The sequence below is a fragment of the Microvirga brassicacearum genome, from assembly GCF_008757455.1.
In the GTDB taxonomy this organism is placed as follows: Bacteria; Pseudomonadota; Alphaproteobacteria; order Rhizobiales; family Beijerinckiaceae; genus Microvirga; species Microvirga brassicacearum.
Genome location: NZ_VCMV01000003.1, coordinates 167,817 through 278,535 on the forward strand (window position 1 = coordinate 167,817; position 110,719 = coordinate 278,535).

The window sequence follows — 110,719 nt, forward strand, 5'->3', positions numbered from 1 at the left end:
GAGGTCACCAAGGCGCTGGAGGAAAAGTTCGGCGAGCCGAAGGCCTCCAAGCTGGTCTGGAAGCCGCAGACGCCGATTCTGGTGGATGACGAAGCCGGCGAAAAGCTCATGCGCCTGATGGAGACGCTCGAAGAGCATGACGATGTGCAGAACGTCTACGGCAATTTCGAATTGTCGGATGCGCTGATGCAGAAGATGTCGGAATAAGCTCGAGCTTGTTCCCTCCCCCTTGGGGGGAGGGCTAGGGTGGGGGTGTCGGCGCAAGCTGACTTAATGATTGGCGCTTACACCCCCACCTCCAACTCCTCCCCGCAAGGGGGAGGAGAGCGCGTGGTGCTTCTGCTACGGGACTCGCAGGACTTTCATGGACCCCATCCGAATCCTCGGTCTCGATCCCGGCCTGCGCAACACCGGCTGGGGCATCATCACGATCGAGGGCTCGAAGCTCTCCTTCGTCGCCTGCGGCGTGGTGACGTCGGATGCGGAGCTCGACTTGGCGCTCCGCCTGAAGCAGCTTCACGACCGGCTGACGGACGTCGTCGCCACCTGGACGCCCCACGAGGTCGCGGTGGAGGAAACCTTCGTCAACAAGGACGCGCAGGCGACCCTGAAACTCGGCCAGGCCCGCGCCATGTCGCTGCTGGTCCCCGCCATGCACAACCTGCCGGTCGCCGAATACGGCGCCAATCAGGTCAAGAAGACCGTCGTCGGCGTGGGCCATGCGGACAAGAACCAGGTGCTGGCGATGGTGAAGATCCTGCTGCCCAGGGCCGACCCGAAAAAAGCCGACGCGGCCGATGCGCTTGCGATTGCGATCTGTCATGCACACCAGCGCAAGGCGCGGGCTTTGGCGGCGAGCTTTTAGGGTGTTACAGAGGCTCAACGGCCCTGGCGGGGAAAAGTCGAGCGTCCTGAGGGTTGTCCGGCCAGGGCGCAGCACCCTCACCCGGACCCTTGGTCCGACCTCTCCCTCGAGGGAGAGGTGAGGAACGAGCGCCAACCCCCACCTCTCCCCGGTGGGGAGAGGTCGAGCGAAGCGAGGGTGAGGGGCTTAGGGCGCAAGGGGGAAAACGATTGATCGGCAAACTTAAAGGGATCATCGACGCCTATGGCGACGACTTCGTGATCCTCGACGTTCAGGGCGTCGGCTACGTGGTGCATTGCTCGTCGCGGACGCTGCAGAACCTGCCGCCGGTGGGCGAGGCGGCCTCGCTCTCCATCGAGACGCATGTGCGCGAGGACATGATCCGGCTCTTCGGCTTCCGCTCGGATGCGGAGCGCGAATGGTTCAAGCTGCTGCAATCGGTGCAGGGGGTCGGCGCCAAGGTGGCGCTCGGCATCCTCTCGGTGCTCGATCCCGGCACGCTGGCAACCGCCATCGCCACCGGCGACAAGGCGTCCGTGGCGCGTGGCCCCGGCGTCGGCCCGAAGCTCGCCCAGCGCATCGTCTCGGAACTGAAGGACAAGGCCCCGGCCTTTTCCGCCATCGATCCGGCGCTGATCCGCCTGTCGGGATCGCTCGACGACAAAACCGCGCCCGCGCCCGTCTCCGATGCTGTCTCGGCCCTGGTCAATCTCGGCTACCCGCAGGCCCAGGCATCGGCCGCGATTGCGGCGGCGATGAAGAGTGCGGGCGAGGAGCCGGAAGCCAAGACGCTGATCCGGCTGGGCCTGCGCGAGTTGGCGCGGTAGAAGAGCTTCGTCTATACGAAGCCTTTGAAGGATTGCGATTCTTTGACCGATTCCCGCCTGTTGACCCCCGAAAAGCGCGAGGACGATGCCGACCTGTCGCTGCGTCCGCTCTCGCTCGTTGATTTCACGGGCCAGAAGGCGGCGCGGGCGAATCTGCAGGTCTTCATCAATGCCGCAAAGTCACGCGGCGATGCCCTCGACCATGTGTTGTTCGTCGGCCCGCCAGGCCTCGGCAAGACCACGCTGGCGCAGATCGTGGCGCGGGAGCTCGGGGTGAATTTCCGCTCGACCTCCGGCCCGGTTATCGCCAAGGCGGGCGACCTTGCGGCGCAGCTCACCAATCTGGAAGAGCGCGACGTGCTCTTCATCGACGAGATTCACCGCCTCAACCCGGCCGTCGAGGAAATCCTCTATCCGGCCATGGAGGATTATCAGCTCGACCTGATCATCGGCGAGGGTCCGGCCGCGCGTTCGGTCAAGATCGAGCTGCCGAAATTCACGCTGGTGGGCGCGACGACCCGCGCGGGCCTTCTTACCACCCCGTTGCGCGACCGCTTCGGCATCCCGATCCGGCTCGAATTCTATACGGTTGAGGAGCTTGAACTCATTGTCCGGCGCGGCGCGCGGGTGCTCGGCATGGGCATGAGCGCGGACGGCGCCAACGAGATCGCCCGCCGCGCCCGTGGCACCCCTCGCATTGCCGGAAGGCTGCTGCGCCGGGTGCGGGATTTCGCGATCGTGGACGGCGTCGATACGGTGACGCGGGAGCACGCGGATGCGGCTTTGCGCCTGCTCGACGTGGATCCGATCGGGCTCGACCAGATGGACCGCAAATACCTCACCCTGGTGGCGCTCTCCTTCGGCGGCGGCCCGGTCGGCATCGAGACCATTGCGGCGGCGTTGTCGGAGCCCCGCGATGCCATCGAGGACATCATCGAGCCTTACCTTCTCCAGAAGGGCTTCGTGCAGCGCACCCCCCGCGGCCGAATGCTGACCACGCACGCCTTCCGCCATCTTGGGTTGGCGGAGCCGAGCCGCGAGGCGGCGCAGTTCGGGCTGTTTGCGGGAGACGAGGATGCGTGAGAAGCGCGGCGGCGATTCCCTCCCCCTTGTGGGGAGGGCCCGGGTCGGGGTGCCGGCTCCAGACCCATCCGACGCCGGCGCCAGCACCCCCACCTCCAACTCCTCCCGGAAAGGGGGAGGAGAGCGCGTCGAGACTTTCCCCCACCTCTCCGGCCGCCTCGAGGGCGACACGCATATTCTGCCGATCCGCGTCTACTACGAGGACACGGATTTCTCTGCGCGGGTCTATCACGCGAGCTACCTGCGATTCCTTGAGCGCGGACGGACGGAGCTTCTGCGGGCGCTGGAAGTCGCCCAATCCGACCTTCATGCGGAGATGGGCGGGCTTGCCTTCGTGGTGCGGAAAATGACCATCGATTTCCTCGGCGCGGCCCTGATGGATGACGTCCTGACGGTGGTCACGCGGCCAAAGGAGATGCGCGGGGCGTCAATGATTCTGGCGCAGGAGGTCCGTCGCGGTGCCGATGTGCTGGTCAAGGCCGATGTCACCGTGGCGGCGGTCCGGGAGGGCCGCGCCGTGCGCATCCCGGACCACCTGAGATCCGCCCTGTCGGCCGGTCTTTCCTGAGCTTACCGGTGCCCTGAGGGGCCCAGCAGGCAATTCTGCCAGGTCGCGGTGCGATCGACGCCGCCCATGTCGGCGGAAGTCAGCCCGATGTCGTGAAGCGCGCGTTCGTCCAGACTGTAGAGCGCGTTCCGGCTCGCCCGGCGGTCGAGCCATGCCTCGAGCCGCAGCAGGAGCGGCAGGAACGATGGCATCGTGCGGTGGGTGGGAGCGAAAGAGCAAAGATTTCCTGGGGCGGTTGCGGTGATCATGACGGGCCTCTTCCGATAGCGTTTTGCTAGGTGTAGGGTGCTCCCGCACAGGGGCCGAAGCAAACGCGAAGACTTTCGCTTCAGCCCAAGCAAATCTTGGTCAGATCATGTCCCGTCGCCGTCTCCCGCCCCTCAAATCCTTGCGCGCTTTCGAGGCGGCGTCCCGTCACCTCAACTTCGAGCGGGCGGGGGACGAGCTTGCCGTCACGGCGAGCGCGGTCGGCCAGCAGGTGAAGTCGCTGGAGGCGTGGCTGGGGCTCCCCCTTTTCGTGCGTCTGCCGAGCAAGGGCGTGGCGCTGACCGTTGTCGGCGAGCGCTACGCCGCCGCGATCTCCGAAGTGCTCGACCGGCTCGACGAGGCGACGGCGCGGGCGCTGAAACCCGAGGCCTCACGCACCTTGACCGTCGCCACCGTGCCGAGCTTCGCCTCCGGATGGCTCATTCCGCGTTTGGGTTCTCTGCGGGAGCGGCATCCCGACCTCGATGTGCGTATCTCGGTCGGACAGGGCCGCACCGATTTCGCCCGTGAGGATGTGGATGTGGCGATTCGGATGGGTCGGGGCTTCTATCCCGGCCTGCGAACCGATCTGCTGATGGAGGAGACGTTCTTTGCCGTGTGCAGCGCGGCCCTCGTCAACGATCCGGTTCATCCGCTCAAAGAGCCCGCCGATCTGCGCTACCACACGCTGCTGCATGAGATCGTCGACACCATTCCGGACTATATCACTTGGGACAAGTGGCTTGCCGCGATCGGAGTCGAGGGCATCGACACGTCTCGCGGGCCGTCTTTCCCGCACACCTATCTGAGCCTGCAGGCGGCGGCCTCCGGTCAAGGCGTCGCGCTCGCCACCAATGTCCTGATCGGCGATTATCTCGATGCCGGCCGCCTCGCGCGGCCATTCCCGCACGAGGTCAAGGGCGTTTATCAGTATTACGTGGTGTGCCCGGAGACGACCGCCGATAGGCCGTCGATCGTCGAGTTTCGGAACTGGGTGCTGGACGAGGCCCGGGCGGCGGGCCAACGCTCCTGACCGGCCGAAATCGATCAACTGCGAAATCGATCAACTGCAGGTGATGCGGCCTTCCGGGCGCCGCCCATAAACCAAGCCTTAACCTTACTCTGTGCCTAACAGGTAACAGAGGGAGCGTATCTGCAAGGCCCCCGGGCGCGCCCATACTTTTGACAGATTGTAGCGCGAACGAGCGAGGGTACGCGGAAAAATTCTCTCCTCGATCATGGTCCGGCGATGGGGCTGCCCCTTCGCCGTCAGGGTCATGCGACAACTTTTAAGAACGCCGTGGATCCCGCCCTCGGGACCACCCGAAGCGCGAGGTCTTGCCCATGAATCCGGTTGATGTTGCCCAGGCTGCTCCTGCGGTACACGACTTGTCCCTGTTCAGCCTGTTCTGGCAAGCGCATTTCACCGTCAAGCTGGTGATGGTGGGGTTGCTCGGCGCGTCGATCTGGTCCTGGGCCGTCATCGTCGACAAGACGCTGCTCTATTCGCGCACGAAGCGGGCGATGGACCGCTTCGAGGAGGTGTTCTGGTCGGGTCAATCGCTCGAGGAACTCTATCGCTCGCTTCAGAACCGGCCTGCGACGGGCCTGTCCGCCGTGTTCGTCGCCGCCATGCGCGAATGGAAGCGCTCGTTCGAGGGATCGAGCCGGACGTTCCAGAGCCTCGGGCAGCGCATCGACAAGGTGCTCGACGTGACCATCCAGCGCGAGGTCGAACGGCTCGATTCCAAGCTGATGATCCTCGCCTCCATTGGCTCGGCCGGCCCGTATATCGGCCTGTTCGGCACTGTGATCGGCATCATGAATTCGTTCACGTCGATTGCCGCCTCCAGCAACACGAGCCTTGCGGTCGTGGCGCCCGGCATCGCCGAGGCGTTGTTTGCCACCGCCATCGGCCTGTTCGCGGCCATTCCGGCGGTCATCGCCTACAACAAGCTGCAATCGGAAGTCGGCAAGCTGCAATCGCGGCTCGAAGGCTTTGCCGACGAATTCTCCGCCATTCTCTCGCGTCAGATCGACGAGCGCATCGCGCACGCAGCGTAAAGGGAGATTGACGATGGCCATGGCAGGTTCGGCAGGAGGCAACTCGCGACGCCGCAGGCGCGCGCGTCGCGGCGGGGCGATCAACGAAATCAACATGACGCCGTTCATCGACGTCATGCTGGTGTTGCTCATCATCTTCATGGTGGCAGCACCGATGATGAGCACGGGTGTTCCGCTCGATCTGCCCCAGACCAAGGCCGCGCCGCTGAACATGGACGCGAAACCGGTGACGCTTTCGATCAGGGCGAGCGGTCAGGTCTTCATGGGCGATGCCGAAGTCACTGACCAGACCATTCTTGGCAAGCTTTCCGAGGTCTCGAAAAAGGGCTTCGAAGAGCGCATTTTTTTCCGGGCCGACAAGAAGGTTGATTACGGGCGGGTCGCGCAGATCATGTCGATCGTCACAGGTGCCGGTTACAGCCGCGTTGCGCTCGTGACCGAACCTGACCAGCGCTAGGCAGAATAGGGCGAGGATCGAAAGCGTGGCGTTGCGGCTGAAATTCAACCCTTCGGAACCGGGCTTCTGGGTCTCGGGCGTGTCGCACGTGGTGATCCTCGGCGCCGCGATGCTGACGCTGTCGACCGTCGCCGAATTCCCCGACGCGCAGGAAGGGATCCCGGTCGAAATCATCACCGACAACCAGTTTTCGCAGATCACCAAGGGCGAGAAGACCGCCAAGGAAGTCCAGGCGACGCCGAAGCCCCGCGCCGACCGCGTAGCGGAAAAGATCGAGCAGCGTGATCCCGGCGAGGACAAGCGCGATGCGCCCGCACCGCCGAAGCGCCCCGAGGAAATGAAGGTCGCCGACAAGGAAGAGCCGGTCGCTGCCCAACCGCCTGCTCCTCCGCCACCCGCAAAGCCGGCCGAGACGAAGGTCGACACGCAGGCCGAGGAAGAAAAGAAGCTGATCGAGAAAGCCGAGGCGGAAGCGGTGGCCCAGAAAGTTGCCGAGGCCAAGGCGAAAGCGGAAGCCGATGCGCAGGCGAAGGCTGAGGCGGACGCAAAGGCAAAGCTGAAAGCCGAGGCCGACGCGAAGGCAAAGGCCGACGCGGAAGCCAAGAAGGTCGCGGAAGCAAAAGCCAAAACCGAAGCCGAGGCCAAGGCCCGCAAGGAAGCCGAAGCGGCGAAGAAACTCGATTTCGGCGATATCAAACAACTGTTGCAAAACAAAGAGAAGCACCAATCGACCGGCGCGACCGGGACCGAAGTGCAGAAGACCGCCTCACTCGGGACGCAGACCGGGAACGCGGCGAAGCTGTCTCCGAGCATGGAAGATGCGCTCGGCGGACTTCTCAAGGAGCAGATCACAAAGTGCTACAACCCTCCTCCCGGCGCGATGACAACCTCCGAGATTCCCGTGCTGGAAGTGAAATTCAATACCGACGGCACGTTAGCGGCGGAGCCGCGCGTCCTCAAAGCCGGTTCGTCCAGCCTCGACCGTGCCGTTGCGGACGCGGCCTTGCGCGCATTGAGACGCTGCGCGCCTTATAATATTCCGGCCAAATTCGCGCCTTATTACAGCTCGTGGAAGCATTGGAATATGCACTTCGAGCCCCCTTCCGTTTAGGCCCTTCAATACCGCTCGTGTCCAGGATGGAAATCACCAAAGCCATGTCAGTTCGCTCTATCGATCGCGTCATCTTCACGGCGTTCTGCTTCCTCTTCGCGCTTGTTGTCTCGACGATTCCTTCGCAGGCGCAACTCCAGCTCCGCATCAGCCCCGGCAGCCAGTTCCAACCCATGCCGATCGCCATCGCGGATTTCCAGGGTGAGGGGGATCTCGGGCAGCAGGTGTCGGGCATCATCGCCAAGAACCTGCAGCGCTCGGGCTATTTCACGCCGCTCGACAAATCGCGGTTTCCGGAACGGCCCGCCTTCGATGCCGCGCCGCGTTTCGAGGCATGGAAGCTTGCGGGCGCGCAGGCCCTCGTCACCGGCCGCGTCACGCGCGACCCGTCCGGTCGGCTCAAGGCAGAATTCCGCCTGTGGGACGTGGAGACGGGCCAGCAGCTGACGGGGCAGCAATACGCGACCGATCCGAATTTCTGGCGTCGCATCGGCCACATTATTTCGGATGCGGTCTACACCAAGATCACAGGGTTCGGCGGCTTCTTCGACACGCGCATGGTGTTCGTGGATGAATCCGGTCCCAAGGAAAACCGCCGCAAGCGGCTCGCCATCATGGACCAGGACGGCGCCAATGTGCGCTTCCTGACGCAAGGCGACAATCTGGTGGTGACGCCGCGCTATTCGCCCGCGACCCAGGACATCACCTACATGTCGCAGGCCGATGGCCAGCAGCCGCGCGTTCAGGTGATCAATCTGGAGACCGGCGCGCGTCAGGTGGTGGGCAACTTCCCCGACATGACCTCGTCGCCGCGCTTCTCGCCCGATGGTCGACGGATCGTCATGAGCCTGCAGCAGGGCGGCAACGCCAACATCTTCATGATGGACCTGAATTCGCGCGCCACCACGCGGCTCACCTCGACGGCGGCGATCGATACATCACCGTCCTTCTCGCCCGACGGGAAGGAGATCGTGTTCGAGAGCGATCGTGGCGGCCAGCAACAGGTCTACGCCATGGCGGCGGACGGCTCGAACCAGCGCCGGATCTCGTTCGGCGACGGTTCGTATTCGCAGCCCGCATGGTCCCCGCGGGGCGATTACATTGCGTTCACGAAGCGCCGGGCCGGGGGCTTCTCCATCGGCATCATGAAGCCGGACGGATCGGGTGAGCGTATTCTCACCGAGGGCTTCCACAACGAGAGCCCGACCTGGGCGCCCAACGGCCAGTACATCCTGTTCTTCCGCGATCCCGGCGGGCAATCGGGGGGCAAGCTCTACATGGTGGATATCACCGGCCGGGTCGAGCAGCCGATCCAAACGCCATCATTCGCCTCGGACCCGACCTGGTCCCCGCTGCTCAGCGAGAACCGGGGATAAGAGATCGATAGTCCCGAACGGGGTGTCGTGAGGCATCCCCGTTCGGGTTTTGGCCCGATTCAGGCGCGCTGGCCAGCCGCCGGGATCGGTGGGTTGTCCTTGCGGCTCTTGAGCTTGAAGGCGAGCGCCAGCAGGGTGATGCCGAAGACCAACGCATAGGCGCCGATCCACCACGTGAGGACGACCGCGCCGACCAGCGGCCCGACCAGAAGTGCGATGCCGAACAGCACCGACACGATGCCGCTGAAGATCAGCCAGCCGCGGCCAAAGGCCGGGTTCAGCTTGAACGCGGCGACGATCTCCAGAACGCCCGTGATCAGTGACCAGACCGCCACCAGGGTCACGAAGAAGATCACCGTCAGGCCCGGCCACGCAAACGCGATGACACCCACGGCGATGTCGACGATGCCCTCGAGCACCAGAAGCCCCCAACGCTGGTGATTGGACGCCGCCCTGACGGCCGACACGATGCTGAAAACACCGTCGACGAGCATGTAGGCCGAGAAGAACAGCACGAGCGACAGCATCGTGACGCCCGGCATGAACAGCGCGATCAACCCGAAAACGATGGCAAAGACGCCCCGCAGCGCCACCGCCCACCAGTTCTGGGCGAGAAGCATGCTCATCGCATGGGCGCGATCCAAGGTCGGAAAAGTATCTGAAGTCCCGGTTGCCATGTTGATCTCCTGTGAGGGACCCGGCGGCGTGTTTCGCACCTGTCCTTAGGAAAAAGTATACATCCTACCCAACACCTTGACAGTGAATTTCTGTTTATTCCCCTGCGGAAACAGCCCCATCCTTCCGTTCCGCCATCTTTTCCTTGTTGATCCTGCGCCTGAGCTTGAGCTTTCGGTGACGCAACTGGACCCGTCTCTTGAGGCGAAATGATCGAATCAGCAGGGCCATCCCGAGCCAGACGAGGGCGATCACAATGGGCGCAACGATGAGCGCGGGAAACAGGATCAGGACGATCGCCAGCGCCAGCAGGGCCAGTCCGATAATCGCGATGCTGCTGGCCTCGGTTGCGGTCAGCGAGCGCGAACCCATGGTCTTGCCGACGGAATTGCTCAGCGCGAGAGCGCCGGCGGCGAGCCGGCGGACGCCGCCGCGCTTGAGACGGCTGCCCAATCTGCGCGACCGCATGTTGGTGGCCTGACGCCGGCGCGTGAGCGTGCCGGGGACAATCTCGGTCGCGTTGGCAAGGTCCTCCAGGTACATGGCCTCCATGGCCTCGGCGATGCCCGTATCCTCGACGGCGACGTCGAGCTCCCAATTGGTCGCCCAGCTTGCCACATTAAGGTTGGTCGAACCGACGCGCGCCCAGCGGCCGTCCGCCACGGCGGTCTTGGCGTGCATCATCGAGCCGTTCCACTCGAAGACCCGGATGCCGGCCTCGATGAGCGAGCGGTAGCCGGCGCGCACGATGGGCTGGAGCACCGGAACGTCGCTCGACCCCGGCACCAGCAACCGCACATCCACGCCGTCGCGGGCCGCCTCGCCCAGCGCCTGAACGTAGGAGGTGGTGGCGACGAAATACGCATCCGTCAGCCACAGATTCCGTTGCGCCATCGAGGCGATGAACTGGTCGAAGCGGTAGGTGCGGAACATGCCGGGCTCGCCGCAGATCACGCGTGCCGCCACATCTCCGGCAGGCGGGATGCCCTGCGGGTTCAGAAATTCGCCGCGGTCGATGGGATCGCCCGCCCGCGCCCAGCTCTCCGCAAACGCGGCGTCGAGATCAGCCACCACAGGCCCTTCGATCGACAGGCCGGTATCGCGCCAGGGTTCGGCAATGTCGCTGCCGCGCCAGCTATTGGAGATGCAGAGGCCGGCGACAAAGCCCCGGCTTCCGTCGACGGTGATGACCTTGCGGTGGTTGCGGCGGATCCAGAACGGGTCGGTAAGCCGCGGCGGATTGGAAACGCGCACCTCGACGCCCGCCTTCCGGAGGCGGTTCCAGAACGACGGCAGGGCGCGCCAGGACGTGCCGAGCCAGTCGTAGAGCACACGCACGGTGACCCCGGCACGCGCGCGCTCCATCAGCGCTTCGCCGAAGGCGCGGCCGGTGTCGTCGTCGGCGATGATGAAGTTCTCGAAATGCACGACGCGCGTCGCGGAATGGATGGCCGCGAGCCAGGCCGGATAGTTCTCGCCTGCATCCTTGAGGAGTGCGACGGCGTTGCCGGTCCGCAGGTCGCTGTCGGCAATGCGTGCGAACGCCCGTTCAATGCGTGACTCTCCGGGCAGGGCGAGATTACGGGTCTTTGCAATTGGGGGGAGGGGCGTGTTCATGACCTCACAACGCGCGAACCTGTATTCCCTTCCCAATATGGGGGGTCTTCGCGGATCGCCAAACAAGCGTGGCCGTATCGCCACCTCTTTGCCGCATTCACTCTCGATTAACCCTAAGCTCAACTTTCAGGACGAGTCGCCGATTCACCTTGCTCGTCAACCTTCCATCAAGGTTGACGGAACCCTCCCTTAACGATCGACAGCTATACACGACACAACGTTCGGCAGACGTATGTATTTGTGTAAGGAGTATTGCCATGATGACGTTGCGCGCCGTCAAGTTCGCCGCTGCCATTGTCCTCGCCCTCGGGGCGGCGGCGTGTTCGTCCAACAAAGATGGGATGGCCGGCGGAGCCGGAGGTTTCGGAGCCGGTGCGGCGACGCCTGGCAGTGCTCAGGATTTCGTCGTGAATGTCGGCGACCGGGTGTTCTTCGAGACGGACCAGACCGACCTCACCCCCACTGCCATCGCCACCCTGGACAAGCAGGCGCAGTGGCTCTCCCGCTATCCGAGCTACACGTTCCTGATCGAGGGACACGCGGACGAGCGCGGCACCCGCGAATACAACTTCTCGCTCAGCGCCCGCCGGGCGCAGAACGTGCGGGATTACCTGACCTCGCGCGGCATCCAGGCTTCCCGCTTCCGCGTCGTCTCCTACGGGAAAGAGCGTCCCGTCGCGGTTTGCAACGACATCTCCTGCTGGTCGCAGAATCGCCGTGCCGTGACGGTGCTGGATGCGGGCGCCGGAGCCTGAACGTAACCTTTGCAGGACCGGCCATAGCGGCCGGTCTTGCCTCGCTTTTCGCGGAATTCATATAAGGAACTCCGCCTCAATGTCGCCGTGACGGCGCTTATGTGTTATCGGCACGGCTTTAGGACCTACACAGGATCCCACATGCTTCGTCGCCTGATCGCCACTTTTGCCTTTATGGCTGCATTGGCCGCCCCTGCATTTGCGCAGGACGCCGCCGAGGCCATTGTTCGCCTCAACCGCCTCGAAGGCCAGTTCCGGCAGATGTCGGGGCAGCTCGAACAATTGCAGCACGAGAACCGGCAGCTCAAAGAACAGGTGCGGAAGTTCCAGGAAGACGTGGAATTCCGGTTCCAGGAGGGTCGCGGCGGGTCGAAATCCACACCGACCACCACGCCTTCGCGCCCGGTTCCCACGCAACCGCAGAAGCGCAGCGACGTCTTCGACCCGTCAAGCGCTCCGGATGCTCCCGGCGCACCGCTCCCGCTCGGGTCGACCCCGGCATCGGCTCCCTTGAACACCGCACAGGATCTCGGCCGTCCGGTTCCGAACGGACAGGTGGCGGAGATCGGTGATCTGATCGAGGAGGAAGAGACCGAGCTTGGCGCCCCGCTCGATCTCAACCCGATGGGCCGGCAACCCGCTTCCATTGCGGCCCCGCGAAGTGCTCCCATCGAACGGCCGAGCCCAAGCGTCGCCGCCACCAGCGTGGGCGACCCGCGTGCCGAATACGAGCTCGCCTATTCCTACCTGACCCAGCAGCAATACGAGCAGGCCGAGATGGGCTTCCGGCGTTTTCTGCAATCCAACCCCCGTGATCGTCTGGTTCCCGAGGCGTCCTACTGGCTCGGCGAGACCTATCTCCAGCGCAGCCGCTTCCGCGAGGCAGCCGAGCAATTCCTCACGATCTCGACCGAACACCCGAGCGCCGCGAAAGCGCCCGATGCGCTTTTGAAGCTGGGCGTCGCGTTGAATGGCCTTGGTGCCCGCGACCGGGCTTGCGCGGTCTTTGCCGAACTGGATCGCAAATATCCGCAGGCGTCCCCCGGAATTCGGCAGGGCTCCGAGCGCGAACAGAAACGCGCCCGCTGCGCCTGAACGGTAAAAGCCGTTCCCCCCTTCCATCACATGGCCGACACCGCATTCAGCGGCCCGACGTTGAATCGTCTCTTTTCCGGGTTGGACAAAGCCGCCGCGATTATCGCCGCGGTTTCCGGTGGGCCCGATTCCATTGCCATGATGCACCTGTTGGCCCGATGGAACCAACGATCTGATCCCTGCACCATTCTTGTCGCCACAATCGATCATGGCCTACGTCCGGAGGCAGCCGAAGAGGCGGTTTTCGTGGCGGGTGAAGCAAGTTCGCTGGGTCTGGCACACCGTACCCTTGTCTGGACCGGCACGAAACCCGCAAGCCGGCTGCAGGAACGCGCCCGCGCCGCACGGTATGCGCTTCTTGTCGGCCTCGCCCACGAAACCGGCGCGTCTCATCTCGTCACCGCCCATACGCTCGACGATCAGGCCGAGACGATCCTCATGCGCATCTCGAAGGGTTCCGGTCTTGCCGGCCTCGGCGGCATGCGGGCGGAGCGGGACAGGGACGGGATCCGCCACCACCGTCCCCTGCTGGACTACCCGAAATCAGCCCTGCTTGATCTCTGCCAAGCAGAGGGGTGGCCCTTTGTCACCGACCCTTCCAACACCGACGATCGGTTTACCCGGGTCCGCTGGCGCAAGGTGATGCCGGTGCTCGCCGCCGAAGGGTTGACGGCCGAACGCCTCGCCGAACTGGCGCGTCGGGTACGACAGGCCGAGGAAGCGCTGGACCTGAAAACCGGGGAGGCCTTCCTCCGCGCCAAGCCCGTTCCGGACGACACCGGACTGACGATCGACGCTGCGGTTCTTGGCATCGAGCCTTTCGAGATTGCCTTGAGGGTTCTGATGAAATCGCTCTCGCAGGCGGGGCTCGCCCTCGATCACAGCAGGCTGCAGCGGCTGGAAACGTGCACCGCACGGCTGCGCGACGCTGTCCTTCGCCGGCAGGCTCTCCGGATGACCATCGCGGGGGCGCTTCTCGATCTCGGCCGGGATGGATCGTTGAGGATCGCGCCCGAGACCCCCCGCCGGCGCGGGCGTTAGGCATTTCTCTTATCCTTGTCGGGGAGATAGCGCCCCACGGGCGCCGCATTCCCTTGGCAAGGGAAGCCTCCATGCCTACATTGAGTTTCAATAGCGTTTAGCCGCGCAGGGACATGTGGTCCTTGGCGCATCATCTCCCTCTGGGGCAGAACCTGATCAAATGAATTCAAATTTCCGCAACTTCGCCTTGTGGGTTGTCATCTTCCTGCTGGTGTTGGCGCTCGTGACCCTTTTCCAGAGCCCCGGCCAGCGTGGGGGCGGCGGCGATATCGCCTACAGCCAGCTTCTGAGCGAAGCCGATGCGGGTCGCATCACCAATGTGGTGATTTCGGGTCCGGAGATCAGTGGCACCTATTCGGACGGGCGCACCTTCACGTCCTACGCGCCGAACGACCCGAACCTGGTGACGAAGCTGCAGCAGAAGGGCGTTCAGATCACGGCCCGGCCGCAATCCGACAGCACCCCCTGGTTCATCGCATTTCTCATGAACATCCTGCCGATCGCCCTGTTCATCGGCGCCTGGGTCTTCATGTCGCGCCAGATGCAGAACGGCGCCGGTCGGGCTATGGGCTTCGGCAAGTCGAAGGCGAAGCTGCTGACCGAGGCTCACGGGCGCGTCACGTTTGATGATGTGGCGGGTGTCGACGAGGCCAAGGAAGACCTGCAGGAGATCGTCGAATTCCTGCGCGATCCTCAGAAATTCCAGCGCCTCGGCGGCCGCATTCCCCGCGGCGTGCTGCTCGTCGGCCCTCCCGGTACCGGTAAGACGCTGACGGCGCGGGCTGTCGCCGGCGAGGCGAACGTTCCGTTCTTCACCATCGCGGGTTCGGATTTCGTCGAGATGTTCGTGGGCGTCGGCGCAAGCCGGGTGCGCGACATGTTCGACCAGGCCAAGAAGAACGCACCCTGCATCATCTTCATCGACGAAATCGACGCTGTCGGCCGCCATCGCGGCGCCGGCCTCGGCGGCGGCAACGACGAGCGCGAGCAGACCCTCAACCAGCTCCTGGTCGAGATGGACGGCTTCGAGGCCAATGAGGGCGTGATCATCATCGCTGCCACCAACCGGCCCGACGTGCTCGATCCGGCGTTGATGCGGCCCGGCCGCTTTGACCGGCAGATCGTGGTGCCGAACCCCGATGTGGTCGGTCGTGAGAAGATCTTGCGTGTCCACGTCCGCAAGGTGCCGCTGGCGCCCGACGTCGACCTGAAGGTGATCGCCCGCGGCACGCCCGGCTTCTCCGGCGCCGACCTGATGAACCTCGTCAACGAGGCAGCGCTTCTGGCGGCCCGCCGCGGCAAGCGCATCGTCACCATGAGCGAGTTCGAGGACGCCAAGGACAAGGTCATGATGGGTGCGGAACGTCGCACGCTTGTGATGACCGACGACGAGAAGCGCCTGACCGCTTATCACGAAGCAGGCCACGCCATCGTCGCGCTGAACGTTCCCGCCACCGATCCGGTGCACAAGGCGACGATCATCCCGCGCGGACGTGCGCTCGGCATGGTCATGCAGTTGCCCGAGCGGGACAAATTGTCCATGAGCTACGAGCAGATGACGTCGCGTCTCGCCATCATGATGGGCGGCCGCATCGCCGAGGAAATGATCTTCGGCAAAGACAAGGTCACGTCCGGCGCGCAATCCGACATCGAGCAGGCGACCCGTCTTGCCCGCATGATGGTGACGCGCTGGGGCTTCTCGCCGGAACTCGGCACGGTCGCGTACGGCGAGAACCAAGAGGAAGTGTTCCTCGGCATGTCCATGGGACGCCAGCAGAACATTTCCGAATCGACTGCGCAGAAGATCGACTCGGAAGTCCGTCGCCTTGTCGAAGACGGCCTGATCGACGCGCGCCGCATCCTCACCGAGAAGGAACAGGACCTCGAAGCGCTGGCCAAAGGCCTGCTCGAATACGAGACCCTGAGCGGCGACGAGATCAAGAACCTGCTCGACGGGCAGCCGCCGATCCGCGACAGCGGCGATACGGTCTCGACCGCACGCGGTTCCGCGGTCCCGACGGCGGGCCGCGGCAAGCCGCGCGAGACGGGCGGCGGCATGGAGCCGCAACCGCAGGCTTGATCGGCCAAGCTTAAAACCGACAGCTTCAAGAACGCTCGCCCGACAAGGCGGGCGTTTTTATTGGCTGGCAGGTTCTGCCTTGCGACGAGCAAGATCTCTTTTTCTCCATGGCCGCAATTGCCCGCCGATGTAACAATCGCTTATCACTTGTGATGGCTTACTGCCTGCCGAAGCGAGCAGATTGGCTGCCGAAGCCTTGACCCGGATCTTGCGGGTTGCTTTGAGACCTTACGGCGCTGAGCGGCGCAACCGAATGCGGAGACACACACGTGCGCAAATACTTCGGAACGGACGGCATTCGCGGACGGGCCAACGGCGTCATCACGCCGGACCTCGCCTTGCGTGTCGGCCAGGCGGCCGGCCTCGCATTCTTGCGCGGTGATTATCGCCACCGGGTCATCATCGGCAAGGATACGCGGCTCTCCGGCTACATGATCGAGAATGCGCTCGTTGCCGGATTCACCTCCGTCGGCATGGATGTGTTGCTGCTCGGCCCCATGCCGACGCCCGCGGTCGCCATGCTGACCCGCTCCATGCGCTGCGATCTCGGCGTCATGATTTCCGCCTCGCACAACGCTTACGAAGACAATGGCATCAAGCTGTTCGGGCCGGACGGTTTCAAGCTCAGCGACGACCTCGAACTCGAGATCGAAGCCCTGATGGATTCGGACCTGTCGCAGCGCCTTGCCAGCTCCGCAACGTTGGGCCGCGCCAAGCGTATCGACAGCGCCGATGCGCGCTATATCGAATTTGCCAAGCGCACCCTGCCACGCCAACTCGACCTGGAAGGCATGCGGGTCGTCGTCGATTGCGCCAACGGCGCCGGCTACAAGGTCGCGCCGGCGGCCCTTTGGGAACTTGGTGCCGAAGTGGTGTCGGTGGGCGTCGAGCCCAACGGCTTCAACATCAACCATGAGGTCGGCTCGACTGCGCCGGATGCGCTCATCAGCAAGGTGCGGGAGCTGCGCGCCGATGTAGGCATCGCCCTCGACGGCGACGCCGACCGCGTCCTCATCGTCGACGAGAAGGGCCAGAAGGTCGATGGCGACCAGCTGATGGGCGTGGTCGCGCGCTCCTGGCAGGAAGATGGCCGCCTCACGCGGGACGGCATCGTCGCCACGATCATGTCCAATCTCGGCCTCGAGCGCTTCCTCGGCGGCCTCGGGCTCGACCTCGTCCGTACGGCCGTTGGCGACCGTTACGTGCTCGAACACATGCGCGCCCACGGCTTCAACCTCGGCGGCGAGCAATCCGGCCACATCATCATGTCGGACTACACCACGACCGGCGACGGTCTGATCGCCGCGCTCCAGCTTCTTGCTGTCGTCAAGCGGCTCGACAAGCCGGTCTCGGAGGTCTGCCATTGCTTCGAGCCCCTGCCGCAGATCCTGAAGAATGTGCGCTACAAGGCGGGCAAGCCGCTGCTCGAAAACATCGTCATCAAGGCGATCGAGGCGGGCAAGGAACGTCTCGGCGCCAATGGCCGCCTCGTCATTCGTGCGTCGGGCACCGAACCGGTGATCCGCGTGATGGCGGAAGGCGACAACGGCGATCTCGTCAACAGCGTGGTGGACGACGTGGTCGATGCGGTGACGAAGGCCGCAAGCCAGGTTTCGACCGGAGCGTCGGCCCAGGGCGCGGCGTGAACCCCACCCGGTAACCAGCGGTAAACCAATGCTTCCTCCGCCGCCCCAAACACGGTTAAGAGCCACTTAACCTCGACGCTCTACGGTTATGGCGAATGATGTCGCGCAAGCGGCCTCTGTCGATTCGCCACCGAGGAGCAGCTGTCTTGCGCCTGCCGATTTTTGCCCTGGCAGCCCTTGCCCTCGGCTTCACCAGCTTGTCCGCCCAGGGCGCGGACCTTCCCCCCGCACCCATTCTCGATGACGACGATGAGGCGATCGGGTCCGGCTGGTATCTTCGCGGCGATGTGGGCCTTCTCGACCCAACGATTTCGCGGCGCTCGCGCGATATCGGTGCAGACAGCCTCTCGGCTCTCGTCAATGGCAAGCTCGATCGCACGGGCATCGTCGGCGTCGGCGTCGGTTACCAGTTCTCTGCCTGGTTTCGCGCGGACGTCACCGTCGACCACCGGTTCGAGGCGAGATTCCGGGGCACTCGCTTTTCCACGGGCACCGTTTACGCGCTCGATCGCGCCGAGTTCGACGCCACCACGTTTCTGATCAACGGCTATGTGGATCTGCCGCTCTGGCACGGCATCACGCCCTATCTCGGCGTCGGCATCGGGCTCGCGCAATCCCGCTTCGGCGGTCGCAACCTTGACGTTGTGGGCCCATCCCTCGACGTGCCGATAGTGCCCTCGCGCGAAGAAACGCTGCTTGCCTGGGCGGTGATGGGCGGTATCGCGTTCGAGCTGACAACCAATCTCAAGATCGATCTCGGCTACCGCTACAGCCGCCTCGACGGCGGCGGGTTCGACCGCTGGAACGCGCCAATTCGTCCGCGCCACGTGAGCGCGCACGAATTTCGCGTTGGCGCGCGCTACATGCTCGACTGAGCGCGATCGTCGATTACTCGGCCGGATGCACCTTTGTCGGTGCCTCGCCATGCGGCCGCAAGCCGGTCTGCGCCCGCAGCTTGTCGAGCATCTCGCCCACATAGGTCGCGGGTTTGGTGTAGCCGCCGAGAAGCAGATAGATCGCCGGCACCACGAGGATTGTCAGCAGGGTCGAGAGCGTGACGCCGCCGACGATGACGGTGCCGATGGCATTGCGGGATTCAGCACCTGCGCCGGATGACCATGCGAGCGGGATCGCGCCGCCGATCATGGCGATCGACGTCATGAGGATGGGGCGAAGGCGCATGACCGAAGCCTCGATGACGGCGTCGCGGACCGAGTAGCCGCGCTCGCGCAGTTGGTTCGAGAACTCGACGATGAGGATGCCGTTCTTGGTCATCAGGCCGATCAGCAGGATCATGCCGATCTGACTGTAGATATTGAGCGATTGCCCCGTGAGCGCGAGCGCTGCGAGGCCGCCGGTGACCGCAAGCGGGACCGTCAGCATGATGATGAACGGGTTGATCCAGCTCTCGAACTGCGCCGCCAGCACCAGGAAGACGACGAGCAGCGCCATGCCGAAGGTCACATAGATGGCGTTCGAGGATTCGCGGAAATCGCGGGACTGGCCTGAATAGCCGATCCGTGCCTCGGCTGGCAGATTATCGCGCGCAATCTGCTCCAATTCTCCGAGACCCTCCCCGATAGATACGCCGGGGGCGAGCGCCGATTGGATCGTGATCGAGCGTAGACGGTCAAACCGATTCAGTGCCTGCGGCGCTGCTGATTCCGAAAGGCTCACGAAGGACGAAAGGGGGATGAGATCACCGTTCGCTGCACGAACGAACGTGTTGGTAAGATCGTTGGGCGTTGCGCGATCCTCCGCGCGAGCGCGCATGATCACCGGGTATTCGTCACCGCGATTGACGAAGGTGGAGACCTCGCGCTCCCCGAACATGAGTTCAAGCGTGCGGCCGATATCCTCAACCGATACGCCGAGATCGGCGGCGCGCTGACGATCGATCTGGATGCGGATGTCCGGTTGCGACTCGCGGTAGTTGGAGTCGATGTTGACGAATTTGCCCGTCTCCTGCGCCTTTTGCATAACGAGGTCACGCCAACCCCGCAAAGTCTCGTAATCCGGCCCACCGAGCACAAACTGGATCGGCTGACCGAAGCCACCCGCGCCGCCGAAGGACGGCGGGTTAAGCGGAAAAGCGCGCGCTCCCGGGAAGTTCGACACCTTGGGCGTTAGCTGCTGGACAAGTTCCTGCTGTTTGATGTTACGGTTTTCCCAAGGCACGAGACGCACGATCACGATACCTTCGTTCACGGGCGAGGGGCGCGCAAAGCCCGGCGCCACCTGACTCAGCATGGACGAGACGATGCCCTGTTCATGCAGCGGCATAAGGATACGCTCCACCTCCTTCACCCGGTTCCGAGTGTAGTCGAGGCTGGCGCCTTCCGGAGCCTGGATGCGCACGATGATTGCGCCGCGATCCTCTGTCGGAGCGAATTCCTTCGGCAGGGATTGAAACAGGCCATAGGCCGCGAGCGATACGATTGCGCCGAAGAAGAGAATGATGATCGGTGCCCGCAATGCGCGCGAGAGGAGCCAGCGATAACCGTTGTTCATGCCCTCGAAGAGCGGCTCCGTCATACGCTGGATGCGGCCATGAGCCGGCACCATCAGCTTCGAGCACAGCATCGGCGTGAGCGTGCGGGCCACGACGCCGGAGAAGAAAATGGCGGCCGCCAGCGTGATTGCAAACTCGCGAAAGAGCTTGCCTGTATTGCCCGTCATGAATGCGAGAGGAATGAATACCGCCATCAGGGTCGCCGTGGTCGCGATCACTGCGAAGCCGATCTCGCGCGCACCGTCGAAGGAGGCGAGCAGCGGCGGCTGCCCTTCCTCAATGCGGCGATGGATGTTCTCGATCTCCACGATTGCGTCGTCCACCACGATGCCGATGGCGAGAACGATGGCCAGTAGCGTGAGCACGTTGATGGAGGCGTTGAAGAAGGACATCACCATGAAGGCGGCGATCACCGAAACCGGGATCGCAACCATGGCGACGATAGTCGAACGCCAGTCGCGCAGAAACAGCAGGATCACCAGAATGACGAGAGCCAGACCCTCGATCAACGTGTGCAGCACGCCGTCGATCGACGCGCGGATGAACTGACTCTCGTCGTAGAGGATTTCGGCGGTGGTCTCTGGCGGAAGCGACGGTCTGAGTGCCTCCACCTCCTTGCGGACCGCGTCCGCAACCGACAACGTATTGGCTGTTGACTGGCGCACGATGCCCATGCCGATCGCGGTCTGGCCGGATTGATAGAATTCGAACCGGGTGTCTTCGGCGCCAACCTCGACGCGGGCGACCTCGCCGAGCCGCACCAGATAGCCGTTCTTGTTGGTGACGATCACCTGTTGGAATTCTTCCGGCGTTGCGAGGCGCGAATCCGTCTTGACGGTGAACTCGCGCTGGGCGGATTCGATGCGCCCACCAGGCAATTCCACATTCTGCCGTTTGATTGCGTTCTCAACATCCTGAACGGTCAAGCCGCGGGCCGCCAGCGCCGGCCGGTCGATCCAGATCCGCATGGCATAACGCCGCTCACCACCCAGATAGACATTGGCGACGCCGGGGACCGTCGAGAGTCGGTCTACGTAGACGCGTTTCAGGTAATCGCTGAGTTCGAGCGAGTCGAGGCTGTTCGAAGTAATGCCGACCCACATGATCGCCTGCGCATTTGCGTCGACCTTGCGGATCACCGGGGTGTCGGCGCCATCGGGCAGACGGCCGATAACGCGCGAGACCGCATCGCGCACGTCGGAAGTGGCGCCTTCAGGAGCACGGCTGACTTCGAACTCGATCGAGACAGACGACCGGTCGTTCTGGCTTTGTGAATTGACCTGCCGGATACCCTCGATGCCCGCGACGGCCCCTTCAATAATCTCCGTTACGCGACTCTCGATAACCTCGTTCGATGCGCCGCGATAGACGGTGGAGACGGAGACGACCGGCCGGTCGACGCTCGGATATTCACGCACCGGAAGATTGATGAGCGACGAGAGCCCGCCGACGATCAGCAACAGGCTGACGACGACTGCAAAAACAGGGCGGCGGATGAAGAGGTCGGAAACCTGCATGGTTCTGTTATCCGGTTCAGGGCGACGTACGAGCCGCACAAACGGACGGCGGCTGTCCGCCCGCGCGGCAAAAGATCAGGTTCGCGCCCAACGCGTCATCGACGCTCGGCCGCAAGGGCGCTGCCAATCGCCTGCGGCACGTTCAGCGAACTTCGCGACGGCTGTTCTCGGTTCGCCGCGGGAACGGGCGGCGCGGGTGGCGGCGAGCCCACCGGCCGCGCCACTACTTCGGCGCCTGCGCGGACCCGCTGGACGCCGAGCACCACAATCGACTCGCCCGGCTGCAAGCCTTCCAGCACCTCGACCTTGCCGCCCTGGCGCTGGCCGATGCGGATCACCCGCCGTTCGATCTTGTTGTCCTTGACCGGGTAGACGATCTGCCGGAGACCTTCGCTGACGATCGCCTCCTCGGGGATGAGGATCGCATCGTCCTTGGTGGTGACTTCGAGGCCCACCGACAGGAACATGCCGGGCTTGAGCGCTTCGTCGGGATTCTGGAACTCAGCGGTAAGCCGAATGGTGCGGGTCGCCTGGTCGACGCGGGTGTCGAGCGTGGACACGATACCCTTGAAGGTGCGGCCCTGATACGCGGCCGAGGTGGCATTGACGGTCTGACCCGTCTTCAGACGCCCGAGAAGATTCTCGGGGACGGAGAAATCCAGCCTGATGCGCGACAGGTCGTCCAGCGAGGTGATGCGCGTGCCGGGGGAGATATAGGCCCCGAGCGACACCGAGCGGGTGCCGACGCGGCCTGCAAAGGGCGCACGGATCGTCAGTTCCTCAAGCCGTGCTTCCGCGGCCTTGCGCTGTGCATGGGCGGATGCAAGCGACCCATCGAGGGATTTGACCTGCGCCGTCAGGTCTTCCACCTGGGCGCCGGTTCCGGCCCCGGTGCGGTTGAGTGTCATTGCACGGTCGAGCTTGATGGAGATTTCGTTTTTCAGCGCCAGGGCCCGGTTTGCTTCGGCGATCGCTTGTTCGATCTCGGCCCGGCGTTCATCCGCGTCCAGTTGCACCAGCACGTCGCCGGATTTGACGTTCTGGCCTTCCTCGAAACGGATTTCGTTGATGATGCCTGCAATTCGGGCAGTCACGGTGATGGATTCGAAGGCACGGACGGTGCCGACCGATTCCCGCACCTCGACGACGCGCCCGGTCTTGACGGTGTCGACTTCCACGGTCGCCGGGGCCGTCGCGCCCCCACGTCTGCCTTGTCCCGGCGCAGTCGCCTGCTGGGCCGACCCGGCGAAATAGCTGCCAATGACTGGCGCTTTCGCCAAATGGCCGCCCTGATAGGCGTACCAGCCACCAAAGCCTGCTGCCCCCAGCACGACAATGACGGCGAGCTGACCGGACACACGCATGCTCGCTCCTTGAAATCGGAATATTGTACTGCTCCTAGCACAAGATGTGCCAGCAAAAGCGACCATACCGCAGCAGACACGACATTTTGTATTACGATTTCGTAATATGATGCTGGAGAAATAGACTTAAGCGATGATCTTGACGGAGAGGGCAGCATCCGGCATATCCGGCGGCGGGATACCCCTCCCCAACGAGGGGCAACCATCTGGAAGGATGGATAGCCATGACCGATCTGCCCGCAGCGCGTCCGCGCTCGCCTTTCTTTTCCTCCGGCCCGTGCGCGAAGCGCCCCGGATGGTCTCTCGAAAACCTCAAAACCGACACGTTGGGCCGCTCGCATCGGGCGAAGCTCGGCAAGGCGCGCCTGAAGCGTGCCATCGACCTCACCCGCGAGGTGCTTGAGGTTCCGGCCGATTACCGCATCGGGATTGTGCCTGCATCCGACACCGGCGCGGTCGAGATGGCCTTGTGGTCGATGCTCGGCGCCCGCCCAGTGGAAATGCTCGCCTGGGAAAGCTTCGGCGAAGGCTGGGTCACCGATGTGGCAAAGCAGCTCAAGCTCGATGATGTCCGCATCACGACGGCCGATTACGGGCTGCTACCCGACCTGTCCAAGGTGGATACCAAGGCGCGCGACGTGGTGTTCACGTGGAACGGTACGACGTCGGGTGTTCGTGTCGAGAACGCCGAGTGGATTGCTGCCGACCGCGAAGGTCTCACCATCTGCGATGCCACCTCGGCGGCATTCGCCCAGAAACTCGACTTCGCGAAGCTCGATGTAGTGACCTTCTCGTGGCAGAAGGTGCTCGGCGGCGAAGCCGCGCACGGCATGCTGATCCTCTCCCCCCGCGCGGTCGAACGGCTCGAGACCTACAAGCCCGCGTGGCCGCTGCCGAAGATCTTCCGCATGACCAAAGGCGGCAAGCTCATCGAAGGCATCTTCGAAGGCGAGACCATCAACACCCCGTCCATGCTCTGCGTCGAAGATTACATCGACGCGCTGGAATGGGCGCAGGGCATCGGTGGTCTGAAAGGTCTTCTGGCGAAAGCCGATGCGAATGCCCGCGTGATTCACGATTGGGTCGCGCGCACACCCTGGATCGCCAATCTGGCAAAGGTTCCGGCGACCGCGTCGAACACCAGCGTCTGCCTCGTCATCGCCGATCCCGACGTGGTGGCGAAGGGACCGGATGCCGTGTCGCAAGTCGCCAAGGGTATTACGGCGGCGCTGGAGAAGGAGGGCGTGGCTCTCGATATCGGCGCCTACCGCGATGCTCCTCCGGGCCTGCGCATCTGGTGCGGCGCGACGGTGGAAGCCTCCGATCTTGAGGCTCTGACGCCGTGGCTCGACTGGGCGTTTGCGCAGGAAAAAGCGAAGCTCGCGAAAGCAGCATAGGCGTCCGTTTCCCTCCCCCTTGCGGGGAGGGCCAGGGTGGGGGTCGCAAACCCGTAGCGCGACCGAACACCGTTCTGGCGGCGGGCCTGAGGCAGCCTGTCCCCGCAGATTTAATTCAGACCATTCACCGGTGGGACGACCCCCACCCCCAGCCCCTCCCCGCAAGGGGGAGGGGAGCACGAGGTGCCCCATGACCAAACCCCGCGTTCTCATTTCCGACGCCCTCTCGCCCGCCGCCGTGCAGATTTTCAAGGATCGCGGCATCGACGTGGATTTCCAGCCCGACCTCGGCAAGGACAAGGATAAGCTTGCCGCCGTCATCGGCGATTATGACGGCCTGGCGATCCGCTCCGCCACCAAGGTGACGGCCAAGATCCTGGAACAGGCGAAGAACCTGAAGGTGATCGGCCGCGCCGGCATCGGGGTCGACAATGTCGAAATCCCGGCCGCCACCGCCAAGGGCGTGATCGTCATGAACACGCCGTTCGGCAATTCCATCACCACCGCTGAACACGCCATCGCGATGATGTTCGCGCTCGCCCGCCAGATCCCGCAGGCCGACACGTCGACCCAGGCCGGCAAGTGGGAGAAGAACCGCTTCATGGGCGTCGAACTCACCGCCAAGACACTTGGGGTGATCGGTTGCGGCAACATCGGGTCGATCGTGGCTGAACGCGGCATCGGCCTGCGTATGAAGGTCATCGCCTACGATCCGTTCCTCTCACCCGAGCGCGCTATCGAGATCGGAGTCGAGAAGGTGGAGTTGGAGGAACTGCTCCGCCGTGCCGACATCATCACGCTGCACGTGCCGATGACCGAGAAGACAAAAAATATTCTGTCGGCCGAGAACATCGCCAAGACCAAGAAGGGCGTGCGCATCATCAATTGCGCGCGCGGCGGATTGGTCGACGAGACGGCGTTGCGGGCAGCGCTCGATTCCGGCCACGTCGCGGGCGCGGCCTTCGATGTGTTCATCGAGGAGCCGGCGACCAGCAACCCGCTGTTTGGACACCCCAACGTGGTCTGCACCCCTCATCTGGGCGCCGCCACCACGGAGGCGCAGGAGAACGTGGCGTTGCAGGTTGCCGAGCAGATGTCGGATTACCTGCTGCAGGGCGCGATCCAGAACGCCGTCAACTTCCCGTCCATCTCGGCCGAGGAAGCACCGCGTCTCAAGCCTTTCGTGGCATTGGCCGAGAAGCTCGGCTCGTTCCTGGGCCAGCTCACCGAAGCGCCGATCAAGGGCATCCGCATCGAATATGAAGGCGCGGTCGCGGACATGAACACCCGCGCGCTGACGTCGGCTGCGGTGACCGGCGTGCTGCGTCCGTTCCTGCAGGACATCAACATGGTGTCCGCGCCGGTCGTGGCGCGCGAGCGCGGCATTACGATCGAAGAGGTGAAGCGCGAGAACGCCGTGCGCGATTACGAAAGCTTCGTCCGCATCGTCGTCCAGGCCGAAGACATGGCGCGCCATGCGGGCGGCACGGTGTTCCAGGATGGCAAGCCGCGGGTGATCGAGATCCGCGACATCGCGGTGGACGCGGAATTTGCGCCGCACATGATATACGTGCGTAACGACGACAAGCCGGGTTTCATCGGACGCTTCGGCACGTTGCTTGGGGAGTCCGGCGTCAATGTCGCCACCTTCGCGCTCGGCCGTGACCGCGCCGGCGGCGATGCGATCTGCTTCGTGTCGGTCGATCAGCCCGTGACGGATGATCTGCTGCGCAAGATCGAGGCGATTCCGCAGGTCAAGCGCGCGCGCTCGGTGCGGTTCTAACGACCTTCCTCCGGCGGGATCAGGCGCGTCTTTCAGCGAGCCAGATTCCGCCGAGAACGAGGGCCAGCCCAACCGCGTGATAAAGCGCAAAGGGCTCGCCCAGAATCAGAACGGCCAGCAACGCGCCGAAGACCGGCACCAGATTGACGAAAAGGCCGGCGCGGGCCGGGCCGATCAGCTCCACGCCGCGGATGAAGAAGACCTGCGCCACCAGCGACGGCAGCAGGCCGATATAGAGCATGATGACCCATCCCGCCGGCGTCGGCCATTGCACGCTCCCGCTCGCCATCTCGATGGCGAGCAGCGGAAGCGATGTCATGAACGCAACCATCGCGAGGGACGTGAAGAAGACGAGACCCGATACCGGTGGTTTGCGTCTCAGGCCCAGCGTGTAGGCGGCGTAGAACACGCAGGCGATCAGCGTGAAGACGTCGCCGATGTTGAGCGCCAGCGTTCGCAGAATCTCCAGATCGCCCTTCACCGAAACCAGGACCACGCCGGCGATGGTCATGAGCATCCCGAAAACCTGCACCCGCGCCACGCGCACATGCAGGAACAGGACCGAAGCCAGCAGCACCAATACGGGGATCGCCCCCTGAAAAAGCGTCAGGTTGACGGCGGTGGTGTAGTGCGCGGCCGTGTAGAACAACGCGTTGAAAGCCGTAAAGCCGAAGATGCCGGACAGGACGATGATGCGCCACCCGGTCTTCAGGATCGACCATTCGGCGACCATCTGGCGCCCGACGATGGGCAGCAGCACGATGAGGACCATCACCCATCGCAGGCACGTAAGCGCCATCGGCGAGATCTCACCAACGGCAAGCCGACCTGCGACGGCGTTGCCGCCCCACATGAGCATCGCCAGGGCGAGCAGCAGGAAGGCTTGCCCGAAGAGGCCGTTCCAGAGCGAATTCACGAATCTCATGGAGTTTTTCAGACCTCAGGGCGCTTGCCGCGGCGCGCGGTTCGGTCTAACCGGCGTCGAGCGAAGGCAGGAACAGCTTATGGCCTTAAGATTTCTGGTGGTCGAGGGCAATACGCGTGACGCAAGGCAGAACCACAAGGCGGCCTATGGATTGATACCATCCGAATCCTATGCGGCCGTGCTGCAGGGGATCGAGCCGGACATCGTCTGCGATCTGGCGTTCCCGGCCGATGAGGGCGCGAACTTGCCCGATGCGGCGGGCTTGCAATCCTACGATGGCATTGTGCTGACCGGCTCGCATCTCAGCATCTACGACCGCACGCCGGACATCCTTCGTCAGATCGATCTCATGCGGGCGATTTATGCGTCCGGGACGCCGTCTTTCGGCTCCTGCTGGGGCCTTCAGGTCGCGGCTGTCGCGGCCGATGGGGACGTGCAGAAGAACCCGCTCGGTCGCGAGGTCGGCTTTGCCCGGCGCCTTCTGCCGACGGAGGCCGGCAGGGCACATCCGATGCTCGCGGGTCGCCCGGATGTCTATGATGCGCCAGCGATCCATCTCGATATGGTGACCGTGCTCCCAGCCGATTGCACCATCCTGTCGTCCAACAGCGTCTCGCCTGTGCAAGCCGCGGAGATCCGGCTCGACGGCGGTGTCTTCTGGGGCGTGCAATATCATCCGGAATTCAGCCTCGGCGAACTCGCCGTCATTCTCGATCGGCGCAAGACCCTGCTCGTGGACGAGGGCTTCTGCCGGAGTGAAGCGGATGCCGCGGCCTATGTGGCCGATCTCGCGGCTTTGCAGCAGAATCGCCACCGGGCCGATCTCGCCTGGCGCCATGGAATCGACATGGAGGTGCTAGATTCTGCTCGCCGGACACGGGAAATCGCGAACTTCGTGGCGCACCGGGTGAAGCCGGAAAAGAGTTCACGCGGAAGGGCTTGAGACCTCTGGCCGCAGCCGTGGCGGCAACAGGAGGTCATTCCGGCTTGACCTCCCGCGCATCATCCACCATGAGACTTTGCAAGGTTTTTCCACCCCAACCCTGGCCTTGCGCCGGGGTTTTTTTATGCGAGGCTTGAGCGATGGCGAATGTGGTTGTCGTGGGCGCCCAGTGGGGCGACGAGGGCAAGGGCAAGATCGTCGATTGGCTGTCCGAACAGGCGGATGTCGTCGTTCGGTTCCAGGGTGGGCACAATGCCGGCCATACGCTCGTCATCGGCGACAAGGTCTATAAACTCTCGCTCCTGCCCTCCGGCGTCGTTCGTCCCAACAAGCTCTCGGTCATCGGCAACGGTGTCGTGCTCGATCCGCACGCTCTGGCGTCGGAGGTGGAGCGCCTCGGCGAGCAGGGTGTCTCCATCACCCGGGACAACCTGCGGGTTGCCGAAAACGCGACCTTGATCCTCTCCATCCACCGTGAACTCGACGCCTTGCGCGAAAGCGGCAGCGCGGGCACAAAAATCGGCACCACCAAGCGCGGCATCGGGCCGGCTTACGAGGACAAGGCGGGCCGGCGCGCCATTCGGTTGATGGATCTCGCCGACCTGCAGACCCTGCCGGAAAAGATCGACCGATTGCTGACGCACCACAATGCGCTGCGTCGCGGTTTCGGCCTTCCCGAATTCGAGCCAGCAGCCATCTACGAGGAACTCTCCTCCGTCGCGCCGAAGGTTCTGCCCTATATGGACGCCGTTTGGCGGCTGCTCGATGGCGAGCGCCGGGCCGGCAAGCGCATCCTGTTCGAAGGCGCGCAGGGTGCGTTGCTCGACGTCGATCATGGCACCTATCCGTTCGTGACCTCCTCCAACACCGTCGCGGGGCAGGCCGCCACCGGATCGGGCCTCGGCCCGGGTGCAGTGGGCTATGTGCTGGGGATTGCCAAGGCCTACACGACCCGGGTGGGCGAGGGGCCTTTTCCCACCGAATTGTTCGACGAGACCGGCGAGTTGATCGGCCAGAAGGGCAAGGAATTTGGCGTCGTCACCGGGCGCAAGCGCCGCTGCGGCTGGTTCGACGCGACGTTGGTGCGCCAGACCGTCAGCACCTCCGGCATCGACGGGATCGCGCTCACCAAGCTCGATATTCTCGACGGCTTCGAGACGCTCAAGATCGGCGTCGGTTATAAACTCGATGGCGAGACGATCGATTATTTTCCCGCGAGCCAAGGTGCGCAGGCACGGGTGGAGCCGATCTACGAGGAGATGGAAGGCTGGAGCGGCTCGACCGCCGGCGCACGGTCATGGGCCGATCTTCCGGCACAGGCCATCAAGTATGTGCGCCGCGTCGAGGAGTTGATCGGCGCGCCTGTGGCGGTTCTGTCCACCTCGCCGGAGCGGGACGACACAATCCTCATGAAGAACCCGTTTGAGGGTTGACGGCGGCATCGTCGCGGGCCATCCCAAACCAAATGGCTGATTACTATCCCCTAATCGCCCGAGCCGTCGAAGGCTTGGCCGACACTTCACCCGAAACGCGTCGCGCGGTCTATGAGCGCGCGCGGACGGCACTCGTGGCTCAGTTGGGTTCGATCGACCCGCCTCTCTCCGAGCGAGACATCGAGAATGAGCGTGTGTCGCTCGACGATGCGATCGCGCGCGTCGAGGCCGATTTTACGCCTGCTTCCGATATGGCTGACCTGCTCGCCGCTTCGCTTGCGGCGGCGCGGACCGATCCGGCACCCCATGAGCCTGCGCGTGATCCTGCGGTCGCCGCCGACTTGGCACCGGAAATGGAGCCGACGGAGCGGCCGCGGGTCGAGAGCCGCCCTCATCCCGGCATTAAGACGGGCGCGCGAGGCCGCACGATCCTGCTCGGAACCGTTCTGGCGCTCGTGATTGCGGCCATCGGCGGACTGGCATTCTGGCAGCGCGACAAGCCGGAAGATCTTGCGCCGGCAGCAGGCGTCGCCCAGGCGCCTCAGGCAGCACCCGATGCCGCGAAATCCAACGAGCGAGTCGGCGGCCCGGCCGCTCCCGTCGCGGCGCCGGCTGCCCGGCAGGAAGTTGGCGTTGCCCAACGCGCCGTCTTCTACGAGGAAGACCCCGCATCGCCATCGACCCCGAAGGCCCAGACGGGACGCGTGATCTGGCGTCTTGAGGATGTCAATGCCGGCCAGGGACAGCCGCTCGACCGGGCCGTGAGCGCCAACGTGGACATTCCGGATGCCGGGCTGACCATGAAGATGGTTCTGCGCCGCAACCTTGATTCGACGCTGCCTGCCTCCCATACGGTCGAGTTGTCGTTCACCACCCGCGCCGGCGACAGCGGACGCGTCATCCGCGACGTGGGATTGCTGCAGTTCAAGGACGAGGAAGCCGCGCGCGGCACTCCGATCGCCGGATTGCCAGTGCCGGTGCGTGAGAACCTGTTTCTGATCGGCTTGTCCAACCTCTCCAGCGACGTCGAGCGCAACACCGAACTCCTGGTGCGCCGCAACTGGATCGACCTGCCGGTGCGCATGGCATCCGGACAGCGCGCCATTCTCAGTTTCGAGAAAGGTGCGTCGGGTGAGCAGGTCCTGACGCGCGCCTTCGGTCACTGGCGCTGACGTAAGGCCGCGCAAGGAGCGCGGCTTCTCGGGCTGGTATGGCGGGGAACCGCCGACGTGGATCGACCCGGTGGGGCCGTGCGGCTATAACCGTCGAACCATGGATCTTCGGTCACCTTCTCCTGCGGAACGTTCTGGCGGCGGCTATTTCGCCTCGATGCGGCGGATCGTGGATGCCGATCGGACCGGGGAATCCGACGCGCAACTCGGCATGGTTCTGACGTTCATCGCGGGAGCCATCAATGCCGGAGGGTTTTTGGCGGTCGGACAATATACATCCCATATGTCGGGGATCTTTTCGGCGATGGCGGACAATGCGGCGCTCGGTGCCTTCGGACTTGTCGGCCTCGGATTGGGAGCGTTTCTTCCCTTCATCGCGGGCGCTGCCTGTTCGGCGGTTCTGATCAATTGGGGACGGCGGCACCATTCTGGAATTCAATACGCACTGCCGATCATGCTTGAGGCGTTGCTGCTCTGCCTGTTCGGCGTGATCGGCGCCCTTTTCTATCCCTCGCCTGGCCTGGTCCTGTCGGCGGTTCCGCTGCTCTGCTTCATCATGGGCCTGCAGAATGCCACGGTTACAAAGCTTTCCGGCGCCAGAATACGGACGACGCACGTCACCGGCCTGGTGACGGACCTCGGGATTGAATTTGGAAAGCTGCTTTTCTGGAACCGCAGCCGAGATGAGCGATATGGCAGCCCCGTCATCGCCGACCGCCCGAAGATGAGACTCCTGTCGCTCTTGCTTGGGTCGTTCTTCGTCGGCGGCATCATCGGTGCGCTCGGCTTCAGCCACCTCGGGTTCCTCTTTGCGCTGCCCCTTGCCGCACTCCTGTTCGTGATCGCCGTTCCAACCTTGGCCAACGCCCCTGGAGCGCAAGAACGGCAATAGAGAACGGGCGTGACGTGTTTAACGTCCGCCGCGTATCGAATGATCGCTTGAGGATCGGGCTAGTGAGCCGGCTGCTCTTCCGGCTCTTCGATCTCGGCCAGGTTCTTCTTCACGGCCTCCTGGATTTTCTCGAATGCGCGGACCTCGATCTGCCGCACGCGCTCCCGCGACACGCCGAATTCTGTCGAGAGGTCTTCCAGCGTAATCGGATTATCCGACAGGCGACGCGCCTCGAAAATGCGGCGCTCACGCGGATTGAGCACCGACAGGGCGTTGCGCAGGGCGGAGAGGCGGTTCTGGCCTTCCTCTTCCTTGACCAGCAATTGCTCCTGGCTTTCGCTCGTGTCGACCAGCCAATCCTGCCACTCGCCTTCGCCTTCCTCGCGCAACGGCGAATTCAGCGAGGAATCGCCGCCGAGGCGACGGTTCATGTCGACCACATCCTGCTCGTTGACGCCGAGCTGCTTGGCGATGGTCTTCACGTGATCGGGGTGAAGGTCGCCTTCCTCCAGCGCGGAGATGCGGCCCTTCGCCTTGCGCAGGTTGAAGAACAGCTTCTTCTGGTTCGCGGTCGTGCCCATTTTGACGAGCGACCACGAACGCAGGATGTATTCCTGGATGGCGGCCTTGATCCACCACATCGCGTAGGTGGCAAGACGGAAACCTTTGTCGGGCTCGAAGCGCTTGACCGCCTGCATGAGCCCCACATTACCTTCCGACACGACTTCGCCGATCGGCAGGCCGTAGCCGCGATAACCCATGGCGATCTTCGCCACGAGCCTCAGGTGCGATGTCACGAGTTTATGCGCCGCATCGCGGTCGCCCTGCTCGCGCCAGCGCTTGGCGAGCATGAATTCTTCGCTCGGTTCGAGCATCGGGAACTTACGAATCTCGTCGAGATATCGTGACAGCCCCCCTTCGGTAGCAAGCACCGGAAGTGCTGCAGCCATGGTCAACTCCTCCTCTGGCTTCCTCTCTGCATGAGGCAAGCCCCAGGCGACCCCCGTGTGAGGCAGGTCGCTAAGCCACCTATACTCCGCCAGACCGTGTCCGAATAGAGGCGCCCCGCCCAAGAAAGGAAGAACGCACGACCCGGAAAGAGGTGCCCGGGCAAGCCGGTTTGCGACGCAATGACGCTGAAGAGGTCAGGCGCGCAGGCTGTCGAGGAGCCTCGCCATGTCGGCCGGCAGAGGGCTCTCGAAACGCAGGAAATCGCCTGTTCGCGGGTGTTCGAAGCCAAGGATGGTCGCATGCAGCGCCTGTCGGCGCAGGGCCGCCAAAGCCGATTGCTGGTCCTCTCCGAGCCGATTGGCTTTGGTTTTGAAGCCGGACCCGTAAAGCTGGTCGCCCAAAAGCGGATGGCCGATATGCGCCATGTGCACGCGGATCTGGTGGGTGCGCCCCGTTTCCAGCTCGCAACGCACAAGCGCCGCGACGGGATTGCCCGGTGGCAGCGGCTCCGCGACCGCGTAATGTGTCAGCGCAAACCGCCCGCTTTCGCCGGTCACGACGACGATCTTCTCGCGGTTATGGGCGCCGCGGGCCAAAGCCGCCTCGACGGTGCCTTTCGCGCGTTCCGGTACGCCCCACACGATCGCCAGATAGGCCCGTTCGAGCGGTCCGGTGCGACCATGGTCGGCGAACTGATCGGCAAGACCTTTATGCGCGCGGTCGTTCTTGGCCACCACGAGCAGGCCCGACGTGTCCTTGTCGAGCCGATGCACGATCCCCGGCCGCTTCACGCCGCCGATGCCCGACAGGCTTTCGCCGCAATGGGCGATGAGTGCATTGACGAGAGTTCCCGAGGCATGCCCCGCAGCGGGATGAACCACCAGTCCCGCGGGCTTGTCGATGACGATGAGGTCGTCGTCCTCATAAACGACCTCGAGACCGATCGATTCCGCTTGCGGCTCCGCAGCCACAGGCGCCGGAACGACGAGGCCGAGATGCGCGCCTGGCCCGACCTTGAGATTCGGGTCGTGAACCTCGGCCCCGTTGACCGCCATGCGGCCATCGCGAATGAGCGCCTGCAGCCGGGAGCGGGAAAGGTCGGGCCAAATCCGCGCAGCCACCCGGTCGAGGCGTTCGGCTGGGTGCTCGGCTTCCACCGTCCATTCTCTGTGCGTTTCGCCGCTCACCGTGGCCTCATTCCTGTGCTGCGCCAGCGCGGCGCATTCCCAAGCGGCTTTTTTCAGCGCAAGGGCTTGTGGGGGTTCACAAGGCTGGTTATACGAGCGGCCTCCACCTTGCTAGCTCCCTTCGTCTAGCGGTCCAGGACGTCGCCCTCTCACGGCGAAAACAGGGGTTCGATTCCCCTAGGGAGCGCCAAGTGGCCTATTTTTCTCAATATTTTCAATGGGTGGGACACTTATTCCACACCACCCCCGAGAAAAGTGGGACTATTTTGTTCTCGGTTTCGCCTTCCCGAGACGTGCCATAGCCCGATTCGAGAGGGCGATTTTCTCCGCCGCTTTCGTATACCGCTCGACCTCTTCGAGGCTTTGGTGGCCGGTGATGGACATGATCTCGTAAGGTCCGGCGCCCCGCTCCGCGAGCCTCGCTGCAGTCGCCTTCCGGAGCCCGTGAGCCGAACAATTCGGCAGTCCGGCCTCATCACATCGATCCCGAAACCAGTTGCCGAACCCGTTCGCGGTGAATGGCTTCCCATATTCGGTGACCATGAACGTGAGGTGGCCAGAGGGCGTCTTGTCGATCACCTCCGCGAGGTCGGGGTGAACAGGGATGTCGATCTGGATCGGCTCACGGTCCTCGTTCTTCGCCTGGATGAACCGGATTCTGCCGCCTCGGATATGCTGCTTGCCTAACCGAACGACGTCCTCCCGCCGGCAGGCGGTATAGAGCATGATGGCACACGCGAGGCGAGCCTTGCTGCCGATCGGATGCCTTTCCTCAAACTTGGTGACCTCGTCCAGCGTCCATGAGTGATGCCCGCTGGACGAGTACCGGATCAGCTTGATCTCGCGAGCCGGGTTGAAGCGGGACTCGCCGGCGCCGACTGCCCAAACGAACAAGGCTTTGAGGGCTTTCAGCCGAGCGTTGGCGGCTCCCGGCGTGTCGACGAGTTCGTCTCGAAGAATCCGGATGTGCTTGGGCTCAATGACCGAGACCTTGTCGTCGCCCCGCTTCTCAGCGATTTTGTCGAGCGCCCGCTGGCGCCAGTTCCGCGTGCTCTGGTCGAGCCCTTTGAACTCTCCGCTCGCGTAGTAGGCGATGCACAGGGCGCGGAACGAGCCCTTCACGACCGCGGGCGCTGCCGGCGCGGCCTTGTCAGGCTTGGTCCGAGCGATGCCGGCCATGGCGTCTTCATAGGCGGCATTGAACTCCGGCGTGCCGGGTATCTCCCGGATCCTGATCTTCTTCTGCCCAGGCGCCCTCACATAGAGGCGCGGGTTCCCGTGCCGATCCCTGTCCTCGATCAGGTAGCGAAGGTTTTTGATCCCAACCATAAGCTCGCTCATGACGTGCCCAGATCCCACGGATTAGGCTCGTCGCTTGGATGTCCATACGCTCCCGCCTCATCGGGAAGGTCCATGAACGCGCTGTCAAGGGCCAGCCGATCCCAGATCACTCGAGAGCCATACCTCTTAGCCTTGGGCATTACTCCCTCCGAGATCATTCGGTCGAATGTCGTTGGCGACACGCCGACATAGGCGGCCGCCTCCACGCGAGAGAGCCCGCGGGGCGGGCAACTGATGGGCAGGACGTCGCGTCGCTCTCGGCTCACAGAAGGACTTCCCCTTCCTCTGGCAGCTTGACCCTCCCGGCGATACGGCGGGGAAGGTTTCTAATTTTGACCTCTTTGGTCATCCATCGGCGCCCGCACTTCATGCACTCCCGCACCCTGACGGGGTCGCCGCCCAGCATCCGGGTTGAGGCGACCTTGCTTCCTGAGCCACATCCTGAGCAGCGGATCATTGGATGTTCACCTTTGCCGCCTCGAGCCCGGTGATGATCTGATAGACGGCCCGCGCACGCGCCCTGTCCGCGGTGGCCAGCGCCCAACCCCTCTGTTCGACGATCCGACGCCATGGGCGGCGATAGGCCTTGCAGGCCAGCCAGGTATTCAGGACTTCGAGGATCCGCCGGTCTGTGACGTACCGGGCCGGCCACATCATCGCCTCTTCGGCTCGGGTCACCTGGGCGGATGTTGCCTGGAACCGGATCCGGTTGCCGTCGACGAGCAGGGTGTTCTCGCCGGCGGCGCCGACGAGTTCACCGAAGTTGCGGACGACCTCGGGCCAGAAGCCTTTGACGCTGGCGGGGCCGACCCTGCCCGTCGTCCACTGGACGACCTTGATCGCCTCGGCGAGACGGTTTTCGACCTTGCGCTTCGTCCAGCCTTCGCCCTCGTCCACGTCATCGTCGGGATCCCGGATCGTCGAGACCGAGCGGCGGTTCCAACCGTCACCATCCCGGTCGTCGCCGAGGTTGTCGTAAGCCGACTCGGCAATGGCGGCTTTCTCTGTCTTTGAACGTCGTGCCATGCGAGCCTCCTAGAACTTCGTGAGATCGTCGGTTTCGGGGACGGTGCGAGAAGCCTCGAACGGCTTGTCTTCATCGACAGGCGCCGCGTTGCCGCCACCGATCGGTGGCTGGCCTTGCTCCGTCACACCGCGAAGGTGGAAGTTCTGGACCGGCTTGCCGGTCATCCAGAGATAGACCTTGTTCGAACCGATGATCTTCCAGCGGATCAGCGCCTTGGTCGCCCTCGACCACCTGGCCTTCAGTCGGTTCTCGACCGCGACCTCGTCTCCGGTTTCGGTGGCCGCGAACTTCTCCATGAAGGCGTCGCGCACGTCCCTCACGTTCGCCACGAGGTTCACTCGTCCCGGTACTTCGACACCGGCCGGGGGCATGATGCCGCGCTTCTCGATCGTCTCGGCAAGCGCCTGCAGGAACTCCAACTCGGTCGGATTGACCTTGAAGCCCCTGGCCTTTTCTCTCTTGCCCGAGAGATCGCCGGTCTGCTTGACCACGACGCATGACGTGACCGGATCGCCATCGCCATCGCTGCCGACCGTCACTTGTTTCAACCGGAACTTCTCAGTCTTGCCGCCCGGTCCAGCCTTCATTTTCCGGATGACGAATGCGTTGGGAGTGTCCTCCGTGGCGCTTGCCACCTCGATTTCAAGATCGGCGGCGCCATGAAGGGACTCGTGTCCGCGCGGACCGCGCCCGCCTTCCTTCCCGCCGTGATGGACGCCGATCACCGCCACCTTCAAGCTTTCCTGAAGGAGCCCGCAGTTCTTGACGAACGTGGACATCACGGCGCTGTCATTCTCATTGCCGCCGGCGAGCGATCGCGCCACCGTGTCGAGGACAACGAGTTCGGTAGGGACGCCACATAGGGCGAGCATTGAGGCGGAGATCGCTTTCACATCGGACGCGAGTTTCTGCGTATCGGCATCGCTGCTTCGCATGTCCACCGTCGTCGGCAGAAACACGAACGGGATGACGGCATCAGGCGGAACGTTGTTGTTCTCCCGCCATGCGTGAAGCCGGATCTCGAAATCGTCGCTGCCTTCGGCCACGACATAGACCACTCCGAACACCCGGCCTTTGTATCCGAACCACTCGGGCCGATCGCGGTTGAGGGCCTTCCCCGCGGCCATGGTCAAGCACAGGTCCGAAAGGAGAAAGCTTTTCCCGCATCCAGGCGGCCCGTAGACAATCCCGAAAACGGACGCGAGCAGGAGGTTCTTGAGCAGCCAATTCCGAACAGGCTTCTTGCCGCTGATCTGGTGAAACCAAACGGCCTTGAAGTTGAGCTTCAGCGTCTCGGGGTCGAGGTTCGGGTTGGAGCCCTCCGCCTTCGGGCCGGTGTAGGCGTTCCACGCGACCGCACTCGAGTCGACGAGTTCGTACAGCGCGTCCGGCGTTCCTCCTGCCTCGATCCAATCGAACCCGTCGCCCTTTTCCGGCAGTCCCGGCAACTCGAGGATTCGGACGCTTCGAGCGACTGCCGACGTTTCAAACGCGACGCGCTTCGCGTGGTCCTGTCCGACGAATACCGGCGCGCCGTCCTCGTAAAACTTGAGAGCGCCATCTTTCCGTTTCGCCTGCCGGTCATTATCCGGCAGGACGACCAGGTCCACGTCGTCAAAGTAGTTGGTGAGTTCGTCCCACCACTTGCCGGCGCCCATGGGGTTGCACGTCGCGGGCACGCCTACGGACCGAAGCCGGTCGACGACCTTCTCGCCCTCCACGAAAAAGATTGTCACGCCATCGGCGACATCTGCGAGATACTCGGGAAGGCGGTAAGGGACGATCCGAACGCCGTCCAGATTCCAGACCCACCCACGCTTGATCGTCTCCGGATCGTCGTCGTCGCGCGGCTTCCGCCGTTGCGCGTAGCTCTTTTTCCGCTTGCCGTCCTCCTCCCACTCGAACTTCACGACTTGGTAGATCTCGACGTTGTTCTCGTCGACATAGGGGAAGGTGGCGGTGATCTTTTTCTCGGTGACGACCTTCGGCGCACGAGCCGCCGGCTTCGGCTTGCTCTCCTTTGGCATGTCGTTTTTCTTGACCGCCGGGGAGGTCGCATCCCGACGCTCCGGAACGGGGAACTTGTGTTCCTCGAGCCACTCGAAAATCTCCTTGCCCTGAAGGCCGGCTTCCTCCTGCAGGAACTTGATCGGGCCTCCGCCGACATCATTGCCATGAACAAAATAGCGGCCGATCTTCGGATTAACGGTCCGGCCTCCGCCATACCGGATCTCCGACGCGTTGCCCTCGCCCTTGCGCGGCGGGCCCCACACTACCGCGGCGATGTCGGCCATCTTGGATTCGAGTTCGTCGAGGCCGCTCATGATATTCCCACCGCCCGCTCAATCGCGGCCCGCTTCACACGTCGCCAGAGTCGGTCACCTCGAGAGCCGTACTCACCGAGACCGCGCCGGAAGCGGCGTGTGACGCGGCCGTAGGCCTGACGCATCGGCTTCGGCACACCGCGCCAGTGGTCGCCGCAAATCCATTCGAGGAATCCGAGGTCGTTCTTGCGAGTTCGCCGGCAGAACGGGACGCAGCATGAAATGCGGTCGCTCATTGGATGAGACCTTGCGCGTTGAGTTCCTCGCGGCAGGCGGCCATCCCGATAACCAGCCGGAACCCGCGATTATGGGCCTCGCGAACCATCATTCCGATCTCGCCGGAGCGGCTTCCCACGTTGAACGGATCTAGGAGGGCGAGATCTTTTGAGAGACCTGACAGCTTTCTAAAATTCTCCCACCGCTCAGGCCGGAGGATATCAAGCCGGCGATGGTCGACCCCAAGGTCGACGATCGTGCTGTCCCGCGGGTATGGCTCAGGCCAGATGACAACTGGCTTCCTCATGCGTCACCGCCGTCTTCAAAGACGTCGTGAATGTGTTTGGCGGTAGCTTCCATCGCCAGGCGGAGCATGAAAGGTCCGGCTTCCATGTCGAAGCGTTCGGCGAAAGCGGTGATCGCTTCGCGCTCCGGCGTGGTGCAGCGGACGACAATGCGATCGTCGTAGCCGCCGCGGCGTTTCAAGCTGATGCCGTGCTTGCTCAAGAGAGAGCGGATCTTCACCGCGGTTGTGCCGCCGAGGGCGATCGCGATCTCGCTTGCTGACATACCTTCCCCCGCCATGTAGATCGCGCGCTTGAGTTCGTGACCCAGGTATTTCCGCGTCGGGGTGTATTTCTGCCGCGGCCGCGGCTTGCCCTTCGGCTTCTTCGCCATCTTTTTTTCTGTCATGACGCGCTCACCCCAACGCATTTCGGTGTTCGTTCGGAATGGATTCGCTGGCCGTCTCGGAACCATTCAGTCCAAGGGAGGCCGTCGCCGTCGTGCCGTGTGATCCGCTTGAGATCGCACACGTCACACCAGCGTTCGGTTTCGTATTGAGTACGCGCGGGGAGCGACCACTTGTGGCGCGGCGTCTTCACTGCCTCGTCCTCAACCAGTGAAATGTCGTCGCCGTACGTGGAGCGGTCTGGTCGAAGACGAGCCAGATCCAATCTGCAGTTCCGCCGCCGGCCTTATTTCCAGCTTCAAGCCACTCGCCAGGAGGGCAGGAAGGGCGGGGCGTTATCATCCAGACTCTCGTTGGGGGGTGCTCTGCCCAGAGACTATTTGCGCGGCCTGACCCGGCGAGGAACTTGAGGTCTGTGAACACCGCAAGCTTGCCGCTGCAAAGTTCCAAGCCACGACGGATAAACGCCTCTGTCCCTTTTCCACGGAAGAACGGTGGGTTCATCATCACGGATCTGTAGCGCGCCGGCGCGAAAGCAGGATCAGCCTTGAGAAAATCGCTTTCGCCTAGAAACCATGACGTATCCACCGGCACCCGTCGCACGATGTCCGTGCCGACAGAATCCCCGTAGCCCTCCGCAAGAGCCGCCCTGACGATGTTTCCGCCACCGCAACAGGGGTCATAGATTCCGTCGCCAAAGAAACCTTCGGCGGCGAGCAACGCGCGTGTCGATGCCTCAGGCTCGACATACCAATCGAGTTCATCGCGCTCGAAAATGTGTGCGTTTTTCTCGACCTTGTCAGCCATCTTTCCCCTCAGGCTCCTTCTCAGCGATCACTGCAATGCGCGCTTGTTCCGCAGCGCGAGCTTCGAGCATTGGACGAATGGTCGTGTCCCAATGCGGCTCGATCGCGAGCAACAGGTTCTCCATGGATCCGAGTAGCCGGTGGCGCCTAACCTCGGACTCGAGGGGCTGGACACCCGTCTCCCTCAGCACCTTGAACGTGATCTCGAATTGGCGTTGCCACGACCAGATCTCGCCCAAAGCTCCGGTGAGAGGTTGTGGAGGGAGAGCCGGCTCTGGCATCAGAACTTCCCGCGATGAAAAGGTTTCACGTCGGGCACCAAGAGCCCGAGTTCATTCGCTCGCCAGTGAGCGACCGCCGCGGCGTCGCTCTCGTCGTTATTGTTGGGATCCCAGCCGATCTCCCGGCAGACGTTCCGGACGAGGCGCTTCGCCTCCGGTCCCTTCAAGTTGCCGTGACCGATGAAATGTTTCCGTACAGTCTGGACTCTCGCGCCTCGGACCGTGACGCTGCTCTTGAGACCGATAGGACCAAGCAGCGCGCCGAGAAGGAGATATTTGATCGCCGTCGTATTGGCGTTCGTGTTGCCGGTGTTCCCGGCCTCGATCGGAGCTTCGATAATGATCTGGTCGACGTGCGAGGCCTTCAGACGATCGACGATCCACCGGGTCGCGCGTTTGCACTTCCTCGTCCATGCATCGAAGCCTTGCTCGTCATCGCCGCCGAGTTTGATGGTGTAGAAGGTCGGCCTGTTGCCGACCTCCCAATCACAGACGCCCATGGCGCTCGCCACGTCGAGACCGAGGATAACGACAGGCGCCACGATCAACCCTCGTCCTTGCCCATCGAGTCGAAGGCGTTCTCATCTTCCTTTCGCTTATCGGCAGCGGTGACGGCGGCCGCGCCGAGCGGAAGATCAGCGAAGTCGCCGAGGGCGCTCCGCATCAACTCCGCCTGGTCGGCGTCGTCGGCCTCAAGTTCGGAGCGCGTTGCGGCAATCTTCCGCGAGAGGTCGATCTCTTTCAGGACGGCCTTCAGCGGCTTGGTCGCGATTCCGCGGGACTTAGCCTCTTCGATGAGTCCGCGCTTACTGTCCGCAATGTCGCGAGCGCGCTTCATGTAGACGCCCTTGGCGGACGCTAACTCGTCGTTCAGTTCATCGAAGCGATGGACGATGTCATTCAGCACGGTCGCGTCGAATCCGTTCGTGCTTGCCTGCTTTTTCGCAGCGCGTGGCTTACGGGCCATGGTCTTCTCCTGGTCGTGGCGTGCGTGCCCGTTGCGTGCGAACGGCCGCGGTTTGCGTCAGGTTGGGGAGAAGGCTCGACCGCAGCGCCGAGCCGGGTCGCTAGGCGGCTTCGCGGGCCTGGATGTCCGGGGGAATCGGGGGACCGTCGAGCAGCCACTCGTCCTTCCACGGCAGAGAGCGAGAAATGGCGCAATCACGAAGGAGGCGAAGTTTGTCGATGCGCGGCTCTGGCGCGCCGCTCTTTTCCCACTTGCAAACCGTCGCCTGCGAAACCCGCATAATCGCCGCCATGTCGGCTTGGTCAGTCCGGAAGAGGTGATGGCGGAAACGCTCAATGATCGTCATGTCAGACACGGGGATCTCCGAAGTGATCCCTCATTAGTATAGGACTACGAATACCCAGGCAACTAAAAATATTCGAGCACGAAATTATTCTTTTTGGTATAACTCCGCATAACCAGGAAAGCGGCTTGCGACAGGAGGTTGATCGAAAACATGAATGAAACAGAAGAGGGCGCCGCGGAGGCGATCGTCAGGCGGATGAAATTCCTCATGAGCCGTGGCGTCACACAAACTACGCTGGGGACCGCGGCTGATATCTCACAGCCGACCATCTCGAAGTGGCTGAACCTCGAGAAACCGAAGATGACCTATGAGAACGCCGTGAAGATGGACCGCGCACTACGAGTGTTCGAGGAAAAGATCTTGGGCAATGGGGATCGGATCGAGCCAACCCCACCACACCCGCGCGATCCCGAGCCGGAGCCGAACGGCGTATTCGCCGGCGCCGTCCGCTTTGCCCCAGAGCGTTTGCCGATTTTTGGAGAGGCCGTAGCAGGCGACGACGGGATGTTTGAGTTCAACGGGCAGGTAATAGATACGATCGGCCGGCCGCCTAACCTGGCGAGCGTGAAATCCGCCTATGGGGTCTATGTTCGAGGCACGTCGATGTATCCTCGGTACAACGAAGGCGAAGTCGTGCACGTGAACCCGGTAAAGCCTGCCCGACCTGGGCACGATGTCCTCGTTCAAATACTGCCGGAAGTCGAAGGCGACCCACCTCTCGGATTCATCAAGCGCCTGGTGAAGCGAGAGGGCCACGAGCTTATCCTCGAGCAGCTGAATCCGCCCGAGGGACAGGACCGGCTAATGCGCTTTCCACAGGAGCGGGTTCATTCCGTGCACCGGATCGTCGGTATGTCGGAGGACTAGGCCAGGACGCCCGAATGACGAAGTTGTCGGCAAGACCTCCGTCCTGTTTGCACGTCCGGCAATATAGGCGTCGATAGAGGTCATCGATCGTTGTGAGACCACGATCTTTGAGGTCGTCCAGTCCATGCCGATGGATCTCCTTCGATCGCCCGCAGTCATCGCATGTGATTTCGATCGACACGGCTCGATCCAGCCTGCCATCCCATCTTCTCGCACTCACGCTCTCACCCAACCGGTCGGTAATGTTCCGTTAATGTTCACGTTACGGAAAGGGAGACGAGCGAGTCGAGTCGAAGATGCGCCTGTGAGTATTTTCCACAGGTTGTCCACAGAGCGCCTCCGTCAGGGCGCGGCTGCTGGCTCTCGGCAGCAACCAATCCTGCGCGCGAGGATATTAACTACGCGGGCACGCGCGTAAGAGATCAAACTTAAAATAGATATCATTCGATTAGTCGGTCACGGATCGTTTGGACGAGGTAGGGCGCCTTAAGCGCCCCTATAACCTCATTCGCCATCTATAATTTGTTGCTTGCTCGAAAAATAATATTCGTGAAGGCAATAATTTCTCTTGCATGAATATTCTTGCTCGCATAATCTCTCGTCATCACAAGCGAGAGACGCACATGCGCCGCACCAAAAAGCTTCCAACGTTCTCCCTGTCGACCCCCGCCGAAACCCGCTTAAAATCCTTCGACCTCGTCGCCGGTGGAACCCTCGTGGTCGGCTGCATCGTGGCAATCAGCCTCGTGTTCTTCGCATGAGCGATAACTTCGAGGCGCTCGGCGAAATCGTGCGGCGCATCGTGCCGACCACAACTACCTTCCGCGCCAAAAACGAGAGCATCGACGACACCCACGTTGTCGTCAGCCTCCCACGCGTGAGGTTCCTCGATAGCGACCCGGCCTTTGAGGCCCGAATGGCTGCTGTGGACGATCAGATCCGCGCGCACCGACTTTCCCGCTTTCTCTGAACCGCACACCCCAACCAGGAGGCATCGGTGACAAATACCGATCCAACGAACGGCACGATTGACTCCGCCGAAATCAACATCGCTCGCGGATTTATCCTCGAGAGCACGATCGCCATAAACGACGGCACGAGTACGCAACTTTTCGGTGGCTTCATCCTCGGTGGAACTCCGGGTTCCAAAGCTGGCGGACACGAAACGTCGCCGAACTCATGCGCCGAGTGGATCGTGAGCATCATGTCAGCCGCCGAGGCCGTCCGGTGGTCTGATCTCCGAGGGCGCGCCGTTCGATTTAAGCGCGATGAGACCGGCGAGATCGTCGCTATCGGTCACATCACTAGCGATGATCATTGGTTCGAGCCGGCAGCGGTGTTCGGGTCGTGGAAAGCGAGCCGGTCATGAGCATCCAGCGCATTCCAGCGGGCGACCGCAACACCTGGCTCGAGCTTCGACAGAAGGACGTCACGGCCTCGGCCGTAGCGGCACTGCTCGACGTCCATCCCTTCATTACCGGCTATGAACTTTGGGCTCTGAAGACAGGAGTCATCCACGAGGATCCGGAAGAGACACCGGAGATGCAGCGCGGTCGCCTGCTGGAACCTGTCGCCGTCCAACTCATGCGAGAGACGACGGATTGGAAGATCACCCACAACACAGGCGCCGACCAAGTCTACCTCCGCGACCCGGCTATACGTCTCGGCGCGACGATCGACGTCTTTGCGGTCGACAATCTCGGCAGTCCCGGCGTCGTCCAGATCAAGAGCGTCGCGCCGCAAGTGTTCAAATCGAAGTGGCACAACGAGGCGGGCGAGCTTGAAGCCCCTATCGGTGTGGTGCTTCAGGCACTCACCGAAGCGGACCTCGCCGGCGCCGAATGGGCGGCGGTCGCGCCTCTGGTCGTCGGCTTCGGTCTGGATATGCCGCTTTGCCACATCCCGATCAACAAGGGCGCGATGGAGCGCGTTCGGGAGGCGGTCGTCGACTTCTGGCAGATGATCGCGGAAGGCCGCGAACCGGAGCCTGATTGGAACAAGGACGACGCGCTCCTGAATCGTCTCGGCAAAACCGACAACGGAACCGAGGTCAACCTGTCGGGCGACAACCGTCTCGTCGAGTTGCTCCACGAGCGCACGATCCTCAAGGCCGAAATCAAGGAGCAAGAGGGCCGGGTGAAGGAGATCAACGAAGAGATCGTCCAGAAACTCGGTCCTCACGAGCGGGCCTACGTCCCCGGATTCAGCGTGCGCCGGCCGACAATCGAGCGGCGCGGATACACGGTCCAGCCCACCACCTATCGCCAACTCACCGTCAAAGCCCTCAACAGCTAGGAGACCACGTTGCCGTATCACGACTCCGCCTACAACCAAGCGACGCTGGATGCTCACCCTGGCAAGAACCCTCACCACGTTGAGGGTAGGGGCTACGTCTGGGTCATCTTCCGCAGCGCGATCACGACGGTGACCGGCGAAGTTCGGGACCTAATCGGGGTCCGCGATCAATCCCGCTGGATGCCGCACGTCGGCAACCGCGAAGCGACGCGTCACGAGCGGCAGTTGGCGCGCCGTCTCGCGAGGGCGAACCCATGACCGCCGCAATGGAGGCCGGGATCGGCCACAACAAACCGCCCTCGTTAATCGAGCAACTCGGCGAAACCTATGTCGATGAGATCAAGGAGCTAGACGAGGTCGCCAAGCGCGCCGATGAAGCGCCTAAAGAGGTCAAGAGCGACGCGGATGTCGCGACCGTTGGCGATATCGCGAAAGATGCGCGCAAACTGTTCAAAGAGTTGGACAAGCACCGCGACAATGAGGGGCGTCCCCACCTCACCGCCAAGCGCGAGATCGACGGGTTCTTCAAGGTTCACCTCGAGCGTTTGAGCCACATGATGGATGTCCTCGAAGCGAGGGCGACTGCTTACCAGCGCAGGAAGCTCGCCGAAGCACGCGCTGCACAAGAGGCCGAGTCCCGGCGCCTCCGCGAGGAAGAGGATCGGCAGCGCGAGATCGCTCGGCAGGAGGCGGAACGGAACCGCCCGAATGCAGCCTTGAAGCACGTAAACAAAGCGGAGGATCTTGGGGAGCGAGCCGAGATTGCAGAAGCCGCGGCGACCGTGAGCAACGCCGACCTCACCCGCGTCCGGTCCGAGTCCGGAACAGTCGTCGGATCTCGCACCGAATGGAAGGGCGAGATCCTGTCCATGGACGAGATCGACCTCGACAAGCTTCGTCCGTTCCTCAAGCGCGAGGACGTCCAGAAGGCGCTCAACACATACGTCCGCATGGGAAATCGCACGCTCACCGGCGCCAGGATATTCGAGGACGTGAAGGCAAACTTCCGATGAGCGACGCGCCGCGCATGCACCCGATTCTGGTCTACGTCGACAACGGTCACTTCGCCGTCTCACAAGACGGAAAGTCTTCGGAGCAACTTTGTTGGGGCGAGATGGTCGAGCAGGTGGTCATGCTCTCCCACCCAAAGATCCGGCAAGAGCGATTCCAGATGCTCTCGTCTGCGGACAGAGAGAAGCAGGAGGCCGAACGAGCGGGCCGCATTCCGCTCGAACGTCGGATGGTCAACGTTCAACTCACCTACCGCGAGGCGAAGGAGTTTTTCGAGGCTCTGTCCGACGCTCTGGCACTCGCACCTCCGGCCCGACTCGGCACAGTCCGAATGCTGGCCGCCGAACTCAAGAACGCAATCGAAGAAGTGGAAAAGCTGTGAGCCAGGAAGTTCAAACCATCGAACAACGCATTGAAGGCAAGGTCGACCGCGAGACGACCGGCCAGTTGGCGATCTCGGACCGTCTCGGCGGCATGGTCTTCGCCAACATGAACGAGGTGATGGAGTTCGGCAAACTCATGTCGATCTCTCAGGTCGCCGTCAGGAAGCACCTTCGCGGCAACCCGGGCGCGTGCCTGGCCGTGTGCATCCAGGCGATCGAGTGGCGCATGTCGCCATACGCCGTCGCGAACAAGAGCTACGCGGTGAACGACCAACTCGCCTTTGAGGCGCAGTTGATCCACGCGGTGATCCTGCAGCGCGCGCCTATCAAGGGTCGTGTGAAATCGGAATACAAGGGTGAGGGCGACAGCCGCACCCTCCGCGTCTGGGCCGAGTTGAGCGATGGGTCGGGTGAAATCGTCGATTACGAGTCGCCGCTGTTCGGGAAGATCCAGCCGAAGAACTCTCCGCTCTGGAAGAACGATCCCGACCAACAGCTTCACTACTATTCGGTTCGCGCGTGGTGCCGTCGCCATTTCCCCGACGTGATCCTCGGCGTCTACGCTCGCGACGAGCTTGAGCCGGCCCGCGACGACTACCAAGATGATGTGCGGGAGATCAACCCGCCGTCGCTCTCGACTGCCCAGAAGCTCGATCGCATCGCATCGACCAGGCGGACGAACCAAACTATCGACCATGAGGCCGAGACGGGGAGGGTCCGAGGCCACACCGCCGAATTCGCCGAAGCCGATCGCGTGGTGGCCGAAGACGGGCGTGTCATCAAGGACGTGGAGATGGCCGACACCCGCGAACGGCAGCGCGAGGATGAGCGATCCGAGCAGGATCAGCCCGAGCCTGTGCGGGATACCCGTCCTGCACAACAGGACGCGGCAGAAACTACTGAGCACCCGTCCGAAGACGGTGAGCAGACCGCGATCGACAACGAGATCGAGAACATTCTCACCAACCAACTCGATCACTCGCCCAAGGGCATCGACACGAGCGATTTGCATCAGCTTCGCGCTTACGTCTCCGGCATGGCGGCGAAGGGCAAGGGCAGGGCGATCGGTGCCGTACCGCGAGACCTCGACGAAGTGGAGCGCGCCGCCTGGCAGGCCGGTCACAAGGCCGGTCCTGGGAAGGGGGAACGGTGATGGCGATCTATGTTCGGGAAGGCGACGTCGTGCTCGTGCGGGGGACGGTGACGCTCACCGGCCTCGGCGAGACCAAGGAGGTCGGCCTCACCGTTAACGGCACCCCCGTTTATCTGAAGCCAGACGAGATCGTGAAGGTCGATCGCCGTCACTACGCCATCGGCGACCAAGTCGCGAGCAAGAACCACTTCGGCAAGATCCTCGCCATCAACGACCCCGATAAGGAGAGGATCCGGCAGTTCTTCGTCGTTGATCCAGATGGGTACGCCGCCACGATCTTGGAGTGCGACCTCCTTCCGCCGGAGAACCCCGATGCTGCTTAGAGTCATCGACACGGAAACGACAGGCATTCCCGATGAGGATGACGGTCACGCGCTGGTGGAGGTCGGCTGTTGCGACATCGTCGACGGCGTCGTCGGAACGCCTCGATCGATGCTCGTAAACCCTCGGCGTCCAATCTCGGTCGGCGCAATGGCAACCCATCACATCACCGACGATGACGTGGAGAATGCGCCGCCGATCGACGCTGGATTGAAAATGCTCATGGAGGGCAATCCGGATTATTTCTTCGCTCACAAGGCGGAGTTCGACGAACAATTCTTCGGCGCCGGTGGCGCGACGATCATCTGCACATGGAAGGCGGCGCTCCGGCTCTACCCGGACTCAGAGCGGCACACCAACCAGTATCTTCGATACGAGTTGGGCCTCGATGTCGACCGCGTCCTTGCGGACCCTCCGCACCGAGCCGGTGCCGATGCATACGTCACTGCTCATCTGCTTCACAGGATGTTCGATGACGGCGCCTCGATCGAGGACATGCTGCGATGGTCCAAAGGCCATCCTCTCTTCCCGAAGATCGGATTCGGTAAGCACTTCGGAAAGCGATGGGAGGATGTCGATATCGGCTACCTCAACTGGATCATCGGGACCGAGGACATGGACCCCGCAGTCAAAGCCAATGCCCGCCACCATCTCAAACTGAGGGGACGGTAATGGCAGTTCGCCTCGTGACGTTTTCCAGCGTCGATGCTCCGGAGTCCGAGCGGTGGATTGGGTTCTTCTACCAACACGACGTCAAAGGGCCCGGTGAAAAACGTCTTCCACTCGTCGTCGCCGGTGTCGACGAGGTGACAGTCACCGAGCGCGCATGGACCTGGTGGGCCGACGAGCAGACGCGGCTCGGATTGATCAAGCTTCGCCGACAGGACCGCAGGACGAAGGCGAAGGAGGTCCGGGAGGCCACGGCGACATGATCCTCGCGCTCATTCTCCGCCGGCGCAGTCGGCCGCCGCGCGTCAACCCAAAGATCCAAGTCAACGGAAGGCACATCTCATGGTCTATTCCCGCCCCACGGCAATCGAACTCGGCACCGAAGTGCTCGACGACCTCGGCAATCAGTACGGTCAACTCGCTATCCACACGGCGCGGGTAATCACAGCGCAGAACCTTGTGCTCGAGACCGCCTCGAAACGTGGCGAGGTGACGTTCATTGACCCTCGAGTCTCTGTCGCGTTGGCCCTTGCCCAGGCGTCGATCGACATTCTGTTCACGACGGATCCGGGCAGGGTCCTTACCGAAGCTGTTGCGGCCATCGGCGCCCACGATGGCATCTTCCTGATCGAGGAAGCTGAAGCCAAGCGGAAAGGCGAGAGCATCACCTTGAGCAACGACGACGTGGCGGACATCAACTCGATCGCCACCATGCTCGCACCGCGCAAGGTCGGCTCCCATGAGTGAAGATCCAGCCATCAGGCACCTCCGCGACGCAATCACTGCAGCGACGGCTCGCTACATGGAGCGGTCGCCCAGGAGCGCGTCGGATGCCGGAAGCATCATCCTCACTGTCCTCCTGACAGAGGCCGGGACGGCGATGGCGGCTGTGGCTCTCGCCGGCGATCACAACGAAGACAAGATCAACCGCACGCTCCACCGGGCCCAACAGGCTCTCGCCCTGTCCGTCCAGCGGGCGCTCGAGGTGGGAGTGCGGCGGTAATGCCGGATTGGTCGCCACAACAGGAGTCCGCCCTAAAGGACGTTCGCCGGTGGCTCGCGGACAAGGGCGGCAGGCAATTCTTCTACCTGGCTGGCTTCGCCGGGACGGGAAAGACGACGCTCGCGAAGGAGATGGCGGAAGGCGTTGCTGGATGCGTTCTCTACGGCGCGTTCACGGGCAAGGCGGCGCTCGTGCTGCAGCGGAAAGGCTGCGTTGGAGCGTCGACGATCCACTCGATGATCTACACCGTGCAGAGAGGGAAGGGCGGTATCGCCGAATTTGTTCTGAACGTTGATAGCCCGGTGAACGGTGCGGCCCTCGTCATCATCGACGAGGTCTCGATGGTCTCGGAAGAACTGGCACGAGATCTGCTCTCGTTCGGTACTCGAGTCCTCGTGCTCGGAGATCCGGCGCAGTTGCCGCCGGTCCGAGGGACCGGGTACTTCACGAGCGGCGAGCCGGACGTGATGCTCACAGAGGTCCACCGCCAGGCGCGCGACAATCCGATCATTCGTCTCTCAATGGATGTGCGCGAAGGACGGTCGCTCGACATCGGATCCTACGGCAACAGCAAGGTCATCCGCCGCGGTCAGGTCGACCAGGCCGAGGTCATGAAGGCTGACCAGGTGCTCGTCGGAAAGAACCTCACGCGCCGGACATACAACGGCCGGATGCGCGAACTGCAGAACTTCAAAGGCACCTACCCGGTCGTTGGGGAGCGCCTCGTGTGCCTGCGCAACAACAAGGAAAAGGGCCTCTTGAACGGCGGCCTCTGGAAGGTGGCAAAACGGGTCTCAGCGACCGCCAAGGGCATCAATCTCATCGTTGAGCCGGACGACGCCGGCATGGCGGTTCGAGCCACAGACGTCCGAATCCACCCGTACCTCTTCGAGGGTCGAGAGACCGAATTGGATTGGAAGGAAAAGCGCAAGTTCGACGAGTTCGATTTTGGCTACGCGCTCACCGTCCACAAGTCCCAGGGCTCGCAATGGGACAACGTCTATCTCTTCGACGAGAGCGGTTCGTTCGGCGAGCACCAGAGCAATCACCTCTACACGGGCCTCACGCGTGCGGCCGAGCAGATCACGATCGTAGTTTAGGAAACGCAACATGGCCGGCACACTCAACGAAGTTTCGATCATCGGAAACCTGGGGAGAGACCCCGAAGTCCGGCGGCTTGGAAACGGGAATCCTGTCGTAAGCTTTTCGGTCGCCTGCACCGAGTCGTGGAAGGACAAGCAAACCGGAGAGCGCAAGGAGGCGACCGAATGGATCAACGTCGTCATCTACAACGAGAACATAGCGCGCGTGGCTGAGCAGTATCTTCGGAAGGGATCGAAAGCCTTCATCCGAGGAAAGTTCAAAACCCGCAAATGGGAAAAGGACGGCCAGAAGCATTACTCGTCCGAGGTTGTGATCGAAAACTTCGGGGGCACTTTGCTTCTGCTCAGCGGCCGGGATGAAAACGGCGGCGGCTCGCGCGATCGCGATGACGATCGTGGCTATGACCGAGGATCCAGCCGCGGCGGTGACTTCGGAAGCTCATCACCTATGGAACGCCGTCCGGCGCCCGGCTTTTCCGGCGGCGGATCTCGGTACGGCGACATCGACGACGACATCCCGTTCTAAAACCCATTTCCTCCTACCCTACGAGGTCTAAATGACGACGGCATATCCCCTCTCTTGGCCCTTGGCTCGCCCGAGGACCATCAATCGGAAGACGGCCTCTTTCAACAAGAGGGTCGACACCGGGAAAGGATGGTCTGCCTCCAAGGAGTTGTCGGTTGCAGACGCGACGAGGCGATTGCAGTTGGAACTCGATCGACTTGGCGCCCGCGACTACATCCTTTCGTCCAACCTGGCGCTGCGCCTGGACGGCCTTCCGAGGTCGGATCAGGCGACGCCCTCCGACCCTGGTGTTGCGCTTTACTTTTCTCTGAAGAACGTCCCGCATTGCCTGCCGTGTGACACATTCCTTCGGGTCGCTGACAACATCGCGGCAATTGCGAAGCACATCGAAGCGACTCGTGCGATCGAGCGGTACGGCGTGGCCTCGATCAAAGAGATGTTTGCGGGATTCGCAGCGCTCCCGGCACCGGCTGGACAACGGCCGTGGCGGGAGGTTCTTGGTTGGCGACAGAGCCACGTTCCAGACATGCAGGATATCCAGACGCGATATCGAAAACTCACCAAGGAATGCCACCCCGACAACGGTGGCACTCACGAAAAGATGTCCGAACTAAACCGCGCTCGAGACGAGGCGCTGAAGGAGGTTTCGTGAGGGTTCGCGATTGGATCAAGGACGCGGGGAAGCTGCACTTCTCCGTTTGCGGCGACGAGGTGAACTTCTCGGTCGGTTGGTTTTGGATCGCCGCCCTGATCCTCGCGCTCATCCTGACCGGCTGCGCCGCACCCTGTGGCCGCCCGATTGACGGCAAACCCGCCTGCTGGATGCGGGACAACTGAAAGGAAAATTTGTGCCGAACAAAATGAGCGACGAAAGGGTCATCGCCCTATCCGACCTTCACCGGATCATGGTGGAGGTAGGCGGCCCCCGTCCGAAAGTCGGGATCGTTGAACCCGCGTGGAATATCGACGGTTTTGAGTTTATGCGCCGGCTCGAGGCAACGGCCTTCAGAAAAGAGCACGAGATCGAGCGCCTGACTCGAGAGCGCGATGCGGCCCGCGAAGATCTCATCAACATGGGGAAGCCGAAGGTCTCGCCGCTTCCGGATGGCAGCGACGAACCTGACCATCTCCGCGACATTGACGATCAAGGAGACGCTTCATGGTTCCACGACCCCGACATGGGTGCGCGATGAGAGACCTTCCCATCATCTTCTCGGCTCCCATGGTTCGCGCGCTGCTCGCCGGCAACAAGACGCAAACGCGGCGGGTAATTGAACCCTACAAGCCGCAGCCAAGCGCAAAATCCGTTCCGGATGACCTGATCGCTGGCAAAACTGCGGTCAACGGCATCCTCGCTTATTCAACGTCCGGTTTTCGCCCACGCTACCGCGTCGGCGACCGCCTCTATGCCCGCGAGAACTTCATTGCGACGTGGGGCGATCGCTTCGGCGGTCGCGGCCTCCGGGTAGAGCACGGCGAGGTCAAACAAAAGAACGGGACGGTCGAGGCCATCACGCCGTCGAATCCGATCTTCGTGCTCTACAAAGCGAACTCCGACGACGTTCCTCATGTCCGCTGGCGCCCGTCCATCCACATGCCGCGTTGGGCTTCCCGCCTCACTCTCGTCGTGACCGGCGTCAAGGTCGAGCGGTTGCAGGATATCAGCCCTGAGGATGCGCGCGACGAGGGCGTTGAACGACGCAGCAAATTGGTTCGCCAGATGTGGCTTTTCGGGGCGGATCAGGCGGGTCGCGACGCGATCTATCTGCACGCCTGCATCTGGGAATACGAAAAGCTCTGGAATGAGATCAACGGCCCTGACGCCTGGTCTTCGAACCCTTGGGTCGCCGCCTACACCTTTACCGTTCACCGCTGCAACATTTCAGAGATGGGGAAACAGCCATGACGAGCATGACGGAACGCAAGCTGAAGTTCGCGATCGACGCGCTGGAAAAGATCGACGACATGCTAACTCCCATGAGCGAGAACAAGAGGCGGATTGCCGGCGACGCGCTCTACCTGATTGCGAACATGGACGAGTCCGCGGCTGCACCGGTTGGATCCGAGGCCATCGCCGCCGGCGACTTTGAGATGGGTCCGCTCATGCCTGTCGAGGAATTCGCGCAGATGGGAGTCGACGCGGTCAACTCCTTGCTGAAGGAGCGCGACGAGTTGCTAGCCGAGCGCGCCACGCTGATCGAGGAACGCGACGAAGCCCGCAAGGGATGGAGCGAGTTGGGACATGAGACCGCCGAGTGGGCTTCTCGTCTCGCCGAAATCACCGGTCGCGATCCTCGGTTGCCGGACAGGATGGGAGATTTTTGGGGTAAGTTCCAAGTCGGCGATAAGGTCTGGAAGCACACCGGCGATTATCAGCTTGCCGGCGAAGTCCGTGGGATTGCCCACACGATCCGAGGGCACAAGAGGCGCTACGTTGTCGAGCACGAAGCGGGTTTTCTGCACATCTACAGTGAGGCCAATCTCTGTCGCGTCTGCCCGTCGTGCGGAGCGCCGGAAACGCCGGCCAGCGATGCCAATGGGCTTCATCCCGATTGCCCGTTGCCGCGCCGGTAAGGCGCCGCAATGGGTTTGCAGAGAGACAAGAGAAGCAAACGCCGCCGACTCATGAAGGAACAGGATGGTCGTTGCATCTACTGCTCTGAGCCGATGGGCGAAGGGCGCCAGAGGCAAACCCTCGATCACATTATCCCGAAGGCGGAGGGCGGCACGCTACGGAACAGCAACATCGTCTTGGCTTGCCAGCCCTGCAATGTCGACCGCGCCCAGATGGATGCATTCGTTTACCTGATCCGGCGGCTCATGATCGAGTCTTGCGTCCGGCGCGGCATCCTAGTCGGGGCGAAGAAGCACCGCCGCCGCCAAGGAAAGATCAGACCGAGGCACCTAGGCCCGGTCGGCGGCGGCTTGCCTGGGAACGGTAAACGCCCACACCAAGGCGGCCACCCATCCGAGGAAGGTCCACCCGAGGAAGATATTGAGGATCAAGATGGCGGTGGCTTGCGGGTGACGGCGAGCCCTCGCGACGGTCGTCGGGAGGAAGTACAACCAAGCCGCGACGCCTAGGCCGAAGCCTATGACGATCGCCCATAGGACGAAGGAAAGGTCAATCTGCGCCAGAATCCCATCCATCTCGCCGCTCCATCTGTGTCGCTGCCAGCCTACTGCCCATCAGGCTCCTGTATCAATCCATCCCAATTTCCTAGAAGGCCGCCTCCCGCAAGTGCCCCGAGCCCGCCGCCGAAAAAGGTTCGTTCTTTAGAAATCGCCCGCAGCATCTCCGACCTTGTTTTCCGCTTTAGCAGATCAGGCCCCATAGGCTGAATCTCGCGGCATAGGCGAAAAATATTTCGGATTTTCTGGTGGGCCTGTTGTTTCGTCCACCGGATCAACGGCCTTTCGGCCTTGGTCCTCGCCCGGCTACGATAGAAGTCCACACCGCCTTCCGATGAGCCGAAGAACATGGAGTGCGCAAGCATGTTCCGGTCTGCCTCACCGAGGCCCTGGATCTGACCGAGAAGCTTTATGGCGCTTTTCTTCCATTCGTCCTCGTCCTCATCCGGTCCGTGCATGTTACACAAACACATCAGGATCGCGATCTTTCCCGAAAAGGGGATCAGATCAACAAGGGCGATTCTTTCCAGTGGCTCGATCCCTAGAGCCGTCTGAATTGCATCCCCAACGTCACTTTCGAGAAAGGCGAATGCCTGAAGGTATTCGCCAACGATGCGGTACGCCTCGGCGTTTTGTCCCTCTGTCGGGACGGCGGCGAGGTCGGCCAGAAATTCTTCTGAAGACATTGGGATCTCTCAGTCAATGCTCGGCGCCATGCTACGCTTGGATCGACGGCCGTGTCGATCATCAAGACCGAGGCGCTTATCACCACCCTCATACCTAGCCTTCCCGGCGCTGGTCACGACAGACCTCATCCACCCAAGCGTCCGTCTCGTCCATCGCAGGCTCGAACTTGAGCCAGAGCCGCGTCAAGAGGTCGATATGGGGCGGTATGTCCTCCTTGCCGGAGAGCCAATCGATCGCCCGTTGCTCGCTGGCTCCACAGCAGCGCGCTAAGTCGCGGGCGGGCATGTCGAGTTCGTTGAGGCGACGGGAGAGTTCGGCGGCATTGATCCGGCTGTAGGTATAGCGTCGTGCCATGATTCTTGTGTCTTTCTGGTTGCCGCTAGGGCGGTGTCCTGGGACTCGAGCCGTGCGATAAACGAGGCGAAGAGGTCCGCGCGCTCGCCAAAGCGAACGCCGTATTTGGGTTTGAGGTTGTCGGCCTTGATGACCGCAATCCGCTGGAAGCGGTCAACCGGACCGATCTGAGCCTGGGGCGGGTCGACCTTGATCCGCTCGACCACAGACGGCACGCCGCCTTCGCCAAGGAATGATACCAAGGCCTCGCCGACGCCCATCTCCGTGATGGCCTCTTGCGTCTTGATGGCCGGGTTTTGCCGGAAGGTCTCGGCGGCCGTCCGGACCGCTCGGCGGTCCCGCGGGGTAAAGGCGCGCAACGCGTGCTGCACCCGATTGCCGAGTTGCGAAAGGATTGGCGCCGGAACATCGAGAGGGTGTTGCGTGACGAAATAGACGCCGACGCCCTTCGACCGGATCAGCCGGACCACGCGCTCGATGGTCTCCATCAGGACCGGGCTCGCCTCCGAAAACAGGAGATGGGCCTCGTCGAAGAAGAACACGAGCTTCGGCTTGTCCAGATCGCCAGCCTCCGGAAGAACCTCGAAGAGGCGGAGCAACAGCCAGAGCAGGAACGCGCCATAGAGTTTGGGCGAGTCCATCAGCCGGTCGGCCGACAGGAGGTTGATGACGCCGCGCCCGTCCTGGTCGACGCGCAGGAAATCGCGAACGTCGAGCGCGGGCTCGCCAAAGAGGACGTTGCCGCCCTGGCCTTCGAGAGTGAGCATTGACCGCTGGATTGCGCCGATGCTTGCCGCAGTGACGTTGCCGTGGCTCGCCTGCAATTCCTCGCGATACTCCATCATCTCGCCGATGACGGCCCGGAGGCAGTCCATGTCCATCATCCGGCTCCCGCCGAGCGGCGCCTCTGGATCGTCCAGCCACTTGAATGCGACATTGAGCACGCCGGTTTGCGTTGCGTTCAGGTCGAGCAGCCGCGCGAGGATGGTTGGCCCCATCTCATGAATGGACGTCTTGATGGGGAGGCCGTCGTCGGAGAACAGGTCCCAGAACGCGACAGGATAGGACCGGCCCTGGCCGGCGGCCGCGACGCCGGAGAGGTCACCCTTCACGTCGGCTGCGAAGACGGGCACGCCGGCGTCGGAGAAGCCCTCTGCGAGCTTCTGAAGGGTGACGGTCTTGCCGGTGCCGGTGGCGCCTGTCACGAGGCCGTGCCGGTTGGCGTACCGAAGCGGCAGGCCGATGCCGTTGCCGAGGATGATGTGCGTCATCAGAGTTGTCCTCCTGTCAGCCTGGGATCGTCCAATGCGATGCGGGTGCCGTCCGGCAACTCCGCATAAAGAGCAGCGTACTCGTAGGTATCGAGCCCGAACTCGGGATCGGGATGGGCCGCGTGAGCCGGACCGAACGAGAGATGTTCGGCGTCCTCGAAGAACGTTTCGCGGTTGCCATCGCTCGCGTAGTTGCCCTCGGTCCAGAGCCATTGAGTCGGCGACTCGTCGGAGTCGCCCTCCGGCGGTGACCATTCCACCGGGCTCGTATAGAGCCGGACCTCGCCGGTCGAGTTCTTCCTGATGGCCACCCTATACGTCACGATTGACCTCCCTTGGTTGCACTTGCCCCGCCATTTGCCGCCTCGGCCTCTTTGATAGCAAGCCGAACGCCTGGCTTGAGTTGCTCCCATTCGGTCCGGTTGTCGCCGGTGAAGCCTCGCCCGTCCGAGTCGGCGTACTCGATCAGGTCAACTGTCGCCTTCATCGCCGTCAACAGGTTCTCATTGATCGCCTCGTTTCCTCCGATAAGGATGGACCGGACCTGGGTCTTGACGTGATCCTTGACGGTGGCCTCGTTCATGCAGTCGCGGTCGACGTGATCGAAGAACGAGCGGACGGCCTCGCCGCACATTGGGCAACGCTCGTTCTTGGCGCCATCGCCGCGTCGACTGCCCTGTCCAGGTCCTCGCCGTTTAGCACCGTGTTCTCCGGCGTCCTGCCCGCAAAGACGCCACCCTTGTCGATGGTGTCCAGGTCGCGCGACCGGAGGAAACGATAGCGCGCCGCGTCGACGTGGTCCGCGATCGGGTTCATTCTCTCGCTCACTAGATGGCGGACCCGGCTCTTTGTTGCCGAGTCGATGTCGGCGGCGACCTCATCGTAAGACCGGCCCTCCGTGCTGAGGATCGCGGCGCAGGTCGGAATCCATGTCGCCAACTCCGCCCCATAGTCGAGGTTGATCCGCTCGCAAAGCTCGTCGATTTCGTCCAGCGAGAGCGGATCTTGCGTGCCGCCATTGGTGGCAAGCTCGCCAATCTCGTCGCTCACCTTGGCGACTGTGGCGTCAGCTTGGTAGTGGCGCAGCGCCGCCAGGATGGTATCGCGCTCGCGGTTGTCGATGAGGTTCGGCATGGTCATGTTCCTTTCGGTTGCCACGATTGGCGGTTTCAGAGTTCTTCGATGTCGGCTTCGGCGCCGGACCGCACGTCGCCCGCCGTCCAATCTTCGATGATGGTGTTCGTATCATCGTTGAGTTGTTCCCCAGGCCGCGGCCTCGGCCGCTTCCTCGTCGTCGGCCTCGACCTCGACCGACTTCGAGAATGGTATCTCGCGATAGAGCGTCACCCGGTATTTAGCCATTGGCTTTGCCCTCCACTGCCGCAATGGCGGCTTTTGCCAAACCGCGCCACTCTGTGAACCAATCGACGAGATCCGACCCAGAGACGTCGAGATCCTGGTCCGCCGGTCCGTCAAACTGTTCTTCCCATGCCTCCGTCGCTTGCTTCAGGATGTCGAGCATCAGCGGCGCGGCGGCAAAAAGTTTGCCATTTGCGTCCTTTACCGCTTCACCGTGCGCGGTCGCTACATAGCCAACCGGCTTCATTCCTTTTGCATAGATCATGCCGCCGGTTGGAGTGTAGCTGTAGGGACCTGGGGTATGGCTAGCCATCGTCTGTCCTTTCATGCCTCAGCGCGCCGGTCCTGGCGTCGCTGGCTGGCGTTGTGAGAAAATTGGTAGGGTTGGCGCGGCGACCTTGCCGCCGCGCCCTGGCGCGGTCCTAGACTCGCATTGGCATTTGGACGTATCGCGTGGCGACCGAGCCGTGATCGTCCGCCATGAGGATCGGCGAGCCGGGATCAGCCAGAGCCACGGCGACGGTCTCATGGTCCGATGCTTTGAGAATGGTTGTCAGGTACGCGGCGTTGACGCCGAGTTCCAGGCAAGGCCCGCTATAGTCGCACGGGATGCTCATTTCAGCCTTGCCGAGGTCGGGATTCGTGACGATCAAATGAAGGTTGCCGCCGTTCAGATCCGAGAACGTGAGTTTGACGGCGCGCCCTCGTTCGCTGGACATTGCAGAGACCGCGTTGACGGCTTCTGTGAAAGCCTTGCGATTGACAATCACGAGGTTCGGATTCCTCGCCGGCATGACGCGCTGATAGTCCGGGTAGGTGCCGTCAATCAGCTTCGTGATGACGTCGACGTGGCCGACAGTGAACCGGGCCTTGACGGTATTTATCAGAACGTCAACGGACTCCGCCGCACCCTTCGCCTTGACGATGGACAAGAGGAAAGCGACCGTCTTACGCGGGATGATGACGCCATAGTCCAGGCCCGCGCCCTCGATATCAACGTCATGGACTGCCATGCGATGACCGTCCGTCGCGACGAACCGGAGCTTGCCCTGGCGCGCTTCCATGAAAATCCCGTTCAGGTAGTAGCGGGTTTCCTCCGTCGATATGGCGAATTGGACCGCCTCGAACGCCTCGCGCAACGCGGCGGACGGAATCGAGAACGAGGCCTTGATTTCGCCCTCGATCCGTAGCTCTGGGAAGTCCGCGACCGGAAGGCCTGGGATCGTCATTCGCAGGCCTTCGAAGTCAAGCGCCGCCGTGCAGTCCTCGCACGCAACCTCGAACACGTCGCCGGGATTGACGCCAGCCTCCCGCCGTTCGTCCGCCGTCGCGCGCCGCGTTGTCTTTTCAATGAGCGCGTCAATCGCGACGTGGCCCGTTGCCGGAGCTTTCTTTTCCAGGTCGCGAAGTGCATGGGCCGGAATGGTTGCCGCAAAACCCGCGTCGGTTGTCGCGTCCAGGCTCACCGTTGCCATGAGGTCCATATCGGTCGCGATGATGGACAGTCCGCCCTCAGCATTGGCGCGCAACAAGGCATTGGCGAGGATCGGAATCGTATTCCGCTTTTCAGCGACGCCGCACACGGTTGCCAGAGCGGCGCGAAGGGCAGGGCGGGCGATGATGGTTGAAGACATGAAGTTTTCCTTTCGGTTGCCACAATTGGCGTTCTCCGCTTGTCGCGGTCTATCCGTCGTTGCGCGGCGGATGGATCGAAACAAGATCATGGGAAGGCGAGCGTTGTCGCGCCCGGTCTCGCCTTAACCCGATATTCCGGGCTCGATTGCACGGCCTAGCGGCGCCGCATGATGTACCTCCTATGTTGCCGCCTCGCGGTGAGTTCTTTGGGCTTCCGCATGGCGCGGCTGTAGCGGCGACGTTGCCGCCGCTAGGGTCGCGTTAAGCGAGGGGAGCTAGATGGCCTTCGCGGATAGCCCATGCGGCGAAGGCGTTGACCTCGTCCGCATTATCTGTCGGACAATCTGGCGTTTCGTCGCCCTTGAAGGCGTGGCGAAAGTCTTCACATTGATCGTCGCCAGACCAGGACGCACTTGCATCGTCCGCAACTCGCGTCAAAGTAAAGCCGCTTTCGTTCTCCGTGATCCGGTAATCTTCGCTTGACGCAATGACGGTCTCGCCGTCGACCTCAAACAGTTGACCGGCCTCGATGAAATCCATGCAATCGGGATCGAAGTCGAGCGAGGCCTCGCCGGTGATAGGGTCGCCATTCGGCCATGCGCCGAAATTGGTGTCGGCGCAATCTAGCGCCGCAATTAACAGGCCTCGCGCGTCGGCCTCTGTTGCCGCACGAACGCGGATGGCGGCGTTTATCTTCAGGTCAAAAGCGAATTCTCTCATGATTCAAGCCTTCCGTGCTTTGGCTGATTCCGCGAGAACGACGCAATAGGGTGGCGCATGGCCAATCTTGTTGTCGAGCCGGTGGCGCATGGTGAGCGCGCCTTGCAAGAGAGCATGGGAAATGGCGAGCGCGGCGCGCGACGACTTGGGCCGATCTTCGAGAATGGCGATAGGTTCGCCACCCATGCAAAGCTCTATCCGAAACTCCTTGCCGTCAGGGACGGCGCGGCTGCTCAACACTGATGGGTTGTTCGGATCTGCCATGGTCTAGCCCTCCGCTTCTGCGACCGCGTCGCTTTCGATCCAAATAAAATGGTAATGGGTATCGTGAGCCCATAGCGTCCCGCGACCGCGCGCTTGCGTCGGTGGCAATTCGACGTGAGCGGGCTCGACGACATAGCCGCCCGTTCCGCCGCTCTGCCAGCGAACCGGAGTTCCAGCCTTAACCCGGCAATGGTGGAGGCCTTGAAACATGAATTCCAAGTCTCGCGTCGTGACAAACTTTGGCATTGCCTTAGGCCTCCGGCTTGATTTCGGTTGACGAGAAAAGCGAATCGACGAACGAGCGCGCTTTGATGTCGCGAACGCAACGGTTGAGGTTTGACGCTATGGTGACCGCCTCCGCCCGTGTGAGATAGACGGTCGCGGCGTCGCCCTGGTCGTTGCGAATGTAGAGAGCGACATGCTCGCGAAAGCGGTGGACCTGTGCGGCTTTCAAACGGTTCGGCATTAGGCGACCCCCCAACCGGATTCCGCGCCGCCGAAAGTGTTGTTGCGACCAGAGGCGAGGAAGAGGCGCAAGGTGTAGCCACGCGGATCTCCGCCGATTTGCGCTTTCGCGCCGTAGCGCGCGGCGATCTCGGAAGCCTTGGCGAGGTCGCGAGCGTCAAGGCGCTCTTTCCTGTCCTCGTCCTCTTGATGCCAGGTGGCGACAAGCTGGCCCGGCTTCCCCTCATAGCGTGGAATGCCGTTGCAGTGCTGGACCGCGCGACGCGCGACGCCTCCGCCGATCCGCAACAGGGCGATTACGTCCGCCGCGATAAGGTGCGGCGCGGGATTGTTTCGACCCTTCGGACAATGGCCGTTTGCGGCCTCTTGAGCAAAGATTGCGGCGAGTTCACAGGCAGATTGCAGCTTGCTAGTCATGGCGTTTCGTTCCTTGCGTGCCGCACGATTGCGGGCTTGATGGCAGGCGACGGCTTAGACGGTCGTGAAAAACGAATGCTTCTCCGCCAGCCGGTTGCGGCGAGCCTTCCGCATGATCCGGACGCGAGCGTCGCGCATGGCGTGGCGGAGGTGGCGATCGGACATTGTGCAATCTTGGTACATGGTCAAACTCCCAGGATCTTGCCGCGCGTGGCGGCTGTGGTATGATGGACCCCGGCTAGGAGGGACGTTTCCGCCCCTCCCGCCGTCTTCAGAGACCGAAATAGAAGAGGATCGTTAGAAATGCCGTGGCGACGGCTCTAGCGGTCCTTTTTCGTTTCCGAGTCCTTCGGACAGAGACGATCAGCACAACGTGCATGAGGTTCGCCTCCGTGGGTGTCCGCAAGTTATCCGCGCGGACGTCCGGCCTTCGGTGCGAGGTTCGCCCGCCTTGAAGAGGTAGAGGGCAAGCCCTCCCTAATGCGCCACGGTCGCGGCGCATGGGGGAATGCTCATTCGTCTTCTAATTTGCCTTCCCAAGCCTCGGGCGAGACGTTGAAGACGATCCACGCGCCCGACGCGGTGAGGATGGCAACGCGACCGTGAGAAGACTTTGCGGCGATCCGCGCGGGCTCGCCCTGATATCCGACCGGCGCGCCTATCGCGTGCAGGCCGTAGCAAGCGGGCGACTCGTAGAATGAGTCCGTACCTTCCACGCAATCGCCAGAGGCGAGGGCAGGCGAGGCGATAAGTGCGAAGGCGAGGGCGAGGGCGCGCATGGTCAAAGCCTCCACTCGCCGACGAGAGCGCGCGACCGCTCGTGATAGAAAAGCATATCGCGATAGAAGCGGTGCCGAGCGGCGCGTGCCTCGCGTCCTGTCCGGTGATGCTCCGCAATCTTGAGCCGAGCGGCGCGGATCACATCGCAATTGCTTGCGGAGGTTGTGAGGTTGAGCCGGGTATATGTGCCGAACATGCTCAACCCTCCACAACGGCGAGGCCGACCGAGCGGCACGCGTCCAGAGCGAACGCGAGGGCGATAGCGCGCGAGGCGAAATAGTGAGGCGAGACGCGGCGCGCGCGGATGCGGCCGCCTTGAACGATGGCCACGGATGGCTGATAGCCTCGCACGGTGAGAGACGCGGAAGGGCGCGCAACAAACACGGTCTGGACCGGTTCAGGCTTCACCTTCAGGGCGCGCGAGACGGACCAGCTAATATTGATCCGACCGAGCTTTAGGAAGGTGAGGCCTCCGACCTTGCGGAGCGAGATGTTGAAGAGCTTTGACATGGCCCGGTTTCCTGTAGTGCGCCACAATTGGCGTCTGTTTCGTGAGTTCAGATTATCACCTCCCATTCGTTCGTCAATAGAAATATGCGTATAGGAATACAATTTATTCCAGAATATTCACCAGCTTGCCCGACCTGACTGGCTCTGTTCCCGACTGGCACCGCTCCGCCAGGGCGGACGAAAAGAGCGTTCGTCTATCTGCCTTGCATGTCGTGTTGCATGGCATGGGCTAGAGCATGGGCATGGGCTAGAGGCCTGCCTTGCATGGGCATGGTGATAGGGCAGGGGATGGCGTGAGGGCATGGACCTGTCATGGCTCGGCATGGGCAGGAGGAAGGGCAGGCCTCGGCATGGGCGGACGCATCGGCATGGCTCGGCATGGATCGAAGGTAGGGCAAGCCCCGCTCGGCATGGTCTATGGGTGAGGGCATGGCATGGGAATAGATATCACTATGCACAATGGGCTCGATTAGAGAGGCAAGGACAGGGAGTGAGGGCCTGGGGACGGCCCAGGGGCGTGGGCAAGGGGAGATCGGGCTCAGTGAGCACGGCACGCGATCGGACGGGCTGGAAATCAAAGGGACCGTATGAGAAGGGCAGGCCGGCGAGGCGCCCCGTCGCCCGCCGATATTGCCGGATTTGTGCGCGCAAAGGGGGATCGTCGTCTTAAGGGTCTGAAAACGTTGTGAAAACGGGGTTGACCGCCCCTTGCGTTTGTGGGCGGGAATAGGCATATTGTTATTGCGATTCAAACACTTGCCGGGGGCGGCATTGCCACAAATCACACGAGTTCGACGCGTCGGGCGGGCCCGACCGCTGTTCCACATCATCCAGACGAAGGGCCGGGTCGCTCGTTGCGACCTCCTGGCTTGGGCTCGAGAGAACTTGCTCGTCGAGGAATCCTGGTACGGAGGTCACCTCCTGCGGATTTCACTACGCAGAATGCGTGCTCAAGGGATCATCGGGTTTGACGAGCAATTCGTCTGGGCAACCGGGATCCCGAAGCCACGCCGACCGCTCCGCGGATGCGTCGCAGAACAGGCCCGAAAGCACCGAGAGCGCCAAAACCTGTCAATCCCTGCAGGCCAAGAAAGCGCATTTAATTAGGACGAATCCGGCACGGGGGGATAAACCGCTGAGATCGCAAGCGGAATGCCCGAAAAAGCGTGCTCGCAGCTACGGGTGGATAAAGTTCAGGCTATTGCGCTTTGAGGACTTTCTCGGCAATTCTCGCGTCCATCAGCCTGTAAGTGACTCTTAACAAAGATCGTCTGGGCCGGCGCCAAGCCGAGCCCACAGCACTCACTTACCGAGATCATTACGATCGTGCTTATTTAAGAGAGAGACCGGCATCTCTTTCATTCTGTTTTCGGCGCTTCGCGTCACGTTCCGTCCAGGCTTCGGCCTCGGGCGGATTTTTTATGTCCCGGTTCTGGCGGAGATCGTCACCAATTCGGTCGGTCTCGTCACGTTTCGCGCTTGTCGCGTCACGAGCCACGGCGCGATGTCACGTTTTGAGACGACGACGTCACTTTTTCGCAGGGTAGAGCAGTCCGGAAGCTCGCGTGGCTCATAACCATGAGGTCGGCGGTTCAAATCCGCCCCCTGCAACCATTCTTCACTAGGGGCGAGGCCCGCAACTGCCGTGGCAACGGTGCGGATAACCGGACCCCGAACATCAAGGCGCGCGACCCCTGGGCCACGAAGGGGCGAGCAGATGGCCGAATCTTGCCAGGATCGGCCGGAGCCATGACGGCAACTAGCCCGCTGTAAGTCGCTCGGGCGAAAGAGCGACGGGCGCCCTGCAAGGCGCCACAACCTATTCGCCCACTTGGGCACAACAAACGTCGCGGTGGCGCTCCGCGCCTGCCGAGCGATCGCGATCAAGCCCGCCCCCGGCATTTTCGAGTCGCTCGACCGCGCCGGCCACATGAAAGACTCCGGATGTCCGACCTCCAACCGACGCGTCGCCGGCTGACCATCCTGTCGGCGCTCGCGACCGGTTGGTTGCCCTGGGGCGTGGAGTGGAAGCCGTATCTGTCGTTGTGCGGGAATGAGTACATCCTGTGTTGCGGTCACGTCATGGGACGGAGCGAAGCGCAAGTGTTCGTTGATCAAGGCCTCTTGGAGGCCGGCGACCCGGACCGCTTCGGTCGGCCGACTCTTGTCATTACCGAGCGCGGCAAGGGCTGGCTTGGCTCCAACTGGGGCTCGTGATGTCTGGAATTCGCGTCTCGGTCGACAAGAGCCGCGTTACCGACCTCAAAACACTGATCAAACGCCTTGAGGGCCCAGAGATCCGCTCTGCCGCGGCTCGCGGCCTCAATGAGCACGTTCGACTGCAGGAACGGCAGGCCGTGCGCCTGCTCTCCGCACAAACGAAGATCCCTGCCGGACGCGTCGCGGCGGTGACCAAATCCGTGAAGGCGTCCGCCTCCGGAGGATCTTCGATGGAAGCATCAGTCGACGTCCGCGACGCTTCAATTCCTCTCGGCCAATTCACCTATCGCTCATGGTCACGCGGCGATGCCGGCGCTTCGGCCGGGGATTGGAACGGGAAGACGTACAAGGGCTCGTTCACCATCGCGAAGTACGGCGGCGCCATCTTCGCGCGTCGCCCAGGAGCGAAGAAGTGGCCTGTCATCCGGCTCTGGGGCCCGTTGCTCCCGAGCGAACTCCGGCGCGCTGACATGCCGACATTGCCTGCCGCACAACGGCTGGCCGACACCGACCTGGAAAGGCGGGTGCTCCGGCACCTTGTGAACGTTCTGGGCGCATAAAAAACCCAGGAAGTTCATATGCCGCGGCGAGCCGCAAAGAAGTCCGCGAATCCGACGAAGGACGCAAAAAGGAAGCGTTTGGACGGCATCATGGCGGATTTTCCGCGTGATGTGAGCGCCAACGAACTCGCTGTTTTGTGGGGAATTGCCTCGCGAAATGTCCAAAGGCTCGCGACGGACGGGATCATCCCGCGATCGAGCGTTCGTGGCCGGTTTCCCCTGAAGGAATCGACTGTCGCTTACCTCCACGACCTCCGCGAGAAGGCGGCCGGTCGTGCAGCGGGCGAAGGCGGCATGACTTTGGCTGCACAACGGTCGCGATTGACCGATCTGCAGGCCCAAGAACAGGAATTGAAGGTCCAAAAGCTCCGCGGCGACGTGATCTCACGCGACGAAGCGACAGAGGGTTGGACGAAAATCGCACGAGCAGCCAAGGCAGCGTTTCTTGCGCTACCGAGCAAGATCCGGTTCGCGATTCCGCATCTCACCGCGCATGACGCGGTCGTTCTCGGCCGGCTCTGCCGTGAATCTCTCGAGGACGTCGCAAACGAACTTGAGGGCGATGATATCCCAGGCGTCGGCTCCGAAAACGGGCTGACCGATGAGCCGTAATGCTCTGGGCCAGGCTCTCAGGGATGTCGGAAGGGCTTTTCGGCCACCGCCGGTGCTCTCCTATTCGGATTGGTCCGAAAAATATATTCGACTGCCGTCGAGTTCGGCGATCTCGGGCCGTTACAAGCTCTGGAAGTATCAACGGCGGATCCTCGAGGCGATCGGCGATCCATTAATCGAACGGGTGACCGTCCGAAAGCCGACGCGTATCGGCTATACGCGCCTCCTTTGCGCGGCGCTCGGCGCGGACATGGCGAATGACCCTTGTTCGGTCATTTTGCTTCTGCCGACCGATGACGACGCGCGCGGCATTATGGTCGACGAGGTGGATCCGACGTTTCAGGAATCGCCGGCGATCTCGACGCTCATGCGGACCGGCCGTTACGACGGCAAGAATACGTTGACGACCAGGTCGCTTCTCGGTGGCGGGTCGCTAAAGGCTCTCTCGGCTCGTGCGCCCCGCAACCTTCGCCGCCACACCGCTCGCAAGCTGTATTGCGACGAGGTCGACGGCATGGAGGTCACCAAGGAAGGTGACCCGATTGCACTCGCCGAGAAGCGGACTGAATCGTTCGCCGACCGCAAGATCGTAAAGGGCTCGACGCCGACTGATGTCACGACGTCGATCATCTCTCGTGATTATGACGAGAGTGACAGGCAGATCTTCAAGGTGCCCTGTCCGCACTGTAACGAGACATTCGAACTGCTCTGGGAGCACATCAGCTTCCCGCATGACAGTCCTGCCGAGGCAGTGGCTATCTGTCCGTTGTGCGGTTGCGTGATTGAGGAACGCTTCAAGCCAGCGATGGTCGAGGCAGGCGACTTCGAGGCCCAGGCGCCCGACGTTAAGGGGCACGCCGGGTTCCAGTTGAACGCGCTCGTCTCTCTGCAGCCGAACGCGTCTTGGGGGCAGCTTGCCGCCGAATACCTGAAGGCGAAGCGCGGTGGTCCGTCCCTGATGCAGGGGTTTTGGAACACCGTTCTCGGCCTGCCGTGGAACACGACCGTCGACAACACCGACGAGCACGAACTGCTCGGCCGTGTCGAGAGCTTCGGTCTCTCTTGGGACCAGGTCTCGGCGGAGTGGCGCCAGGACATCCCGAGGGACGTCCTGTTCATCACTTGCGGCGTCGACGTGCAGCCGGACCGTCTTGAAATGGTCTTCATCGGGTGGTCGCGCCAGCAGCGGTTTATCCTCGGTCATCACGTCATCGTCGGCGCAACGAATGTCTCGACGACCTGGGACGAGTTGGACTCGGTCCTGCTTACGAGGTGGGATCATCCGCTCGGCAACAAAATCGGAATTGAGGCCGCCGCCATCGACTCCGGCGACGGCAACCGAACTTCCTACGTCTATGATTTTGCCGGTCCGCGATCGCATCGCCGGATCTACGCGATCAAAGGCAAGGAAGGACCGCTCCCCGCATTCAAATTCACCACTTCCCGTCGCGTTCGTCGCGCCGGCGCCCGTCTCGCCATAGTCGGTGTTGAGGGCATTAAGACCGACATCATGACCTCGCTTTCAATCCCGCAAGACGGGCTGCAGGCGATCCGGTTCTCGGATGATCTGGACGAGGAATGGTTCGTCCAGTTCACGTCCGAGCGTCGCAAGGTCGAGTACCGCAAAGGCCGCAAGGTCGAGACCTTCGTTCGCATCGGATATCGGGCTGCGGAGGCCCTGGACGCCACCGTTTACGGGCTGGCGGTTCGGGCGACTTGCGTTTTTCACTTCGATCAACGTGAGGCGGACTTGACCAAGACCGAAGAAGCCAAACCGCCTCGGATGCAGGCTTTCCGCGACAAAGTGAAAAGGTTGCATAGCCGATGAAAGCTCCGATGCTCATTGACACGAGCGGCCGCCCGCTCATCAATCAGAGCAAGCCGCAGTCGGCGTACTTCCGGCAGAACAAGTCGCCGTTCCTGTCGACCTGGAAACCGGTCCTACGCGAGGGATCGGACGACGTTCGCGCAGGGTGGCAACTGGCGGCCGCGCGTGCGATCGACGCCATTCAGAACAACGGCTTCATGTCGGGCATCGTCGACGCTTCGGCGGCCTCAGTCGTCGGGCAAGGTCTGCAACTCGCGTCACGTCCGGATGGCGAGGCTCTCGGTTGGAGCGAGACTTACAAGGAAGAGTGGGCCGCGAAGGTCGAACGCGAGTTCCGCGCTTGGGCGAACGTGCCGATGGAAGTCGACGGCGGCGCCCGCATGACGTTCTATCAGATGCAAATTGCGGCCTACAAGTGCTGGATGTTCTATGGCGAGATCCTCGCCATGCTCCCCATGCGCCGGCGCCAGGCTGGGGGTTCGCTTACCAAGATTCTGCTTCTGCCACCGAGCCGCATCGCCGACGAGACGGAAGAGTACAACCGGCTCGTGCATGGCGTCCGGATGGACGATCTCGGCGCTCCCATCGCTTATCGGATTCGGCAAAAGAGCCAGTTCGGATACGAGGTGAGCAAGGAATTTCGCGCCCGCGATCGCGACGGCCGCCCTAATGTGCTTCACATCTTCGACCCATCGATCGCTTCGCCGCGCGGGATCTCGCCGCTCGCGCCGGTCCTGAAGGTCTGCCAACAAGTCGATCAACTTGCCGACGCCACGATCGCTGCGGCGCTCCTGCAGACGATGTTTGCGGCGACCATCCAAAACCAGACTTCGGGCTTGGCTGGGTTCTCCGGCCTGCTCACTGAAGAGGAACAAGCCGGCGGCAAGACGCTCGACATGGACGTGTTCATGGACGCGCAAAACGCATGGTACGACTCGAACGGCCTCAACCTCAACACGCACGGCCGCATCGCGCACCTCTTCCCCAACGACAAGTTGGAGTTTCACGAGGCGAAGCACCCGTCCGAGAATTACGACAACTTCGCCGGCTGGCTGATGAGAGAAATCGCCCGCTGCGCTGGTCTCACCTACGAAGAAGCGACTATGGACTTCCGGAGCGCGACGTACTCGTCGGTCCGAATGGGCACAGCGCAGATCTGGCCCATCGTGCTCAATCGGCGAACGAACATCGTAAACCCATTTTCGCAAGCTGGTTTCGAGGCTTGGCTCGAGGAAAAGATCGGTGAAGGAAGGATCCCGTTCCCTGGAGGTCTCGAAGCCTTCTTCCGGAATAAAGCCGCCGCTTGCGGCGCCTGGTGGAACGGCCCCGCCGCGCCCCAAGCCGACGATTTAAAGACGGCGCGCGCGCACCAGACCCTCAAAGACATGGGCGCCACGACCCTCGAAGCGGTCTCGGCGAGCTACGGCCGGGATTGGCGCGATGACATGAAGCAACGCGCCCGCGAGCGCGATTTTGCTCTGAAACTCGGGCTCCCCGACCCCCACGCTGATCCGCTCGAGAAGAAAGCGGAGTTTTCCCGCGCGGAACAAGGTGACGACGCGGACAAATCCGACGACCCGTCCTTCGCGCCTGACAATCCCGGCTCGAAGCGGTCCCGCTCGGCGCTCAACCTCATGGGGTATGGGCGCCGGAAACCAGATGCAGCCGACCTCGAATTTGAGGCGGAATGGGCAAAGGAAGATTGAAAATGGCTACCGCGAAAACGACTGCTGAGGCCGCCCCCGCTGGCAACGGTCCGCCCACCACCGAAGTCGAGAAGAACGCTGCGGCCGAGGCCCTGAAAGTCTCGGACACGGCCGTCGCGAAGACGAAGGACGATGAGCCCGCCGCCAACGCCGCTCCTTCCCGAGACCTAGACGAGGGCTTCGTTCTCGCCCGTCCGGCGAGGTTCGAGGGAGATCTCCCGTCCTATTGGACCGATGGCGACTACGCCGTCGCGGGTTGGACTTGGGAGATTCAGAAGGCTCTCGTCTACCCGACGAAGGCCTCCGCGAAAGAGGCTCTTAATGGCCCTGCAGCCGGAGAGAATGCCAAAGCCGTCGCGCACCGTCCGTAAGGGATCAGCAAAATGGCGATCGATTGGGGAGTGATCCTGGACCTCAAGGAAACGGATCCCTGTGCCGGACTCCGGCAACTCCGCATTGTTCGCTTGGAAATGGCGTCTACTGGTACGGTGCAGAAAATCTCGTTTCGCGACCGCGAGACTTGGTTTTCGCCCGGTGACGGCAAGATCCTCGACAATATTGAGCGGGAGTTCGAGGCGGCCTGCGCTGCGAAAGAGGGCAGGGCGCTTCACTTCGCGATCACATTGGGCCCGGGCCCGCGCTGTGGGTGCCGATAATGCCAACGTATGATCTCATCCTCCGCAAGGCGTTCAACAAGCCGCTCTGGCTTTTGCCGTCCGCCGCGGAGACTATCGGCGCTTTCCTTTTGGATCGCGCTCGCGGCGACCAAGTCGCGCGCCCCATGAGCGGACGTCTCGACGCCGAGCCGGTTCGCGGCCGCAATGGAACCATGTACCGGCGGCAAGGCTCGGCAGCGATCATCACGGTCGAAGGCGAACTCGTAAACCGTGGCGCGTGGGTCGGTGCGGATTCCGGGCTCACCTCATACGAAGGTGTTGCCTCGCAGTTGAAAGAGGCCGCGCGCGACGCGTCCGTACAAACGATCGTGCTCGACATGGAGTCGCCCGGTGGCGAGGCGGTTGGCGCAATGGAGATCGCCAGCCTTGTTCGGAAAGTCAACGCGGATAAGCGTGTGGTCGCCGTCGTCGATGGCATGGCGGCCTCCGCCGGCTACGCGATCGCGTCAGGCGCCGACGAGATTATCACCGTCCCGTCCGGCATCGTCGGGTCCATTGGCGTCGTGATGCTCCACATCGACCAGAGTCAGGCGCTCGCCGATCGCGGCATCAAGCCTACCCTCATCTTCGCCGGTGCCCACAAGGTCGACGGCCACTCATTCGCAGCGCTGCCGGAAAACGTGCGCGCGGACTTCCAATCTGAGATCGAGCAATTCTATTCCTTGTTCGTCCAGACCGTCGCGGAAGGCCGTAGGGGCATGTCCGCAAAAGCGGTGCGCGCAACGGAAGCGCGTACTTACATCGGCCAGGAAGCCGTCAAGGTCGGCCTCGCCGATGCGGTTGGCACCCTAGACGACGTCCTCGCCGGAATCGCCGCTCGCGGCAACGGACGGAAGTCATATTCCAAAGCAAAAGGATCTCTGAAAATGGATATCGAAGAGAAAAACGCAGCCGCGATCGCTTCTCTCGCTGCCGTGGTTGACAAACAGATCGCCTCGGCGACCGCCATCCAGCCGGCTCCCGCAGCCGCAACACTCGACACCGGCGCGATCGCCGCACAGGCCGCGGCCGACGCCAAGGCCCGTATCGGCGCCATCCTTCAGTCTGATGAAGCGAAGGGCCGCGAAACGCAGGCCAACCACATCGCGTTCCAGACCGATATGTCGGTCGACGATGCGAAGAAAATGCTCGCGGCTTCGGCGATCGCGGCCCCGGCGGCCAGCGAGCAATCTTACGTCGAGCGTAAGGCAGAGGGTGGCACGCTCGGCTTTCACGAAAGCACCCCGGACACGAAGGCCGTGGCCTCCGCTGGATGGGGTAAGGCCACCAAGGCGGCCAACCGTCAGTTCGAGGACAACCCGACCTAATCGGGCTCGCTCACTCTCTCCACCCACCCATTCAGATCCGTTTTAAGGGAGGCTTAAATGCCTGTTCTCACCGAAGGCGTCCATCCTGGCGAATTCATTATGTCGGAAGCCGGATGGCACCGGTCGCGCGATGCGATCACGATCGTCGCGGGATCTGGCGTCGTCACTGCCGGAACCGTGCTCGGCAAGGTCATCGCGTCGGGCAAGTACGCACCGTCTCCGGCTACTGGCGCGGATGGTTCCCAAGTCGGCTCGGCCATCAACATCTACACCGTCGACGCCACGTCTGTTGACGTGAAGGTCTCGGCCATCACGCGCGACGCCGAGGTCAACAAGAACTGCCTGCTCTATGCAGTGACGGTCAACGACGCCACCAAAAAGGGCGTGAAGAACAGTGAACTTGCCGCCGTAGGCATCATCACTCGTTAACTCCCGAGCCTCTTCGCCCCATCCCCTAAACGCCCGCAAGGCGGGCACACGGACCACCGCCTTAACGCGGGAAACAAAGGGAAACCGCTACTATGTTGGACATTTTCAACGACGACGCATTCTCCGTCACGTCGATGAGCGACGCGATGCGCGAGATAAAGTACGTCCCCGGTTACGTCGGGAAACTCGGCCTCTTCCGCGCCACCCCTATCGACACGCTGAATATCGCGATCGAAAAGGCCGCGGATGGGCAATATTCGATCGTGCCGGCCTCGCCACGCGGCGCCCCGGGCGACACGGTTGGAAAAAATCGTCGCACCATGCGGATGCTCCGCGTCCCGCACTTCCAGCGCGACGACGCTATCTATGCCGACGAGGTCCAGGGCGTTCGTGCTTTCGGCACTGAAAAGGCCGTTGAAACCCTGCAGGGCAAGATCGCCATGCGGGCGGCCGAGCACAGCCAGAGCTTTGCGCTCACCGAAGAGTACCATCGCCTCTCCGTCATTACCTCCGGCACGTTGCTGGATGCTGACGGTACTGTGCTTTACAACTACTTCACGGAAATGGGCGAGTCACAGCCGGCGGAAGTCGATTGGGACCTCGACAACGCCTCCCCGGCCGAAGGGGTCTTGCGCCAGAAGTCCGCGGATCTCATGCGCGCCATGGGCACCGCTCTCGGCGGCCTTCCGTTCAACGGCATCCTCGCGCTCACCGGCGATCAGTTTTACGACAAACTGATTCAGCACAAGGAAATCCGTGACACCTACAAGGGATTCGAAGGTGTGCAGGCGCTTCGCTCTGGCTTCCTAGAGGCAAGCAACGCCGGCGCCAATTCCGGCGTTTGGGGTGAGTTCGACGCGCTCAACATCCGTTGGGTCAACTACCGTGGTGGTCTTGGCGTTAGCATCGCCCCGACCGAAGCGAAGTTCATCCCCCTCGGCGTTCCCGGCCTCTTCCGCACCGTCTATGCGCCAGCGGACTACGAAGAGACGGTCAACCAACCGGGCCAGCGGCTCTACGCGAAGCAGTGGTCGATGCCGAATGGAAAGGGACGGAACCTCGAGTTCCAGACCAACTCCCTTCATTACGTCACCCGTCCGCGCGTGCTCATGCGCGCCCGTATGACCTAATCGAAAACGGCGCGCGGCAATGCAAAAGTTCGACGCCTATGAGGCCATTGCATCCGAGAATGTGGATGACCTCTTCGGCGAAGAAATTTATGTTGAGCCGCGCGCCGATGGCGAGTTCGTGAAGGGAACCGCTGATCCCCTCCGTGTGGCGTTCTCCACGGTTGGAGTCGTCGACTTCTCTCCGAAGACCATGAAAACCCGCTACGGCGGTCGCAATGACGCCGACGCGTCGGAACTGGTCGGCGAGCTTCTCCACATCAGCATTCGGGAGGTGAATCTCCCGACCACGATAAAGCCAGGTGACCGCGTCCAGATGCTCTCGAGGCCACTAGAGCCCGTCGCGGCCGTGACAACCGTCGAGCCCGATGGCCTCGGTCGCGTCATCCTGCGCTGCAAGCCTGGAAAGATGAAGACATGAGCCTCGTCGGCGCCGCGATGCGGATCATTTTCACCAAACTGGTGCGCGGTCGCACAATGGCGGGTCAAGCGGTCCTCAACGCGCCTGTCGAGCCGCTTGTCGAAGTTCTCCGCCAGCAGGTCCCGGTCATTTCGGTCTATACCGGCGTCCACAAGGGCGACGTCACGGGCCGTGAGTTGACCTCTCTCAACAATGGCTCCATCGAACTCGTCTACCAGGCTTATCTACCGGCAGGCGACGACACAGCCGAGGATCTCAATCTGCAGCGCGCAGGCGCGGCGCTCGGAATCGATCTTCTCGTGCGCCAGATCTCGGTTGCGCTCTCCACTGGCTCGAAGCCGTGGATCGATCTGTGGAAGTTTCTCGTGGCCGGCTACGGCGACTTTGACAGTCGGCCAATCCTGATCGAACTCGAAACCGGATTGCGCGTGCCCTGCCGCGAAGTTTCAATGGCGTGCCGAACGATCCCGGAACCTGGCATCGGCATTGCCCTCAACCCGTTTTGGGCCGGCTTCGATGCGGCACTCCGCGCCGATCCGGATCCGGGTCTGAATGTGCTTGCGGATATGTTCAGAGACCTCATCGTTGAGCCCACCGGCCTCGCAACCTGGGAACAGGTGCAGGCGGCCGCCGGGTTGAGCGACGCTGCTATTCAGGCGATCGGCCTTGCTCCGGTCGACCCGACAGAAGAAGGCGAGCCGGCCGAACTCTCGGGTATCGAGATCAACCCGGCCGACCTGACGGTGGTTGTGCCGCCAACTCTCTCGGGCTCGTAATGCGCTCGCTGATCGAGACGCTCGCCCGCCAAGTCGAGTCGGAAAATCGGGGATCGAATTCGCTTCGGTATGGAACGGTCCATGAGGTCAACGCCGAGACCCACAAGATCCGCGTCCGCCTCGGCGGCACAGACGAAAAGCCGTACCTTTCGCCGTGGATCCCGTACGCACAGGTCGCCGGCGCACTGAAGGTTCACACGCCACCTTCCAAAGGGCAGCAATTCGCGCTCATGTCCGGCGATGGTGACTTCCGCCGCGGCATAGCGATCCCGATGACGTGGAGCGACGAGAACGCCTCGCCCTCGAAAAAGGGCGACGAGCACGTCATGACTTTTGGCGATGTGAAGGTCGAGGTTCGCGGCAAGCAATTGAAGCTGACGGTCGGTGGCGCGGTCTTCGACGCGACCGACCAGGCCGTGACGCTCTCGATCGGCGGCACGAAAATGGAATGGAGCGACGGCGGCCTGAAGACCAGGGCCGCCGATTACGATTGGAAGACGTAATGCCTGGGGTCGCTTGCGTAGGTGTTGATGCCGCCGGCGGCACTCAACTCGGGCTGCAGGGCGCAAATTTCAAGGTCGACGGGAATCCCATCGTGCTCTTGGGGGATCATGTCGCCCCGCACTCACCGTTCGAGCCTCCACACGTCCCTGATCCGACGATGGCCCAGGGCTCACCGAACTTCCGTCTCAACGGCATCCCGGTTTGCCGGGAAGGCCACGTCGCAACGTGCGGGCATCCGACAACCGGACGCCCGAAATTCAGGATCCCGTAAGGAGGGCTCAATGGTTGACTTGACCAAATCTCGATACCTCGTGACCGAACTAGCCGGTCCGTTCGTCGCCGGCCGGCGCCATCGCAATCAGCCGCTCGATCTCACCGCTAGCCAGGCCGAGCATGAGCTTCGCCTCGGCCACATCCGCCCCGAAGCCGCCAAGCCCGCCGGCAAAAAGACCGCGTAATGTCCTCGGCGGGGATGGATCGCGAGACGGGGCGGCTGATCCACAATTTCGATCACGTCGCACAATCTATCGGCGACGTCCTCACCACCGGAATCGGCCAACGTGCGGTGCGCGAATGGTACGGCTTCCCAGGTCTCGCGATGCTCGGCGAGAACATGAATCATGACAACCTGGTCAAGTTCTTCCAGATCGTCGCGATCGCGCTCTCCATGCGCCAGAAAAACGGGCTCCCGGTGGAGCCTCGCTTTCGCGTCATAAAGATCGTGCCGCTCGAGGCTCTCCGAAGTGGCGAGTTCGCGTGTCGGCTCGAGGGAGAATATCTCCCCCGCGGGCATCTTGGCGACTTCACTCCTGCCGGTAAGCGGCGCGTCGTTCTCTCGGGATCCGGAAGCCGGTTCACGGCGGTCGAAGAAGCTGAAAGCATTGGATAGCCTCGATGGCCGATAGCACCCTCTATGACCTTTCGGCCTTCCCCGAGCCGCAGATCATCGAAGAGGTCTCGCTCGAGACGACTGTCGGTCTCATGACGGGCGACCTGGTGGCTCTCTTCCCGGATTTGGTCGGGGTTGCGGGGCTCGAAAGCGAACCGAGCCAGAAGAACATCCAGGTCGTCGCGTTCCGAAAGGCCATCCTCGAAGCCCGGATGAACGACGTCGTCAAGTCGAACCTCCTGGCCTTCGCTGTTGGAACGGATCTCGACAACCTGGCCGTCTTCTACGACGTGATCCGGATGAACGACGAGGGTGATGACCGCCTCCGCAAGCGCGTCGTGTTGGAAATTCAGGGTCGCTCGACCGGCGGCACAGCACCCCGTTACCGGGCAGTCGCGATGAAGTCGAGCCTGCGGGTCCAGGACGTCGTCGTCTATCGCGAAGGCACGGATCCGACCATCTATGTCGCGGTCTATTCGATCGATAACAACGGGGTCGCCGACGAGGCGCTTCTCGAGACCGTCCGTACAGCCGTCAATGACGCGTCCGTCCGGATGGTGAACGACACGATCATCGTCAAAGCGGCCATCTTTACGGTCATCAACATCTCGGCGAACGTTTGGCTTCTGCCGGAATCGCCGGACTCGCTCATCGGAACGATGCCGGCAACGTTGCGCTCCACATGGGCCGCCGAAACCGGCCTTGGATTCGATCTCGCGCGCGCGTGGATCGGCGCTCGGCTCATGCGCCCAGGCATTCAGCGTGTCGACGTTCTGACGCCAGTAGACAATGTCGTGGCATCCCCGAATGAGGCGATCGCAATCGGCACGGTGACGCTCAACAATATGGGGCGGGCGTACTAATGCCGCTGGATCTCCTGCCGCAACAGTCGACCGCTTTCGAGCGGGCCCTGCAGGAGGCAACCGACTTCTACGATAAGATTTCGCCGAGCATCGACGCGGCCCGCGGCCTCAAGATCCTGAACCCACCGCCTTCTTTCCTGCCGTTCCTGATCTACGAATACGGCCTCGGCGAGCTTACGCCCTACGTCGTCAATCTCTACGACCTGATCGACGAGGGGATTCGGTGGCAGCGGGTCCGAGGCACTCCGCAAGCATTGTCCTATGCTCTCGCGTGGGTCGGATATACCGCGCGGCTTGAGGAAGCGCCTCCGCGCCGCCGGCGCTGGAACGCCTTCCAACTTGAACTCGACCGGATCAGGGATAGCGAGGACGACCTCGCCCGTATTGAGGGTGTTGCTCGCCTGTCTGTCCCAATGCGGTCATACCTGGCGCGCGGGTTCAAAGGTTACGACATCCGCGCACTCGAGTATGGGCACGGCGCCTGGGGCAACAAGCTATGGTCTGACTACTCGGGCGTCCGGATCGATCCGGAGGGCGCCAAATGGTCGTTCTCCCGAAAGTACGAATCCGATCACGCGATGTCCGAAGCCGAGTTGACCGCGCTCGGCGTCTGGTTGCCGCCGGTCGGCCCAGGCAACGTGACGTGGGGCGCGTTCCCCTGGCTTGCCGCGCCTTGGGGGGATGAAGCGACGCGGGCGCGATCAGCCGCCATGGTTGAGGCGGTCTTCACCGACCGGAATGGTCGTCCGGCTTGGGCAGTTTTCAAGGATGGCGACGGCGCGGTCATCGGATATCGGCGCGCGCGGGCCTTCCACCGGGTCGCACCAAACAGCAACGGTCAATACAAGATCGGGTCGACCTCTTATGGGATCGTCTCGTCTTCGGCCACTTCGATCTATGTCGAGGCCCTGACGGACTTCGGCGACGGGTTCGGAACGACGGCTGCAACGGTCGGGTTCCTCGCCGGCGCTGAGCCCGTTGTCGGCAACCCCCTCGGATCCTTGTGGCTTCCACCCGGCGGCCTTTCGGTCACAGGGCCAATTTTCGCTGAGAAACCTTTCTCGATCCAGTTCGGTCGCACCGTGCGCGAGCGCGTGAGCGCCGTTCTCCGGTTTTAGGAGCCATCATGGCAAACGAGCATCCGTCCGGCATTCCCGACGCTTACGACCGTTCGGCGGAAAACCCCGATTGGGCGCGAGTCGTGGTGCGTGAAAATCGCTTTGCTCAGGGTGCGGAGATCAACGAACTGCAGTCGATCACGGAGCGGCGCAATCGCCGGGTCGGCAACATGACGGCGAAGGACGGCGACCGGATCTCCGGCGCCGACATCATCATCGACACCGACGCTGAGACCGCCACTCTTTCGGCCGGTGAGATTTATGTCGAAGGCGATATCCGTCCGGTCGCCGCCGCGTTCTTTCCGGATATCCAGATGGTGGGTGAATTCGCCATCGGAGTGCGCCTGCTCAAGACTTCGATCGACGAGTTGGACGACCCGAACCTTGTCGGCCTCCATCCTGGCTCGGAAGCCGAAGGCGAGCCCGGTGCGGCTCGCGTAATCGAGACGATCTCCTGGTCAGTCTTCGGTGACGCTCAGCCTGGCGTGTTCTATGGCGTCTATCTCATCAAGGATGGCGCGGTCATCGACCAGCAGGCGCCGCCCTCGCTTTCGGGTGTCATCTCTCAGATCGCCGTCTATGATTTTGACGCGAACGCGAACTATATCGTCGAGGGATGTGAGGTCACGTCGCTCGGCAAAACGGGCAACGACCAGGTATTCAGCATCGGTGCCGGCCGCGCGAACGTCCTCGGCTTCAAGAGGATCCGAGAGGCTAGCATCCGGCACTCCGAGCCGGAGGAACCTGACCTCGAGCAGATCGCCGCTGAGCCCCATACGTTTACGGGCGTGACCGGCGGCTCAACGGTGGTCGAGGTCTCGCGCGCGCCCATCGAATCCGTCCAAGCTGCCATTGTGGTCAAGCGAGCGGTCGAGGTCATCCCACGCGGGCTTGTCCCCGGTGGCATGGATGACCTTGGATTTTCATCGGTCATTGAGATCGAGTCGATCGTTTACGCCGGCAACCCCGTCCCCGACACCGCATGGGATCTCATCGGGGACGCCGTCTCCTGGGCACCGGGCGGCACCGAACCGCCGGCTTCGTCCACCTACACGGTGACCTATCTCTATAACTCATCGGTCACGCCGACCGCGATCACTGATACGACGGTCACGGTGAGCGGCGGTGTCAACGGGCGTCCCGTCCTCATCTCGTACACGTCGAAGCTCCCGCGCACGGATATCCTGTGCATGGACGTCACCGGACGCCCGGTCTACGTGAAGGGCCTCTCGGCCCGCCGCAACGCCTTGCCGCCGATCACGCCATCGAACGTGCTGAAGCTCGCGGAGATCCAGAACAACTTTCTCGTCGCCGAACGGCCGGTCGTTATCAGCAATGGCACCCACAACTTCACCTATGACGAGCAGCGCCGGTACTTCAACCGCCTGATCGATATCCTTGACCAATTCGACCGGGCGGAGAGCGAGCGGGACATCCTTTCGCGCGAGCCCGTGAGCAAGAAGGGCATCTTCACCGACACTTTTGTCGATGACTTCTACCGCGACCAGGGCGCATCCCAGACGGCCGCGGTCAACAAGGGGGTCCTGCAACTCGCGATCGACGACGTGCTGCTTCAGCGCATAGGCACGACAATCCAGACCCTCAACTTCACGGAAGAGGTGGTCATCAGTCAGCCGCTCCGTACGCGGTCGATGAACATCAACCCGTACGACAACTTCACGGTCATGCCGGGTGCCATGACCCTCGTGCCGCCGGTCGATTTCTGGACGGACGAGCAAACGGCGTGGACGTCAGCGATCACGCAAGAGTTCACCGCCGCGCCAAACCAGCCTCCCGGCCAAACGACCTTCAACGAGGTTACCGAGATCCGGCGCGTCAACGCCGTCAACCTTCGGCAGATCACGGTCAACGTAACGCTGGATGGCTTCGGCGCCGGCGAGAACTTGGCAACGCTCACGTTCGACGGGATCGACGTGAAACCGCCTGGCGTCCAGACGGCGAACGGCTCGGGCGTTGTCACGACCTCGTTTGTCATCCCGGCTGGCGTGCCGGTTGGTCGCCGCCGGGTCCATGCGACCGGCGCCGCCGAGAGCTTCTGTGAAGCGATTTTCGTGGGTGAGGGCACGATCGACATCACGACCATGCGTCGGGTGACGCTTATCACGCGTGCGGCGCCGACAGTGAAGCCGCCTGTGACTCCTACGACGCCGATCATCCGGAACATCACGATCATCAATCAGATCACGCAACCCGTGATCCAGCAGAACAACCAGGATCCCGGCGGCGGATCAAACGGTGGCGCCCCGGATCCGCTGGCTCAGAGCTTTACGATCCCGGAGCCGCGGCTCATCGTCGGCCTCAACTTTCGCTTCACCGAAATCGGCGACAGGGCCAAGGGCGTTCGTGTCCAGTTGGCTCGGATGCAGAATGGCTTCCCATCGAACGAGGTGTTGGCCGAAGCCTTCATCAGCATGGCAACCCCGGCCGTGGGTGACCTGATCCAGGCTCGCTTTGCGGCACCGGTCTTCCTGCCGTCCGACCGGGAGTTCTGCTTCGTCATCTTGACGGCGGATCCGGACCACTCGGTCGCCGTCTGCCGGTTGGGTGACGTCGACGTCGCGACCCAAAAAAGGATCTCGTCTCAGCCTTACACGGTCGGTGTGCTGTTCTCATCGGCGAACCGCATGTCCTGGACACCGCACCAGGACACCGATCTTCATTTCGAGATTGTCGCGGCGAAGTTCGCCCCGGCAACCAAGTCTATCGATCTGTGGACGGGAGCGTTCGACCAAGTCTCGGACATGGTCATTCGGGCCGCTGTTGAAATCCCGACTGACGATGCCGCCTTTCGGTTCGAGCTTGTGCGTCTGTCCGGCGAGGTCATTCAGGTCGCCCCCGACCAGACGTGGGAGTTCGATGAGTTCGTCGACGAAACGGTCACACTGCGCGCCGTCTTGAGCGGCACGGAGAAGATCTCCCCGATCCTGTACCCTCATGGGATCCTGATAGGCGGCCGCATTCGTGAAAGCGGCACCTATATTTCGCGTCTGTTCCAAATGGGCGTCGCGGTAAAGATCGCCGCCGTGTTCAAGTCGTTCCTTCCGGCCGGATCGTCGATCTCCGTCGATGTCGACGAGGGCACCGGGACATTTTCGCCGTTGACGCTCGGCCTGACGGACGTTCTTGGCAACAACTGGAACGAGCCGAAGTACGAAAAGGCCTCTCACACGGCGGCCTTCGGAAGGATCCGCATCACCTTGAACGGCACGCCCGCCGCTCGGCCATCCATCGCGCGCCTTCGCGCCTATTCGATCTAGGGGACGCCCGGATGCCCATTATCGATGACCGGTCGCCAAACCGGAATTACCCGATTCCGAATGCGGCGAACGACATGGTCGACGACGTTGTCCGTATCGCTGCAGCAATCAACGGCATAGACGCCGATGTCTACGGCCTGATCTTGGCAGTCGGGCAAAAGGCGGCTATCGAACACACGCACTCGATCGGCCAGATCAATGGCTTGCAGTCGACTTTGGACGATAAGGCAGCGTCCAATCATAGCCACGCTCTTGACGACCTGACGAACGTTGACGCGAGCACCGCCACAGGCGGTCAGTTCTTCAAATTTGTCGGTACGGCTTGGCAACCCGCTTCCATCGCGGTCAGCGACGTCGGAAACCTTGAGAGCATTCTGAACGGAAAGGCTGGCCTAGACGGGTCGTCGGTCATCGTGCCCCAAGGCGACACGGCGGCACGCCCTCCGTCGCCGTCCGGCGCGCGTATTCGTTACAACACGCAGCTTGGTTTCTACGAAGGCTGGGGCGGCGGCCAATGGTCCGCGCTGTCGGTAGCGGCGGCGCTTCTCAAAGCACTGGACCTAGCCGATGTGGTCAACAAGGACGCAGCGTTGGCGAACTTGGGCGCACAGAAGAGCATTCCCGGCAGTATAGACTATTTCCCAAGGACCACTGCGCCGGCCGGTTGGTTGAAAGCCAATGGTGCGCTGCTCAATAGAACGGCATATCCCGCCCTTTGGAATGAGGCTCAGGTTAGCGGAATGCTCGCAGCCAACGACGCTGCTTGGGCTACGAATCCCGGTATGTACTCACCGGGCAACGGAACGACAACGTTTCGCATTCCCGATCTCCGCGGCGAGTTCATTCGCGGCTTTGATGATGGTAGGGGCATCGATATCGGCCGCGCGGTCGGGTCAAATCAGGGCCAGACGATCCAGTCGCACAATCACGGTGTCAATGACCCAACCCATGCTCACAGCGTTTACGATCCTGGACACTCTCACGGCTACGACCGCTATTCGGCAATAACCAGCACTTCAGGCTCGACCGGCTCAAATCGTGGTTTGGACCATATCGCGACAAGCGCGGCTCTCACAGGCATCGCGATTTACGGAGCGGGCACCGGCATCTCTATACAGCATACGGGTAGCCCGGAGACGCGACCGCGAAACGTCGCGCTACTCGCCTGCATCAAATACTGAGGTCCCGAAATGCCAGCACCGATCTGTTACGGATATTCATCGATTACAGGCGAGTTCACAGGGCTTGTTGCCGCGGACCGGTCGCCGCGTGAGCCTAACGTGTGGTTGATCCCGGCGTTCACCGTGTCGGTTCCGCCGCCAGTGGTCACGACAGGATTGGTTGCTGTCTGGACCGGCACCAGTTGGACCCTGGCCCCGAAGCCTTCGGGTGTGCCGGATGAATCCGAGCCACCGACCGACTTGGCGCTTTATGCTGCCTATCGTCGGCAGCAATTCGAGGTGAAGGGATCCACCTGGAACGAATGGCTCGTCCACACTGATCGGGAGAGCCAAGGCAAGATTACGGCTGAGGTCTTGGCCATCCAGATCGGTGCGCGTGAGGACGGCGACGGCTGGAAATTCGCTGACGGAATATTCCGTATGCTGACGAACGCCGAAATGAGTTCTCTCGCCATAGCGGTTCGGAACCACGTTCGAGATGCCTTTGGGCGCGAAGCATACGCGCTTGCGGCGATCGTAGCCGGCACTGCCACGACACATGCTGATGTTGACGCTTTCTTCGAGGTTGTCGTCGACTAGGGCCTTCAACACGAAATCTTCCGCCGAGCGGCTTTCCGCAAAGCATCACCCACCCGCTTCTCGGCGGGATTTTTTTTGCGAAAAACAGGAGAAGGCCATGGCTCTCGTAGTCGGCATCAAACACGTCCGGGATGAGATCGAAACCTTGCCGGCTTTCGGCGCGGAAATGTCGGTCGCAGGCCTGCTCGTCACCGCTCCGGCGGCCGACGCGGGCATCTTCCCGCTCAATACGGCCGTCTTCATAAACTCGAGCGATGCCGCCATGGTCACTGCTCTTGGCGCCACCGGCACGGCGGCAGACGCGGTCGCCGGGATCTCTGCCCAACTCGGCGACGACCAGGTCGCCGCGAAGATCGTTATCGTTCGGGTCACTGAGGGATCGACCCCGGCGGAAACGATCGCCAACATGGTCGGAAGCGAGGCCGCCGGTACGGGCATGTGGGCGTTCCTCGACGCTCCCAACGACCTGTCGGTCACGCCGCGCCTCATCGCTGCGCCTGGCTTCACGGCTCAGATGGCTCTCGACGGGATCCTCTCTATCCCGGTCACCACGCCTGGCACCGGCTACACGACGGCTCCCACCGTCGCCATCACGGGCGGCGGCGGCACGGGTGCGACTGCGACCGCCCAAGTCTCCGGCGGAGCCATCACCGGCTTCACCGTCACCAATCCCGGTTCGGGCTACACGACCGCTCCGACCATCACGCTCACCCCGGTCGGGGGCGGATCGGGCGGCGCCGCTGGCGTCGCGGTCCGTGGCAACGTCGCCAATGGCCTCATTGCGGGCATCCCGACTGTCCTGAACCGCCTCAACGCGGGTTTCATTCCGGATGGTCCGTCGTCGACTCGAGAGGCTTGGCTCGCATGGCGCGAGACGATCCAGAGCAATCGGATCTTCCACCCGACTGTTCAGGACGTAAAGGTTCTGGATGCGACCGGCGCGGCAGTCACCCGACCGGCCTCGCCTCGCATGATCGGACAGTATATCCGGCGCGACTTCGAGACGGACGGCGTTCCGGCTCGTGGCATCGCCAACCAGCCGATCTACGGCATCGTCGGCGTCTCGCGTCCGGTGGCGTTCAACCTCACCGACGACGCGACCGAGGGCCAGGAGCTTCTCGCCTTCAATGCGGGCATCATTGTAAAGGGCGAGACCGGCGTCGAAAACGCCATTGCTTCCGGAGGCTTTGTCTTCTGGGGAACCGACACGTTGTCTGAGGATCCGCTCTGGATGTTCGCCCACGTCGTGCGCCTGCGCGACTACATCGAACTCACACAGGTCCAGACCCTCCGCTATTACCTCGGCCGCTACAACATCAACGTCGCGACCGTGAACGCGATCCTGAACACGATGACGACGGGTTTGGAGCGGCTCACCGCTCGCGGCTATGTGCTCGACTTCCGCGTCGGGTTCGAGCCGGACAAGAACAGCCCCGAGGAACTCCGCCTCGGCAATCTTCAGGTCATGTTCCGCGCCGAGGAAGCACCGGTCCTTCGCAAGATCACGATCTCGTCGCGTCGTTACCGCGCTGCGCTCGACACGCTCGTCCAGAGCGTTGCGACCTCTCTCAGCACCATCGGCACCGCGGCGTAAGCCGCGGACCCTTTCCCTTCCATTCGATCAGGCTGTAGGAGGCTGATTTGGCGACCCTTTACGAAATGGATGCCGCAAACTTGTTTTGCGATGATCTCGACCCGTCGAACTCGCAATTCCTTGCACTCGAAGAGGTCCGGATTCCTGCTCTGCAGGAAAAGACGCACGAGCACACCGGTGGCGGTGCCGCGATGACGATGCGAATGGGTATGGCCGTCTTTGAAGCCCTCGAGCTTACGTTCAAGCTCCGCGGCATCAACCCTGACGTCATGAACAAGATCATGACCCCCGGTCGCTCGCGAAAGAAATACACGATCCTCGGCAACGTTCGCGACATCGAAGCCGCGACCGAGTTCTCGGCGAAAGTCGTCATTGAGGGGCGCCTCACGAAAGTCGACATGGGCACGTTCTCGCGGGATTCCGGCATCTCGACTGACTACCAGGTCGACGAGATCACCCACTACGAACTCTGGCTCAACAACCAGGAGAAATATTACATTAACGTCTTCCGCGGGCCTCCCGGCATCCGCATTGACGGCGCGCCTGTCTACGCCGGCATGGGCCGAAACCTCGGCCTCTCGTAATCCAAGGATCACAAAATGGACAACCAGGAAGTCAATGGAGCGCCGGCCTTGAAGCCGGCGCCGAAACTGCTCGGCAATCGCAGCAAAAGCGTCCCCCTCACGTACCCCGTCGAGTACGAGGGAAAGGTCTGGCACGACATCACGCTCACACGAATGACGGCATCCCAGGTCCGCGATTTCATGCAGGACGTCGTCGAACATGGCGAAAACGCTCATCTGCCCATCTTCGATGCTCCCAAGGAGGTGATCGACGCACTGGATGCGGACGACATGGCCGCGGTCGATAGGTTGCTCCTTGATTTTTTGCCCCAAAGCTTGCGGGAGGCGGCAGAGCGTCGCCCCGTCAGTGGCGAGACTACGTCTCCCTCTGTTGCGCCGTCCTCGGAGGCGGCCCCGACGTCTGGGAACACCGAGAGTGGCACGACCTGATCGCCTACTACGAGCGCGCTTGCGGTATCGAGAAGACGCGCGCTGACAGGGTTAGACCGGTCATCCTTATGGAATTGAAAAAGAAGGGGAGGCGATAAGTGGCAAAAACCTATCTCGCCCAACTCAAGCTCTCCCTGCAGGACGACCTTAGCGCCGGCGCCAAGAAGGCCGCCGGCGCGATCAACCAGGTCGAGAAGGCGATCGACGGGCTATCGTCACATGGCGTCAAAGGCGCGCGTGGTCTCAACGTTCTCGACACTACGCTCAAAGCTGCGACGAAGAATGCCCAGGCTTTCGCGAAGGAAGCCGGGAAGACGATCCGTTGGGGATCTGGTTTCCAATCTCAGGTCGACCGCCTCCGTCTCACGTCCGGCGAGTTCGACAAGCTCCGCCATTCGTGGCGCGCGCTGCAGTCCGAAATCAAGACCGGCGATGCTTCGTTCAAGACACAGGCTATCCGCCGGTGGCGGAACGACTCGATCGCTTCGATCACGGCAGTTCGAGCGGCTCAGCACGCGCTCACCGAAGACGGCATCCGTGAGGCGAAGCAGCGCGCGGCCGCCGAGAAGCGGGCGGCTGCAGAGTCGGCAAAGGAACAACTTCGCCTCGCTCGCGAGGTAGCGAAGGAAAAGGCTCGCCTCGCCAAGGAGGCGACCCGCGCCGACAGGCAGGCCGCACAGGAAACCGCGAAAGTCGCACGCGATGCCGCGCGAGAGCAGGCGCGCGTCTCCCGCGAAACCGCTCGCGAAGCCATACGCGCGCAGCGGGAGCTTGATCGTGCTCAGCGCGAGCACGGTCGCGGGGCCGGTGCTATCGGTCGCTCTGTTGTCCGCAACGCAGCTTTCGCGCTTGGTGCCGGAAGCGGAACCTATCTCGCTGGCCGCGCCTTTCGTGCGACGGCTCGGGCCGGTGGAGAATCGAAGCGCGAGGATGCTCGCGACTACCTCGCCGGTCTGCCGCCTGGTGATACTGCCCGCCTTCGCGCGGCGAGCATGGCGGAGTCGACGCAATACCCGTCGATCCGCGCGACGGACATGCACAGCGTACTCCGCGAAACCGCGACGACGGCGCTCGGCACGGAAGGCGCGCTCTCGATCTCGCCTGAGCTTGCCAAGGCGCTCACGATCATTCAGTCGTCGAAGGGCGCCGACGAGGCCGTCAGCCAGCTTGCGGGTTTCATGCGCGGCCTCGACACGCTAGGGAAGAACGTCGACGTCTCCCTGGTCACGCGCCTTCTCGACGGCATGGCTCGCGCCGCCGGCGTGCAGGGCATGGAATACAAGCCGCGCGACATGTTCACGTTCGCGAAGCGGGCGAAGTCCGCTGGTGGCGCTCTCGGAACGGACTTCCTCAATACCGTCCTGCCGTCGCTGATCGCCGACATGGGCCCCGACCGGGTCGGCACCGCTCTCGCCACGGCGACGTCGAGCCTGATCGGCGGTACGAGCATGGCGGGCCCGAACAAGAAGCGTGGGCAGCGGCAACAGGCTCTCGGCCTGCGCGACGCCCAAGGCAACTTCCTCAATCGCGACCAGCTTGCCACCGCGCCCCACCTCTATGCGTGGAACACTCTCAAGCCGGCGTTGGAGAAATCGGGCGTCGACATCACGAACGACTCGGCAGTCTCCGAGGCGATGAACAAGCTTTTTCCCCAGATGGTCGCGGACGTCTTCACGAAGCTCATCCAGCAGGAAGACCAATACAAGATCACGCAAGGCTACCTGGCGCGTGCTCCGGGCACCGCGGCCGCCGGTGAACTTGGATCGAGAGATCCGTTCGTCTCGGCGAAGGGTGTCGTCTCTGCTCTCGACAATCTCATGGCGGCTCTCACGAGCCCGCTCATGGATCCGGCGATGGCAATGATGAACAACCTCGCCGGCGCTCTCAATGCTATGGCAACGGCCGCCGCGAGCAATCCGGCGGTGGCGGCGGCAATCGGTGTGGGCACGATTGCTACCGGTGCCGGTGCCGGGTTGCTCGGTTGGAAAGCGATGCAATGGGGTACGCAAAGCCTCATTGGTGGCGCTGTTGCGGGCGGAGGCGCCGCCGCGTCAACTGTAGCCGTAGCGGAAGTCGCCGCTCCTGCCGCGGCTGCGGCTGCGGTCGGCATCCTTCCCACGATTGCCCGCTTGGCGGGGCCGCTCGGCATGGGCGGCACGTTGCTCTATGGCGCTGGATCCGCGCTCGCCGAGTCCGGCCAAAAGTACGGCGGGATGACCGGGCAGGAGCGGCTCACCGCCACCGGCGGCGGCACGATGCAATCTATGACGGCCGCGATCGCCGAAGATGCCCGTCAGCGCGCGATCGCCGCTGGCTATGAGATCCCGGAAGGCATCGCGGAGGGAATCAACGCGAACTCTGGCCAGGTCGACGCTGCGTCGCAGTCAATCATGGAACGGATTCGCTCGTTCTTTTCGGCCGGTGTGAACGTTCCGGTCCGTCCGCAACTCGGCGGCGGCGCGGTGTCCCCGGTCGCCAATCCTGCCGGTCGCGCAAATGGCGGGAACGTCTATCCCGGCGGCCTTTACCAGATCAACGAGCATGACAAAGAGTTCTTCCAGCCTGCCGAGCGCGGCCGGATTCTCAACGGCCGTCAGTTGCGCGGAGGTGACGGAGCCGGCGGAGGAGGCCCTGTCTCTCTCTCGATCAGCCCGACGTTCCACATCAACGGCAACACGGATCCGGACGCAATCGCGTCGATTGTCATGGCTCGTATCGAGAGTGAGACCAAGCAACTGCTTCGGGGCATGTTCTCCGACTACGGTTCGGAGATTGCGTAATGCTCATGATGCTCGGCCCTGTGGCGTTTGAGATTGCGCCTCTCAATGCCGTTGGGCACTCGCGCTCGGGCGAGTACCCGTTCGCGGAACACGACGTGCTCGGCACCGAACCCGTCTATGAGAACATGGGCGGGGGTGGGCGGACCTTTTCGATCAAAGGCATCACCTTTCCGAACAGCCCAGGGTTCACCGGCGGCGCTGCCGCGTTGGACATCATCGAGTCGCTTCGGCTCTCCGGCACTCCGCAACACCTTCTCCGCGGCGACTTCACGCCGATGGGATGGTTCCTCATTCGCAAGCTCACGCAAGACAGCGAATCGCTAGGGTTCAACGGAGTCGGCGGGAAGGTTGCTTTCGAGATCTCGCTTACGCAATGCGGCGCCCCTGACTTCGGAGCCTTCGGGTCCATCATCTCTGGGTTCTTCTCATGACCACGACCGTCGAAACCTACACAGTCGCGACCGAGGGACTGACGCTGTCTGGCATGGTGTGGCGCCGCTTCAAGAAGCCGATGTTCGGGATGGTCGAGCGGATCCTCGCCATGAACCAAAACCTCGCGTCGGTCGGACCTTACCTCCCGGTCGGCACGAAGGTCTCAATCCCGATTGATCCGCCGTCGACGGATGTCCTCTCTCGCCCTGTTGTCCAACTCTGGGATTGATCCATGCCCTTTCGCGAACCGGCGTACCGAGTCGATATCAACGGCACGGACTACACCGATCGCTTCAAACCGCTCGTCAAGAACATTGAGGTCACTGATAAGGACGGGCTCACGTCCGACACTTGCTCGATCACTCTCGCCGATGTCGACGGACAGATCGCCATGCCGAAGGGTGGCGACAAGATGCAAGTGCATCTCGGACACGTAGGGCAGGGCATCGGCTTGGTTTTCTCCGGCACCATCGACGAGGTCCGTTCAACCGGCACCCGCGGCGGCGGCCGTGAGCTTCGGATCTCGGCAAAAGGCGTCGACGCAGCCGGCAAGGCCAAAGAGCCGCAACAGAAGCACAAAGATGACGCCACGTTCGGCGACGTCGCGAAGGAATGGGCGAAGGAGGCCGGGCTCGAGGCCGTCATCTCCGAGAACCTTGCCTCGATCAAGGATGATTATTGGGCGATGCAGGGCGAGAGCTTCATCGCCTGGGGGCAGCGCGTCGCGCGTGAGATCGGCGCTACGTTCAAGATCCAAGACGGTAAGGCGATGTTCGTCGAGACCAACGGCGGCAAGTCTGCCTCCGGCAAGGATCTCCCGACGATCAACGCGACTTGGGGCGACAACCTTCTCCAATGGGATGTCTCGCCGGTTCTGCTTCGGCCGCGCCACAAGACGGTGAGGGTCGAGTTCTACGACTCGAAGCGAGCGAAGATCCGAACCAAGGATGTTGAGGTCGATTCGGACGGTACGTCAGCGGAGTTTCAGACCCGCATCCAGGCTCCGGACGAGAAGAACGCGGAACGACGCGCGCAGGCTGGAAAGAAGCGAGTTGAGCGCAACTCGGGCGAGGGCTCGGTCACCATCCTCGGCACCGCCGACGCGAAGCCGGAAGGCAATTGCATCATCTCCGGAGCGCGACCCGGCGTCGACGGCACCTACCGCATCGAAGGCGTGAAGCACACCCTCTCGAAGCGGAGCGGATACACCGTCCAACTGGATTTGAAACAGCCGCAGAACGATGCCGGGAAGGATAGTCGGACCAAGACGGGTTCGGCTCGATCTAACTCGAGCAATGTTGAGGCCGGCTCCGTGCCGTCATCGAATATCGGCTAGAGCCGCAAGGGAAAAACGATGTCTGATATTCGCTCCGTCACGTCGCTCATCGATGCAGCCAATGCGGCTCCTGCTCTGGTGGCGCAATTGGCCGAGGCCACGCAAACCGCTCTCGGCCAGATCGAGCGGGCGTCGGCACTGCAGGCTGAAATCAGCGAACTCCTGCAAGCCATCAACATCGAGACGAGGTGGGTTGAGGACAAGCTCGAGGTTCTTGGTCCCGAGGGATGGCTCTCATCGCCGGCGCTCACCGGCCCGGTCGGTCCGGTGGGTCCGATAGGTAATCGCGGCTTTCGGGGTGACCCTGGGCCGCGGGGCGACCCGGTCCAACTGCGCGTCAATACCGGTCTAGTGCAATACAAATACGAGGCAGAGCCGAACGACGCGTGGCGCAACATATTCACCCTCTCGGACCTTCAGGGCGACCCCGGCCCGCAAGGTATCCAGGGCGTCCCCGGTCCAACCGGAGAAGTGGGGCCACAAGGCCCTGTCGGACCGGCGGGACCGGCCGGCGCGGACGGCACCTCACCAGCGGTAGCGTCAGACGCCGAAGCGAAGGCAGGCACCGAAAATACCAAAATAATGTCGGCTTTGCGCGTACGCGCTGCGATCGATGATCGGAAGTATCTTCCGACCGGCGGCGGTGGGACTCCGCGGACGCTTTCAGACTGGCTCGCGAGCGCGCCGATCAACACATTCACAGCGTCTCACGCTCTCGATCCCGCCGACAAGTCGGCTTACCTTCACGTCAATAGCGCGTCGTCGGTCACCATCACCCTGCCGAACAACTGGCTTCCCGGTGAGGGGTGTGCTGTCCGCCGGCTCGGTGCAGGCGCCGTCGTCTGGGCTCTGGCCGCCGGTGCGACCAAGCAAGTGCCAGCCTCAAAGAGTGCTCACGTCGGCATAGCCGAGCAATACGGTGAGGTCTTCTTTCGTGTCGTGTCGAATGCCGGCGGGACAAGTGCTGTCTGGGCGATCGAGGGAGCCACGGCGTGATCCTCAGCCCCATCAGGCCCGGTGCCTCTGCAAAGGCTTCGGCGTGGCTCAATCGCCCGCCCACCGGCATTGCGTTGTCGGCCGCCAGCATCAGCGAGTCGGCTGCGGAGGGAACGTCGGTTGGAACCCTGTCGTTCACCGACCCCGATTTTGGCGCTACGGGCGCTTTCACGCTGCTCAACGATGCGGGCGGCCGCTTTAAGATCGTTGGAACCGCCTTGCAGGCCGGCTCGGTTCCCACCGATTTTGAAGCAGCGGAGAGTCACAACATCACCGTGCGCTTCACCGATCAAGGTGGATTGACCTTCGACAAGACCTTTGCGATCGCCGTGCTCGACGTCCTCGAGCCTGAGGCAGAGACGACGGCGCTGCTGGCCCGCTTCGACGTCCAGCCTGATGCTACCCGGCAGGGCCACATCAACACGCTCATGAAGGGATTGAAGGAAGACGGCGTGTACGCGCGCGGTTATCGCTTGTTCATAGAGGCGGCTCATACCGAGCAGGCAGCGCGGCAGAATTGGCTCGCCGACACCGCCGATCTCGTCAATGTCGGCACTCCTACCTTTACCGCGGATCGTGGCTTTCAGTTCCCCGGCGGCTCCTTGACCGCGCTCGATACAGGGTTCAACCCCGCAACCGCCATCGGCGTACCGGCGCTCGACAACATCTCCATTGCTGGCTGGATCACCGGCCAAACGGGTGCGGGTTGCATTATCGGTCACACGAATCTGCGTATCCAGACCCAATCAGCCGATGGCGACCCCATTACGCGATGCAACGACGCAACGACCTCTGCGCCCAACCACACGTTCGACTGTCGCTCCGAATACGTCTGCATCTCGCGCGCGGCGGCCGCCAATTATCAGAGCCGCGTCGGCACCGAGGAAGTCACTACGGCTGTCGCATCCTCTGCGGTCGGCGCGAATATCGAACTCGGTCGAATCGGAACCACCAATACCAGCGGCATTATCGCGATGCACCATTTCGCGTGGATTGGGCAGTCCTTGACCAAGGCACAGTCCGACGCGCTGCGGTCGCGCGTCCGCACCTATCTTCTCGCTGTTGGCGTCACGCTGACGCCCGAGATTGAAGTTCCGCCCCCCAACCCGATTGAGGGCACCCTGCTAGCGACGTTATCCGCCGCCATGGAAGACGCCACAACCGGCGCAATGCTTGGTGCCTGGCCGTCGCGATACGGGAGCATCCAGTATAGCGAGGGTCATCCGACCAATAATCCAGGCAACCTGGTCCAGCGTTCGACGGACACGCCGCCGGCCGGCAGCACAGCCCTTCTGCGGTGTTACGCGCAGCCGAGTGGCAGCGTCATCTCGAAAGCCGGACTGACCCGCCAACTTAGCGGTCTAACAATTCAGCCTGGCGACGTGACTCTGACTACCATCAAGTTGCGGATACCGGGCGCGAACAGTCTCGCTGAACTCTATTGGTGGGACGCGGAGAACACGGCGAACGGTTCCGTGGGTATGCGGATCAAGTGGGGCAGCAATCAGATGCCCCGTATCGATCGCGAATTTGGCTCACCTCGCGCTCGAAGTGACGACCAAAACCGGACATCACCGACCGTTCCGGCCTTTCCGAGAGGGCCGTTCGTGATCCTGCAGGCCGAAGTTGGCTACTCGCGCGCGGACGATGCCAACGGCTTTGTGATTGTTCGACAGGATGGGGTCGAGGTCTGCAAGATCCTTAACTGCCGCACGATGCCGACAAGTGGAAACTACAATCAGATCCAGAACGGGATCACAGCCACGCAAGTCGAGCACACGATGGATATCGATAACGTCGTCTGGGAATTCTACAGGAAATAACCAGCCGTCGTGCGCCGATCGGCCGCTCAACTGCTTCTCAAAAATTTACGAGGTCACCATGACGACGGATGTTACCGCTGCGTTCGCGAAGCTGCGCGAGAACGGGTTCAAAGGAGCGGCGAAACGTCTTGAGGATCTCGACATCCCTCGTATCGGCCATCGCATCGGCGTCGGTGAAGACGAGCTTCACGCGTTCATGGATACCGAGTGCAGAGGATCCGGATTCGACAAGCAGGGGCGGCCGCAACTGTTATTCGAGCCGCATGTCTTCTATCGCAACCTCCCTGCAGGCGCGAAGCGCGATGCGGCGATGGCACTCGGGATCGCCTATCCAAATTGGAGGACAGGGACATACCCAAGCGATTCCTACCCGCGGCTTACGCGAGCACTGTCGATAGACGAGACGGCCGCGATAAAAGCCTGCTCGTGGGGATTGGGACAGATCCTCGGCGAGAACCACATCGACGCTGGATACGACACGCCTCAAGAGATGGTCACTTCGTTCTGTGCCGATGAAGAGAACCATCTCGACGCTTCCGTGAACTTCATCATCGCGAACAAGATAGATGATGATCTCCGTGCTCTCGCGAAGCTGACTCGCCCGACGACGCCAGATGATTGTCGCGTGATCGTCCGCGTCTACAACGGCGTCGGATACGAGGCGAACAAGTACCACATCAGGTTTGCCGCCAATCACAACAAGTGGCGGAAGATTAAGGACACACCTTGGTCTCCGCAGTCGACGGCGGGCGCTCCCGCTCCGCCGGCTACGAGCACCGTCGCGAACGGCGCCCTCGTCGCCGCCGTGGTGGCTCTCGTCGTCGCCGTGGCGTCGGTACTTGGCATCGACACCTCATCCATCAAGGCGATGATCCCATGAGCAAAGAAGGAATTCTCCGGAAGGCTAAAGGTGGACACCTTTTCTTTTGGTGCCCCGGTTGTGACGGGGCTCACATGGTCCGAGTCGAGGGCGAGGTTCGGCCGTGCTGGGGCTTCAACGGCAACTATGAAAAGCCGACCTTCACGCCGTCAGTCCTCGTCACCTCCGGTCACTACGTGGCAGGGCACCAGGCGAGCGAGGAATGCTGGTGCACCTACGAGAAGCGTTTCGGGAAGAAAGCGCCCTTTGAGTGCTCGATCTGCCACTCGTTCGTGACGGACGGAAAGATCCAGTTCCTCGACGACTGCACGCATGCGCTGGCCGGTCAGACAGTGCCTCTGCCTCCGTTCGATTGACCGTCACCGAAAGGAACCCCGCAAATGCCTATCCCTGCAGCCGCAATCCCGTTTATTTTCGACATCGCCAAAGTGGTCGTCGATAAGCTCGTCGCCTCACCGAACAATGACATCACCCGCGCGGACGCCCCGCAGATCAAGAAAGAAGTTGCTGAGGCGATCGCTCCGGCGATCGAGCACCTCACGAACAACGAGCCTTGGTATCAGAGCCGGGTGACCTGGGGCGCCATCATCGCGGCCGCATCACCAATGGTTGCACCCCTTATCGGCCGGGTCTTCTCCCCCGAAGAACAGATGCTCGCGACGGCGGTTATGACCGGGATCGGGTCGGCGTTCGGCGCGGGCACTGTCCTCTACGGCCGCTGGAAGGCCAAGAAGCCGATCGGGGCGTGATCGCCCCCGCCGTTCGCCGCGCGACGGTCGTTTCATCGCCTTCGGGCACGCCAGAGAGTGCGGGAACAAATGATGCCATTTTCGTTCACATGGGAACTCAACCTGGTTGCGCTCGTGACTTTGGTCGGTAGTGCGGTCGCGGTGCTACGGTTTTGGCTGACGGCAAGTCAAAAGGCGGATCTTGCGATTCGGTCGGCCGCCGACGCAATGGAGAGCGCGCGTCAAGCGCACGAAAAAGTCGCTCTCCTACAGGCGGCGATCAATGCCCATCAGCTTTCGCAAGCCGAGCGCCTGGTGTCGCGGGAAGTGCTGCGAGAGGTGGAGGGCCGTCTGGCGGGTGCGATCGAGAACCTCGGCGACAGGCTCGACGGCTTGGTCAAGGAGCTTATTAAGCAGTCGCGAGTGAGCTAGACCCCGTTAACCACACCCCGCAAAAACCGGCTCGCTACCCCTCTTGCTCAGGGGATTCGTTAGGGAGGCTGGGGCACGCTTCGCCACATGGCAAAGCCGCCCCGCCGCCCGATCCAGCGCGCCAGCGTCCCCAGCCCACGAACTGCAAGCCGGCGAATCGTCGGTCGATCGGCGACGCCTCAGCAGCCCGAGCTTTTCAATCTGCCGATCCCTGGCTGGATCGAGCCTTGCTTGCCGACTCTCGTATCCAAGGCACCGACCGGGCCGGAATGGGTGCACGAGGTCAAATGGGACGGCTATCGCCTCTCGGCCTATCTCGAGGATGGGAAGGTGACGATCCGAACCCGCCGCGGCCATGATTGGACCGACCGTTTCCCGGCTATTGCGGCGGCGATGGCCGCCCTGCCGGTCCATAGCGCAGTGATCGACGGTGAGGCCGTCGTTCTGGACGCTGAGGGACGATCTGACTTTGGCGCGTTGCAAGCGGCTCTTGGCATCAAAGGTCGCCTCGCAGCCGACGTCGCTGTCTTTTACGCATTCGACCTCCTATTTCTCGACGGGCACGACCTGCGGCCATGGAAGCTGGAGGGGCGTCGAGATGCGCTCGAAGCCGTTCTAGACCCGACGAGCCGGACCATCATGCTTTCCGTCGAGATCGAAGGAGATGGGCCAACTATCTTCCGCCATGCCTGCAACCATGGGCTGGAAGGGATTGTCTCGAAGCGCCGGGACAAGCCCTACACCTCCGGGCGGGTCAAGGAGTGGCTCAAGACGAAATGCATTCAATCCGACACCTTTTTCGTCATCGGCTATGAGAAGACGGCCGGCGCGCTTGCGAGCATTCGGCTCGCGCATTTTGAAAGCGGCACGCTCATTTCAGCGGGCGGCGTCGGGACAGGGTTCACCCGGTCCAGCGCGGCCGACCTTGAGCGGCGGCTAAAAAAATTCATCACCGACAAGCCACCCGTCTTCGGGATGAGGGACAGGGGTGTCATCTGGACCAAGCCAAAGATCCGGGTCGAGGTCGAATATCGCGGCTGGACCGCTGACGGAAACCTTCGGCACCCTTCGTTCAAAGGCGTGCGGGAGGATTAGCAGGTCCGCTTCGTGCTATTTGAAGACCTCCCGGATCTATGAGCAGAATTTCGCGGAAGGCCGTCTATGGAGCGCAGCCATCGAAATCCGTCGTGGTCAATAGACTCCAAGCATCTTAAGGCCCGCGATGACCAGCACGATGCCAAGGGCCTTCAGGATCGCTGGACTGGCCAGCTTTATCCCAAGCGTCGTACCGACCAAGGCACCCACGAGTACCGCGCCGGCATAGAGAGGGAGTTCGGCCGGGAGGGACTGCACGGAAGCGATATTGCCTAGGAGGCCGGCGACCGAGTTGCAGAGGATGAAGGCTGCCGCGACGCCCGAAGCCGTTCGGGTCTCGGACCAGCCCATGAACAGCAGCAACGGGGATAGGAAGATCCCGCCGCCGGTGCCGGTCAGGCCCGACAGCAGGCCGATGCCGACGCCCGAGACGATGCCCCAGCCGATGGGGATGTCCCGGGTGTCCTTCGCGATCTTCGTCATTCCCGGCCATAGGAGACGGGCGGCGGCGATCAGCAGGATCACCCCGACCAGCGGGCGGTAGTAGTGCCCGGGCAACTGGATCGAGCCGCCGACGAAGGCCATCGGGATAGCCCCTATCAGGACGGGCCACAGGGTGCGCCAGTGGAACAAGTCGGCTTTCATGTAGCGGAAGGTCGTCAGGCTCGCGACCAGTATGTTCAGGACCAAGGCGGTGGGGCGCATCACCGCCGGAGCCACTCCGAACAAGGCCATGGTCGCGATATAGGCCGAGGCGCCAGCGTGACCAACGGAGGTGTAGAGCATTGCTCCCAAGCACAGGCAGGCGGCCAGGAGCAACTCGACGGGGACAGGGAGGTTCATGCGCGAACGCTAACCTATGAATGGCCAAGCCCAAACTATGTGAAAGACCTTGGGCTCTAACAGGCATGTCGTGAGGTTCTTTGGTGTCTGGGGAATGTAGCGTCCAATGGGAGAACTAATCCGGGAAGGTCCGGAGCGGGTCACCAGCGGACATTGGCCGCCGCGAGACACTTCGCACAGGATACGCTATCGCCGGGTTCGGCCGTCTTCGCGGCGTTCGGCGGGACGTCTCGGCCGCAGTCGGTCCACACGAGAAAGACCCCCGGCACCGCTTCGGCGCGCACGCACGAATGCGTCACCCATACGTCGTCCGTCCAGTAGATCGGAAGCCCTTTGATCGTGCGGGTCGTCCCGGTCATGGATCACCTCTTGGCGTGCAGTCTTTTCCGCCAAACGACCGATCGTAGAGTTCGGTGACGTTGAGATGGATAATGACGTCCCGGCCACCGCATTTCGAGCAGCGCCGTCCGATGGCGATATCGGGAATCGGTAGATCCGGCGGCAGGCCGGCGAGCGGGATTTCGGCATGGTGGGCGCAGCGGTGCGATTGGCACCAGGCCGTCACCGTTCTGTACCTAGCAGCGAGCGTGGTGGCGACGGTCGCTGGGGGATACATCTTGCCGTCCTTGTCATAGGCGCGGCGGGGATGGCGTCTGGGTTTCATAAAGCCTCTCCGTGAACGGAGAGAGAACATAGTCCACGGTCTTCGAGAGTCGAGCCGTCAATCTAATTCAGGGCCTCGCCCTGTCCGTCGCCCCTCGAGTGGGGCCCTTCCTGGAAAACTTGCCCTCCCTGGCTTCGGCCTCGGGAGGGCTTTTTTTCGTTTCCGGCCTAACCATCGTCACCAGAAACCGGGTTGCCCATCGTCTCTTCCAGCGTTCGGATAATTCGAATGTCCAGCATCGTGTCGGGAGCGCAGGTGAACTGGCTCCAAAACGCTATCCTCATCAAGCTTAAGGCACCGCCGTACGTAAGGGGCGTGTCGGGAGTGATTGTGGCGGGGTGGCTTAGATCGGCGGCCGCCCCCGCTTCGATGGTTTTGGCGTTACTCATGGCGTTTCTTGGACTTCCTCTTTTCGGGACATCCGGTCCTGGTGGCCGGGGGTTCGTAACCGCTTCATCAACGGTCGGCGGCTTTTAAGCTCTCGCTCTGGACATAGCCCACCACCCCCGGCCATAGAGGCCAAGGTTGGCGCGCCTGCCAGGGCGCGACCGGTTCGAGCTATCGCTTGAACTGTCAGCAGCGGCCCGGTGCCAGCCGGGTCGGGCCTAGATGAATCCGGGTTACGACACCCAAATCGATCAAACCCACTTTCGACTTTATTCTCAACAGGATTCTGCCCTTACGAGGGAGTGACATAATGCTGGATTGAGAAAGTGAGGCTTGACCTATTGTCTTATCGCGCGCGCGCTAGGCCACGGCTCGGCCTACGATTTGCCGCCGTCGATTACCAGCAGGCGTCGCATTGGGGGAGGGAGGTCCGGAGGGTGCGGGCTCCCAAGGTCGATAAACTCCGCCTTGCATTTCGGGTTGTACTTGCCGGGAGGTCGATGTCCAGGAGGCGGCCGCCAAGGGCAGTCGAAAGCGATTCGGTCGATCACGTCGCAGAGCAGGGCGCCGGCGCCAAATTTCTCGGCAAGGCGAGCCAAGCGATATTGGCCCAGGCGATGAGGGCATAGAGAACACCCTACGCGGACGATCACCCACGGAAAATCTGAAAGTCGCTCGGTCATCGGGCGATGTTATCGTGACTCGATAACCGTGAACAAGACGAGAACATGCGGCAAGGGATCCAGGCGGCTCTCTACATCGGCAGTTAGTGATGGTCCGGTGGGACTATCGCGCCGATGGCTGAATTCGCTTGGCTGGAACTGGATGGGACGAAAATACTAGACAACCTTGACCATTTCGCCATCCTGCTGCGCGCCGCGTACGACTACGCTCAGGCTGGGGGGCCTCATGCAACCGTTGAAATTTCGTCTGGTTTATACCGGGCAGGACGCCGATCGGCACATTTTGCCTGCCTATGACGGAGCGCGTTCAATCGAGGGACTCTCCTGGGCATTTTCGCTATTGGGAAACTATTTGGCAACGGGGCAGATCCGTAAACGTGGCACGCTCGATCCTCGAATACGTTTCTACATGTCGCCTGCGGCACGAGGTAGTTACACCACCGACATTATAGCCTTCATCGTGGAACCCCAGAACCTGTTTGTTACGTCACTCTTAGGAAACTACGTCGTTACAACATCGACTAATACTATAAACGCATTCATGCGTCACTCATTTCGACGCGTTTGCGGCTTGTTCGACGGCGATGACGATAACGACGAGCGACTTTTGAAGCCGTTCCCATCAGGAGACCTTGAAGCTACTCTTGATGCGATCGAACCCGCGATGATCCGAGCCCACGGTGTCATCGACAATGGCGCGGATACCCTCACCTTAATAAAGGGTCGGACACCTCTTATCGAGATGAGTTCCGACACTAAAGCATACGTCAACAAGAGCATCATCGGTGAAAAGCAGAAGGAGGTTGATGCGAGCGTTGGCGCCCTGAATGTCAACAGCGGAAATGGCAGGGTCTACCTTGAGGATATTGGAAAGACTGTGCCATTCTCTGTTGTGAAGGAACCTGAGCAGGGAACGTATCAGGCGTTGTCGTCCAGCCTCGACCGATACGCTAGGGGGATCCCAAGCAAGGTAGGTATAAAATACCTCGAGGTCCTCGCAATCGATGGGCGCATCAAAAAGCTTCTCATTGTAGCTGCTTATCCGGTGTCGCGTCACGTCTGAAGGCCTATTGCCAGTGGGACTATCCGCCCGAAAAGCATAATGAACGTACGAAATGTTTCGTTGTCCCACCTTCTCCTAAGTGCTTGAAATTGTTAGGTTCAGCGACTCCCCTAGGGAGCGCCAAAGGCAAAGTTGCTGCTTCCGTAGCAAGTTGCCGGTTGCGAAAAGCCGCTCGGCCTGCATCGCCGAAACTTGCGGCAGGAGCGTCGGCGCAGCTCGCTGTTCGGCGCAATGGCCCTATACCTCCGCCAAGGCCCGGTCGAGATCCGCCAGTAGGTCGTCCCGGTGCTCCAGCCCAACCGAGAACCGCACCAATCCGTCCCGAATTCCCATTTCGAGCCGCAGGTCCGGCGTGAAGCGTTGGTGCGTCGTTGTGGAAGGGTGGGTGACGAGGCTCTTCGCATCGCCGAGATTATTGGAGATACGAATGAGCTTCAGGGCGTTCATGAAGCGGAATGCGCCTTCCTTGCCGCCCTTGACCTCAAGCGCGATCATGGTCGAGCCGCCGGTCATCTGACGGCGGATGAGCTCGGCCTGCGGGTGGTCGGCGCGGCCTGGATACGTCAGGTGCTGAACCTTCGGGTGCTCGGCGAGGAAATCGGCCAGAAATCCGGCAGTCTCGGTTTGCCGCTCGACGCGGATGGGAAGGGTCTCGAGACCTTTGAGCAGAACCCAGGCGTTGAAGGGTGAAATCGTCGGCCCGGTCATGCGGAGGAATTGCTGCACGTGGGTCTCGATGAAGGCGACGGAGGCGAGAATGATTCCCCCGAGACATCGGCCTTGGCCGTCGATGTGCTTGGTGGCTGAATAGACCACGCAATCAGCCCCGAGCGCGAGCGGCCGTTGAAAGAGCGGCGACGCGAAGACATTGTCGACTGTCAGCGTCGCACCTGCCTCATGGGCGATCTCCGCCACGCCCGCGATGTCGATGATTTCGAGACTCGGATTCGATGGAGTTTCGAGCAGGAAAGCCTTGGTTGCCGGCGTGACGGCAGCGCGCCATTCATCGAGGTTGGGCCCATCGACGAGCGTGCAGCCGACACCGAAACGCGGAAGCAGATCTTCCACCACCCAGCGGCAGGACCCGAAGAGCGCGCGGGCCGCCACCACATGGTCGCCCGCCTTCACCTGGCCCATCATGGCGGCCGTGACAGCCGCCATGCCGGTGGCCGTGGCCTGCCCCATCTCGGCACCTTCCAGCGAGGCCATCCGCTCCTCGAAGATGGTCGTCGTCGGGTTCGAGTAGCGGGTATAGCTGTAGCCCGCCTCCTCGTTGAGAAACCGCGCTTCCGCGCTCTCGGCGTTGTCGTAGATGAAGCCTTGCGTCAGAAACAACGCCTCGGAGGTTTCTCCGAACGGGCTTCTTGTCTGGCCATCATGGACGAGACGGGTTTCGACACGATGGGTTGCGGGGGCGATGGCGGGCTTTGTCATCCGTTAATTCTAGCGATGTTCTTTAAAAAGAACAATCGTCTTTTTAGCAGGATTTGCTCACAGGCCGCGGGCGACGCGCATAAGATACTGTCCATAGCCGCTTTTGGAGAGAGTCGTCGCAATGTTGATAAGTTGGGCCTGGTCGATCCAGCCGAGATTGTAGGCAATCTCCTCGGGACACGCGATGCGGAAACCCTGCCGCTTTTCGAGCGCGCGCACGAACTCGGAGGCTTCCACCAACGCGTCCGGCGTTCCGGTGTCGAGCCATGCAAAGCCGCGCCCCATGCGCTGCACTTGGAGCTGGCCGCGCTCCAGATAGGCACGGTTGACGTCGGTAATCTCCAGTTCCCCGCGCGCCGACGGCTTCAATCCGGCGGCAATCTCCACCACCTGGGCGTCGTAGAAATACAGCCCCGTGATCGCCCAGCTGGATTTCGGAACCGGCGGCTTCTCCTCGATCGAGATCGCCCGCGATTGATCGTCGAATTCAACCACGCCATACCGGTCCGGATCGGTGACGTGATAGGCAAAGACCGTGGCGCCTTCCTGTCTCTGGCGGGCGGCCGACATCAGTTCGGGCAATCCGTGGCCGAAGAAGACATTGTCGCCCAAGATCAGGACGGACGGGCCGCCATCGACGAAATCGGCACCGATGCGATAGGCCTGAGCCAGGCCCTCCGGCCGTGCCTGTTCGGCATAGGACAGACGGAGACCCCATTGCGCGCCGCTGCCGAGAAGCTGCCGGAACCGCGGCAGGTCCTCAGGCGTCGAGATGATCAGGATGTCGCGAATCCCCGCCAGCATCAGGGTGGTGAGCGGGTAATAGATCATCGGCTTGTCGTAGATCGGCAAAAGCTGCTTCGACGTGACATATGTCATCGGATGCAGCCGGGTGCCCGAACCGCCGGCCAGAATGATCCCTTTCATGATTGGTCCCTCACGATTGCGGTTCCGTCAGCAGGCGGCTGATGCAGGGTTGCAGGGACGCGTGCCAGTCGGGCAGGGTGACCCCATGAGCTGCGGCGATCTTCGCACAGTCGAGCCGTGAATTGGCCGGTCGCCTCGCGGGTGTCGGATAATCGCTCGTCGAAACAGGCAGGACACGAGCAGTAGGCCCGCCGAGTTGCGCCGAGCGCGCGAAGATCTCCGACGCGAATTCGGCCCAGCTCGCCGAGCCCGCGGCGGTCATGTGAAAAATCCCCCGAAGGGAGCGCTCGTGCGGCCTTGCAAGCAGGTTCCGGCAAACCGTCAGCACGCCGTCGGCAATGTCGTGCGCGCTCGTCGGCGCGCCGACCTGGTCGGCCACGACGGAAATTTCGTCGCGCTCCCGGGCAAGCCGCAGCATGGTCCTGACGAAGTTCCGGCCGAAGGGGCTGTAGATCCAGGACGTCCGAAGAATGGCGTGATTGGCGGTCGCCGCAGCCACCGCCTGTTCGCCCAGCAACTTGGACTTGCCATAGACCCCCAGCGGCGCCGGCACGTCGCCTTCGCCATAGGGGCGGCTGGCCGCACCGTCGAAAACGTAATCCGTCGAAATCTGAACGACGGGGAGGTTCATGGCAGCGGCAGCCCCCGCGACGGCCCCTGCGCCGATGCCGTTGATGGCCTCCGCGAGCTCAGGTTCGGTCTCGGCCTGATCGACGGCCGTGTAGGCGGCGGCGTTCACGACCACGTCGCCCGAGATCTCGGCGAGCACGTCGCCGATGCCCGAGGGGTCTGCCAAGTCGAGCAGCGGACGGCCGATCAATGTGACCACTGCCCCATGCGCTGCCGCGCGCTCCGCAAGCGCTCGGGCGACCTGACCTTCTTTACCGATCACGAGAATGCGCACGAAATGTCGAACCTATGAGAATGACGCGGGCAAATCGGCAAACAGAGGATGCGTCTTGTCCTTGTCGGAGAGCATAGCCTGCGCCGGGCCGACCGGCCAATCGATACCGAGGGCAGGGTCGTTCCAGGCGAGGCCGCGATCGTGCGCCGGCGAATAATGCGCCGTGACCTTGTAATGGACCTCCGTGTCCGGCTCCAACGTGCAAAAGCCGTGCGCAAAGCCGACGGGGACGAAAAGCTGCTGACGGTCATCGGCCGACAGTTCCAGCGCAATATGCTGGCCGTAGGTCGACGAGCTCCTGCGCAAATCCACGACGACATCCAGTATCCGGCCGCGCCCTACGCGGACGAGCTTGGCCTGCGCGAACGGCTCCGTCTGGAAATGAAGGCCACGGATCGTTCCCATCCGCGTCGAGAACGAAGAATTGTCCTGAACGAAAACATCGTGGATGCCCGCTTCGGCGAAGGCGCGCTGGTTGTAGTCTTCGACGAAATAACCGCGCGCGTCGGTAAAAACCGTGGTGCGGACGATCTTCACGTCGGGGATTTGGGTTGGTTCCACTCGGACCACTGTCACTCTTCCTGCTAGGCTTGTTTCTCGTGTGATCGCGGGCGTGAAAACACCTCAGGCGACAATCCCCAGCCTCTGTCCCCGGTAGCCCCCCGACCGGACACGCTCCCACCAATCGCGGTTAGAAAGATACCATTCCACGGTCTTGCGCAGGCCGCTCTCGAACGTTTCCGACGGTCGCCAGCCAAGGTCCTGCTCGATCTTCGAGGCGTCGATGGCGTAGCGGAGATCATGGCCCGGTCGGTCCGTCACATAGGAGATCAGCCTCTCCCGCGGCCCGATCGCCGGATCGGGCGACAACTCATCGACGAGGGTGCAGATGGCACGCACCACATCGATGTTCCGGCGCTCATTGTGCCCGCCAATGGCATAGGTTTCGCCCGGACGGCCTTTTTCCGCCGTCAGAATGAGCGCTCGCGCGTGATCGTCGACGAACAGCCAGTCCCGCACGTTCTCACCTTTGCCGTAGACCGGAAGCGGCTTGCCCTCCAGCGCGTTCAGAATGGTGAGCGGGATCAGCTTTTCGGGGAAATGATAGGGACCATAATTGTTCGAGCAATTGGTCACGATCGTCGGCAAGCCATAGGTGTGGTTCCAGGCGCGAACGAAATGGTCCGAGGCTGCCTTGGAGGCCGAATAGGGCGAGGTCGGCTGATAGGGATAGTCTTCGTGAAAGAGCCCATCCTCACCGAGGGAGCCGAAAACCTCGTCAGTCGAGATGTGGTGGAACCGGAAGGTTTCCTGGGCCGTCGGCGGGAGCTGGCGCCAATAATGCAGGCAGGCTTGAAGCAGCGCGAACGTTCCGACCACATTTGTCTGGACGAAGGCCCCCGGCCCCTCGATGGACCGGTCGACGTGGCTCTCGGCCGCGAGATGCATCACCACATCCGGCCGGTAGCTCTCCACGAGCGCGCGCATCCGCTCGAAGTCGGTCACATCAGCCTGCTCGAAGCGGTGGCGCGGGTTGTTCGCCACTGGCTTGAGCGAGTCCAGATTGCCCGCATAGGTGAGCTTATCGAGGACCATGACCTCGTGGGGCGTGTCCCGAACCAGCATGCGAACGACGGCGGAACCAATAAATCCGGCTCCGCCCGTGACAAGAAATCTCTTCATGCGCTCCCTTGGATCCGAAATTCAGGCACTCTTCTGCGACATGGACCCTGTTTCGTCAAAGTCTGCGCAGGCGAGAGACGTCAATTTCCGATCGCCACCCCTTCGCGGCGGCTATCGGCGCCCCCGACAAGGCCCGCGGGCGTCACTAGGATGGCGTGAATGCCGGAATTCTGGTCGATCAGCTTGACCTCGTGTCCCTTCGCCTCGAGGCCCGCTTTCCACTCCGCAGCTTCGGTCCCGGCTTCGAGCTCCGTCGGTCCGTTGCGGCTTCCCGCATTCGGAAGGTCAGCCGCCACTTGCGGGTCGAGTTTCCAGTCGAGGAGCCCGACGAGAGTCTTGGCCACGTAGTTGATGATGAGGCTGCCGCCGGGCGACCCGACCACCGCATAAAGCTTGTTGCCCTCGTCGAGAACGATAGTGGGAGCCATGGAGCTGCGCGGCCGTTTGCCGGCCTCGACCCGGTTTGCAACCGGCTTTCCATCCTCCACGGTGGCGAACGAGAAGTCGGTGAGCTCATTGTTGAGCAGGAAACCGCTCTTCGTCATCAGGCGGGCGCCGAACCCGTCCTCGATGGTGGTGGTCATCGATACCGCGTTGCCGTTGCGATCGACGATCGACATGTGGCTGGTGCCGAACTCGATGCCTTCGGAGGCTCCCCAGAGGTAGGTTTTCTGGAAAGGTGGCTCGCCGGGTTTGGCCTTGCCCATGGATTTGGCGGGATCGACCAGGGCGGCGCGGCTCTTCAGGTACCCCGGATCGGTCAGGCCTTTGACGGGCACATTCACGAAAGCCGGATCCGCGAGATAAAGCGCCCGATCGGCATAGGCGAGACGGCCGGCCTCGGCGATCCAGTGGACCGCGTCGGGGCCCGGCTTCAGGGCGGCCATGTCGGTTTCCTGCAGGATGCCGAGAATCTGCTGCACCGCGACCTGACCGGAACTCGGCGGACCCATGCCGCAGACCTTGAAGGTGCGATAGGGACCGCAGACGGCGGGGCGCTCCTCGACTTTGTAGGCTTTGAGGTCGTCGAGCGTCATATCGCCCGGATTGGTCGGGTGCCCGGTGACGGACGCAACGATGTCCTCGGCGATCTCGCCCGAGTAGAAGCCGTCTGCGCCTTTTTCGGCGAGGGTCCGCAGGGTTTTGGCGAAGGCCGGGTTTTTCAGGACGGTGCCGACCGCCTTCGGTTTGCCGTCCGCATCATAAAAATAGGCGCGGGCGACCGGGTCGTTCTGTAGGTATTTTTCCTGGGTCAGCAGGCCGTTGAGCCGGGGCGAGATCGTAAAGCCGTTCTCGGCGAGCGTGGCGGCGGGCTCGATGACCTGCCTCCAGGGCAGCTTGCCCCAACGTTTATGGGCGGTCTCCAGGAGGCGGACCGTGCCGGGCACACCGACCGAGCGTCCGCCGATGACCGCGTCGTAGAACTTCATCGGCTTGCCATCCGCGCCAAGAAAACGCTCGGGTTTAGCGGCGGCCGGCGCTATTTCGCGGCCATCCAGAGTGGTCATCGTGGTGCCGTCCCAAAGCACCATGAAGGCGCCGCCGCCAATGCCGGAGCTCTGCGGCTCGACAAGATTCAGAACGAGCTGGACCGCCACCGCCGCATCGACAGCGCTGCCGCCCGCCGCGAGAATCTCGCGACCGGCCTGGGCAGCGAGGGGATTTGCGGCAGCCACCATGTCCCTGGTGGCTGAGGATATCGGTTTGGCAGTGCGCCCGGTCGGCGCCTCGGGGGAGGGAGCAAGCGTCTGGGATAAGGCGCCCCCCGAAACGGCGAGTGCGGCGATGAAGCCCAATGCACCCAAGCCGCGCCACAATTGAACTGCCATGGAATTCCTCCCGCTCGCGCTAAGCACCGGATCCTATCAACGAATTGGCCTCCAGCACCACTCCTCCCGACTCGCGTTTTTGCCTCGGCGCGTTCATACTCCCGCCTAGGTGTTTCTCCAGTGTGCGTTCTCCGCCGTGTGATTCGTAGTCTTGGGGAGGGTCGTCATGTCCGCCTATAATCTATTCCGGAATACGGGCCCGGATGGACTCTCCTGCGCAGTTCCGGAAGAACGCTCTGTGCCAGCATTTGTCGTCGGCCCTCAGTGGCGCTTCGAAGGCCGCCTTGAGAACCCGAGGGCCGGACCGCTGGGCTTCGATGGACGTGCGGCCGCGACAGGCGTTCGATTCAACGGGTACTATCTCTTTGCCAGTTTCCAGAAAGCCGCGATGCAACGGGAATGCCGCTTGTAGTTCAAGCATCGACTGTCGTGAGGGATTGTCTTTGGCAGCCGTCGCGGGGCCGGTTTTCAGCGTCGTGGTGGAATTGCCCTTGATCTCTCGCGACGGGTGCCTTCTTGTAAGCTGATCTCGCGCCCGTCGCTTCGCACCTTTCTGTTTTCGCCGTGACCTCCTCGCTTTCCCTCATCTGGACCATCACGGCAGCGGCAACCTTGCTGCAGGCAGGCAATGGGCTCTTGCAGGCCCTGATGCCGCTGCGCATGCAGGCGGAAGGCCTGCCGATTTCGGCGATCGGCATTGTCGCGGCCGCCTATGGTCTCGGCTTCTCGTCGGGTTGTTTCCTGGCACCGCTGTTTATCCGCCATGTCGGTTATATCCGCGCATTCGCCAGCCTTGCTGCGATCGTTGCGGTTCTCGTATTGGCGATGACGCAGGCTCACTCGACACTCGCCTGGTCGATCCTGCGCGGCGTATCGGGCATGACTTTCGCGTGCATCTTTACCGTGACGGACGGCTGGATCAGCGCGCGAGCGACGTCGTCACATCGCGGGCGCACACTCTCCATCTATATGATGTCCACCAAGATCGCGCTGATGCTGTCGCCGCTGGGCATTGCCTTTGGGGACATCAAGACCGATGGCTTGTTTTTGGCGGTCAGCGCCGTGCTGTCGCTCTCGCTGTTGCCGATCGCCGCGACTTCGACGGCCGAGCCTCCTCCTCCGCGGACGGTCCGGATCAGGGTGCGGGCGCTCTTTTCCGCCGTGCCTTCCGCGGTCGTGGGGGCATTTGCCGTTGGTCTCATCAACGGCCCGGTTATCGCCATCACGCCGGTCTTCGGCGTAAGCATCGGGCTCAGCCAGGACAAGGCCGCTGCGCTGTTGTTCGCATTGCAGGCGGGAAGCCTCCTGATGCAATGGCCACTGGGCTGGCTATCCGACCGCGCCGACCGCCGCCATGTCATTGCCGGGCTCGCCGGCGCCACAAGCCTCGTGTCGATCGCCATCCTTCTCGCCAGCATGTACGGCGCGCAGACTTTCCTGCTCTTCGCCTTCGCCGCGTGGGGCGGCACGGCCCTTTGCATCTATTCGGTTTGCGTGGCGCATGCATGCGACATCGTCGAACCGGACCAGATCGTTTCGACGGTGGGAACGCTTCTCTTCTCGTGGGCCACGGGCGTCACCATCGGCCCGCTTCTCGGTGCGATGGCGATGGACTTCATCGGCCCCGGCGGATTGTTCATTTATTCGGCGATCGTGTCGTCGCTGCTCACCGTATTCGTGGTCGTTCGAATCCGAATGCTGCGGCGCGACCCCGTCATGGGTGGGTTTGCCGATATTCCGTCGACGAGCCCCGCTGCTGCTTCGCTGACATACCGCGCCGAGCCGCCCCGCGGTTCGAGCGATGGGCCGGATGCGAAGGGCCAACCCGACGAACGCGCATCCGATCAGAGCACGGCGTCGGCCACAGCCAGTCCGACCACGCCCTCATAACGGTCGAGACGCGTATCGATCATCGCATCGATCTTCTCGTAAACCTCGGCGACGCTCAAATGCCTCGTCTTGCGCCCGGCCTTTGCGAAGAACAGCGCCTTATTCGCCTTCGCGGCGGCGGGAAACAAGCGCGAGGCGCGCTGCTTCGGCTTGTCCTCGACCAGGCTCATGAATTTGCGTGCGCGGTCGACCCCGAAGAAGTGGGACAGGTAATATTCGGACCGGCTGATTTTTCGGCCGAGTTTGGTCTCGATGGTCGCCGTGTCGCGGTTCTTTAATTCGCCCGCCATCAGCGCCGAAACATAGGCGTTGCGGCGCAGGCCGAGAATGTGTTCACGCATCCGTTCATCGGCAACGGCGAGCTGACCGTCGATCATCTGGATAGCCTCTGCTTCGGCACGGTAGCCATGCTTCGCCCCGAACGAGCGGATCACCTCCAGCCATGTGCTGGAAATAAACTGGAACAGACCTTCGGCGGATGAGGTCGCTGCCTTGTTGAACGGAATGAAACTCGATTCCTTGTCCGCAAGCGCCATCATGTAGACCGGGTCGGCGCCAGTCGCTTCCGCCGCCCGGGTGATCGCATCGACGATCCACCGGGACACACGCCGGTCGCCAAAATAAACGTACGAGGGTAAAATCTCATCCTCCAGGGCGGTCTGGCTCGACGGTGACGTTGCCATGCCTGCAATGATGGCGGAGCGAGGATCCGCAATCTCGGCGGCCTTCGGGATTTCGACCGTCTCGAGCAGGTCCTGCGACCGTGCATCGCTGCTCGAGATTTCGCCCGGCACCGCAGCAGGGGGCGGAGCCTCGATCGTGGGGGGCGCGAAATCCGTCAGGTCGATGGCCGCAGGCGCCACGGCGGCGAATTGCGCAAGCGGGTTGGCAATGACGGTCGGCTGCGACGCACCCGCGGGAGCGATCGCGCCGGAGGTCGTGGCCACCGTGACGCAGAACCCGGCGATTCCCGCTAGCGTCCAGCGGCGGATGTTATATAGAAGCCACGTGGACCGAGAAGTAAAACCATCGCAAGAGGATCCATGGCGATGGATGTTCTTGGAATTCTGGCAATGATACGCTGGCTGGCAAGCGTCATGAGACGCTGTCAGGTCGACATTCATAAAGGAAACCCCCAGTGGGATGCCGCGCTACCACAATAGAATGAGCACGCGGTGCTTCTTCATTTAAGATCTGTCGGCGTCGTGACCTCCGGATGTGTTCAGAATAGGTCAGCTTGACCTTTACAAGCCGAAGTCTGCACCAAGTGCGACGACCCGTCGCCTCTCTGAAGGCAGGGGAAATTCTCCTTTGGGCGGATGGGACGTCCAATTGTCGCGGCGGGCCCGCGGAACACCTTGACGTCGCTGCGCTGCGAATGTTGGAACGATTGTCCCGCCAGTGCGGAAAGCTTCGCTGGCTATCTGCGGAGAGGTGGTGTGTCGGAAGAACTGGTTTTCGTCGAAACGGATACGCCGCCAGCGGAAGCCTATGATGCGGCGCAGGCCGTCCTGCGCCGTTTCACGACCGCAGCTGTCGGTGCGCCGGATAATCGCGCCTACGCGATTCTGATTTCCCACGGGGAGACGGGTGCCACCATCGGTGGCCTTTGGGCTCAATCGCGCTGGGGCGGATTTCACATCGAGATGCTGGTCGTGCCGGACGGGTTCCGGGGCCAGGGGATCGGCACGCGGCTGATGCACGCAGCCGAAGCGGAAGCGCGTCGGCGCGGCTGCCACACCATCTGGCTCGACACCTACAGCTTCCAGGCACGCCCGTTCTACGAGGCGCTTGGCTTCGAGGTGTTCGGCGAACTCGATGGCGCGGCGCCGATCTATCCGCGCTTCTTTATGAGGAAGATCCTGACCTGAGCTAGCCGAGGCGCCCGTTCAGCGCCGCTTCGAGGCGAGGCAGCCCGTCTTTCGGTGGGATGCCGAAGCGAAGAATCGCCGCATCGTGCGGAAATTTTCTGACCCAGATCCCTGCGCGTGCGAGATCGTCGAATACGGATGCGGCGGCAGGATGTCGCGCGAGACGGAACAGGAGCGTTCCTCCGACGATGCGAAAACCCGATCGCGAAAGTACGCGATCAAGATCGCTCACGGCCGCTCTAAGCACGTCTTTCTGCGAGACCAGCCACGCATCATCGGCAAATGCAGCGATACCGATGGCGAGGGCGGGTCCGGAAATCGCCCACAATCCGAGTTGCGCTCGTATCTCATCGACGATCGGGCGTGCCGCGATAGCGAAACCCAGCCGAATCCCTGCAAGTCCGTAGGTCTTTCCGAAGGAACGGAGGATGACCGTGCCGGGCAGGTCGCGATGGGCGATCGACACGCCGTCTTCGATATCGGCGAATGCTTCGTCGACGACGAGCCATCCACCGCGTGCTTGCATGATTGCGGCGGCACGTGCGAGTTCGGGCGCTACCACCACTCGGCCGTCCGGGTTGTTGGGATTGACCAGAACGATGTTATCGGTCCGTTCGGACAAGGCATCCGACAGGTTCGCAACGGCAATGCACTCATGTCCTTGGCCCATCCAGCATGCGGCATGTTCGTTGTAGGTGGGGCCGACGATGGCAACACGACCCTTGGGCCGGAGGCGCGGAAGCAGCTCGATGAGCGACTGGGATCCTGGCGCCGCCACGATGAGACAGGGGTCCGGCACGCCATAAGCTCGCGCGGCAGCATGCTCCAACTCCCGGACCGCCTGTTGGGAA

At 62.3% G+C, this 110,719-nt stretch carries 128 protein-coding genes, 2 tRNA genes and 1 pseudogene (2 of these 131 only partly in view); 85 read left to right on the top strand and 46 right to left on the bottom strand.

What is annotated here, in order from left to right; translation table 11 throughout:
• The 5 genes from FEZ63_RS02380 to ybgC form a co-directional block, all read left to right on the top strand.
• Positions 1-207: the final stretch of a YebC/PmpR family DNA-binding transcriptional regulator gene (locus tag FEZ63_RS02380; protein ID WP_150942032.1), read on the top strand. It extends 540 nt beyond the left edge of the window; 207 of the gene's 747 nt are visible here — the last part of the coding sequence; the start codon falls outside the window, past its left edge; its stop codon occupies positions 205-207.
• Between the two features lie 157 nt (positions 208-364).
• On the top strand, positions 365-865 hold the full coding sequence (gene ruvC, locus FEZ63_RS02385; RefSeq protein WP_150942033.1) for a crossover junction endodeoxyribonuclease RuvC: 501 nt from the start codon (positions 365-367) through the stop codon (positions 863-865).
• Between the two features lie 209 nt (positions 866-1,074).
• Positions 1,075-1,692, top strand: a complete 618-nt coding sequence (ruvA, locus tag FEZ63_RS02390) for a Holliday junction branch migration protein RuvA (RefSeq protein WP_150942034.1) — start codon at positions 1,075-1,077, stop codon at positions 1,690-1,692.
• 42 nt (positions 1,693-1,734) lie between these two features.
• Complete coding sequence (gene ruvB, locus FEZ63_RS02395) at positions 1,735-2,775, top strand: Holliday junction branch migration DNA helicase RuvB (RefSeq protein ID WP_150942035.1); 1,041 nt, start codon at positions 1,735-1,737, stop codon at positions 2,773-2,775.
• A gap of 175 nt (positions 2,776-2,950) precedes the next feature.
• Positions 2,951-3,343, top strand: a complete 393-nt coding sequence (ybgC, locus tag FEZ63_RS02400; protein WP_338042194.1) for a tol-pal system-associated acyl-CoA thioesterase — start codon at positions 2,951-2,953, stop codon at positions 3,341-3,343.
• Between the two features lie 2 nt (positions 3,344-3,345).
• On the opposite strand, the gene FEZ63_RS02405 is transcribed toward ybgC, so the two are convergent.
• Entirely contained in the window at positions 3,346-3,591 is a 246-nt protein-coding gene (locus FEZ63_RS02405) for a DUF1127 domain-containing protein (RefSeq protein WP_150942037.1), read from the bottom strand.
• A 107-nt stretch (positions 3,592-3,698) separates the two neighbouring features.
• On the opposite strand from FEZ63_RS02405, the gene gcvA reads away from it, so the two are divergent.
• From gcvA to tolB, 5 genes are all read left to right on the top strand, one after another.
• A complete protein-coding gene (gcvA, locus tag FEZ63_RS02410; protein ID WP_150942038.1) occupies positions 3,699-4,622 on the top strand; it encodes a transcriptional regulator GcvA in 924 nt (307 codons plus the stop codon).
• Between the two features lie 311 nt (positions 4,623-4,933).
• A complete protein-coding gene (gene tolQ / locus FEZ63_RS02415; RefSeq protein ID WP_150942039.1) occupies positions 4,934-5,653 on the top strand; it encodes a protein TolQ in 720 nt (239 codons plus the stop codon).
• Between the two features lie 13 nt (positions 5,654-5,666).
• A complete protein-coding gene (locus FEZ63_RS02420; RefSeq protein ID WP_150942040.1) occupies positions 5,667-6,110 on the top strand; it encodes an ExbD/TolR family protein in 444 nt (147 codons plus the stop codon).
• A 25-nt stretch (positions 6,111-6,135) separates the two neighbouring features.
• Positions 6,136-7,221, top strand: a complete 1,086-nt coding sequence (gene tolA / locus FEZ63_RS02425; protein ID WP_338042191.1) for a cell envelope integrity protein TolA — start codon at positions 6,136-6,138, stop codon at positions 7,219-7,221.
• 44 nt (positions 7,222-7,265) lie between these two features.
• Complete coding sequence (gene tolB, locus FEZ63_RS02430) at positions 7,266-8,597, top strand: Tol-Pal system beta propeller repeat protein TolB (protein ID WP_244622601.1); 1,332 nt, start codon at positions 7,266-7,268, stop codon at positions 8,595-8,597.
• Positions 8,598-8,656: 59 nt separating this feature from the next.
• On the opposite strand, the gene FEZ63_RS02435 is transcribed toward tolB, so the two are convergent.
• Both FEZ63_RS02435 and FEZ63_RS02440 read right to left on the bottom strand, forming a co-directional pair.
• Positions 8,657-9,274, bottom strand: coding sequence for an HdeD family acid-resistance protein (locus FEZ63_RS02435; RefSeq protein ID WP_150942042.1), 618 nt, complete (start codon positions 9,272-9,274; stop codon positions 8,657-8,659).
• Between the two features lie 94 nt (positions 9,275-9,368).
• Positions 9,369-10,721 (bottom strand): phospholipase D-like domain-containing protein, encoded by a 1,353-nt coding sequence (locus FEZ63_RS02440; RefSeq protein WP_476738959.1) that lies wholly within the window; start codon positions 10,719-10,721, stop codon positions 9,369-9,371.
• Between the two features lie 425 nt (positions 10,722-11,146).
• Here FEZ63_RS02440 and pal point away from each other — a divergent pair, with 425 nt between their 5' ends.
• The 6 genes from pal (at position 11,147) to FEZ63_RS02470 (ending at position 18,381) form a co-directional block, all read left to right on the top strand.
• Positions 11,147-11,644, top strand: coding sequence for a peptidoglycan-associated lipoprotein Pal (pal, locus tag FEZ63_RS02445; protein WP_150942044.1), 498 nt, complete (start codon positions 11,147-11,149; stop codon positions 11,642-11,644).
• Positions 11,645-11,785: 141 nt separating this feature from the next.
• Positions 11,786-12,739 (top strand): tol-pal system protein YbgF, encoded by a 954-nt coding sequence (ybgF, locus tag FEZ63_RS02450; protein WP_150942045.1) that lies wholly within the window; start codon positions 11,786-11,788, stop codon positions 12,737-12,739.
• 60 nt (positions 12,740-12,799) lie between these two features.
• Positions 12,800-13,780, top strand: coding sequence for a tRNA lysidine(34) synthetase TilS (tilS, locus tag FEZ63_RS02455; RefSeq protein ID WP_244622602.1), 981 nt, complete (start codon positions 12,800-12,802; stop codon positions 13,778-13,780).
• A gap of 160 nt (positions 13,781-13,940) precedes the next feature.
• Positions 13,941-15,860 carry an ATP-dependent zinc metalloprotease FtsH gene (gene ftsH, locus FEZ63_RS02460; protein ID WP_150942047.1) on the top strand — a complete coding sequence of 640 codons (1,920 nt, stop codon included), beginning with the start codon at positions 13,941-13,943 and terminating at the stop codon, positions 15,858-15,860.
• Between the two features lie 269 nt (positions 15,861-16,129).
• On the top strand, positions 16,130-17,506 hold the full coding sequence (gene glmM, locus FEZ63_RS02465; RefSeq protein WP_150942048.1) for a phosphoglucosamine mutase: 1,377 nt from the start codon (positions 16,130-16,132) through the stop codon (positions 17,504-17,506).
• Between the two features lie 146 nt (positions 17,507-17,652).
• Positions 17,653-18,381 (top strand): outer membrane protein, encoded by a 729-nt coding sequence (locus FEZ63_RS02470; protein ID WP_162419648.1) that lies wholly within the window; start codon positions 17,653-17,655, stop codon positions 18,379-18,381.
• A 13-nt stretch (positions 18,382-18,394) separates the two neighbouring features.
• Here the strand turns inward: FEZ63_RS02470 and FEZ63_RS02475 are convergent, their stop codons facing one another.
• A complete protein-coding gene (locus FEZ63_RS02475; RefSeq protein WP_150942050.1) occupies positions 18,395-21,535 on the bottom strand; it encodes an efflux RND transporter permease subunit in 3,141 nt (1,046 codons plus the stop codon).
• 95 nt (positions 21,536-21,630) lie between these two features.
• Positions 21,631-22,899, bottom strand: a complete 1,269-nt coding sequence (locus FEZ63_RS02480) for an efflux RND transporter periplasmic adaptor subunit (RefSeq protein WP_162419649.1) — start codon at positions 22,897-22,899, stop codon at positions 21,631-21,633.
• Positions 22,900-23,123: 224 nt separating this feature from the next.
• On the opposite strand from FEZ63_RS02480, the gene FEZ63_RS02485 reads away from it, so the two are divergent.
• Together FEZ63_RS02485 and serA are read left to right on the top strand one after the other, a co-directional pair.
• Positions 23,124-24,296 carry a phosphoserine transaminase gene (locus FEZ63_RS02485; RefSeq protein ID WP_150942052.1) on the top strand — a complete coding sequence of 391 codons (1,173 nt, stop codon included), beginning with the start codon at positions 23,124-23,126 and terminating at the stop codon, positions 24,294-24,296.
• Between the two features lie 190 nt (positions 24,297-24,486).
• Positions 24,487-26,079 carry a phosphoglycerate dehydrogenase gene (gene serA / locus FEZ63_RS02490; protein WP_150942053.1) on the top strand — a complete coding sequence of 531 codons (1,593 nt, stop codon included), beginning with the start codon at positions 24,487-24,489 and terminating at the stop codon, positions 26,077-26,079.
• Positions 26,080-26,098: 19 nt separating this feature from the next.
• Here the strand turns inward: serA and FEZ63_RS02495 are convergent, their stop codons facing one another.
• Positions 26,099-27,004, bottom strand: a complete 906-nt coding sequence (locus tag FEZ63_RS02495; RefSeq protein ID WP_150942054.1) for a DMT family transporter — start codon at positions 27,002-27,004, stop codon at positions 26,099-26,101.
• A 79-nt stretch (positions 27,005-27,083) separates the two neighbouring features.
• On the opposite strand from FEZ63_RS02495, the gene FEZ63_RS02500 reads away from it, so the two are divergent.
• From FEZ63_RS02500 to FEZ63_RS02515, 4 genes are all read left to right on the top strand, one after another.
• On the top strand, positions 27,084-27,947 hold the full coding sequence (locus tag FEZ63_RS02500) for a type 1 glutamine amidotransferase (protein ID WP_150942055.1): 864 nt from the start codon (positions 27,084-27,086) through the stop codon (positions 27,945-27,947).
• Between the two features lie 140 nt (positions 27,948-28,087).
• The gene (locus FEZ63_RS02505; protein ID WP_150942056.1) at positions 28,088-29,380 is read left to right on the top strand and encodes an adenylosuccinate synthase; all 1,293 of its coding nucleotides are present in this window, start codon (positions 28,088-28,090) and stop codon (positions 29,378-29,380) included.
• A gap of 32 nt (positions 29,381-29,412) precedes the next feature.
• Positions 29,413-30,552: a histidine kinase gene (locus tag FEZ63_RS02510; RefSeq protein ID WP_150942057.1), complete on the top strand. Its 1,140-nt coding sequence runs from the start codon at positions 29,413-29,415 to the stop codon at positions 30,550-30,552.
• Positions 30,553-30,652: 100 nt separating this feature from the next.
• The gene (locus FEZ63_RS02515; protein ID WP_420846250.1) at positions 30,653-31,444 is read left to right on the top strand and encodes a YoaK family protein; all 792 of its coding nucleotides are present in this window, start codon (positions 30,653-30,655) and stop codon (positions 31,442-31,444) included.
• Positions 31,445-31,503: 59 nt separating this feature from the next.
• Here the strand turns inward: FEZ63_RS02515 and rpoH are convergent, their stop codons facing one another.
• Both rpoH and FEZ63_RS02525 read right to left on the bottom strand, forming a co-directional pair.
• Complete coding sequence (gene rpoH / locus FEZ63_RS02520; protein ID WP_150942058.1) at positions 31,504-32,394, bottom strand: RNA polymerase sigma factor RpoH; 891 nt, start codon at positions 32,392-32,394, stop codon at positions 31,504-31,506.
• Between the two features lie 195 nt (positions 32,395-32,589).
• Positions 32,590-33,582 carry an RluA family pseudouridine synthase gene (locus tag FEZ63_RS02525; protein WP_150942059.1) on the bottom strand — a complete coding sequence of 331 codons (993 nt, stop codon included), beginning with the start codon at positions 33,580-33,582 and terminating at the stop codon, positions 32,590-32,592.
• A gap of 114 nt (positions 33,583-33,696) precedes the next feature.
• Here FEZ63_RS02525 and FEZ63_RS02530 point away from each other — a divergent pair.
• Positions 33,697-33,772, top strand: a tRNA-Glu gene (locus FEZ63_RS02530).
• A 71-nt stretch (positions 33,773-33,843) separates the two neighbouring features.
• Here the strand turns inward: FEZ63_RS02530 and FEZ63_RS02535 are convergent.
• From FEZ63_RS02535 to FEZ63_RS02590, 10 genes are all read right to left on the bottom strand, one after another.
• Entirely contained in the window at positions 33,844-34,923 is a 1,080-nt protein-coding gene (locus tag FEZ63_RS02535) for a tyrosine-type recombinase/integrase (RefSeq protein WP_244622603.1), read from the bottom strand.
• A gap of 453 nt (positions 34,924-35,376) precedes the next feature.
• A complete protein-coding gene (locus FEZ63_RS02545; protein WP_150942062.1) occupies positions 35,377-35,949 on the bottom strand; it encodes a DUF6362 family protein in 573 nt (190 codons plus the stop codon).
• 9 nt (positions 35,950-35,958) lie between these two features.
• The gene (locus FEZ63_RS02550; RefSeq protein WP_150942063.1) at positions 35,959-38,274 is read right to left on the bottom strand and encodes an AAA family ATPase; all 2,316 of its coding nucleotides are present in this window, start codon (positions 38,272-38,274) and stop codon (positions 35,959-35,961) included.
• A 232-nt stretch (positions 38,275-38,506) separates the two neighbouring features.
• A complete protein-coding gene (locus FEZ63_RS02560) occupies positions 38,507-38,797 on the bottom strand; it encodes a hypothetical protein (protein WP_150942065.1) in 291 nt (96 codons plus the stop codon).
• Positions 38,794-39,168 (bottom strand): hypothetical protein, encoded by a 375-nt coding sequence (locus FEZ63_RS02565; RefSeq protein ID WP_150942066.1) that lies wholly within the window; start codon positions 39,166-39,168, stop codon positions 38,794-38,796. Before FEZ63_RS02565 ends, FEZ63_RS02560 begins: the two co-directional genes overlap by 4 nt.
• Positions 39,169-39,370: 202 nt before the next feature.
• Positions 39,371-39,988: a TRM11 family methyltransferase gene (locus FEZ63_RS02570; RefSeq protein WP_150942067.1), complete on the bottom strand. Its 618-nt coding sequence runs from the start codon at positions 39,986-39,988 to the stop codon at positions 39,371-39,373.
• Positions 39,981-40,268, bottom strand: a complete 288-nt coding sequence (locus tag FEZ63_RS02575) for a hypothetical protein (protein ID WP_150942068.1) — start codon at positions 40,266-40,268, stop codon at positions 39,981-39,983. The genes FEZ63_RS02570 and FEZ63_RS02575 overlap by 8 nt, the downstream gene beginning before the upstream one ends.
• Entirely contained in the window at positions 40,268-40,810 is a 543-nt protein-coding gene (locus tag FEZ63_RS02580) for a hypothetical protein (protein ID WP_150942069.1), read from the bottom strand. Before FEZ63_RS02580 ends, FEZ63_RS02575 begins: the two co-directional genes overlap by 1 nt.
• Positions 40,811-40,812: 2 nt before the next feature.
• Entirely contained in the window at positions 40,813-41,235 is a 423-nt protein-coding gene (locus FEZ63_RS02585; RefSeq protein WP_150942070.1) for a hypothetical protein, read from the bottom strand.
• A 100-nt stretch (positions 41,236-41,335) separates the two neighbouring features.
• On the bottom strand, positions 41,336-41,590 hold the full coding sequence (locus FEZ63_RS02590; RefSeq protein ID WP_150942071.1) for a hypothetical protein: 255 nt from the start codon (positions 41,588-41,590) through the stop codon (positions 41,336-41,338).
• A 129-nt stretch (positions 41,591-41,719) separates the two neighbouring features.
• Here FEZ63_RS02590 and FEZ63_RS02595 point away from each other — a divergent pair, with 129 nt between their 5' ends.
• From FEZ63_RS02595 to FEZ63_RS26135, 22 genes and pseudogenes are all read left to right on the top strand, one after another.
• Positions 41,720-42,448, top strand: coding sequence for a LexA family transcriptional regulator (locus FEZ63_RS02595; RefSeq protein ID WP_150942072.1), 729 nt, complete (start codon positions 41,720-41,722; stop codon positions 42,446-42,448).
• Between the two features lie 623 nt (positions 42,449-43,071).
• Positions 43,072-43,209, top strand: a complete 138-nt coding sequence (locus tag FEZ63_RS24775) for a hypothetical protein (RefSeq protein ID WP_153245848.1) — start codon at positions 43,072-43,074, stop codon at positions 43,207-43,209.
• Positions 43,206-43,418: a hypothetical protein gene (locus tag FEZ63_RS02600; protein WP_150942073.1), complete on the top strand. Its 213-nt coding sequence runs from the start codon at positions 43,206-43,208 to the stop codon at positions 43,416-43,418. Before FEZ63_RS24775 ends, FEZ63_RS02600 begins: the two co-directional genes overlap by 4 nt.
• A gap of 27 nt (positions 43,419-43,445) precedes the next feature.
• Complete coding sequence (locus FEZ63_RS02605) at positions 43,446-43,817, top strand: hypothetical protein (protein WP_150942074.1); 372 nt, start codon at positions 43,446-43,448, stop codon at positions 43,815-43,817.
• Positions 43,814-44,743, top strand: coding sequence for a YqaJ viral recombinase family nuclease (locus FEZ63_RS02610; RefSeq protein ID WP_150942075.1), 930 nt, complete (start codon positions 43,814-43,816; stop codon positions 44,741-44,743). The genes FEZ63_RS02605 and FEZ63_RS02610 overlap by 4 nt, the downstream gene beginning before the upstream one ends.
• Positions 44,744-44,752: 9 nt before the next feature.
• Positions 44,753-45,001, top strand: coding sequence for a hypothetical protein (locus FEZ63_RS02615; RefSeq protein ID WP_150942076.1), 249 nt, complete (start codon positions 44,753-44,755; stop codon positions 44,999-45,001).
• Positions 44,998-45,756 (top strand): hypothetical protein, encoded by a 759-nt coding sequence (locus FEZ63_RS02620; protein ID WP_150942077.1) that lies wholly within the window; start codon positions 44,998-45,000, stop codon positions 45,754-45,756. The genes FEZ63_RS02615 and FEZ63_RS02620 overlap by 4 nt, the downstream gene beginning before the upstream one ends.
• Entirely contained in the window at positions 45,753-46,136 is a 384-nt protein-coding gene (locus tag FEZ63_RS02625; protein ID WP_150942078.1) for a hypothetical protein, read from the top strand. The genes FEZ63_RS02620 and FEZ63_RS02625 overlap by 4 nt, the downstream gene beginning before the upstream one ends.
• Positions 46,133-47,290 carry a recombinase RecT gene (locus FEZ63_RS02630; protein WP_244622604.1) on the top strand — a complete coding sequence of 386 codons (1,158 nt, stop codon included), beginning with the start codon at positions 46,133-46,135 and terminating at the stop codon, positions 47,288-47,290. The genes FEZ63_RS02625 and FEZ63_RS02630 overlap by 4 nt, the downstream gene beginning before the upstream one ends.
• Positions 47,290-47,613 (top strand): hypothetical protein, encoded by a 324-nt coding sequence (locus FEZ63_RS02635; protein WP_150942079.1) that lies wholly within the window; start codon positions 47,290-47,292, stop codon positions 47,611-47,613. Before FEZ63_RS02630 ends, FEZ63_RS02635 begins: the two co-directional genes overlap by 1 nt.
• Positions 47,603-48,283, top strand: a complete 681-nt coding sequence (locus tag FEZ63_RS02640; RefSeq protein ID WP_162419650.1) for an exonuclease domain-containing protein — start codon at positions 47,603-47,605, stop codon at positions 48,281-48,283. The genes FEZ63_RS02635 and FEZ63_RS02640 overlap by 11 nt, the downstream gene beginning before the upstream one ends.
• Positions 48,283-48,543, top strand: coding sequence for a hypothetical protein (locus tag FEZ63_RS02645; RefSeq protein ID WP_150942081.1), 261 nt, complete (start codon positions 48,283-48,285; stop codon positions 48,541-48,543). The genes FEZ63_RS02640 and FEZ63_RS02645 overlap by 1 nt, the downstream gene beginning before the upstream one ends.
• Before the next feature lie 79 nt (positions 48,544-48,622).
• A complete protein-coding gene (locus FEZ63_RS02650) occupies positions 48,623-49,027 on the top strand; it encodes a hypothetical protein (protein ID WP_150942082.1) in 405 nt (134 codons plus the stop codon).
• On the top strand, positions 49,020-49,283 hold the full coding sequence (locus FEZ63_RS02655; RefSeq protein ID WP_150942083.1) for a hypothetical protein: 264 nt from the start codon (positions 49,020-49,022) through the stop codon (positions 49,281-49,283). The genes FEZ63_RS02650 and FEZ63_RS02655 overlap by 8 nt, the downstream gene beginning before the upstream one ends.
• Positions 49,283-50,383: an ATP-dependent DNA helicase gene (locus tag FEZ63_RS02660; protein WP_150942084.1), complete on the top strand. Its 1,101-nt coding sequence runs from the start codon at positions 49,283-49,285 to the stop codon at positions 50,381-50,383. The genes FEZ63_RS02655 and FEZ63_RS02660 overlap by 1 nt, the downstream gene beginning before the upstream one ends.
• Positions 50,384-50,393: 10 nt before the next feature.
• Positions 50,394-50,912, top strand: coding sequence for a single-stranded DNA-binding protein (gene ssb / locus FEZ63_RS02665; protein WP_150942085.1), 519 nt, complete (start codon positions 50,394-50,396; stop codon positions 50,910-50,912).
• A 181-nt stretch (positions 50,913-51,093) separates the two neighbouring features.
• A complete protein-coding gene (locus tag FEZ63_RS02670; RefSeq protein ID WP_244622605.1) occupies positions 51,094-51,564 on the top strand; it encodes a J domain-containing protein in 471 nt (156 codons plus the stop codon).
• Entirely contained in the window at positions 51,561-51,749 is a 189-nt protein-coding gene (locus tag FEZ63_RS02675) for a hypothetical protein (protein ID WP_150942087.1), read from the top strand. The genes FEZ63_RS02670 and FEZ63_RS02675 overlap by 4 nt, the downstream gene beginning before the upstream one ends.
• A gap of 23 nt (positions 51,750-51,772) precedes the next feature.
• Complete coding sequence (locus tag FEZ63_RS02680; protein WP_150942088.1) at positions 51,773-52,105, top strand: hypothetical protein; 333 nt, start codon at positions 51,773-51,775, stop codon at positions 52,103-52,105.
• Entirely contained in the window at positions 52,102-52,818 is a 717-nt protein-coding gene (locus FEZ63_RS02685; protein WP_150942089.1) for a hypothetical protein, read from the top strand. The genes FEZ63_RS02680 and FEZ63_RS02685 overlap by 4 nt, the downstream gene beginning before the upstream one ends.
• A complete protein-coding gene (locus FEZ63_RS02690; protein ID WP_150942090.1) occupies positions 52,815-53,486 on the top strand; it encodes a hypothetical protein in 672 nt (223 codons plus the stop codon). The genes FEZ63_RS02685 and FEZ63_RS02690 overlap by 4 nt, the downstream gene beginning before the upstream one ends.
• A gap of 9 nt (positions 53,487-53,495) precedes the next feature.
• Positions 53,496-53,693: pseudogene (locus FEZ63_RS26135) on the top strand (HNH endonuclease); the annotation flags it as partial.
• A gap of 123 nt (positions 53,694-53,816) precedes the next feature.
• Here the strand turns inward: FEZ63_RS26135 and FEZ63_RS25415 are convergent.
• From FEZ63_RS25415 to FEZ63_RS02745, 10 genes are all read right to left on the bottom strand, one after another.
• Positions 53,817-54,062: a superinfection immunity protein gene (locus FEZ63_RS25415; RefSeq protein WP_150942092.1), complete on the bottom strand. Its 246-nt coding sequence runs from the start codon at positions 54,060-54,062 to the stop codon at positions 53,817-53,819.
• A 29-nt stretch (positions 54,063-54,091) separates the two neighbouring features.
• Positions 54,092-54,730, bottom strand: a complete 639-nt coding sequence (locus FEZ63_RS02705; RefSeq protein ID WP_150942093.1) for a hypothetical protein — start codon at positions 54,728-54,730, stop codon at positions 54,092-54,094.
• 94 nt (positions 54,731-54,824) lie between these two features.
• Positions 54,825-55,016 (bottom strand): hypothetical protein, encoded by a 192-nt coding sequence (locus FEZ63_RS02710; RefSeq protein ID WP_162419652.1) that lies wholly within the window; start codon positions 55,014-55,016, stop codon positions 54,825-54,827.
• Positions 54,998-56,356 carry a helicase HerA-like domain-containing protein gene (locus FEZ63_RS02715; RefSeq protein WP_150942095.1) on the bottom strand — a complete coding sequence of 453 codons (1,359 nt, stop codon included), beginning with the start codon at positions 56,354-56,356 and terminating at the stop codon, positions 54,998-55,000. The genes FEZ63_RS02710 and FEZ63_RS02715 overlap by 19 nt, the downstream gene beginning before the upstream one ends.
• The gene (locus FEZ63_RS02720; RefSeq protein ID WP_150942096.1) at positions 56,356-56,679 is read right to left on the bottom strand and encodes a hypothetical protein; all 324 of its coding nucleotides are present in this window, start codon (positions 56,677-56,679) and stop codon (positions 56,356-56,358) included. The genes FEZ63_RS02715 and FEZ63_RS02720 overlap by 1 nt, the downstream gene beginning before the upstream one ends.
• On the bottom strand, positions 56,676-56,939 hold the full coding sequence (locus FEZ63_RS02725; RefSeq protein ID WP_162419653.1) for a hypothetical protein: 264 nt from the start codon (positions 56,937-56,939) through the stop codon (positions 56,676-56,678). Before FEZ63_RS02725 ends, FEZ63_RS02720 begins: the two co-directional genes overlap by 4 nt.
• Entirely contained in the window at positions 56,936-57,490 is a 555-nt protein-coding gene (locus tag FEZ63_RS25085; RefSeq protein ID WP_201274069.1) for a hypothetical protein, read from the bottom strand. Before FEZ63_RS25085 ends, FEZ63_RS02725 begins: the two co-directional genes overlap by 4 nt.
• A gap of 220 nt (positions 57,491-57,710) precedes the next feature.
• Positions 57,711-58,043: a hypothetical protein gene (locus FEZ63_RS02735; protein WP_150942098.1), complete on the bottom strand. Its 333-nt coding sequence runs from the start codon at positions 58,041-58,043 to the stop codon at positions 57,711-57,713.
• 94 nt (positions 58,044-58,137) lie between these two features.
• Entirely contained in the window at positions 58,138-59,349 is a 1,212-nt protein-coding gene (gene dnaN, locus FEZ63_RS02740; protein ID WP_162419654.1) for a DNA polymerase III subunit beta, read from the bottom strand.
• A 262-nt stretch (positions 59,350-59,611) separates the two neighbouring features.
• A complete protein-coding gene (locus tag FEZ63_RS02745) occupies positions 59,612-60,070 on the bottom strand; it encodes a hypothetical protein (RefSeq protein ID WP_150942100.1) in 459 nt (152 codons plus the stop codon).
• A 57-nt stretch (positions 60,071-60,127) separates the two neighbouring features.
• Between FEZ63_RS02745 and FEZ63_RS02750 the strand changes: the two genes are divergently transcribed.
• Entirely contained in the window at positions 60,128-60,313 is a 186-nt protein-coding gene (locus FEZ63_RS02750; RefSeq protein ID WP_150942101.1) for a hypothetical protein, read from the top strand.
• 24 nt (positions 60,314-60,337) lie between these two features.
• Here FEZ63_RS02750 and FEZ63_RS02755 read toward each other — a convergent pair whose 3' ends face one another.
• The 6 genes from FEZ63_RS02755 to FEZ63_RS02780 form a co-directional block, all read right to left on the bottom strand.
• Positions 60,338-60,580 carry a hypothetical protein gene (locus FEZ63_RS02755; RefSeq protein WP_150942102.1) on the bottom strand — a complete coding sequence of 81 codons (243 nt, stop codon included), beginning with the start codon at positions 60,578-60,580 and terminating at the stop codon, positions 60,338-60,340.
• Between the two features lie 4 nt (positions 60,581-60,584).
• Positions 60,585-60,800, bottom strand: a complete 216-nt coding sequence (locus tag FEZ63_RS02760; protein WP_150942103.1) for a hypothetical protein — start codon at positions 60,798-60,800, stop codon at positions 60,585-60,587.
• Positions 60,800-61,216, bottom strand: a complete 417-nt coding sequence (locus tag FEZ63_RS02765; protein WP_150942104.1) for a hypothetical protein — start codon at positions 61,214-61,216, stop codon at positions 60,800-60,802. The genes FEZ63_RS02760 and FEZ63_RS02765 overlap by 1 nt, the downstream gene beginning before the upstream one ends.
• Positions 61,217-61,728: 512 nt before the next feature.
• On the bottom strand, positions 61,729-61,995 hold the full coding sequence (locus FEZ63_RS02770) for a hypothetical protein (protein WP_150942105.1): 267 nt from the start codon (positions 61,993-61,995) through the stop codon (positions 61,729-61,731).
• A 2-nt stretch (positions 61,996-61,997) separates the two neighbouring features.
• Positions 61,998-62,192: a hypothetical protein gene (locus FEZ63_RS02775; RefSeq protein ID WP_150942106.1), complete on the bottom strand. Its 195-nt coding sequence runs from the start codon at positions 62,190-62,192 to the stop codon at positions 61,998-62,000.
• 2 nt (positions 62,193-62,194) lie between these two features.
• Complete coding sequence (locus FEZ63_RS02780; RefSeq protein WP_150942107.1) at positions 62,195-62,506, bottom strand: hypothetical protein; 312 nt, start codon at positions 62,504-62,506, stop codon at positions 62,195-62,197.
• 1,537 nt (positions 62,507-64,043) lie between these two features.
• Between FEZ63_RS02780 and FEZ63_RS02785 the strand changes: the two genes are divergently transcribed.
• From FEZ63_RS02785 to ligD, 36 genes are all read left to right on the top strand, one after another.
• Positions 64,044-64,120: transfer RNA gene (locus tag FEZ63_RS02785), tRNA-Met, on the top strand.
• 330 nt (positions 64,121-64,450) lie between these two features.
• Positions 64,451-64,723, top strand: coding sequence for a hypothetical protein (locus FEZ63_RS02790; protein ID WP_150942108.1), 273 nt, complete (start codon positions 64,451-64,453; stop codon positions 64,721-64,723).
• Positions 64,723-65,286 (top strand): hypothetical protein, encoded by a 564-nt coding sequence (locus tag FEZ63_RS02795; RefSeq protein ID WP_150942109.1) that lies wholly within the window; start codon positions 64,723-64,725, stop codon positions 65,284-65,286. The genes FEZ63_RS02790 and FEZ63_RS02795 overlap by 1 nt, the downstream gene beginning before the upstream one ends.
• 90 nt (positions 65,287-65,376) lie before the next feature.
• On the top strand, positions 65,377-65,898 hold the full coding sequence (locus FEZ63_RS02800) for a hypothetical protein (protein ID WP_150942110.1): 522 nt from the start codon (positions 65,377-65,379) through the stop codon (positions 65,896-65,898).
• Positions 65,888-67,726, top strand: coding sequence for a phage terminase large subunit family protein (locus tag FEZ63_RS02805; protein ID WP_150942111.1), 1,839 nt, complete (start codon positions 65,888-65,890; stop codon positions 67,724-67,726). The genes FEZ63_RS02800 and FEZ63_RS02805 overlap by 11 nt, the downstream gene beginning before the upstream one ends.
• Before the next feature lie 8 nt (positions 67,727-67,734).
• Positions 67,735-69,432: a phage portal protein gene (locus FEZ63_RS02810; protein WP_162419655.1), complete on the top strand. Its 1,698-nt coding sequence runs from the start codon at positions 67,735-67,737 to the stop codon at positions 69,430-69,432.
• Positions 69,433-69,434: 2 nt separating this feature from the next.
• Positions 69,435-69,803, top strand: coding sequence for a hypothetical protein (locus tag FEZ63_RS02815; RefSeq protein WP_150942113.1), 369 nt, complete (start codon positions 69,435-69,437; stop codon positions 69,801-69,803).
• Between the two features lie 12 nt (positions 69,804-69,815).
• Positions 69,816-70,088, top strand: coding sequence for a hypothetical protein (locus FEZ63_RS02820; protein WP_150942114.1), 273 nt, complete (start codon positions 69,816-69,818; stop codon positions 70,086-70,088).
• Entirely contained in the window at positions 70,088-71,416 is a 1,329-nt protein-coding gene (locus FEZ63_RS02825) for a S49 family peptidase (RefSeq protein ID WP_150942115.1), read from the top strand. The genes FEZ63_RS02820 and FEZ63_RS02825 overlap by 1 nt, the downstream gene beginning before the upstream one ends.
• A 57-nt stretch (positions 71,417-71,473) precedes the next feature.
• Positions 71,474-71,845: a head decoration protein gene (locus tag FEZ63_RS02830; protein ID WP_150942116.1), complete on the top strand. Its 372-nt coding sequence runs from the start codon at positions 71,474-71,476 to the stop codon at positions 71,843-71,845.
• A 92-nt stretch (positions 71,846-71,937) separates the two neighbouring features.
• Entirely contained in the window at positions 71,938-72,975 is a 1,038-nt protein-coding gene (locus FEZ63_RS02835) for a major capsid protein (protein ID WP_150942117.1), read from the top strand.
• 19 nt (positions 72,976-72,994) lie between these two features.
• Entirely contained in the window at positions 72,995-73,393 is a 399-nt protein-coding gene (locus tag FEZ63_RS02840; RefSeq protein WP_150942118.1) for a hypothetical protein, read from the top strand.
• Positions 73,390-74,169, top strand: coding sequence for a hypothetical protein (locus FEZ63_RS02845; protein WP_150942119.1), 780 nt, complete (start codon positions 73,390-73,392; stop codon positions 74,167-74,169). Before FEZ63_RS02840 ends, FEZ63_RS02845 begins: the two co-directional genes overlap by 4 nt.
• Positions 74,169-74,672: a phage baseplate assembly protein V gene (locus FEZ63_RS02850; RefSeq protein ID WP_150942120.1), complete on the top strand. Its 504-nt coding sequence runs from the start codon at positions 74,169-74,171 to the stop codon at positions 74,670-74,672. The genes FEZ63_RS02845 and FEZ63_RS02850 overlap by 1 nt, the downstream gene beginning before the upstream one ends.
• Positions 74,672-74,944, top strand: coding sequence for a PAAR domain-containing protein (locus FEZ63_RS26140; protein ID WP_162419656.1), 273 nt, complete (start codon positions 74,672-74,674; stop codon positions 74,942-74,944). The genes FEZ63_RS02850 and FEZ63_RS26140 overlap by 1 nt, the downstream gene beginning before the upstream one ends.
• 10 nt (positions 74,945-74,954) lie before the next feature.
• Positions 74,955-75,131 carry a hypothetical protein gene (locus FEZ63_RS24780; protein WP_153245849.1) on the top strand — a complete coding sequence of 59 codons (177 nt, stop codon included), beginning with the start codon at positions 74,955-74,957 and terminating at the stop codon, positions 75,129-75,131.
• Entirely contained in the window at positions 75,131-75,562 is a 432-nt protein-coding gene (locus FEZ63_RS02860; protein ID WP_150942122.1) for a GPW/gp25 family protein, read from the top strand. The genes FEZ63_RS24780 and FEZ63_RS02860 overlap by 1 nt, the downstream gene beginning before the upstream one ends.
• Before the next feature lie 5 nt (positions 75,563-75,567).
• Positions 75,568-76,425 carry a baseplate J/gp47 family protein gene (locus tag FEZ63_RS02865; RefSeq protein ID WP_150942123.1) on the top strand — a complete coding sequence of 286 codons (858 nt, stop codon included), beginning with the start codon at positions 75,568-75,570 and terminating at the stop codon, positions 76,423-76,425.
• On the top strand, positions 76,425-77,543 hold the full coding sequence (locus FEZ63_RS02870; RefSeq protein ID WP_150942124.1) for a phage tail protein: 1,119 nt from the start codon (positions 76,425-76,427) through the stop codon (positions 77,541-77,543). Before FEZ63_RS02865 ends, FEZ63_RS02870 begins: the two co-directional genes overlap by 1 nt.
• An 8-nt stretch (positions 77,544-77,551) precedes the next feature.
• Positions 77,552-80,821, top strand: a complete 3,270-nt coding sequence (locus FEZ63_RS02875; RefSeq protein ID WP_150942125.1) for a DUF4815 domain-containing protein — start codon at positions 77,552-77,554, stop codon at positions 80,819-80,821.
• Positions 80,822-80,832: 11 nt separating this feature from the next.
• On the top strand, positions 80,833-82,002 hold the full coding sequence (locus FEZ63_RS02880; RefSeq protein WP_150942126.1) for a tail fiber protein: 1,170 nt from the start codon (positions 80,833-80,835) through the stop codon (positions 82,000-82,002).
• A gap of 9 nt (positions 82,003-82,011) precedes the next feature.
• Positions 82,012-82,581 carry a DUF4376 domain-containing protein gene (locus FEZ63_RS02885; RefSeq protein WP_150942127.1) on the top strand — a complete coding sequence of 190 codons (570 nt, stop codon included), beginning with the start codon at positions 82,012-82,014 and terminating at the stop codon, positions 82,579-82,581.
• 97 nt (positions 82,582-82,678) lie between these two features.
• Positions 82,679-84,175: a phage tail sheath protein gene (locus FEZ63_RS02890; RefSeq protein ID WP_150942128.1), complete on the top strand. Its 1,497-nt coding sequence runs from the start codon at positions 82,679-82,681 to the stop codon at positions 84,173-84,175.
• A 47-nt stretch (positions 84,176-84,222) separates the two neighbouring features.
• The gene (locus FEZ63_RS02895) at positions 84,223-84,759 is read left to right on the top strand and encodes a phage major tail tube protein (RefSeq protein ID WP_150942129.1); all 537 of its coding nucleotides are present in this window, start codon (positions 84,223-84,225) and stop codon (positions 84,757-84,759) included.
• 15 nt (positions 84,760-84,774) lie between these two features.
• Positions 84,775-85,188 carry a phage tail assembly protein gene (locus tag FEZ63_RS02900; protein WP_150942130.1) on the top strand — a complete coding sequence of 138 codons (414 nt, stop codon included), beginning with the start codon at positions 84,775-84,777 and terminating at the stop codon, positions 85,186-85,188.
• Positions 85,189-85,286: 98 nt separating this feature from the next.
• On the top strand, positions 85,287-87,968 hold the full coding sequence (locus FEZ63_RS02905) for a hypothetical protein (protein ID WP_150942131.1): 2,682 nt from the start codon (positions 85,287-85,289) through the stop codon (positions 87,966-87,968).
• Complete coding sequence (locus FEZ63_RS02910; protein WP_150942132.1) at positions 87,968-88,399, top strand: phage tail protein; 432 nt, start codon at positions 87,968-87,970, stop codon at positions 88,397-88,399. The genes FEZ63_RS02905 and FEZ63_RS02910 overlap by 1 nt, the downstream gene beginning before the upstream one ends.
• Complete coding sequence (locus FEZ63_RS02915; protein ID WP_150942133.1) at positions 88,396-88,629, top strand: tail protein X; 234 nt, start codon at positions 88,396-88,398, stop codon at positions 88,627-88,629. Before FEZ63_RS02910 ends, FEZ63_RS02915 begins: the two co-directional genes overlap by 4 nt.
• Positions 88,630-88,632: 3 nt before the next feature.
• Entirely contained in the window at positions 88,633-89,736 is a 1,104-nt protein-coding gene (locus tag FEZ63_RS02920) for a phage late control D family protein (RefSeq protein ID WP_150942134.1), read from the top strand.
• A gap of 18 nt (positions 89,737-89,754) precedes the next feature.
• Positions 89,755-90,732, top strand: a complete 978-nt coding sequence (locus FEZ63_RS02925; protein WP_150942135.1) for a collagen-like domain-containing protein — start codon at positions 89,755-89,757, stop codon at positions 90,730-90,732.
• Positions 90,729-92,555 carry a cadherin repeat domain-containing protein gene (locus FEZ63_RS02930; RefSeq protein WP_150942136.1) on the top strand — a complete coding sequence of 609 codons (1,827 nt, stop codon included), beginning with the start codon at positions 90,729-90,731 and terminating at the stop codon, positions 92,553-92,555. The genes FEZ63_RS02925 and FEZ63_RS02930 overlap by 4 nt, the downstream gene beginning before the upstream one ends.
• A 58-nt stretch (positions 92,556-92,613) precedes the next feature.
• Positions 92,614-93,435 carry an N-acetylmuramidase domain-containing protein gene (locus tag FEZ63_RS02935; RefSeq protein ID WP_150942137.1) on the top strand — a complete coding sequence of 274 codons (822 nt, stop codon included), beginning with the start codon at positions 92,614-92,616 and terminating at the stop codon, positions 93,433-93,435.
• 74 nt (positions 93,436-93,509) lie between these two features.
• Positions 93,510-93,791 carry a ubiquitination-like system serine protease family protein gene (locus FEZ63_RS02940; protein ID WP_244622606.1) on the top strand — a complete coding sequence of 94 codons (282 nt, stop codon included), beginning with the start codon at positions 93,510-93,512 and terminating at the stop codon, positions 93,789-93,791.
• Positions 93,792-93,815: 24 nt separating this feature from the next.
• Positions 93,816-94,184 carry a hypothetical protein gene (locus FEZ63_RS02945; protein WP_150942139.1) on the top strand — a complete coding sequence of 123 codons (369 nt, stop codon included), beginning with the start codon at positions 93,816-93,818 and terminating at the stop codon, positions 94,182-94,184.
• 69 nt (positions 94,185-94,253) lie between these two features.
• A complete protein-coding gene (locus FEZ63_RS02950; RefSeq protein ID WP_150942140.1) occupies positions 94,254-94,595 on the top strand; it encodes a choline/carnitine O-acyltransferase in 342 nt (113 codons plus the stop codon).
• 231 nt (positions 94,596-94,826) lie between these two features.
• Positions 94,827-95,690: a non-homologous end-joining DNA ligase gene (gene ligD / locus FEZ63_RS02955; RefSeq protein WP_244622607.1), complete on the top strand. Its 864-nt coding sequence runs from the start codon at positions 94,827-94,829 to the stop codon at positions 95,688-95,690.
• Between the two features lie 96 nt (positions 95,691-95,786).
• On the opposite strand, the gene FEZ63_RS02960 is transcribed toward ligD, so the two are convergent.
• From FEZ63_RS02960 to FEZ63_RS02975, 4 genes are all read right to left on the bottom strand, one after another.
• On the bottom strand, positions 95,787-96,533 hold the full coding sequence (locus FEZ63_RS02960) for a sulfite exporter TauE/SafE family protein (RefSeq protein ID WP_150942142.1): 747 nt from the start codon (positions 96,531-96,533) through the stop codon (positions 95,787-95,789).
• Positions 96,534-96,673: 140 nt separating this feature from the next.
• On the bottom strand, positions 96,674-96,892 hold the full coding sequence (locus FEZ63_RS02965) for a hypothetical protein (RefSeq protein WP_150942143.1): 219 nt from the start codon (positions 96,890-96,892) through the stop codon (positions 96,674-96,676).
• The gene (locus FEZ63_RS02970; RefSeq protein WP_150942144.1) at positions 96,889-97,197 is read right to left on the bottom strand and encodes a hypothetical protein; all 309 of its coding nucleotides are present in this window, start codon (positions 97,195-97,197) and stop codon (positions 96,889-96,891) included. The genes FEZ63_RS02965 and FEZ63_RS02970 overlap by 4 nt, the downstream gene beginning before the upstream one ends.
• A 167-nt stretch (positions 97,198-97,364) precedes the next feature.
• Positions 97,365-97,586: a hypothetical protein gene (locus FEZ63_RS02975; RefSeq protein WP_150942145.1), complete on the bottom strand. Its 222-nt coding sequence runs from the start codon at positions 97,584-97,586 to the stop codon at positions 97,365-97,367.
• 907 nt (positions 97,587-98,493) lie between these two features.
• Between FEZ63_RS02975 and FEZ63_RS02985 the strand changes: the two genes are divergently transcribed.
• Positions 98,494-99,330: a DUF7946 domain-containing protein gene (locus FEZ63_RS02985; RefSeq protein ID WP_150942147.1), complete on the top strand. Its 837-nt coding sequence runs from the start codon at positions 98,494-98,496 to the stop codon at positions 99,328-99,330.
• 237 nt (positions 99,331-99,567) lie between these two features.
• Here FEZ63_RS02985 and FEZ63_RS02990 read toward each other — a convergent pair whose 3' ends face one another.
• The 6 genes from FEZ63_RS02990 to ggt all read right to left on the bottom strand — a co-directional run bounded on the left by FEZ63_RS02990 (position 99,568) and on the right by ggt (position 106,107).
• Positions 99,568-100,764: an O-succinylhomoserine sulfhydrylase gene (locus tag FEZ63_RS02990; protein ID WP_150942148.1), complete on the bottom strand. Its 1,197-nt coding sequence runs from the start codon at positions 100,762-100,764 to the stop codon at positions 99,568-99,570.
• Between the two features lie 57 nt (positions 100,765-100,821).
• Positions 100,822-101,691, bottom strand: coding sequence for a glucose-1-phosphate thymidylyltransferase RfbA (rfbA, locus tag FEZ63_RS02995; protein WP_150942149.1), 870 nt, complete (start codon positions 101,689-101,691; stop codon positions 100,822-100,824).
• A gap of 10 nt (positions 101,692-101,701) precedes the next feature.
• Positions 101,702-102,595 (bottom strand): dTDP-4-dehydrorhamnose reductase, encoded by an 894-nt coding sequence (gene rfbD, locus FEZ63_RS03000; RefSeq protein WP_150942150.1) that lies wholly within the window; start codon positions 102,593-102,595, stop codon positions 101,702-101,704.
• A 12-nt stretch (positions 102,596-102,607) separates the two neighbouring features.
• A complete protein-coding gene (gene rfbC, locus FEZ63_RS03005) occupies positions 102,608-103,165 on the bottom strand; it encodes a dTDP-4-dehydrorhamnose 3,5-epimerase (RefSeq protein ID WP_150942336.1) in 558 nt (185 codons plus the stop codon).
• Positions 103,166-103,219: 54 nt separating this feature from the next.
• Positions 103,220-104,278 (bottom strand): dTDP-glucose 4,6-dehydratase, encoded by a 1,059-nt coding sequence (gene rfbB, locus FEZ63_RS03010; RefSeq protein ID WP_150942151.1) that lies wholly within the window; start codon positions 104,276-104,278, stop codon positions 103,220-103,222.
• An 80-nt stretch (positions 104,279-104,358) separates the two neighbouring features.
• Positions 104,359-106,107, bottom strand: a complete 1,749-nt coding sequence (ggt, locus tag FEZ63_RS03015; protein WP_150942152.1) for a gamma-glutamyltransferase — start codon at positions 106,105-106,107, stop codon at positions 104,359-104,361.
• 564 nt (positions 106,108-106,671) lie between these two features.
• Between ggt and FEZ63_RS03025 the strand changes: the two genes are divergently transcribed.
• Complete coding sequence (locus FEZ63_RS03025; protein WP_150942154.1) at positions 106,672-107,997, top strand: MFS transporter; 1,326 nt, start codon at positions 106,672-106,674, stop codon at positions 107,995-107,997.
• Here the strand turns inward: FEZ63_RS03025 and FEZ63_RS03030 are convergent.
• The gene (locus FEZ63_RS03030) at positions 107,952-108,944 is read right to left on the bottom strand and encodes a transglycosylase SLT domain-containing protein (protein ID WP_150942155.1); all 993 of its coding nucleotides are present in this window, start codon (positions 108,942-108,944) and stop codon (positions 107,952-107,954) included. The genes FEZ63_RS03025 and FEZ63_RS03030 overlap by 46 nt on opposite strands.
• Before the next feature lie 492 nt (positions 108,945-109,436).
• On the opposite strand from FEZ63_RS03030, the gene FEZ63_RS03035 reads away from it, so the two are divergent.
• A complete protein-coding gene (locus FEZ63_RS03035; RefSeq protein ID WP_201274070.1) occupies positions 109,437-109,868 on the top strand; it encodes a GNAT family N-acetyltransferase in 432 nt (143 codons plus the stop codon).
• Position 109,869: 1 nt separating this feature from the next.
• On the opposite strand, the gene cobD is transcribed toward FEZ63_RS03035, so the two are convergent.
• On the bottom strand, positions 109,870-110,719 hold the 3' portion of the coding sequence (cobD, locus tag FEZ63_RS03040) for a threonine-phosphate decarboxylase CobD (protein WP_150942157.1). It continues 140 nt past the right edge of the window; 850 of the gene's 990 nt are visible here — the last part of the coding sequence; its start codon lies beyond the right edge, outside the window; its stop codon occupies positions 109,870-109,872.

Coding starts and splice junctions, on each gene's coding strand:
- ftsH (WP_150942047.1), top strand. CDS start 13,941: ATGAATTCAAATTTCCGCAACTTCGCCTTGTGGGTTGTCATCTTCCTG.
- tolQ (WP_150942039.1), top strand. CDS start 4,934: ATGAATCCGGTTGATGTTGCCCAGGCTGCTCCTGCGGTACACGACTTG.
- FEZ63_RS02535 (WP_244622603.1), bottom strand. CDS start 34,923: ATGAGCGAGCTTATGGTTGGGATCAAAAACCTTCGCTACCTGATCGAG.
- FEZ63_RS02705 (WP_150942093.1), bottom strand. CDS start 54,730: ATGTCTTCAGAAGAATTTCTGGCCGACCTCGCCGCCGTCCCGACAGAG.
- FEZ63_RS02575 (WP_150942068.1), bottom strand. CDS start 40,268: ATGCCAGAGCCGGCTCTCCCTCCACAACCTCTCACCGGAGCTTTGGGC.
- ybgF (WP_150942045.1), top strand. CDS start 11,786: ATGCTTCGTCGCCTGATCGCCACTTTTGCCTTTATGGCTGCATTGGCC.
- FEZ63_RS02640 (WP_162419650.1), top strand. CDS start 47,603: ATGCTGCTTAGAGTCATCGACACGGAAACGACAGGCATTCCCGATGAG.
- FEZ63_RS02585 (WP_150942070.1), bottom strand. CDS start 41,235: ATGGCCCGTAAGCCACGCGCTGCGAAAAAGCAGGCAAGCACGAACGGA.
- ssb (WP_150942085.1), top strand. CDS start 50,394: ATGGCCGGCACACTCAACGAAGTTTCGATCATCGGAAACCTGGGGAGA.
- FEZ63_RS02825 (WP_150942115.1), top strand. CDS start 70,088: ATGCCAACGTATGATCTCATCCTCCGCAAGGCGTTCAACAAGCCGCTC.
- FEZ63_RS02850 (WP_150942120.1), top strand. CDS start 74,169: ATGCGCTCGCTGATCGAGACGCTCGCCCGCCAAGTCGAGTCGGAAAAT.
- FEZ63_RS02800 (WP_150942110.1), top strand. CDS start 65,377: ATGGCGGATTTTCCGCGTGATGTGAGCGCCAACGAACTCGCTGTTTTG.
- FEZ63_RS02910 (WP_150942132.1), top strand. CDS start 87,968: ATGCTCATGATGCTCGGCCCTGTGGCGTTTGAGATTGCGCCTCTCAAT.
- FEZ63_RS25085 (WP_201274069.1), bottom strand. CDS start 57,490: ATGCCGAACCTCATCGACAACCGCGAGCGCGATACCATCCTGGCGGCG.
- FEZ63_RS02745 (WP_150942100.1), bottom strand. CDS start 60,070: ATGAGAGAATTCGCTTTTGACCTGAAGATAAACGCCGCCATCCGCGTT.
- FEZ63_RS02880 (WP_150942126.1), top strand. CDS start 80,833: ATGCCCATTATCGATGACCGGTCGCCAAACCGGAATTACCCGATTCCG.
- FEZ63_RS02945 (WP_150942139.1), top strand. CDS start 93,816: ATGCCTATCCCTGCAGCCGCAATCCCGTTTATTTTCGACATCGCCAAA.
- FEZ63_RS02760 (WP_150942103.1), bottom strand. CDS start 60,800: ATGCCGAACCGTTTGAAAGCCGCACAGGTCCACCGCTTTCGCGAGCAT.
- FEZ63_RS02500 (WP_150942055.1), top strand. CDS start 27,084: ATGGCCTTAAGATTTCTGGTGGTCGAGGGCAATACGCGTGACGCAAGG.
- FEZ63_RS02690 (WP_150942090.1), top strand. CDS start 52,815: ATGACGAGCATGACGGAACGCAAGCTGAAGTTCGCGATCGACGCGCTG.
- ruvC (WP_150942033.1), top strand. CDS start 365: ATGGACCCCATCCGAATCCTCGGTCTCGATCCCGGCCTGCGCAACACC.
- serA (WP_150942053.1), top strand. CDS start 24,487: ATGACCAAACCCCGCGTTCTCATTTCCGACGCCCTCTCGCCCGCCGCC.
- ggt (WP_150942152.1), bottom strand. CDS start 106,107: ATGGCAGTTCAATTGTGGCGCGGCTTGGGTGCATTGGGCTTCATCGCC.
- FEZ63_RS25415 (WP_150942092.1), bottom strand. CDS start 54,062: ATGGATGGGATTCTGGCGCAGATTGACCTTTCCTTCGTCCTATGGGCG.
- FEZ63_RS02790 (WP_150942108.1), top strand. CDS start 64,451: ATGTCCGACCTCCAACCGACGCGTCGCCGGCTGACCATCCTGTCGGCG.
- FEZ63_RS02885 (WP_150942127.1), top strand. CDS start 82,012: ATGCCAGCACCGATCTGTTACGGATATTCATCGATTACAGGCGAGTTC.
- rfbA (WP_150942149.1), bottom strand. CDS start 101,691: ATGAAAGGGATCATTCTGGCCGGCGGTTCGGGCACCCGGCTGCATCCG.
- FEZ63_RS02865 (WP_150942123.1), top strand. CDS start 75,568: ATGGCCGATAGCACCCTCTATGACCTTTCGGCCTTCCCCGAGCCGCAG.
- FEZ63_RS02475 (WP_150942050.1), bottom strand. CDS start 21,535: ATGCAGGTTTCCGACCTCTTCATCCGCCGCCCTGTTTTTGCAGTCGTC.
- FEZ63_RS02570 (WP_150942067.1), bottom strand. CDS start 39,988: ATGGCTGACAAGGTCGAGAAAAACGCACACATTTTCGAGCGCGATGAA.
- FEZ63_RS02610 (WP_150942075.1), top strand. CDS start 43,814: ATGAGCATCCAGCGCATTCCAGCGGGCGACCGCAACACCTGGCTCGAG.
- pal (WP_150942044.1), top strand. CDS start 11,147: ATGATGACGTTGCGCGCCGTCAAGTTCGCCGCTGCCATTGTCCTCGCC.
- FEZ63_RS02990 (WP_150942148.1), bottom strand. CDS start 100,764: ATGACAAAGCCCGCCATCGCCCCCGCAACCCATCGTGTCGAAACCCGT.
- FEZ63_RS02485 (WP_150942052.1), top strand. CDS start 23,124: ATGACCGATCTGCCCGCAGCGCGTCCGCGCTCGCCTTTCTTTTCCTCC.
- FEZ63_RS02815 (WP_150942113.1), top strand. CDS start 69,435: ATGGCTACCGCGAAAACGACTGCTGAGGCCGCCCCCGCTGGCAACGGT.
- FEZ63_RS02625 (WP_150942078.1), top strand. CDS start 45,753: ATGAGCGACGCGCCGCGCATGCACCCGATTCTGGTCTACGTCGACAAC.
- FEZ63_RS02655 (WP_150942083.1), top strand. CDS start 49,020: ATGAGTGAAGATCCAGCCATCAGGCACCTCCGCGACGCAATCACTGCA.
- FEZ63_RS02770 (WP_150942105.1), bottom strand. CDS start 61,995: ATGCGCGCCCTCGCCCTCGCCTTCGCACTTATCGCCTCGCCTGCCCTC.
- FEZ63_RS02710 (WP_162419652.1), bottom strand. CDS start 55,016: ATGCCCGCCCGCGACTTAGCGCGCTGCTGTGGAGCCAGCGAGCAACGG.
- FEZ63_RS02950 (WP_150942140.1), top strand. CDS start 94,254: ATGATGCCATTTTCGTTCACATGGGAACTCAACCTGGTTGCGCTCGTG.
- FEZ63_RS02635 (WP_150942079.1), top strand. CDS start 47,290: ATGGCGATCTATGTTCGGGAAGGCGACGTCGTGCTCGTGCGGGGGACG.
- FEZ63_RS02970 (WP_150942144.1), bottom strand. CDS start 97,197: ATGAAACCCAGACGCCATCCCCGCCGCGCCTATGACAAGGACGGCAAG.
- tolB (WP_244622601.1), top strand. CDS start 7,266: ATGTCAGTTCGCTCTATCGATCGCGTCATCTTCACGGCGTTCTGCTTC.
- FEZ63_RS02915 (WP_150942133.1), top strand. CDS start 88,396: ATGACCACGACCGTCGAAACCTACACAGTCGCGACCGAGGGACTGACG.
- FEZ63_RS02755 (WP_150942102.1), bottom strand. CDS start 60,580: ATGCCAAAGTTTGTCACGACGCGAGACTTGGAATTCATGTTTCAAGGC.
- FEZ63_RS02560 (WP_150942065.1), bottom strand. CDS start 38,797: ATGAGGAAGCCAGTTGTCATCTGGCCTGAGCCATACCCGCGGGACAGC.
- FEZ63_RS02975 (WP_150942145.1), bottom strand. CDS start 97,586: ATGAGTAACGCCAAAACCATCGAAGCGGGGGCGGCCGCCGATCTAAGC.
- FEZ63_RS24780 (WP_153245849.1), top strand. CDS start 74,955: ATGGTTGACTTGACCAAATCTCGATACCTCGTGACCGAACTAGCCGGT.
- FEZ63_RS02780 (WP_150942107.1), bottom strand. CDS start 62,506: ATGTCAAAGCTCTTCAACATCTCGCTCCGCAAGGTCGGAGGCCTCACC.
- dnaN (WP_162419654.1), bottom strand. CDS start 59,349: ATGTCTTCAACCATCATCGCCCGCCCTGCCCTTCGCGCCGCTCTGGCA.
- FEZ63_RS02680 (WP_150942088.1), top strand. CDS start 51,773: ATGAGCGACGAAAGGGTCATCGCCCTATCCGACCTTCACCGGATCATG.
- FEZ63_RS02620 (WP_150942077.1), top strand. CDS start 44,998: ATGACCGCCGCAATGGAGGCCGGGATCGGCCACAACAAACCGCCCTCG.
- FEZ63_RS02750 (WP_150942101.1), top strand. CDS start 60,128: ATGGCCAATCTTGTTGTCGAGCCGGTGGCGCATGGTGAGCGCGCCTTG.
- rfbB (WP_150942151.1), bottom strand. CDS start 104,278: ATGAAGAGATTTCTTGTCACGGGCGGAGCCGGATTTATTGGTTCCGCC.
- FEZ63_RS02435 (WP_150942042.1), bottom strand. CDS start 9,274: ATGGCAACCGGGACTTCAGATACTTTTCCGACCTTGGATCGCGCCCAT.
- FEZ63_RS02480 (WP_162419649.1), bottom strand. CDS start 22,899: ATGCGTGTGTCCGGTCAGCTCGCCGTCATTGTCGTGCTGGGGGCAGCA.
- FEZ63_RS02830 (WP_150942116.1), top strand. CDS start 71,474: ATGCCTGTTCTCACCGAAGGCGTCCATCCTGGCGAATTCATTATGTCG.
- FEZ63_RS26140 (WP_162419656.1), top strand. CDS start 74,672: ATGCCTGGGGTCGCTTGCGTAGGTGTTGATGCCGCCGGCGGCACTCAA.
- gcvA (WP_150942038.1), top strand. CDS start 3,699: ATGTCCCGTCGCCGTCTCCCGCCCCTCAAATCCTTGCGCGCTTTCGAG.
- FEZ63_RS02600 (WP_150942073.1), top strand. CDS start 43,206: ATGAGCGATAACTTCGAGGCGCTCGGCGAAATCGTGCGGCGCATCGTG.
- FEZ63_RS02845 (WP_150942119.1), top strand. CDS start 73,390: ATGAGCCTCGTCGGCGCCGCGATGCGGATCATTTTCACCAAACTGGTG.
- FEZ63_RS02935 (WP_150942137.1), top strand. CDS start 92,614: ATGACGACGGATGTTACCGCTGCGTTCGCGAAGCTGCGCGAGAACGGG.
- FEZ63_RS02805 (WP_150942111.1), top strand. CDS start 65,888: ATGAGCCGTAATGCTCTGGGCCAGGCTCTCAGGGATGTCGGAAGGGCT.
- FEZ63_RS02660 (WP_150942084.1), top strand. CDS start 49,283: ATGCCGGATTGGTCGCCACAACAGGAGTCCGCCCTAAAGGACGTTCGC.
- FEZ63_RS02765 (WP_150942104.1), bottom strand. CDS start 61,216: ATGACTAGCAAGCTGCAATCTGCCTGTGAACTCGCCGCAATCTTTGCT.
- FEZ63_RS02835 (WP_150942117.1), top strand. CDS start 71,938: ATGTTGGACATTTTCAACGACGACGCATTCTCCGTCACGTCGATGAGC.
- FEZ63_RS02550 (WP_150942063.1), bottom strand. CDS start 38,274: ATGAGCGGCCTCGACGAACTCGAATCCAAGATGGCCGACATCGCCGCG.
- FEZ63_RS02735 (WP_150942098.1), bottom strand. CDS start 58,043: ATGAAAGGACAGACGATGGCTAGCCATACCCCAGGTCCCTACAGCTAC.
- FEZ63_RS02545 (WP_150942062.1), bottom strand. CDS start 35,949: ATGGCACGACGTTCAAAGACAGAGAAAGCCGCCATTGCCGAGTCGGCT.
- FEZ63_RS02820 (WP_150942114.1), top strand. CDS start 69,816: ATGGCGATCGATTGGGGAGTGATCCTGGACCTCAAGGAAACGGATCCC.
- FEZ63_RS02515 (WP_420846250.1), top strand. CDS start 30,653: ATGGATCTTCGGTCACCTTCTCCTGCGGAACGTTCTGGCGGCGGCTAT.
- FEZ63_RS02775 (WP_150942106.1), bottom strand. CDS start 62,192: ATGTTCGGCACATATACCCGGCTCAACCTCACAACCTCCGCAAGCAAT.
- FEZ63_RS02985 (WP_150942147.1), top strand. CDS start 98,494: ATGCAACCGTTGAAATTTCGTCTGGTTTATACCGGGCAGGACGCCGAT.
- FEZ63_RS02420 (WP_150942040.1), top strand. CDS start 5,667: ATGGCCATGGCAGGTTCGGCAGGAGGCAACTCGCGACGCCGCAGGCGC.
- FEZ63_RS02870 (WP_150942124.1), top strand. CDS start 76,425: ATGCCGCTGGATCTCCTGCCGCAACAGTCGACCGCTTTCGAGCGGGCC.
- FEZ63_RS02890 (WP_150942128.1), top strand. CDS start 82,679: ATGGCTCTCGTAGTCGGCATCAAACACGTCCGGGATGAGATCGAAACC.
- FEZ63_RS02685 (WP_150942089.1), top strand. CDS start 52,102: ATGAGAGACCTTCCCATCATCTTCTCGGCTCCCATGGTTCGCGCGCTG.
- FEZ63_RS02510 (WP_150942057.1), top strand. CDS start 29,413: ATGGCTGATTACTATCCCCTAATCGCCCGAGCCGTCGAAGGCTTGGCC.
- FEZ63_RS02565 (WP_150942066.1), bottom strand. CDS start 39,168: ATGGCGAAGAAGCCGAAGGGCAAGCCGCGGCCGCGGCAGAAATACACC.
- rpoH (WP_150942058.1), bottom strand. CDS start 32,394: ATGGCTGCAGCACTTCCGGTGCTTGCTACCGAAGGGGGGCTGTCACGA.
- FEZ63_RS02875 (WP_150942125.1), top strand. CDS start 77,552: ATGGCAAACGAGCATCCGTCCGGCATTCCCGACGCTTACGACCGTTCG.
- FEZ63_RS02795 (WP_150942109.1), top strand. CDS start 64,723: ATGTCTGGAATTCGCGTCTCGGTCGACAAGAGCCGCGTTACCGACCTC.
- FEZ63_RS02715 (WP_150942095.1), bottom strand. CDS start 56,356: ATGACGCACATCATCCTCGGCAACGGCATCGGCCTGCCGCTTCGGTAC.
- FEZ63_RS02920 (WP_150942134.1), top strand. CDS start 88,633: ATGCCCTTTCGCGAACCGGCGTACCGAGTCGATATCAACGGCACGGAC.
- FEZ63_RS02495 (WP_150942054.1), bottom strand. CDS start 27,004: ATGAGATTCGTGAATTCGCTCTGGAACGGCCTCTTCGGGCAAGCCTTC.
- FEZ63_RS24775 (WP_153245848.1), top strand. CDS start 43,072: ATGCGCCGCACCAAAAAGCTTCCAACGTTCTCCCTGTCGACCCCCGCC.
- FEZ63_RS02405 (WP_150942037.1), bottom strand. CDS start 3,591: ATGATCACCGCAACCGCCCCAGGAAATCTTTGCTCTTTCGCTCCCACC.
- FEZ63_RS02925 (WP_150942135.1), top strand. CDS start 89,755: ATGTCTGATATTCGCTCCGTCACGTCGCTCATCGATGCAGCCAATGCG.
- FEZ63_RS02725 (WP_162419653.1), bottom strand. CDS start 56,939: ATGAACGAGGCCACCGTCAAGGATCACGTCAAGACCCAGGTCCGGTCC.
- FEZ63_RS02505 (WP_150942056.1), top strand. CDS start 28,088: ATGGCGAATGTGGTTGTCGTGGGCGCCCAGTGGGGCGACGAGGGCAAG.
- FEZ63_RS02650 (WP_150942082.1), top strand. CDS start 48,623: ATGGTCTATTCCCGCCCCACGGCAATCGAACTCGGCACCGAAGTGCTC.
- FEZ63_RS02810 (WP_162419655.1), top strand. CDS start 67,735: ATGCTCATTGACACGAGCGGCCGCCCGCTCATCAATCAGAGCAAGCCG.
- FEZ63_RS02645 (WP_150942081.1), top strand. CDS start 48,283: ATGGCAGTTCGCCTCGTGACGTTTTCCAGCGTCGATGCTCCGGAGTCC.
- FEZ63_RS02900 (WP_150942130.1), top strand. CDS start 84,775: ATGGACAACCAGGAAGTCAATGGAGCGCCGGCCTTGAAGCCGGCGCCG.
- FEZ63_RS02860 (WP_150942122.1), top strand. CDS start 75,131: ATGTCCTCGGCGGGGATGGATCGCGAGACGGGGCGGCTGATCCACAAT.
- FEZ63_RS02965 (WP_150942143.1), bottom strand. CDS start 96,892: ATGACCGGGACGACCCGCACGATCAAAGGGCTTCCGATCTACTGGACG.
- FEZ63_RS02960 (WP_150942142.1), bottom strand. CDS start 96,533: ATGAACCTCCCTGTCCCCGTCGAGTTGCTCCTGGCCGCCTGCCTGTGC.
- FEZ63_RS02840 (WP_150942118.1), top strand. CDS start 72,995: ATGCAAAAGTTCGACGCCTATGAGGCCATTGCATCCGAGAATGTGGAT.
- FEZ63_RS02940 (WP_244622606.1), top strand. CDS start 93,510: ATGGTCCGAGTCGAGGGCGAGGTTCGGCCGTGCTGGGGCTTCAACGGC.